This window comes from Rhodococcus tukisamuensis NBRC 100609 (genome assembly GCF_001894985.1).
GTDB lineage: Bacteria > Actinomycetota > Actinomycetes > Mycobacteriales > Mycobacteriaceae > Rhodococcus_G > Rhodococcus_G tukisamuensis.
This window is the reverse complement of the sequence record NZ_BCXG01000008.1, coordinates 115,344-212,820: the sequence shown is the minus strand read 5'-3', so window position 1 is coordinate 212,820 and position 97,477 is coordinate 115,344. Positions and strand designations below refer to the sequence as shown.

Sequence of the window (97,477 nt, the reverse complement as noted above, 5' to 3'; positions counted from 1 at the left end):
GGGCGGGACGGGCACCGGCTGGGCCCCGGCGAGCGGGGCACCGACGAGCGCGCCGGCGACCACGGCGCCGACCATCGCAACGCGGGTCAGAATCATGGCGCCTATTTGATCACGAATCGGTTTCCACCGTGAGGTTGACCACCGTTCCGGTTTTCAGGGTGCGGCCGACGGTGCAAACCTTGTCCACCGACTTGAGCACCACGGTGAGCAGACGCTCCTGCGCCTCGGCGTCGAGTTCGCTCAGATCCACCTCGAGCACCTCGTCCAGACGCGGGTACACCTCGTTCTCGCGGTCCGCGGCGCCCGAGACCCGCACGGTGGCGTCGTAGTTGTCGCCGAGCCGCCGGGAGAGCGGCATGTCCGAGCTCATCCCGGTGCACGCTGCCAGCGCGATCTTGAGCAGCTCGCCGGGCGTGAACACGCCGTCGACGGTCTCCGAACCGATCAGCACCTCCGCGCCCCGGGAGCTGCGCCCGGTGTAGCGACGGGTTCCGGTCCGCTCCACCCACAGCTCCGTGCCGGCCGACGTGGTCTGGGAATTCTGTTCAGCCATGCCGCAATCCTGCCATCCCGTCCCGGCGCTCCGGCCACGACGGGGTGTCCGTCCAGGCCTGGACGCCGACCAGGTCGGGCATGTCCCCACGGTGGAAGACGGGATCGAGGCCCTGCCTGCGCTGGTCCGTGTAGTGCTTCATCAGCCGGAACGCGATGACCGACAGCGGCGCGATCGCGATCAGGTTGATCGTCGCCATCACGCCCATCGACAGGTCCGCGATGCTCCAGACCAGCGGCAGCGACCCGATGGCGCCGCCGAAGGCACAGAGCACCACCAGCGCACGGAAACCGTTCAGCGCCTTCGTCGACGGGGTGAGGAATCCGATGTTGGACTCGCCGTAGTAGTAGTTGCCGATCACCGAGGTGAAGGCGAGGAAGAAGATCGCGACCGTCAGGAAGTGGATCGTCCACGTGCCCAGGTGTTCCGCGAGCGCGATCTGCGTGAGCGAGGCACCCGACGCGCTGCCGTAGTCGGGGTCGGCGAGCAGGATGACGAAGGCGGTCGTGGTGCAGACCAGCAGGGTGTCGAAGTACACCCCGAGGCTCTGCACCAGGCCCTGCTTGACCGGATGCGAGACCGATGCCGTCGCACCGGCGTTCGGCGCCGAGCCCATGCCGGCCTCGTTGGAGAAGAGCCCGCGCCGGATCCCCTGCATGATCGCAACGCCGATGCCGCCGCCGACCGCTTCCTGGAGCCCGAAGGCGTTCTGCACGATCACGTTCAGCATCTCCGGCACCCGGTCGATGTTCAGCAGGACCACGGTCAGGCCGAGCAGCAGGTAGGCACCGGCCACGATCGGGACGACGACCTGCGAGACCGACGAGATGCGGCGCACCCCACCGAAGATCACCGCGGCGGTGAGCAGCGCGACGACCACCCCGACGATCACGTTGACCGAGTCCCCGCCCGTGCCGACCGAGGTGGAGACGGCGTCGGCGATCGAGTTGGACTGCACGGCGACGAACACGAAGCCGTAGGTCACCGTGATCACCACCGCGAAGATGACGCCCATCCACCGCTTGCCCAGGCCGTACTGCATGTAATAGGCCGGCCCGCCGCGGTAACTGTCCTTGTCCGGCACCTTGTACAGCTGCCCGAGCGTGGACTCGACGAACGACGTCGCGCCGCCGACGATCGCCATCACCCACATCCAGAAGACCGCGCCCGGCCCGCCGATGCTGATCGCGATGGCCACGCCCGCGATGTTCCCGGTGCCGACCCGGGAGGCCGCCGAGATGGAGAACGCACGGAAGGCCGAGATGCCGGGCTTGCCGTCCTCGAGGTCGCCCGGCTTGTCGGTGATGACGCGGAACATCTCGCGCAGCAGTCGGACCTGGACGAACCGCGTCCGGAACGAGAAGTACAGTCCCAGGCCAACCAGCAGCGCGATGATCAGGTACCAGAACCTGCCGTTGACGTCGGTGACGAGCTCGGTGGCCCTGTCCATGGTGATCCTTCTCGGGTCGCGGCAGCACGGTCCGTGCAAGCGAGGATCATGGCGTACCGGGCGCCGTCGCCGCAAATGAACCGCTAACGGCGCGGTGTCCACAATCACCCCAGTCGGAAACCTGTGGGCCGGCTCACCGGCTCCGGGGATCGCCGGACCCCGCCGGACCTCATTCCTGGAACCGGTATCCCATCCCGGCCTCGGTGATCAGGTGTCGAGGACGGGACGGGTCGTCCTCGAGCTTGCGCCGCAACTGCGCGAGGTAGACCCGGAGGTAGTGGGTCTCGGTCGCGTACGACGGCCCCCAGACCTCGCGAAGCAACTCCTTCTGCCCCACCAGCTTTCCCCTGTTACGCACCAGCATCTCGAGCATCCCCCACTCGGTGGGCGTCAGATGCACCTCCGCACCGGCCTTCGTCACCTTCTTCGCCGCCAGGTCGACGGTGAAAGAGTCGGTTGCCACCACGGGCTCGCCCGGGTCGGCGACGGTGGAGTTCCGGCGCACCGCGGCGCGCAACCGGGCCAAGAACTCGTCCATCCCGAAGGGCTTGGTGACGTAGTCGTCCGCCCCCGCGTCCAGGGCGGCGACCTTGTCCGCGGAGTCGGTCCGCGCGGAGAGCACGATGACCGGCGCCGTGGACCAGCCGCGCAGGCCCGCCAGCACCTCGATCCCGTCCATGTCCGGCAGCCCCAGGTCCAGCACGATCACCTCGGGATGACGCTCCGCCGCGGCCCGCAGCGCCGCGGCCCCGTTCGCTGCGGTCGTCACCTCGTATCCCCGCACGGTCAGATTGATCCGCAACGCCCGCAGAATCTGCGGTTCGTCGTCGATCACCAGCACCCTTGTCACACAGCCACCTTCCCGATCCCTGCCAAGTCCACCACCATCGTCAACCCGCCACCCGGGGTGTCGGTTGCGCTGACCGTGCCGCCCATCGCCTCGACGAAGCCGCGAACCACCGCGAGCCCCAGCCCCACGCCGGTGGACATGTCCCGGTCGCCGAGGCGCTGGAAGGAGTCGAAGATCTGATCCTCCGCTCCCCTTGCGATGCCCGGCCCGGTGTCCGCGACCGTGATGAGGACCCGGTCCTTGACCGGCGCCGCGGCGATCCGGACCGCGCCGTCGGGCGCGTACCGCAGCGCGTTGTCCACCAGGTTGGCCAGCACTCGTTCGAGTAGGCCGCTGTCGGCGAGTACCGCGTTCCCGCCGACATCGACGTGCACGCGGTCGCGACCGGCTCGTCCGAACCCGGGGGTCCCGACGCCGACGCCGACCAGCGCCCGGTGCACCACCTCCTCGAGGTAGACCGGCCGCAGCGTCGGCCGGATCACCCCCGCCGCCAGTCGCGACGAGTCGAGCAGGTTGCCGACCAGGTTGGTCAGCTGGTCCGTCGACTCCTCCACCGTGGCCAGCAGTTCGGCCGTGTCCTCGGGCGAGAACTCCACGTCGTCGCTGCGGAGGCTCGACACCGCGGCCTTGACCGCGGCCAGCGGGGTCCGCAGGTCGTGGCTGACCGCGGAGAGCAGCGAACGCCGCAGCCGGTCGGCCTCGGCCAGCGCCTGCGCCTGACTGGCCTCCTCGGCCAGCTCGCGCTGCCGGATCAACCCGACCGCCTGGTTGGCGACCGCGAGCAGCACCCGTCGATCGCGGGCGTGCAGCTCGTCGCCGCGCAGCGCCAGTGCGTACTCCCCGTCGTTCACCTCGCAGACGGTGTCCGCGTCCTCAACCGACGACGGCGCCTCCGCACCCACCGAGCTCACCACGCCGAACCCGCGGCGGATCATGCTCACGGACCGCTGTCCGTACGTCTCGCTGACCTTCTCCAGCAGGGCCTGCAGGTCCGCCCCGCGGAGCACCGACCCGGCGAACAGGGCCAGCAGCTCCGCTTCCTGCGAGGCCCGGCGCGCCTCCCGCGCCCGCTCCGCCGCCGCGTCGACGAGCACCGCCACCGCGACGGCGATCACCAGGAGAACGACCGTGGTGATGAAGTTGTCCGGCTCGGCGATGGTGAAGCTCCGCACCGGCGGCGTGAAGAAGTAGTTGAGCAGCAGGCCCGAGATCAACGCGGACAGCACGGCCGGCGCCACGCCGCCGAGCAACGCGACGAGCAGCACCACGATGAAGAAGAGCGCGCTCTCCCCGCCGACCTCGAACCTGCTGTTGATCAGCCACATGATCAGCGCCGCCACGGACGGGACCAGCACCGCCGCGATCCAGGCGAGCAGCCGGCGCGGCGGCGAACCGGACGGCAGCCACCGGCGGGGCCTGCTGGCCTCGCCGTGGGTGACCATGTGCACGTCGATCGAACCCGACTGCTGCACGACGGCGGCACCGATGCCCTCGTCGAAGATTCGCGCCCACCGCGAGCGCCTCGACGTCCCCAGGACCAGCTGGGTGGCGTTGGAGGCCCGGGCGAACTCGAGCAGCGTCGAGGGGACGTCGTCCCCGACCACGCTGTGCAGGCTCGCGCCGATGCTCGCGGCGAGCTTGCGCACCTTCCCCATCTCCGGCGCGGACACGCCGGCGAGGCCGTCGCCGCGCACCACGTGCACGACGATCAGCTCCGCACTCGACCGCGACGCGATCCGGCTGGCGCGCCGCACCAGCGTCTCCGATTCAGCGCCGCCGGTCACCGCCACGACCACCCGCTCCCTGGCCTCCCAGGTGTCGGTGATCTCGTTCTCCGCCCGGTACTTCGCCAGCGCCGCGTCGACCTGGTCGGCCACCCACAGCAGCGCAATCTCCCGCAGTGCGGTGAGGTTGCCGCGCCGGAAGTAGTTGCTCAGTGCGGCGTCGACCTTCTCGGCGGCGTAGATGTTGCCGTGGGAAAGCCTGCGGCGCAGCGCCTCCGGCGTGATGTCGACCAGCTCGACCTGAGTGGCAGCGCGCACCACCTCGTCCGGCACCGTCTCCTGCTGGACGACCCCGGTGATCTGCTCGACCACGTCGTTCAGGCTCTCGAGGTGCTGGACGTTCAGCGTGGTCAGCACGTCGATGCCGGCGGCAAGGAGCTGTTCGACGTCCTGCCAACGCTTCTCGTTGCGGCTGCCCGGCGTGTTGGTGTGCGCGAGCTCGTCGACGAGGACCAGAGCCGGCCTGCGCCGCAGCACCGCCTCCACGTCGAGCTCGGCCCCGGTGGTACCCCGGTACTCGACGAGCAACGGCGGGATGACCTCCAGGTCACCGAGTTGCGCGGCGGTGCGGGCGCGGCCGTGGGTCTCCACCACGGCCGCGACCACATCGGTGCCCCGTTCCCGGCGCCGGTGCGCCTCGCCCAGCATCGCAAAGGTCTTGCCGACGCCGGGTGCAGCGCCCAGGTAGATACGCAGTTCACCGCGCCCGCGTTCGCCCCCGCGCTCGGTACCACTCACCCGGCCATCATCCACCAGCAGTCGACTCGCCGCACGAAGGTGCCGTGAGACCGAGCGCGAGGTTCAGCTCGAGCACGTTGACCCGCGGCGACCCAAGCACCCCGAACTGACGGCCCTCGGTGTGCTCGTCGACGAGCCGGCGAACCGCGTCCTCGGACATCGCGTTGACCTCCGCCACCCGGCGTACCTGCAGCTGCGCGTACTCGGGGCTGATGTCCGGGTCGATGCCGGACCCGGAGCCTGTCACCGCGTCGACCGGGACGGACGACGGCGGCACCGACTCGCGGTCGGCAATTGCCGTGCGGCGTTGGTCGACGAACGACGCCAGCAGCTCCGAGCTCGGGCCCTGGTTGGTCGGTAGGGCCGCGGCCGGGTCGCCGGGCGCGAAGGCGTCCTCGTCGGCCACCGAGCCGGTCACCCGGTTGTGGAAGAACGGGTCCGGGGCACCGGCGGGCACCTGCGGGTCCACCCCGACCAGGGCGCTGCCGACGACGCAGCCGTTGGCGTCGCGCAGCGCCGATCCCTCCGCCGAACCCGCGCCGAGCCGGCCGATGCCCCACACCGCCGCGGGGTACAGCACCCCGACGAACGCGGTCAGCGCCAGCAGCACCAGCAGCCCCGCCCACACCTGACGGAGCATTCCGATAGTGAATCGCATTACAGCTCACCCAATCCCGGGGACAAGTCGAACGACGAGGTCGATCAGCCAGATGCCGACGAAGGGCGTGACGATCCCGCCCACTCCGTAGATCAACAGGTTCCGTCCCAGCAGCGCCGACGCCGTGGACGGCCGGTACCGGACGCCCTTGAGCGCCAACGGGATCAGCGCGACGATCACCAGGGCGTTGAAGATCACCGCGGACACGATCGCGGACTGCGGCGTCGCCAGCCGCATGATGTTCAGTGCGTCGAGCTGCGGGTAGATCCCGCTGAACAGCGCGGGCAGGATCGCGAAGTACTTGGCCAGGTCGTTGGCCAGCGAGAAGGTGGTCAGGGCCCCGCGGGTGATCAGCAACTGCTTGCCGATCTCCACCACCTCGATCAGCTTGGTGGGGTCGGAGTCCAGGTCCACCATGTTGCCGGCCTCCTTGGCCGCCGACGTCCCGGTGTTCATCGCGACGCCGACGTCCGCCTGCGCCAGCGCGGGGGCGTCATTGGTGCCGTCCCCGGTCATAGCGACCAGCCGGCCACCATCCTGTTCCTTCCGGATCAGCTCGAGCTTGTCCTCCGGGGTGGCCTCGGCCATGAAGTCGTCGACGCCGGCCTCGGCCGCGATCGCCTTGGCGGTCAACGGGTTGTCGCCGGTGATCATCACGGTGCGGATGCCCATCGCACGCAGCTCGGCGAACCGCTCGGCGATGCCCGGCTTGACCACGTCGGAGAGCGCGATGACGCCCAGTACCCGCGCGCCGTCCCGACCGTCGACCGCCACCACCAGCGGGGTGCCGCCGCCGCGCGCGATCTCGTCGACCGCGGCACCGACCGCCGGATCCGCCACGCCGCCGGCGACCCGAACCCAGTTGAGCACCGAGTCGGTGGCGCCCTTGCGGATCCGCTCGCCCGCCATGTCCAGGCCGCTCATCCGTGTCTGCGCGGTGAACGGCACGAACTCGGCGGCCTTCTCCGCCTCGCTCGGCTCGGTGGCGAGACCGAAGTCGCGAGCAACCAGTTCGACGATGCTGCGGCCCTCGGGGGTGCCGTCGGCCAGGCTGGAGAGCCGCGCCGCGGCGGCGAGCTCGGGCGCACTCACTCCCGGCGCCGGGTGCAGCGCGGTCGCCTGCCGGTTGCCGAAGGTGATGGTGCCGGTCTTGTCCATCAGCAGGGTGTCGATGTCGCCTGCGGCCTCGACCGCCCGGCCGGACATGGCGAGGACGTTGCGCTGCACCAGCCGGTCCATGCCGGCGATGCCGATTGCGGAGAGCAGCGCGCCGATCGTGGTCGGGATCAGGCAGACCAGCAGCGCGATCAGCTTGACCGGGTCCTGTTCCTGGCCGGCGTAGAGCCCCATCGGGCCCACCGCGACCACGGCCAGCAGGAAGATCACGGTCAACGACGCGAGCAGGATGTTCAGGGCGATCTCGTTGGGCGTCTTCTGCCGGGAGGCCCCCTCGACGAGGGCGATCATCCGGTCCACGAACGACTGCCCGGGTGCGGCGGTGACCTGGACGACGATCCGGTCGGAGAGCACGATGGTGCCGCCGGTGACGGCACACCGGTCGCCGCCGGACTCCCGGACGACCGGCGCAGACTCGCCGGTGATGGCCGACTCGTCCACGGTCGCAATGCCCTCGACGACGTCGCCGTCGCCGGGGATCACCTCGCCGGCCACCACCACCACGCGGTCACCGACGACCAGTTCGGTCCCGGGCACCGACTCGACCGACCCGCTGTCAGTGATCCGATGGGCGACGGTGTCCTGCTTCACCTTCCGCAGGCTTGCGGCCTGCGCCTTGCCGCGGCCCTCGGCCACCGACTCGGCGAGGTTCGCGAACAGCACGGTGAACCAGAGCCATGCCGCGACCAGCCACGCGAACAGCGACGGATCCACCGCCGCCATCACGGTGGTGACCACCGATCCGACGAACACGACGAACATCACCGGGTTGCGGGCCTGGTGCCGTGGGGTGAGCTTGCGGCAGGCGCCCGGCAGGGCGGTCCACAACTGTCTGGGACTGAAGATTCCGGCCTTGACCGGCTGCGGGCCGTGCCCGTGGTCGTCGACCGGGTCGGGTGCCGCGACCGCGTCGCGCGGGTCGGCGAGGGTGGTGTGCGCACTCATTGCAGTGCCTCCGCGATCGGGCCCAGCGCGAGGGCCGGGAAGAAGGTCAGCGCCGCGACGAGAACCGCGGTGCCGGTGAGCAGTCCGGCGAACATCGGGCCGGCGGTCGGCAGGGTGCCGGCGCCGGGTGTCGACTTCCTCTGCGACGCCAGCGATCCGGCGAGCGCGAGCACGAAGATGATCGGCAGGAACCGACCGAAGAGCATGCAGAGGCCGAGTGAGGCCTGGAACCAGTCGCTGGTGACGGTCAGCCCGCCGAAGGCGCTGCCGTTGTTGTTCGAGGCCGATGCGTAGGCGTAGAGCACCTCGCTGAAGCCGTGGATGGACCCGGGGCTGCCCGTCGGGCCGCTGTTGCCGAGGAATCCGGTCGTGGCGGACGCGATCACGGTGATTCCGGTGCCGATCAGCACCAGCGCCGGCATCACCAGCACCGACAGGGCGGCCAGGGTGATCTCCCGTTTGCCGAGCTTCTTGCCGAGGAACTCGGGAGTCCGTCCGACGAGCAGCCCGCCGACGAACACCGCGACCACCGCGAGGACGAGGATGCCGTAGAGGCCGGTCCCGACCCCGCCCGGCGCGATCTCCCCGAGCAGCATGTTCAGGATCAGGGCCCCGCCACCGAGCGGCGAGAAGCTGTCGTGTGCCGCGTTCACGGCGCCCGTCGAGGTGCCGGTGGTGCTCACCGCGAACAGCACGGACCCGGGGATCCCGAACCGGACCTCCTTGCCCTCCATCATGGCGCCGGCCGCAGTGGCGGCGACGCCGCGCTGAGCGGATTCGGCGGCGAGGGTGACGGCCAGCAGCGAACCCCACAGGACACCCATCACCGCGAGCACGGTCAGGCCCTGCTTCCGGCTGCCGACCATGGTGCCGAAGGTGCGGGTCAGGCTGACCGGGATCAGCAGGATCGCGACGATCTCCACGACGTTGGACAGCGGTGTCGGGTTCTCGAACGGGTGCGCCGAGTTGGCCGCGAGGATGCCGCCGCCGTTGGTGCCGAGCTCCTTGATCGCCTCCTGGGAGGCCACCGGGGCGAGGGCGTTGGTGACCGAGCTGCCGTCGAGACCGGTGGACGAGAACCCACTGTGGAACGACTGGATCACGTCCTGGCTCAACAGGATCAGCGCGATGACGAACGCGAACGGCAGCAGGATCCGGAGCGTGCCACGGGTCAGGTCCACCCAGAAGTTGCCGACCTCGCAGCCGCGGGAGACCCGCACGAAGCCGCGGATCAGCGCCACCGCGACGGCCATGCCGACGGCCGCGGAGACGAAGTTCTGCACGGCCAGGCCGAGCGCCTGGGTGAGGTGGCTCATCGTGGTCTCGGGCGTGTACGACTGCCAGTTGGTGTTGGTGACGAACGAGACCGCGGTGTTGAACGCGACCGCCGGGCTCACCCCGGACAGTTCGCCGCCGAGCGGGAGCACCCCCTGGATGCGTTGCAGCAGATAGAGGAACAGGACTCCTGCGGCGGAGAAGCCGAGCAGGCTGGCGGCGTAGCCGTACCAGGTCTGCTCGGTGCGGGCGTTGATGCGGCAGAGGCGGTAGAGCGCCTTCTCCACCCGCAGGTCCCCGGAGCGCAGGTCGGTGTCGGTCGTGTAGACCTTCGCCATGTAGTCACCGACGGGGACGTATGCGAGTGCCAGGACACAGACCACCAGCGCGATCTGCAGCCCCGCCGCGAGTGCGGGATTCATGTGTCAGAACCTCTCGGGATCGAGAAGTGCGACGAGCAGGTAGACCACGAGCGCGGCCGCGAGAGCGACCAGCACCACGCTGAGGGTCCCGGCGGCGGTCAACGGTTCCCCCTGCTCCCCAGACCACGGCTCTTCGGACCGGCGCTCTTCAGGGCGCTGCCCTGCAGTCCGCGCAGCACCAGCGCGCACGCGCTGAAGCCACCGATGATCAATACCACGTAGGCCAGATCAGCCATCACGCATCCTCTTCGACACAGTTCACTGCCGCCGTCCGTCGGCGGGCCACAGTGAACAGTGCTCCCGATACCGGCCCGTCGGTGACTTCCTTACGGCTCACTGACGTCGTGACCTGGTGCGTTGACGCGATCCTTACGCGGGCACGGGTCGATCAGGTCCGTGGGCCCCCGACCTGCTCGACGACCCAGGCCGCGATCTGCGCGCGGGAGGTGAATCCGAGCTTGGCGAGAACATGCTCCACGTGACCCTGCGCCGTACGCTGCGAAATCACCAACGCCTCGGCGATCGCCTTGTTGGTCAGCCCCTGCGAGACCAGCTCGGAGACCTGCCGTTCTCGTTTCGTCAGTCGGACTGCTGCCGCAGACGACGCCACCGACGACGGCGCGGCCGGCGGATGCTCGCCCAGGGCATAGACCACGGCATCGTCGAAGGTGAGCTCGCGACCGCGGCGCAGCGCGGCCTGGAAGCCACGCGGCCCGAGCGCGGCACGGGCCTGCTTCCGACGCCGCCGCTGAAAGGCGTGCAGCCCCGGGATGACGAGCGCCTTGATGCCCGACGCCTCCCCCACCGACTCGGCCGCACCCATCAGCACCGCGGCTCGCTCGGACTCGTGATGCTCGGCGGCGATCCAGGCCAGGGCCTCGAGACATGTCGCGGCGGTGAGCGGATCGTCCATGAGGCGAGTGAGCCGCAGCCCCTCCTCGAGCAGTTCGGTCCCCCGGACCGGGTCACCCTGCTGCCACACCGCCAGGCCCAGCGAGCACAGCGAGTAGGCCCGGAACATCGACTCACCGCGAGATCTGGTGAGCGCGAGGATCTCCTCGTGGCAGACGATCGCCCGCCGGGTGTCCCCGCGCAGCCCGGAGGCGAGCGCGACACCGAGCAGGCTCGAGACGCGCCGCAGCGGGTCGTCGCCGGCGCTGAACACGTCCAGCGCGGCTTCGAGGGACAGCACCGCACGAGGCAGGTCGCCGGCAAAGATGTCCAGATACCCACTGGCAGAGTCGACGAGCGCCGTCGTCGACTCGTCCCCGACCTGCTCGGCGACGGCACGCCCCTTGTCCGTCAGTGCAGTCCCCTCCCGGATGTCGCCCTGCATCACGGCCAGCACGGTGTCGTCGCACAGCGCCTCGACCCGCGTCGCGGTCGGTTGCCCGCCCGGACAGGCCAGGGCCCGATCCAGCCAGTGTCTGCCCTCGCTGAGCAGACCGCGGGAGAGCCAGAAGGGATACAGCGCGGCGGCAATACGCAAGCCGCTGTCCCCTTCGCCGGGCTCGGTGAGGCAGAACGTCAATGCATCCCGCATGTTCGGCTGCTCCCGCTCGAGGCGAGCGATCCATTCCAGCTGCCGGGGGCCGATCCACTCATCCTCCGCGCGCTGCACCAACTGCTGGTACCAGTCCCGGTGCCGACGACGTAGCGCCGCGTAGTCGCCGGTCTCCTGCAGCTTCTCGCGACCGTAGTCGCGGAGAGTCTCCAGCAGCCGGTACCGCACCACGGCCCCGGCCTCTTCGCGGATCAGGATCGACTTGTCGACCAGTGAAGCCACGATGTCCATCAGATCGTCCGGCACCTGCTCCCCGGCGCAGATGCCCTCAGCGGCATCGAGTTCGAAGCTGCCCGCGAACACCGCGAGGCGGCCCCACAGCACCTGCTCCTGCGGCGTGCACAGTTCGTGGCTCCAGTCGATGGACAGCCGCAGCGTCTGCTGCCGTAGTGGCGCGCCCCGACTGCCCATGGTCAGAAGTTGCAGTCGATCCGTCAGCCGCTGCAGGATCTGCTGCACGGACATTGCCCGCAACCGCGCCGCCGCGAGTTCGATCGGCAACGGCAGCCCGTCGAGCCGCTGACAGATCCGGGTCACCGTGAGCTGGTTCTCCTCGGTAAGGCCGAATCCGGGCACCGCGGCACCCGCCCGTTCGGCAAACAGGGCCACCGCGTCGTAACGGGGCAGGCCTTCCAGCGACGACGGCTGATCCGGGTCCGGGACCGTCAACGGCTGAACCCGCATGGTGACCTCACCGCCGACGCCGAGCGGCTCCCGGCTGGTCGCCAGAACGGACAACTCCGGGCAGGTCTTCAGCAGCGCCTCCGCCAGCATCGCGACCGCCCCGACCAGGTGCTCGCAGTTGTCCAGCACCATCAGCAGACGGCGGCCGACAAGGTAGTCCTCCACAAGTGCCCGCGGCGGGTTGGCGGACTGCTCCCGCAGCCCGAGCGCGGCCACCACGGTGTCCGCCAACAACTCCGGGTCGTGCAGCTCGCCGAGCTCGACGAACCACACCCCGTCCTCGAACGTGCGGCGGTAATCCTCGGCCACGCGCAGGGCAAGCCGGGTCTTGCCGACGCCACCGATCCCGGTCAACGTCACCAGACGCGAGAGCGTGAACAGTCGCTTCACCTCGGTCACCTCGCGCCGACGACCGACGAAACTGGTCAGATCGAGCGGCAGGTTCCCGACTTTGCTCCTAGCGGAGGCCGGCATCCAATCGTCACCCTCATCTCACGGACCCCGATCCTCACGGTACGCCGAGACTGCCTCCGGACGGCTCTACGGAGGCCGCTACCGGCCCCGCGGCCGCGGCTGACACTTCGGGCAGCTGTACGACGACCGATTCATGAACTTCTCGCGCCGGATCGGGGCACCGCACCGCGGGCAGGGCCGGTCCTCGCGGCCGTAGGCGGACAGCGACCGGTCGAAGTAGCCGGACTCACCGTTGACGTTGACGTACAACGCGTCGAACGAGGTGCCGCCCTGGGCCAGCGCCTCACTCATCACCTCGGTGACCGAGTCCAGCAGCAGCCGCAACTGCGGACGGGTCAACCGGTCCGCGGGGCGATTGCCGTGGATCTTGCTGCGCCACAACGCTTCGTCGGCATAGATGTTGCCCACCCCGGAGAGCACCGTCTGGTCCAGGATCACCCTTTTGATCTCGGATCCCTTCGCCCGGATCGCGGCAACGACCGACTCCGCGTCGAAAAACGGGTCCAGCGGGTCGCGCGCGATGTGGGCCACTGGTTCGGGCAGTGCCGTCCCGTCCACCTCGACGATCGGTGCCAACGCCCAGCCGCCGAAGGTGCGCTGGTCCACGAACCGCAACTGCGACCCACTGTCCAGGTCCGCCAGGATGCGCAGGTGCTTCTCCCGGGGCGCGGCCGGCGGCTGCACCAGCATCTGCCCGCTCATCCCGAGGTGCACCACCACGGCGAGGTCGCCGGGCGCGAGTTCGAGCCAGAGGTACTTGCCTCGACGCCGCGCCGCGGCGACCGACAGGCCCGCGAGTTGGGCGGCCAGGTCGGCGCCGCCGAGCAGGTGCCGTCGGACCGCGCGGGGATGCAGCACCTCGACGGCGTCGATGCGGGAACCGACGACGTGTGTGTCGAGCCCGCGCCGGACCACCTCGACCTCAGGCAGTTCTGGCACGAGCTAGTCGCCGGTGCCCGCGTCGCCGGGCTTGGGGTCGCTGTCGGAGAGGGCCTGCCAGGCGAGCGCGGCAGCCTTCTGTTCGGCTTCCTTCTTGGACCGGCCTACCCCGACGCCCAGTGCCGCACCCGCGATCATCACGGTGGCGGTGAACTCCTTGTCGTGATCGGGTCCGGTCGCGGTGATCTCGTAGGCGGGCACTCCGTGTCCCCGCTCCGCCGTGATCTCCTGCAGGCTGGTCTTCCAGTCGAGACCGGCACCGAGCTTCGGCGCCCGCTCGAGCAGTCCGGCGAACAGGTTCAGCACCACGCTGCGCGCAACGTCGATGCCGTGCTGCAGGTGCACCGCGCCGAGCAGCGACTCCATTCCGTCGGCGAGGATGCTGGGCTTGTCCCGCCCACCGGTCATCTCCTCGCCCTTGCCGAGCAGCAGGTGCGCGCCGAGGCCACCGTCGCCCAACTCCCGCGCGACCTCCGCGAGTGCGTGCATGTTCACAATGCTGGCGCGAATCTTCGCCAGCTCTCCCTCGGACTTGTCCGGGTGGGAGACGTAGAGGTTCTCGGTGATGGTCAGGCCCAACACCGAGTCACCGAGGAACTCGAGCCGCTCGTTGGTCGGCAACCCACCGTTCTCGTACGCGTACGAGCGATGCGTCAACGACAGCGTCAGCAGCGGTTCTTCCAGGACAACGCCAAGAGCGGCGAGGAGGGATGCATGTTTCCCCTCCTCGCCGCCGGCGGGAGCACTCTTGCTCGTACTGCTCGTCACTGCGCGACTAGACCGCAGCGGTGACCTGACGACCCTTGTAGGTTCCACAGGCCGGGCACGCGATGTGCGGCAGGGTCTTCTCACCGCAGCTGCGGTTCGCGCACGTGATGAGGGTCGGCGCGGTGGCCTTCCACTGGCTGCGACGCGACCGGGTGTTGGACCGCGACATTCTGCGCTTGGGGACAGCCACTTCTACTTCTCCTCGGCTTCGGTGTTCACTCGACTCTTGCTGGACTGGGATGCTGCATCAGCGTCGACTTTCCCCGCGAGGGCAGCCCAGCGAGGATCCAGTATCTCATGCCCATGCCCTGATTCTGCAATCGCCAGGCGGACCCCACATTCGGGGCACAGACCCTGGCAGTCTTCGCTGCACAATGGCTGCAGCGGAAGTTCTAGTCCGGCGGCGTTGACGATCGCCGGCTCCAAGTCGACGAGGTCGTCGACGATCCGGTACACCTCGTCCTCTTCCGTCGTCTCCTCGGTGGCGCTGTTCGGGTAGGCGAACAGCTCCGTGAGGTAGATGTCGAGCTCACCGGTGAACGGCTCGAGGCACCGCGAGCACTCGCCTTCGGTGTCCGCCCGGACGGTGCCGGTGACCAGCACGCCCTCGGAGACGGCCTCGAGGCGCACGTCCAGTTCCACCTCGGCACCGACCGGGACCGCGACGAGGTCGAGGCCGATCCGGGACTTGGCGGGCACCGACCTGGTCAACGTCCGCGTCGACCCCGGCCGACGGCCGAGAGAGCGGACGTCCAACACGAAACCGCCGTCGTGCAGACGGGGCGAGCCGGAACTGTGGGAGGACACGCAACACTCTTTCGTCGTCTAACCAACCGGAATGGGCAACCACTCAACGGTACGCGATGGGGCGCCTGCAGGGGAAATCGTGCCCGGCCGGACGGCTACCGGCGACGCTCGGAAGGGCGCTCGTCGGGCTCGTCGTAGGTCGGGATCCCGGTCCCGGTCCGCAGCTGCTGACGGCCCCGGCCCACCGAGCGGACGGTGCCGGTGAGGAACTCCTCGAACTCCGCCAGCTTGGTGTCGACGTAGAGGTCGCAGTCCCCGCGGAGCCGGTCGGACTCGGCGTGCGCCGCGTCGATCACCCGGGCGGACTCGGCGTGCGCCGCCTTGACCACCTCGGTGTCCGAGACCAGGCGCTCCTGCTCCGCGCGACCGTCCGCGACGGACCGCTCCTGCGAGGACCGGCCGGACTCGATCATCCGTTCCGCCTCCGCGGCGGCCCGCGAGGTCAGGGTGTCGTACTCGTGCTGGCCGTCGGCGACGGTCCGGTCCGCCTCCTCGCGGGCGTCGCCGACGAGCTGCTCGGCGTGCGCCTGCGCCTCGGCGACCATCCGGTCCGCCTTGGCCTTGGCGTCGGCGAGGATCCGGTCCGCGTCGGCGCGGGCGTCGGCCAGCGTGGTGTGGGCCTCCTCGTTGGCAGAGGAGACCGTCTGCTCCGCATTGGTCCGGGCGTCGCCGACCAGCTTGTCGCGGTGGTCGAGCACGTCCTGCGCGTCGTCGAGCTCCCCGGGGATGGCGTCGCGCACGTCGTCGAGGAGTTCGAGCATGTCGCCGCGCGGGACGACGCAGCCCGCCGTCATCGGCACCCCGCGCGCCTCTTCCACGATCGCAACGAGCTCGTCGAGCGCCTCGAATACCCGGTACACGCCTAACCCCAATTCCCGACGGCGACAGTGACGGTTACCAGTCTGCCGTAGCCGCGCCCCCAGACGCGACGCCACGCCCGGTGTGTCGAAGACCTACCGCTGCGCGGCACGCTCCGCCAGCCGCGCGAGCAGCCGCTCGTGCACCTTCTCCGGCAGCATGTCGGCGACGTCGCCGCCGAAGGCCGCGACCTCCTTGACCAACGAGCTGGACAGGTAGCTGTAGACCGGGTTCGTCGCGATGAACAGCGTGTCGACGCCGGTCAGCTTGTGGTTCATCTGCGCCATCTGCAGCTCGTAGTCGAAGTCGTTGGCGCCCCGCAGGCCCTTGACGATTGTGCCGGCGCCGTTGGCCTTCGCGTAGTCCACCAGCAGCCCGTGCCAGGAGTCCACCCGCACGTTGGGCAGGTCGGCGGTGGCCTCCCGCATCATCTCGAGCCGTTCGTCGATGCTGAACATGCCCTGCTTGTTCTTGTTGATCATCACCGTGACGATGACCTCGTCGAATTGCGCCGCGACACGGCCGATCACGTCGAGGTGACCGTTGGTGACGGGGTCGAAGGACCCGGGGCAGACCGCACTGCTCATGACTGCAGACCGTAACAGGCGATCTCGACCCGGGTGTCGCCGTACTTGCGGACCCGCTCCGTCTCGAATCCGGACGGCCACACCGTCTCCGGGGCCCGGACGCCGCGTTCGAACACGACCAGCGAGCCCTCGCCGACCCAGCCGCCGGACGCCAGCCCGGCGAGGACCGCGGCCACCTCGTCCTCCCCCACCGCGTACGGCGGGTCGAGGAACACCACGTCGTACTCGCGGTCGGGTGGGCCGGCGACCACGGCGGACGCCGGCGCGGTGCGCACCACCGCGCCGGGCAGGCCCAGCGCGGTGATGTTCTCGCGCACCACGGCGGCGGCCTTGGCGTTGGTCTCGACCAGCAGCACGTGCCCGGCTCCGCGCGAGAGCGCCTCGAGTCCGAGCGCCCCCGAGCCGGCGTAAAGGTCGAGCACGCTGGCGCCGTCGAGGTCGATCCGCGCCGCCAGCGCGCTGAACAGGGCCTCGCGGACCCGTTCCGACGTCGGCCGGGTGCCCTGGGTGGGCACCTTCAGCCGACGCCCGCCGGCGGTGCCGGCGACAATCCGAGTCACTGCGGGCTGTCCTCCCCACCGATCGTGATGACGGCCAGCAGGTCGCCGCCCTCCACCTGCGCCACCGGCGCCACGGCGAGCCGGGTGACGGATCCGCCCCTGGGCGCGGTGATGGCGGCCTCCATCTTCATCGCCTCGATGGTGGCGATGGTGTCGCCCGCGGCCACGTGCTGGCCCTCGGCGACGACGAGGGTGACGGCGCCCGCGAACGGCGCGGCCACGTGGCCCGGGTTGCCGCGGTCCGCCTTCTCGGCGACCGGCACCTCGCTGGCGATCGACCGGTCGCGCACCGACACCGGACGCAACTGGCCGTTGAGGATGCACATCACCGTGCGCATGCCGCGCTCGTCCGGCTCGGAGATCGCCTCCAGCCCGATCAGCAGTTCCACGCCCGGGGTGAGCTGGACTCGGTGCTCCTCGCCGCGGCGCAGGCCGTAGAAGAACTGGTTGGCCGACAGCTGCGAGGTGTCGCCGTACTTCTCCCGGTGGGCGATGAACTCCCGCGCCGGGCCGGGGAACAGCAACCGGTTGAGGGTGCTGCGGCGCTCGTCCGAGGTGCCGTCGAGGCCGGCCTTGTCCACCTCGGTCAGTTCGGTCTCCGGCTTGGCGCTGCCGCGGCCGGCGAGGGCCTTGGTGCGGAACGGCTCCGGCCATCCGCCGGCGGGCTGGCCGAGCTCGCCCCGCAGGAAGCCGATCACCGAGTCCGGGATGTCGTAGGCGGCGGGGTTCTCCGCGAAGTCCTCGGTCGAGACGCCCGACCCGACGAGGTGCAGGGCGAGGTCGCCGACCACCTTCGAGGACGGGGTGACCTTCACCAGCCGGCCGAGCATCCGGTCCGCGGCGGCGTACTTCGCCTCCACCTCCTCGAACTGGTTGCCGAGGCCGAGCGCGATCGCCTGCTGGCGCAGGTTCGAGAGCTGACCGCCGGGGATCTCGTGGGTGTACACCCGTCCGGTCGGGGACGGCAGCCCGGACTCGAACGGCGCGTACACCTTTCGCAGGGCCTCCCAGTACGGCTCGAGGTCGCAGACGGCCTGCAGGTCCAGACCGGTGTCGCGCGACGAGTGGGCCGTGGCCGCGACGATCGCGGACAGGGACGGCTGGCTGGTGGTGCCCGCCATCGCCGCACTCGCACCGTCGACGGCGTCCGCCCCGGCCTGCCAGGCCGCGAGGTAGGTGGCCAGCTGGCCGCCCGGGGTGTCGTGGGTGTGCACGTGCACCGGGAGGTCGAAGTTGCTTCGCAGCGCCGTGACCAGGGTTGCCGCGGCGGGCGCGCGCAGCAGTCCGGCCATGTCCTTGATCGCCAGCACGTGGGCGCCGGCATCGACGATCTGCTCTGCCAGCTTCAGGTAGTAGTCGAGGGTGTAGAGGTTCTCGTTCGGGTTCGACAGGTCGCCGGTGTAGCTCAGCGCGACCTCGGCGACCGCGGTGCCGGTCTCGCGGACCGCCTCGATCGCCGGGCGCATCTGGTCGACGTTGTTGAGCGCGTCGAAGATCCGGAAGATGTCGACGCCGGTGTCGGTGGCCTCCCGGACGAAGGCGCGGGTGACGGTCTCGGGGTACGGCGTGTAGCCGACGGTGTTGCGCCCGCGCAGCAGCATCTGCAGGCAGATGTTCGGCATCGCCTCACGCAGGGCCGCGAGCCGCTCCCAGGGATCCTCGTGCAGGAACCGCAGCGCGACGTCGTAGGTCGCGCCGCCCCAGGCCTCGACGGAGAGCAGTTCGGGGGTCATCCGGGCGACGTGCCCGGCGACGTCGAGCAGGCCGCCGGTGCGCACCCGGGTGGCCAGCAGCGACTGGTGCGCGTCCCGGAAGGTGGTGTCGGTGACGGCCAGCGCGTCCTGGGCCCGCAGCGCCGCCGCGAAGCCCTCGGGGCCGAGCTGCATCAGTCGCTGCTTGGAACCGGCGGGCGGCGGCGTCGAGAGGTCGATCGCGGGCAGCTTGTCTCGTGCGTACACCGTCGTCGGACGCTCGCCGTGCGGCTTGTTCACCGTCACGTCGGCGAGGTAGCTGAGGATCTTGGTGCCGCGGTCCGCCGACGCCCGTGAGGTGAGCAGTTGCGGCCGCTCCTCGATGAACGAGGTGGTGACCTTGCCGGCCCGGAAGTCCGGGTCGTCGAGGACGGCCTGCAGGAACGGAATGTTGGTGGCGACGCCACGGATCCGGAATTCGGTGACCGCGCGCCGCGCCCGGGCCACCGCCGCGGGCAGGTCGCGGCCGCGACAGGTCAGCTTGACGAGCATCGAGTCGAAGTACGCGCCGACCTCGGCACCCAGGTTCGCGCCGCCGTCGAGTCGGACACCCGCGCCGCCGGGGGTGCGGTACGCGGTGATCCGGCCGGTGTCGGGGCGGAATCCGTTGGCCGGGTCCTCGGTGGTGATCCGCAGCTGCAGCGCGGCACCGCGAAGCTTGATCGAATCCTGGCTCAGCCCAAGGTCTTCGAGGGTCTCGCCGGAGGCGATCCGCAGCTGCGCCTGCACCAGGTCCACGTCCGTCACCTCCTCGGTGACGGTGTGCTCCACCTGGATTCGCGGGTTCATCTCGATGAAGACGTGGTTGCCGCGGGTGTCGAGAAGGAACTCGACGGTGCCGGCGCAGGAGTAGTTGATCTCCTTGGCGAACGCCACCGCGTCGGCGCAGATCTTCGCGCGCAGCTCGGCGGACAGGTTCGGGGCGGGCGCGAGCTCGATCACCTTCTGGTGACGCCGCTGCACCGAGCAGTCGCGCTCGAAGAGGTGGATGACGTTGCCCTGGCCGTCCGCGAGGATCTGTACCTCGATGTGCCTCGGGTCGACGACGGCCTGCTCGAGGAAGACGGTGGCGTCGCCGAAGGCGGACTCGGCCTCACGGGCCGCGGCCTCGATCGACTCACGCAGCTGGGCCGGCTCGGCCACCCGCCGCATGCCGCGGCCACCGCCGCCGGCGACGGCCTTGACGAACAGCGGGAACTGCATGCTCTCGGCTGCGGCCAGCAGCTCCTCCACATCGGCGGAGGGCTCGGACGAGTTGAGCACCGGCAGACCCGCGGCCTTGGCCGCCGCGATCGCACGCGCCTTGTTGCCGGTCAGTTCGAGGACCTCGGCCGAGGGACCCACGAAGGTGATGCCCTCCGCGGCGCAGGCGGCGGCGAGGTCCGGGTTCTCGGACAGGAAGCCGTAGCCGGGGTAGATCGCGTCGGCGCCCGACTTCTTCGCCGCGGCCACGATCTCGTCGATCGACAGGTATGCCCGGACGGGGTGCCCCTGCTCACCGATCTGATAGCTCTCGTCGGCCTTCAGACGGTGGACCGAGTTGCGGTCCTCGTACGGGAAAACTGCGACAGTTCCGGCGCCGAGCTCGTAGCTGGCGCGGAAGGCGCGGATCGCGATCTCGCCGCGATTGGCAACCAAGACTTTTGAGAACATCGCTGAAAATTACCCTTGCGTTCGCGGGGTTCACCGGACAGCGTCCCAGAATTCGGGAATCTCCCGCATAACAGGCCACCTGTATCGGTCATGTACGGTACCGGGCGCGACCTCACCGATCCACGGCACCACCCGTGAACTGCGGTGACAGCCAATTCATGGGGCGTACAGAAGGTCTGTCCTGGCGATGCAACCGGTCCGCCGGCGAGACCATGAGGAGCCCCGAGGCACTGATGGCCTGTGCAACGACCCCGGGTCCACCCCGACCGCGGCATGACGATCCGCGGGCCGTCCGAGGTGGAGGCGTCGCTGCGCAGCATGGTCGACGCGGCCAAGGAGGTGCGCGCCGACCCGGCGGCCGGAAGTGCTGTGCCCAGGGCGTCCTACCGCCGGGCGCCCTGGCGTCGCGGGGCACCGAACAGGAACCAGGCCAGGGCGCCGAGAAAGGGCAGCACAACGACAACCGCACACCACCAGTACCTCGACCCGGCGCGATCAGGTTCGGAGCGGGACACCGAGACCAGTGCCGCGGTCGTCAACGCGATCCACACGACTGCGACGGCGGTGAAGGCGATGTCGTAGGCCAGTGGCAGCGTCGGATTGACAGTCCCGTCATCCATGCCGGAATCCTCCCCGCGGTTGCCGCCGGACGTTACCGGGCGGCCGACGACGGCGCCCGGCTTCGCCTCTACCGCGAGAACTTCCCACTCCACAGCAACGAGAGCCGGCTTCGATCGACCATCGAAGGATGGTGACCTGCTGGACTTTCCGGCGTTGCCCAGTGCCCATGTTCGAAAGCCGGGGATGGATGGCGGCGGCGGTCCGCGGCCCCGCCGCCACCTGCCGAGGAACCCCCGGACCCACTGATCTACGAACCGACCTGGCAGGAACCCACGTCTCCTGCCTGAACGGACAATCTCCCGCGAAACCCGCGGACTCCTCACGAATCAGCGGCAGGCGCCGGCACGTCATGGCCGCACCGAGCGGCGTCCGTGCGCACGGTTAGGTTGAACCCCATGGCACAGAGCTGGAAGGCGATCGGCACACAACTCGGCAACCTGGCGCGACAGCACGGCCCCCGACTGCTGGCCGAGCTGCAGAAGTCGGGTCTGCTGGGCGGACGCGGCGAGGCCGGGAAACCCAAGGGCACCAACCCGACCCGGACGGTGACACCCGGGCGGCCGGTGGCGTCGACGATGGTGCCGACCGCGCACCGCGCCCGACGCGTCGAGTACTCCCCCGATCTCGACGGCCGCGCCGACCCGGGCGAGGTGGTGTGGACGTGGGTCGCCTACGAGGAGGACGCCAGCCAGGGCAAGGACCGCCCGGTGCTGGTGGTCGGGCGCGACGGCGGCACCCTGCTGGGGTTGATGCTGTCCTCGAACGCGGGCCGCGGCGACGAGCGGAACTGGCTGGGCCTGGGCGCCGGGCCGTGGGACGAGGACGGGCGGCCCAGCTGGGTGCGCCTGGACCGGGTGCTCGACGTCCCGGAGTCCGGTATCCGCCGCGAGGGGGCCGTCCTCGACCGCAAGCGCTTCGACAAGGTCGCCGCGCGGCTGCGCTCCGACTACAGCTGGAGCTGACGGCCACCCGTCTCGAACAACCTGGTCCCGAAACGGCCGGAGGGCACCGTCGCGCGGTCGAACCGCGCCACGGTGCCCTCCGGCCGGAGAGTGTCCTCGGATCAGGACTTCAGCAGGTCAGGACTGCAGCCGGTCGTAGCGACCGAACAGTCCACGGTAGGCCAGCGCCCCGAGTGCGCCGCCGATCAGCGGGAAGACGATGAACGCCCACAACTGCGGGACCGCGCCGACCTGGTACGGCGCGACCGCGATGCTCCGCGCCGGGTTGACCGAGGTGTTGTCGATCGGGATCGACATCAGGTGGATCACCGCCAGGGTGAAGCCGATGGAGATGCCGGCCAGCGGCACGTCCGAGATCTGGTCGGTGGATGCCAGCACCACGAACACCAGCAACGCGGTGAGCAGCACCTCGACGATGATCATCGCGGCCATGCCGTAGCCGTTCTCGAGCACCCCGCCGAGCGGGCCCTTGATGGCGGACGGGCTGTGCGCGCCCCAGCCGTTGGCGCCGAGTCCCATCGACTCGCGGTCGTATGACGGCAGGCTCTGGGCCACCGAGTACAGCACCACGCCGGCAACCAGACCGCCGAACACCTGGGCGACCACGTAGAGGCCGGCCTTCGCCGCGCTCAGGCGTCCCAGCAGGAAGTGCCCGAAGGTGACGGCCGGGTTGACGTGGCAACCGGAGATCGGGCCGATCGCGTAGACCAGGAAGAGCAGGGTGAGACCGAAAGCCAGCGCCACGCCGAGGTTGCCGACCTTGGGGCCGGCCACCACCGCGGTTCCGACCGAGGCGAATACCAGGACAAATGTGCCGATGCCTTCTGCGATGTACTTCTTCGCATCGGAGATCGGTTCCTTCTCGACGAACTCCTGCGCTGTAGGAGACATGTGCCACCTTTGCTTCGAGTGTGAGGTCGGGATGTGCCAGAAGACTTCTCGGCGGACGTTACGCGAGGCATGTGACCGGAACAACAAGATCAACTAGCGTGTCGGCACACACCCAGACAACACGCAATGCGGGCCCGGACCGGTCGAGCGGGTACTGTGTCATTGCGTCGGCGGTACCGAACACCGTGCGACACACCCAGACCCGTAACCATGACCCGGACCGCAGCTGCGCGGCCAGCGTTCGCGCGCCGGTTTGGGATCAGACAACCATGCCTGGTAATCTCGAAGTTCGGCGCCCGTGTGCGCCCGAAGCTTCTTTGACAGAAACCAGCAAAGACGACAGGATTTTACGCGTGGCCAACATCAAGTCCCAGGTGAAGCGGATCCGTACCAACGAGCGTCAGCGACTGCGCAACCAGTCGGTGAAGTCTTCGCTGCGTACCGCGATCCGTTCCTTCCGCGAGGCCGCGGCCGCCGGTGACAAGGAAAAGGCCGGCGCCCTCCTCCTCAGCGTGAGCCGCAAGCTCGACAAGGCTGCCAGCAAGGGCGTCATCCACGCCAACCAGGCTGCCAACAAGAAGTCGGCCCTCGCGCTGGCCGCCAACAAGCTCTGACGTAACTCGCGTTACGGCTCGAAAAGCCGCCCGGTCACTCGACCGGGCGGCTTTTCGCGTCTCTTCTTCGTTGGGTGTGACAGCTCACGGTGGTGTGGCCGCTCACAGTCAGGTGTCGCTGCGCAGGTCTACGGCTTGGCTGCACCGAGGAACTGCGCGAGGCCGTGGAACTGCTGACGCACGCCGGTCAGACCAGCGGCGTGGAAGATCGCCGGCAGCGTGTCCCGGTCGAACATCCGGACGCCGAGGGTCCCGGCGACCAGTGACAGCGCCGAGCGCACCGGTTCGCGTCCGCGCCCGTAGCTCGTCATCACCGCGATCCGGCCTCCCGGCGCGAGCACCCGGATCAGCTCGTTGACGATCGTCAGCGGTTCCGGAACCAGGTACAGCGCGGCGTAGCAGCACACCGCGTCGAACGTGCCGTCGTCGAAGGGCAGGTGCCGGGCGTCACCGCGCACGTAGGCGACCCGCTCTCCGCGGTTACGCCGGACCGCCTGCGCGAGCATCGGCCGGGAGATGTCGAGGCCCACCGCGATCCCGTCGCCGGTGAGCTGCGTCCCGAAGAAGTGGGTGAAGTTCCCCGGCCCGCACGCCACGTCGAGGACACGCTGCTCGCCGCCGAGCGCGAGGTCGGCTGCGGCCCGCTCCCGCTCCGACTCCCCGGACAGGCCACCCACGCCCATCGCGGCCGCGCCCACCGGACGCCAGAGGTTTTCGTAGATTGCGGCGACGAAGCCGTTGTTCATGGCGTGTTGCGCGGCCGTCGGGCGCGGCGCCTCCCGGTCGCCGATCAGGTCCAGGAAGCCCTCGTCCGTGCGCGCATCCGCGGCGAGGTCGGCCGGCCGGACCAGCGCCAGGGCTCGGTCGAGCGCGGGGTCACTGGCGCTCTCCGTCATGTCGTCTCGCTTCCTTCGCCACCGACGGTGATCCGGATCTAGTTGTGCAACTCCACGATTCGTGCCACCGCGTACTCGACCGCGTAGTCGGCGTCCGCGGCCGCACCCTTGACGTCCGCGTTGAGCTGCGCGACCACGCCGAGCGCCTCCCCGATGGTCTCGGGTCGCCAGCCGCGGGCCTGGGCCTGCGCCTTCTTGATCTTCCACGGCGGCATGCCGAGCTCGGACGCCATCCGGAACGGATCGCCGCGCCCGGCGGAGGCCACCCGGGCGACCGTGTGCACCGCGTCCGCGAGGGCGTCGGCGAGCAGGACGTGCGGGACGCCGCGCAGCATCGCCCAGCGCAGCGACTCCATCGCCGCCGCCCGGTCCCCGGTGACGGCCAGCTCAGCGACGTCGAAACCCGAGACCTCGGCCTTGCCGGAGTAGTACCGCTGCACCGCGGCGGCGTCGATCACGCCGCCGGTGTCCGACGCGAGCTGCGAGCACGCGGCGGCCAGCTCCCGGAGGTCGGAGCCGACGGCGTCGAGCACCACCTCGATCACCTCCGGAGACACCCGCACCCCCGCGGCGCGGAACTCGCCGCGGACGAAGTCGGTGCGCTCACCGGCCTTGAGCTTCGCGCACTCGTGCGTCACCGCCCCGGACTTCTGCAGCGCGCCGACCATGGCCTTGGCCCGGCCGCCGCCGGAGTGCAGGATGACCAGCACGAATCCCTCGGGCGGCGCGGCGGCCGCGTCGAGCACCAGGGCGACCGCGTCCTTGCCCGCCTCGGCCGCGGACTCGAGCACGATCACCCGGTCCTCGGCGAACAGGGACGGGCTGAGCAGCTCGGCCAGCTCGGGGCCGCTGGTGTCGCCGGCGCGCAGCCGGGTCACCGGCAGGTCGTCACCGTTGGCGGAGCCGGCCCGCACCCCCGCGACGATGGCGGCGACGGCTCGTTCGACCAGCAGTTCCTCGTCTCCGAGGACCAGGTGCAGCTGCGCGGGCGGGGTGCTCTGACTCACCGGACGATGGTCCCACGCCGACGGTGGCTGATGGCAGTGGCCCCGCCGCCCGACCGGCTCACCGCGAGGTCGCCGCTGAGGTCGGTCCGCGCCACCGTCGCGCCCGAGCGCCGGATCTCCTCGAGCACCCCGGGATTGGGGTGCCCGAAGGTGTTGCCGGCGCCCACCGAGACCAGCACCAGACCCGCCCCGACCGCGCGCAGGAACTCCGGCGTGGTGGTGCGCGAACCGTGGTGCGGCAGCTTGAGGACGTCCGCGCGCACCGGCGCGCCGTCCCGCAGCAGGTCTCGCTGGCCGTCCGCCTCGACATCCCCGGTGAGCAGGACCCGGCCCACGTCGGTGTCCACCGACAGCACCAGGGACTGGTCGTTCGCCGCGTCGGCGCCGTCCGCCGGGTCCCGCGGCGCGGGCAGGGTCGGCCCGAGCACCCGCATCGTCAGCCGTCCCACCCGCAGCTGCTCCCCCGCCCGGGCCGTCCGCACCGACACCCCGGCCGACGCGGCCTGGCCGCGGACCTGACGGAACCGGTACTCCGGCAACCGCATCGGTCCGAGCACCAGCTCCTGCACCCGGCGGCCCCGCAGCACGCCGGGCAGTCCGGCCACGTGATCGGCGTGCAGGTGGGTGAGGACCACTGCCGCCACCTCCCGCACCCCGAGCCGGTCCAGGCACCCGGCGACGGGGCCGGGGTCGGGTCCGGCGTCGACCACCACCGCGGCGCCGCCGCCGGCCGCCAGCACCAAGGCGTCTCCCTGCCCGACGTCGCACGCCACCAGCACCCAGTCGCCGACCGGCCAGCCCGGCCACACCACCCGGACCGGCACCCACACGGCCGCCAGACCCAGCACCGCCGCAGCCACCAGCCACCGGACCCGGCGCGCCCGCACCGCCGCCCACAGGGCGAGCATCGCCGCGGCCACGACGGCAGCGCCCACCGGTCCCGAGGGCACCGACACCGTCGCGCCCGGGACGGCGGCGGCGCGGCGGGCCACCCACAGCAGCCACCAGAGCGGGGGGCCGGCGGCGTGCGCCACCAGTTCGCCGAGCGGCGGCCAGGCCGCCGCGCCGAGGGCGGCGAGCGCGCCGACCACCGTCACGAAGGCCACCACCGGCGCCGCCGCGAGGTTCGCCAGGACCGCGACCGTGCTCACCGTGCCGGACATCGCGGCGACGATCGGGGCGGTGACCACGTGCGCGGCGGACGCCACCGCCACCGCCTCGGCGACCGTGCGGGGCCAGCCGCGCGACCGCAGCCCCTGCGCCCAGCCGGGCGCGAGCAGCACCAGCGCCGCGGTCGCCGCCACCGACAACCCGAACCCGAAGTCCACCGCCAGCGCCGGCGCCACGGCGAGCAACACGATCACCGCGGCGCCGAGCGCGGGCATCGCCTGCTTGCGCCTGCCGGTGACCAAGGCCAGCAGCCCCACCGCCCCCATCATCGCGGCCCGGAGCACGCTCGGCGACGGCCGGGCCACGATCACGAAGGCCACCAACGCAATCGCCGCGACGGCCACGCAGGTACGCGGACCCAGCGCAAGCGCCCGCAGGACCAGCAGCACCGCGCCGATCAGGATCGAGACGTTGGCCCCGGACACGGCGGTCAGGTGGGTCAGCCCGGCGACGGTGAAGTCGTCGCGTACGCCCGTCGGCAGCGCCGAGGTGTCCCCGACCACCAGACCGGGCAGCAGGCCCGCCGGGTCGGGTGGCAGCGCCGCGGCGGACGCGGCCGCGAACCGCTGCCGGACCAGCCCGGCCGCGCGCTGCGCCCACGACGCCTGGGCAACCGAGCGTGGCGGCCCGCCCGCCCGGAGCACCGCGACGGTGAGGTCGCGGCGCAGGGGCGTGCCGACCTCGGCGCGCAGGCGCACCCGCTGGCGCGGCAGCAGGTCGCGCCAGCCCTCCGCCGGGGCGAACAGCACCACCGTGCCGCCCACCTCCACCTCGGCGCCGCCGATCTCCATCGAGCGCAGTGTCGCCCGGATCAGCACCGTGTCCCCGGACGGCGAACGCACCGGACGCGGGTCCTCCACGGGAGCGAGGGTGACGTTGGCGTGACCGCCGCGCGCCGCGACCGCCGCGAGTGGATGTGCCGCCGCCGCGTGCTCCCGGGCCGCGACCGCGACCGCGAAGCCCGCCCCGACCAGCAGCGCCGCGAGCATTCCCGCCGACACGGTCACCCGCACACCGGACCCGCTCCGAGCGGCGCGGCCACCTGCCGGGCCTGGATCCTCGCGCCGAAGACGGTCACGAACACCCGCCCGGACACCGATCCCCGCCGCGAGCGCCGCGACGGCGGCCATCCCGACCGCCAGCCACAGTGCCGCCCGCCACCCGAACTGGATCCCGAACACCGTTGCGGCCCAGCACATCAGCGCCGACGGAAGCAACCGCAGGTCCAGGGCGCGCGCCTCCGGGGTGGTCATCTACACGGCGACGAGGTCGCGGAGCTTCTCCAGCCGCGCCGGGCCGATGCCGTCCACCTCGCCGAGTTGCTCGACATCCGTGAACCTCCCGTTGGCCGTGCGCCAGGCGAGGATTGCAGCGGCGGTCACCGGCCCCACCCCCGGCAGCGCGTCGAGTTGCTCGGCCGTCGCCGTGTTCAGGTCCACCTTCCCTCCGGGGCCACCGCCGCCGGCGACGCCGCCCCCGGACGCCCCCGGCCCGGCCTCCCCCACCCCGGCCTGGCCCGCCGCGCCGGAACCGGCGGCGCCCGCGCGGACCGTGCCGCTGCCTGCGGTGACGGGTCTGCCGTCGGCGGGCGCCACCCCGACCAGGATCTGGTCGCCGTCCGCGACGCGCTGGGCCATGTTCAGCCCGAGCAGGTCGGCGCCCTCGCGGGGCCCACCCGCCGCGGCCAGTGCGTCCGCGATCCGGGACCCGTCGGGCAGGTGGACCAGGCCCGACGTCTGCACCAGTCCGACCACGCTGACCACCAGGTCCGCGGGCGCGGCGGGCACGGAGGTCGGTCCCGGTGCGGTCGGTGGGTCGGGCGGGCCCGAGGCGGCCGGTCCGGCCGTCGGGTCCCCGGCGGCGAGCACCCCGTCGGTCTGCACCTGCGGCAGCGGGGCCACCGCCTGCGCCGAGGGGCGGTCCCGCCAGGCGCCCACCAGTCCGACGCCGGCCGCGACGACACCGACCACCACGAGCGCGATCACGCCGCCGCGGCCCGGGGCGAACCTCGCGCGTGGCCGGGGCGGTTCGTCCGCGGCGCCGTCTGACTCCAGCCAGCCGGGCTGCCGCATCCCGTCGTCGTCCGGATTCGACCCGTCGGCCGATGAGCCGGCCCGGACCCCCGGGACGCCGCCGGTGAGCGCGTCCAGTCGCTGCCTGATCCGGTCCCTCGCCTCGTCGGTGCTCCGCATGCCTAGGACGTTAGGTCCGAGCGGGCGAAGGCCCGGCGGCGCGACCTGGAGGAACAACTCGCCTGTGGATCGACCGCGGGGCTGTGGATATCGCCGAGCCGGAGAAGTCAACCCAGGTCAGACCCGGGAGAGCGCAGGCCAGGACAGGAAGTTCCGAGCCGCTGCACGAAACGCAACCTGACACGAAGGCCCAACCGTCACAGCGATGGTCGCGCTACCGGCCCTGTCGCCCGACGGGTCGGTCCCGCAGGCCCCGCCAATGACCTGTCGCACAATCGGACTCGGCACAGTCAGCGTCGCAGTTTCCCGAAGTGCCATGCTCCCTGCACTCGTCATGGTGGGATCTGCCGGGGTCCAACCCCAGAAGGGCGAAAGCCGCGCATCAGACAGGACGGGACGAATGAACAAACCCACCAGGCTCGCAGGACTCGCAACCGCCGGCATTGCGATCGCGGCTGCTGCCGTCGTCACGATGAGCACCGCCAGCGCATCGCCCACGGCCCCGGCAACCCAGGGCGACGGCAGCTACCTCGTCGGCCAGGCCTTCAAGCCTGGCGTGTACACGGCTCCGGGTGTCGGCTACTGCATGTGGCAGAGGTACGAGCTGGCGGCATCTGGAAAGCTCATTCAGGTCCAGGAAGGCAGGCAGCCCTGGGTTGAGATCAGGAAGACCGACGCAATGTTCACCACCTGGAACTGCGGCGACTGGACAAGAAGCGGAGAGACCGGCGGCCTCGGCTCGCTCGGAGCACTCGACTTCGGATCACTCGGCCCCGTCGGATCGTCCGACGACGCCCCGCAGTCCCCGCCGCCGTGGACTCCGCCGCGTACCAACGAACAGCAGCTACCGCCGTACACGACGACGCCGACCACGACGGCCTACGTGACGCCGACCTGCTGCTGGACCACGACGGAGTACCCCACCTATGACCCTGATGCGCCCGTCGGGACCACAGGCGAACCCGGCGCGAACTAGCCCCACCGCTCCACGTCGAAGTCGAGCTTCGAAGGGGGCCCGGCATCGAATCTCAAATGGGTGATGCGAGGCTCGTGCGCCCAGCGGTCACGCTGTGGATGTAGCCCGACGTCCAGGTGACGGCGCCGCATTCACGCAAGCGTGGATGCGGCGCCCGAAGCAAGAACTGCGGGCTCATGCGCCCCAGTCGACGAGGCAACACCGCGGGCAGATTTCGCGCTTGTGCAGTCAGCCCTGGTCGTCCACGTCGGCCCAGTCCCCCGCGCCCGCACCGCCGGGGAACACCAGCACACCGATTGCGCCGGGCCCGACGTGCGCGCCGAGCACCATGCCGAACTCGCCGACCACCACCTCGGTGATGCCCTCGATCCGGGCCTGCAGCGCCGCCGCGACCTCCTCGGCGCGCTCGGGTGCCTGCAGGTGGTGCACGGCCACCGCGGCCTCGCCCCCGGCCGCCAGGTCCACCGCGCTGTCGACGAGTCGGGCCAGCGCCTTGGTCATGGTGCGGGTCTTCTCCTTGAGCACCAGCTTGCCGTCCACCAGGTGCAGCACCGGCTTGACCGCCAGCGCGGTCCCGAGCAGCGCCGCAGCGGTGCCGATGCGCCCGCCCCGGCACAGCTGTTCGAGGCGGTCCACCATGATCAGGGCCTTGCCTCGGCTGGCCACGTCGACGGCCCGCTGGTACACGGCCTTGAGTCCGCCTCCGGCCTGCGAGACGCGGGCGGCGGCCAGCGCCGGGTAGCCCGTTCCCATTGCGGTGGACTGGGAGTCGACGATCCGGACCTTGCCGTCGAAGGCCTGCGCGGCCTGACGGCCGGCCTCCCAGGTGCCGGACAGCTGCCGGGAGAGGTGCACCGCCAGCACGCCGTCGCCCTCACTGTCCTCGAGCGCGCGGGCGTAGGCCTCGGCGAGTTCGCCGGGCGAGGCACCCGAGGTGGTGACCACCGCGCCGGACGACAGGTCGGCGGGCATCTCGTCCACGCCCTCGCGCAGGTCGTGGCCGTCCACCAGCAGATGCATCGGCACCACCCGGATGCCGTGTGCGCGCGCCAGTTCCGGCGCCAGGCACGCCGAGGAGTCGGTGACGACGACGACGGGCACGGCGGGCTACCGGGCGCCGTCGGCCGAGGGCAGCGGCTCGAAGGGCAGCGGCTCTGAGGGAAGCGGCGATGAAGGCGCAGGCACCGCGTCGGCGGGCATCGCCGACCGGATCGCCGCGAGCATCGCCGCGGCCACCCGCTCGTGTCCCTCCCAGCCCCAGTGGATGCCGTCCGGGTTGCCCCGGTCGGAGAAGACGTTCTCGCGCACCGCCTCACCGAGGTCGACGAGCGGCACCTGCTTCTCCGCTCCCCACGCCTGCAGGGCCCGGACCGCACCGGCACGGCCGGCGTGGACGCTCGCGTAGGCGTCGCTGCGGTGCACGGACGGCAGCGCGCCGATCACCGGCAGCTCCGGTCGCATGTACTCGAGCGCGGCGCGGGAACTCTCCAGGTACTCGACGCTCAGCTTCGGGGGCAGCGCGACCGGCCAGCCGAGCGGCGCGAGGCGCGGCTGCAGCCACTGGTAACCGGACCGGACCACCCGGCGCAGCGCGGGCGGCCGGACGTACCGGATCTGCTCACGCAGCGCGGTGGGGATCGGCGACGGCAGCGAGTCCATGCCGCCGACGGCGAAGACCACGGCGGCCGCGCGCGGCACCGTCGCCCACACCCGCGGGTCCTGGATCAACGCCCAGTAGGCGTCGCGGCTCGTCCAGCCGATCCGGGCGACGAGCTCCACGTCCCACCCGAGTTCGGCGGCAACAAGGTTCGGCCAGATCCGTGGGTGGTCGGCGGGCAGCCCGCCCTTCGGCCCGAAGTACGACAGCGAGTCGGCGAGCACCAGAAGAACCGGGCGGGCGGCGTCAGACGCCGGCGAGGAATCTAGTTCAGAGGACATCGCTGGCTACGTTAGCCGACGCGTTCCAAACGTCCAGCCGCCAGCCGAGTGCATCGGGTTCGCCGTGTCCGCTCAGCTGCACCCAACTGGTGTTGCCCAGGCCCCCGAGCACGGCCCAGCGGTCCACCGGCAGGTCCAGGAGCGTGGCGGTCAGCGCCGCGATCAGTCCGCCGTGCGCCACCAGGACGAGGGGCGCCTCGCCCCACTCCGGGCGCTGCGCGACCAGTTCGGCGACCACGGGGGCGGACCGCCGCGCGACGTCGATCCGGCTCTCGCCGCCGGGCGGGGCCCAGCGCGCGTCGGCGCGCCAGGCCGCCCGGGCACCGGGGTCGCGCTCGTCGACCTGGGTGTGGGTCAGCCCCTGCCACTCACCGAGATGCGTCTCGCGGAGCCGCTCGTCGGTGCTGACGGTCAACCCCGACTGCTCGGCGAGCGCGGTCGCGGTGTCCAGCGCGCGCCGCAGGTCCGAGGAGACGACCTCGGCGGGCCGGCGCTCGGCCAGGGCCCGCGCCGCGGACTTGGCCTGAAACCGGCCCAGCTCGGACAGGTCGGTGTCGAGCTGACCCTGCATCCGGTCGCCGGCGTTGTACTCGGTCTGCCCGTGGCGGAGCAGGATCAGCCGCCGGACCGGGACACCGTGCGAGGGGCGTGCTGTCACTGCGTGGGCTCGTCGCGGTCGTTGAGGTTCGCGTTCTCCTCGTCGTCGACGGCGGGTCGCGGGGTGGCCTCGATGCCCTCGACGGGGACGACCGGGCAGTCCTTCCACAGCCGCTCGAGGCCGTAGAACTCGCGCTCGTCGCTGTGCTGGATGTGCACGACCATGTCGATGTAGTCGAGCAGCGCCCAGCGGCCCTCGCGGGTGCCCTCCTTGCGGACCGGCTTGTGCCCGGCCTCGCGGAGCTTCTCCTCCACGTTGTCGACGATCGAGTTGACCTGACGCTCGTTCGACGCCGAGGCGATGACGAAGCAGTCAGTGATGACGAGCTGCTCCGAGACGTCGAGAACGACCACCTCGGTGGCCAGCTTCTCGTCGGCTGCCAGCGCGGCGATGCGCGACATTTCGGTGGCTTCGGCGGATGCGCTCACTTAAGTGTTCTCCAGGTTCTGCGGTTGGGGGTGGATCTTGTGCGGTGCCGGTTGCGACACCGTGACGGCCCCGTCGAGCCGCTCTGCGTCGAGCGGCCGGTAGAGGTTGCGTTTGGAGATGTACTGGACCACCCCGTCGGGCACCAGGTACCAGACGGGTCGGTTCTCGCTGGCCCGGAGCCGGCACTCGGTCGAGGAGATCGCCAGCGCGGGCACCTCGACGAGCGTCAGCGCACCCTTGGGCAGATCGGCCAAGTGGTCGGCGAGATGCTCGATGCCGAGCTCGAAACCGGGCCGGGACACGCCGACGAACCTCGCCAGCTGGAACAGCTCCTCCCAATTCTGCCAGGAAAGGATGTTTTCCAGCGCATCCGCACCGGTGATGAAGTACAACTCGGCGTCCGGGTGCTGCGCCCGCAGGTCCCGCAGGGTGTCGACGGTGTAGGTCGCCTTCTCCCGGTCCACGTCGACGCGGCTGACGGAAAACCCCGGGTTGGAGGCGGTTGCGATGACCGTCATCAGGTACCGGTCCTCGGCCGGGCTGACGCTGCGCGCCTCCTTCTGCCAGGGCTGGCCGGTGGGGACGAAGATCACTTCGTCGAGCCCGAATCGGTCCGAGACCTCACTGGCCGCCACGAGGTGTCCATGGTGGATGGGGTCGAAGGTGCCGCCCATGACGCCGAGCCGTCTCGGCTTTGCCACACCGGTCCGCCTCGGCTCCGCCGCACCTGGCGACAACGGCTCCGCCGCACGAGGCTGCGGCGTCGTCGCCGAGCCGCTCTTCGTCGCACCCACTTCGTCCTGCACGAGTGACCAGCTTACTGGTCGGTGCGTCGCCGCCTCCCGCTCGCGTGGTCAGACCGGCAGCAGTCGCTCGACCACCGTGGCCAGCTGGCTCGCCGAGCGGCACTCGTGCATCGTCACCGCGTCGGCGTACACCAGCGCGGCCGAGTCGCCGCTGCCCCACTGCCCGGTCGGCTCCGGGTTCAGCCAGTGCGTGTGCTTGGCGACCGCGGCCAGGTGGGTCAGCGCCGTCAGGTTCGGGTCCCGGTAGTTGTTCCGCGCGTCGCCCAGGATCAACAGCGACGACTTGCTGGTGAGGCTGTGCGCGAACCGCTCGGCGAACACCCCGAGCGCGTTGCCGTAGTCCGAGTGCCCGTCGTACGTGATCAGGTCGGCCTCGCGGATCATCCGGGACATCGCCGAGCCGAGGTCGGCGCCGGCGTCGAAGAACCGGGTGACCTCGTCGGTGGTGTCGATGAACGCGAACACCCGCACCCGGGAGAACTGCTCGCGCAGCGCGTGCACCAGTAGCAGCGTGAAGTTGCTGAAGCCGGCGACCGAACCGGACACGTCGCACAGCACCACCAGCTCCGGCCGGGCAGGCCGGGGCTTGCGCTGGACCAGGTCGATCGGGACACCGCCGGTGGACATCGACTTGCGCAGCGTCTTGCGCAGGTCGATCGCGCCGGCACGGCTGCGCTTGCGGCGGGCGGCCAGCCTGCTGGCGAGCTTGCGGGCGAGTGGGGTGACGGTGCGGCGCAGCGCGACGAGCTCGGAGTCGGACGCCCGCAGGAAGTCGACCTCCTCGGCGAGCCGCGGCACCCCGTAGGTGGCCACCCGTTCCTTGCCGAGCTGCTCGGCGGAGCGGCGCCGGGTCTCCTGCTCGACCAGCTTCCGGAAGTCCGCGACCCGCTGCGCGGCGGTGCGCCGGGCCACCTCGGTGGCGTAGTCGCCCGCGTCGTGCTGGCCCTCGACCCGGTTGCCGAGCAGCCCGTCGAGGATCCGCTCGACCAGCGTCTCCGGTGCCACGTCCCGCAGCGCCTGGTACGCCGAGAACGACGGGCCCTTCGACGACTGGTACTGGCCGAGCTGCTCGACCAGCTGCGCGGTCAGCTTCTCGGTGAGTTCCAGCGACTCCGCGGAGCCGTCCGCCAGCAGCCCGGCGATGAGCTCACGCAGCGCGTCGAAATCCACGGTGCCGTCGGGCCGCCGCGGAATCTGCAGGTCAACGGCGCCGCCGTCGCGCACCCCGACCGCGGCCGGGAACCACAGGTCGAACAGTGCGTCGAAGGTGGCACGGTGCGTCGGCCGACGCAGCAACGAGCAGGCCAGGCCCTCGCGCAGGGCTTCGCGGTCCAGCAGGTCGAGCACCGACATCACCTGACCGGCGTCCACCGTCTCCGACGGGCCGACGGGAATCCCGCGTCGACGCAGCGCCTCGACGAAGTCCACGAGGTGCCCGGGCAGGCCGTACGGGGCGGCGGGTCCGCCCGAGGCGGCGGCGGTGACGGCCATGCGGGGCTCCTACGTCAGTTCAGTCGCAGTTCGGCGGCGGCGCGCTGCTGGTCGGATCGGTGCTTGAGGATCACTCCCATGGTGGCACGGACCGCGTCATCGTCGAGGGTGTCCATCCCCAGCGCCAGCAGGGTGCGGCCCCAGTCGATGGTCTCGGCGACCGACGGCAGCTTCTTGAGCTGCATGCCGCGCAGCACCCGGACGGTGTTGACGAGCTGCTCGGCCACCGCCTCCGGCAGCTCGGGGACCCGGCTGGCCAGGATGCGGCGCTCGAGCTCCGCGTCCGGGAAGTCCAGGTGCAGGAACAGGCAGCGGCGCTTGAGCGCCTCGGACAGCTCCCTCGTCGCGTTGGAGGTGAGCACCGCGAACGGCTTGCGGGTCGCGACGATGGTGCCGAGCTCGGGCACCGTGACCGCGAAGTCGCTGAGCACCTCGAGCAGCAGGCCCTCGATCTCGACGTCGGCCTTGTCCACCTCGTCGATCAGCAGGACGGTCGGGTCCTCGCGGCGGATCGCGGTGAGCAACGGCCGCGGCAGCAGGAACTCCTCGGAGAAGACGTCCAGCTTGGTGGCGTCCCAGCTGGCGGCGTCCCCCGCCGCCGCACCGGCCCCGCCGGCCTGGATCCGCAGGATCTGCTTGGCGTGGTTCCACTCGTAGAGAGCCCGCGACTCGTCGACGCCCTCGTAGCACTGCAGCCGCACCAGTTCGGCGCCCGCGGTCTGCGCGACGGCCCGCGACAGCTCGGTCTTGCCCACACCGGCCGGGCCCTCGATCAGCAGCGGCTTGCCGAGCCGGTCGGCGAGGTACACCGCGGTCGCGGTGGCCTTGTCGGCCAGGTACCCCGTCTCGGCGAGCCGGGTGATCACCTCGTCGACGCTCGCGAAGATCGGCGGCGTCATCGGCAGGGCGCGGTCCACACTGGCTCCTCAGGTTTGGTCGATCAAGGTCGGGTTGTGCTCGGATCAGACCGGGCGGACGTGCCCGTCGCCCCACACGGTCCACTTGGTGGAGGTGAGTTCGCCGAGACCCATCGGTCCGCGGGCGTGCAGCTTCTGGGTGGAGATGCCGATCTCCGCGCCGAAACCGAACTGCTCGCCGTCGGTGAAGGCGGTCGAGGCGTTGACCATCACCGCGGCGGCGTCCACCCGGGCGGTGAACTCCCGGGCCGCGGCCAGGTCGCCGGTGACGATGGCCTCGGTGTGGCCGGTGCCGTAGCGGTCGATGTGCTCGACCGCCTCGTCCAGCCCGTCGACCACCTTGAGCGCGACGTCGAGGGTCAGGTACTCCTCGGACCAGTCGGCCTCGGTGGCGGGCACCTGGCCGGGCAGGTCGCCGTGGATGACGACGCTGTGAGCCTGGAGCGCCTGGGTCAGGGCCGGCACCGCCACGTCGGCGATGGCCCGGTCCACCAGGATGGTCTCGGCGGTGTTGCACACGCTGGGCCGGCGGGTCTTGGCGTTGATCACGATCTTCTCGGCCATCGCGAGGTCCGCCGCGGCGTGCACGTAGACGTGGCAGTTGCCGACGCCGGTCTCGATGGTCGGCACGGTCGCGTCCCGCACCACGGCGTTGATCAGGCCGGCACCGCCGCGTGGGATCACCACGTCCACCAGGCCGCGGGCTTGGATCAGGTGCGTGACGCTGGAACGGTCCTCGCTGGGCAGCAACTGCACCGCGTCGGCAGGAAGACCCTGCGAGGTCAGTGCGCCGCGGAGCACCTCGACCAGGGCCGCGTTCGAGTGCGCCGCGGACGACGAACCGCGGAGCAGAGCCGCGTTGCCGGACTTGAGGGCCAGGCCGAACGCGTCGACGGTGACGTTGGGGCGGGCCTCGTAGACCATGCCGACCACCCCGAGCGGCACCCGGACCTGACGGATCTCCAGGCCGTTCGGCAGCGTCGAGCCGCGGACCACCCCGCCGACCGGGTCGGCGAGGCCGGCGACCTGACGCAGCCCCGACGCGATGCCCTCGACCCGGTCCGCGGTCAGCCGCAGCCGGTCGAGCAGGCTCTCCTCGGTGCCGCCGGCCCGCGCGACGTCGATGTCGCGGGCGTTGGCGGCGAGCACCGTGTCCGTCGCCGCGAGGAGCGCGTCGGCGGCCGCACCCAGCGCGCGATCCTTCTCGGCGGTCGTGAGGAGTGCGAGCACCCGGGACGCCACGCGGGCGCGACGCGCGGCCTCGTGCACGGCCTCACGGACGTCGCTGGTCACCTGCAGAGGTTCGTTCACCGCGGTCATGAATACAGGGTAACGACCCGACCGGCGCATAATCGACCGGCCCAACGCTCCGCGCACCAACGAAGGCAGCCCATGACAAAGACAACCGACGAGGCGCTCCGCGCCGACGAGTCCGAGGGCTACAGCCGCGGGTTGAACTCGCGCACCATCCAGATGATCGCCATCGGCGGCGCCATCGGGACGGGCCTTTTCTACGGCTCCGGCGCCGCCATCGAGTCCGCCGGCCCGTCCCTGATCCTGGCCTACCTCGCGGCCGGACTGGCGGTGTTCGTGATCATGCGCGCGCTGGGCGAACTGCTCACCTACCGCGCGGTCTCGGGCAGCTTCGGCGAGTACGCAGAGGAGTTCCTCGGCCGGTTCTTCGGGTTCGTCACCGGCTGGACGTACTGGGCGGTGTGGACGGCCACGTGCATGGCCGAGATCACGGTCGCCGGCAAGTACGTGGAGTTCTGGTTTCCGGCGGTACCCACCTGGTTGACGGCGCTGGTGGTGCTGGCGCTGCTGTTCGGCGCCAACCTGATCTCGGTGAAGCTGTTCGGCGAGGCCGAGTTCTGGTTCGCGGCGATCAAGATCACCGCGATCATCGGCATGATCCTGATCGGCATCGGCGTGCTCACCCTGGGCTTCGGCCAGGCCACCAATCCGACGGTGACGAATCTGTGGGCGGACGGCGGCGTGTTTCCCAACGGGTTCGGGGCCGCGCTGATGAGCCTGCAGATCGTGATGTTCGCCTACGTCGGTGTGGAGTTGATCGGGGTCACCGCGGGTGAGGCCCGCGATCCCAAGCCGACGCTGCGCAAGGCGATCAACTCGCTACCGCTGCGGATCGGGCTGTTCTACGTCGGGTCGCTGGTGGTGATCATGTCGGTGGCCAGCTGGCGCGACTTCCGTGCCGGGTTCAGCCCGTTCGTGGAGGTGCTGCAGCAGATCGGCATCCCGGCCGCCGCCGGGATCATGAACTTCGTACTGCTCACCGCGGCGCTGTCGTCGTGCAACTCGGGCATCTACTCCACCGGCCGGATGCTGCGCAGCCTGTCACTGCGTCAGGAGGCCCCGGCGGCGCTGGGCGGGCTCAGCGGCCGGTCGGTGCCGCTGCCCGGCATCGCCCTGTCCGCAGGTGTGATGCTGATCGGCGTGGTGGTCAACGTGATCTCCCCGGACCGGGCCTTCCTCTACATCACGTCGGTCTCCACCGTCGGGATCATCTTCGTGTGGGGCACCATCCTGGTCTGCCACCTGCGGTACCGGAACGAGGTGCGGGCCGGTCGCCTGCCCGCGGTGGACTACCGACTGCCGGGCGCGCCGGTGACCAACTGGCTGGCGCTGGCCTTCCTGGCGGGGGTCCTGGTGCTGCTGTTCTTCAGTTCCGCCGGCCGCACCGCACTGCTCGTCGGCGCGGTCTTCGCGGTGATCGTCTGCGGCGGTTACCTCCTGCTCCGGTCCCGCGAGGAGAAGGCGACGACGACGGTCTGAGCCGTTCCCCGGCCGCCTCCCGGCAAACCGGTCAGCCCCTGATCAGGTCGAGGAACTCGCGCCGGGCGGCCGGGTTCTCGCGCAGCGCGCCGCGCACCGCCGAGGTGACGGTCCGGGTCCCGGCGGCCTGCACGCCGCGCACCGACATGCACATGTGCTCGGCCTCGATCACCACGCCGATGCCGCGGGGCTGCAGGTGCTCGCCGAGCCAGTCCGCCACCTGCATGGTCAGCCGCTCCTGCACCTGCAGGTCCCGCGCGAACAGCTCCACCACCCGCGCCAGCTTGGACAGGCCGAGGATGCGTCCGCCCGGCAGGTAACCGACGTGGGCGACCCCGCGGAACGGCAGCAGGTGGTGCTCGCACAGCGAGATCATCGGGATGTCCCTGGCCAGCACCAGTTCGTCGTACCCCGCGTCGTTGGGGAACGTGGTCAGGTCGAAGTCGCGTGGGGTGAGCATCTCCTCGTACGACGCCGCCACCCGGCGCGGGGTGTCCGAGAGGTGGACGCCGTCGGGGTCACGCCCCAGCGCGCGGAGCAGGTCCGCGACCGCGCGCTCGGCGGCGGGCAGGTCCACGGCGGGACGTAGCCGTCCCGCCCGGACCTGCGTCGGCGGCTCGACCTCGAGGTCCAGCGCGGCACTCACCGGGTTGCCCCGTGCCCGCCGGCGTACTTGACCGCGAGGCGACCGAGTGCGGCGGCCGCGACCAGCAGGCCGAAGTCGCGCAGTGCCACGTCGTAGTAGCCGGGCAGGGTCAGCAGGTTGACGATGATCCCGGCGAGCCAGGCCACCACCAGCCAGGCACCGAACCTGGGCGCGATCGCCACGACGAGTCCGGCGACCACCTCGATCACTCCGACGATGTACATGCCCTGCTGCGCGGTGCCCGGCAGGATCCCGTCGATCCACGGCGCGAGGTAGGCGGGCCAGTCGGTCATCACGTTCGTGAACTTGTCGAGACCGAACAGGATCGGCGCCACGGTGAACACCGTCCGCAGCAGCAGAAATGCCTGGTATCCGGGATCGGCGAGGCGGGACCGACCCCCGTTGAGCTGGCTTTTCGTCTCGGTCGCCATGACTCCTCCTTCTAAAAATAATGTGATTTAACTATAGAACCGCGAAGGAGATTACGTCAACGTTGATTGGTTTTACAATGGGGTCATGTCTCCGAACCCGCCCTCGGACATCTCGGCCGTCTCCGCCCTCGACGAACCGGCCCGACGCCGGCTCTACGACTACGTCCGCGGCCACCGCGACCCGGTCGGCCGCGACGACGCCGCCGAGGCGCTCGGCATGGCCCGTCAGACCGCCGCGTTCCACCTGGACAAGCTCGCCGACGAGGGCCTGCTGACCGTCGAGTTCGCGCGCCGCACCGGTCGCACCGGGCCCGGCGCCGGACGCCCCGCCAAGCTGTACCGCCGTTCGGACCGCGAGGTGGCCGTGCAGTTGCCGGAGCGCTCCTACGAGCTCGCGGGGCAGCTGCTGGCCCAGGCCCTCGACGACGCGGAACGCACCGGCGAGTCACCCCGGCGCAGCCTCGACCGCCGCGCCCGGGACCTCGGCGCAGCGATCGGCGCGGAGGCCGGACCGGACGACCTCCTCGGCACGCTCGAGGGCTGCGGCTACGAGCCCCGCGTCGAGGGCACCGACATCACGCTGGTGAACTGCCCGTTCCACGCCCTTGCCCAGCAGCACACCGCGATGGTGTGCGGCATGAACCTCGGGCTGATCGAGGGACTGCTGGACGGCGCCGGATGCGCGGGCCGTCGCGCCCGGCTCGCCCCCGAGGACGGGTACTGCTGCGTCCGCATCGAACCGGCACCCGCCACCGGCTAGCGTCGAAGGCATGGCCGCACCGGATGCTCCCCCGACCGCCGCCACCCGTGTCGTCGTGCTCGGCAGCATCAACATGGACCTGGTCGCCGTCACCACCCGGCTCCCCCAGCCCGGCGAGACGGTGCTGGGCCAGTCCCTGCACACCGGACCCGGCGGGAAGGGCGGAAACCAGGCAGTCGCCGCCGCCCGCGCGGGCGCGGCGGTGAGCTTCCTCGGCGCGGTCGGCGACGACACCTTCGCCCTGCAACTGCGTCAGCACCTCGTCGACGCGGAGGTCGACGCACGGCTGCTGCGGGAGACCCGTGGGCCCAGCGGCGTCGCCCTGATCACCGTCGACGCCCACGGGGAGAACAGCATCGTCGTGGTCGGCGGCGCGAACGCCACGATGACCGGACTCGACGCCGGCGAGCTCGACGCGATCGCGGCGGCCGACCTACTGCTGTGCCAACTGGAACTGCCCCTGCCGACGGTCGTCGCCGCCTGCCGCCACGCCCACGAGCACGCCGTCACCGTGATCCTCAACCCGTCCCCCGCGCAGCCGCTCCCGGCGGAACTGCTCGACTGTGTGGACGTGCTGGTGGTCAACGAGACGGAGGCCGATCAGCTCGGCGACGCCGTCCTCGGCCGGGTGCCGCACCTGGTCACCACCTTCGGCGGCCGGGGCGCGTCGCACCACGGACCCGGCGGCGCGCACGTGCACGCCGATCCGCCGGCCGTGGAGGTGCTCGACACCACCGGCGCCGGCGACGCCTTCACCGGGGAACTGGCTTCCTCATGGCGACTGGGCCCCGCCGTCGCCGTCCGCCGTGCGGTCGCCGCCGGTGCGCTGGCCACCACCCGGCACGGCGCGGACACCGCACCGACGAGAGCCGAGGTCGACGCAGCACTCGAAGCGACCTGACTCCGCTGCCTCACGCACATGCCGGCCGGACTCGACAACCCGGAGCCGGCGTGGGATCAGTTTGCGGCGTGCTCCACGCTGCAATCCACGCCGGGGAACATCAATGCCTCGTGGCCGTCGTCGAAACGCACTTGATACGGCGGCGCGCCGTCGGCACCGTGGACCTCGGTCACCTCGCCGACCTGCTCGGGTCTGCCGGTGGTCGCGCTGTGCACATGAAGTTTGTCCCCAACTGCTGCCTTCATGGTCCCAGTATGCGACCACCCGGCGTGGCTGCGCCAGGGCAGAACCACTTCTCGTCGGTTCCCGCCGGGGCACGGGACACCCCGGAATACGGCCGTTGGGAGCGGCGCGGAGTTAGCATCCCCACTACGCGGCCCACCGGCAGCAGGTGGTCGCACCGGGACGACGGGAGCACCTGACCGATGTACCAGACGATCGCAGGAAAGACGCTCGCAGACCTTGCTTTTCGCGCCGCCGAGGCTTACGGTGACCGGCCCGCCGCGCGGTTCCAGAGCACGCCCGACCAGTGGGACGAGATCAGCTACCGCGAGCTCGCCGAGCGGGTCACGGAGTTCGGCGCCGGGCTGATCGACCTGGGGCTCGAGGTGGGCGACCGGGTGGCGGTGCTGGGCACTACCCGTCCGGACTGGTCGGTCGCGCACCTCGCCATCGTCGCCGCCGGCGCCGTGCACGTGTCGGTCTACCCGACCAACTCCGCGGACGAGTGCGCATGGGTGGTCGGCAACTCGGAGGCCCGCGCGATCATCTGCGAGGACGCCGCGCAGGTGGCGAAGATCGCCGCCGTCCGCGACCGGTTGCCGGCGTTGGAATGGGTGGTGATCCTCGACGGCGAGGCGGAGGGCGCCATCACTGCATCCGAAATACGTCGCCGGGGAAGGGAACTCGACGCCGAGGAGCTGCGACGGCGGGCCGCGGCCGTGGCCCCGTCCGATCCGTACGTGTTCATGTACACCTCCGGGACCACCGGGCCGCCGAAGGGCTGTGTCCTCTCGCACGGCAACTACCGCGCGATCATGGAGGCGAACACCGCGCTCGACGCGCGGGACAACCCGGACCCCGAGACCGACATGGTCGCGTACCTGTTCCTGCCGCTGGCGCACGCGTTCGCGCTGCTGTTCCAGTTGCTCACCTTCGACCGCGGTGGCGTCATCGCGTACTGGGGTGGCGACACCACCAGGATCGTGCCGGAGGTGATGGCGACCCGTCCGACCCACCTGCCCTCGGTGCCCCGGGTGTTCGAGAAGATCTACACCCTGGCGGTGGGGTCCAAGCCGGCTGACGAGCGCGAGCGGATGCTGGCCGCCGCGGCGGTCGGGGTCCGGGTGCGCGACCTACAGGCGCGCGGCGAGCCCGTCCCGGCGGAACTGCAGCAGCCATTCGACGCCGCCGAGGCCGCCCTGTTCCAGGGCGTGCGTGCGTTGTTCGGCGGCAACCTGAAGCTCGCCACCACCGGCGCGGCTCCCATCGCGAAGGAGATTCTGGAGTTCTTCTACGGCTGCGGGGTTCCGGTGATGGAGGGGTTCGGGATGACCGAGACCTCGACCGGCGCGACCGTCAACACCGTGCTCAACCACCGCTTCGGCACCGTGGGCCGGCCGGTGCCGGGCCTCGAGGCGCGCGTCGACGAGGACGGCGAACTGCTTCTGCGCGGCGGCAACATCTTTCAGGGCTACTACAAGATGGAGGACGCCTCGTTCGGCGCCGTGGAGGACGGCTGGCTGCGCACCGGCGACCTCGCGAGCATCGACGAGGACGGGTACGTCTCGATCATCGGGCGTAAGAAGGACATCATCGTCACCTCCGGCGGGAAGAACCTCACCCCGGCGAACCTGGAGAACGACCTCAAGCGCTCGCCCTGGATCAGCCAGGCAGTGATGCACGGCGACCGCCGGCCCTACCCCGTCGTGCTGGTGACGCTGGATCCCGAGACGGTGCTGCCGTGGGCGCAGGCGCAGGGTCTGCCGGACTCGATCGCCGAACTGTCCCGGCACCCGGAGATGGTCGGGATGGTCCAGCAGGCCGTCGACGCGGCCAACGCCAAGCTCGCGACGCCGGAGCGGGTGAAGAAGTTCGTCATCGCCGACCGCGACCTCGCGCAGGAGACCGGGGAGCTGACGCCGACGCTGAAGATCAAGCGGAAGGTGGTGGGCGAGAACTTCCGCGCCCACTTCGACGCGTTGTACGAGGAGGGCTGAGGGCGCAGGGGCAAACTGCACCGGACCAGTCGTCGATGCGGCCACGCGGTGACGTGGCCGCATCGACGCGCGCCGCGATCTGGACCCGACTCCTGACCGTGGAACACATCCGGGCGTTCCCGAATGCGTCTGCCAACCGCCACATCCCGACAGTGGCCCGTAATCTGCGGGTTCACTCGGTCCCAGGACTTGTCGCACCCCCTCGCTACACTTCGAACAGAACGTCGAATCGGGGCCCGGGGGGGGTGACAACGATGACCGCAGTTCACGACCACGCAGACGAGCATGGCATCGACAACGCCCCGCTCGCCGCCGCCCTCCGCACCGTCGAGACCGGCATGCAGTCGCTGCGCGGACTCGACACCGCCGCCGTCTCCAACCGGGACCGACTCGCCCTGCTGGTGCGACTCGAACGCATCGCCCGCACCGTCCCCGCCCTCGGCCACACACTGGTCAACCAGCTCCTCGAACAACGCGCCGCCGACGAGTTCGGCGGCACCACGGTGCGGGAGCTGCTGGCGGACACCCTGCGCATCAGCCCCGCCAAGGCCGGGGAAAGGATCCACGCGGCGACCGAACTCGGCGCCGCCACCACCCTCGGCGGGCAGCCCCTGGAACCGAAGCTCGCCGCGACCGCCGCCGCCGCACACCACGGCGACCTCGACCCCGCGCACGTGGACGTGATCCGCGAGTTCCTGCACCAACTGCCCGCCGCCGTCGACGCCGGCACCCGGCAGCAGGCCGAGGCCCAGTTGGCCGGGCAGGCGCTGATCCTGCGGCCCGACGAACTGCGTGCGGTGGCCCGCCGGCTCGCGTCGGTCCTCGATCCGGACGGGACCCTCGACGACGAGACGGACCGGGCCCGCAAGCGGTTCTTCCGGATGGGACCGCAGGGCCGGGACAAGATGACCACGGGTTCGTTCTGCACGGACCCGGAGGGCCGCGCCTATCTCGAGGCGATCATGGCCAAGCTCGCCAAGCCGGGTATGTGCAACCCCGAGGGGGAGGGGCGGGACGAGACGCAGCCGGGCAGCGAACCACACACCTCGTCCGGGGTACCCGAAAGCAGCTTCCCAGCAACAGAACCCGCGGACACCCAACCCACCCCCAGCGCCGCCGCCCGCGACCACCGCACCCAGGGCCAACGCCAACACGACGCCCTCAAGGCCGTCCTGCGCTCCGTCCTCGCCTCCGGCGAACTCGGCCGACACCGCGGCGTCCCCGTCACCGTCGTCGCCACCATGACCGCCCGCGACCTCCAGGAATCGACCGGCCACGCCGTCACCGGCGGCGGCACCCTCGTCCCCATGTCCGAGATGATCTGCATGGCCGCCCGCGGCGCCCGCCACTACCTCGCGATCTTCGACGACGACGGCCGACCCCTCTACCTCGGCCGCAGCAAACGCCTCGGCACCACCGACCAGCGAATCGTGCTCTACGCCAAGGACCGCGGCTGCACCTTCCCCGGCTGCAGCAGTCCCGGCTACTGGTCGCAAACCCACCACGTCAACGACTGGGCCGACGGCGGCGACACCAACGCCGACGACCTGACCTTCGGCTGCGAGACCCACCACGCCCTCGTCGGACCCCGCCCGGACCAGTGGGCGACCACCCGCACCGGACCCGACCACCGGTTCCCGGGCCGGACCCTGTGGCATCCCCCGACACACATCGACCCCACCCGCGCCGGGCGGCTGAACCACTACCACCACCCGATGGAGTACCTGCTCCGTGACAGCGACGGCGGCGACGGCGCACCGGGAAACGACGACGACCCCCGAAAACCCGGCGCCGCATAGGCATTCAGAGCGCGCGCCCCCTCAGTCGAGCCACTCCACCGCCGCCGCCACCAGCGCCGCGACACCCGTGTCCAGCGTCGGCCGGATCACCGGCGCGAACTTCGGCGAATGGTTCGAGGGCAACGGCTGCTGCGCGTCCGCGCAGTCTCCCCCGCCCACCTCGAACCCGCCGATGAACCAGTAGACCAACGGCACCTCGATCGCGGTGGCCAGGTCCCCGACGTCCTCGCTGCCGGAGACCGGACCGATCTCGAACACCTTGTCCGCCCCGAGCGCCGCACCGAGTGCCGCGACCGTCCGACTCGACCGCTGCGCGTCGTTGACGGTCAACGGGAAGCTGTTGAGTTCGGTGATCTCGGGCGGTCGCGGCGCCCGGGACGCGACCGACTCCGCGTTCGCGATCCGGCTGATGCCCTCGACGAGCCGCCCCGCGACGTGTGTCTCGAACGAGCGGGTATCGATCTTCAGCACAGCTTCGTCAGGGATCACGTTCTCCTTGGTCCCCCGCCCGGAACGCCCCGACCGTCACCACCGCGGGTGAGGCCGGCGAGATCTCCCGCGACACCAGGGTCTGCAGCCGCATCACCGTCGCGGCGCCCATCTCCACCGGGTCCACGCACTGGTCCGGCATCGAACCGTGGCCGCCGTGGCCGAACATCCGCACCTGCAGGCTCTGCGCGGCCGCCATCGCCGTGCCCGGGCACAGGAACGCCTGGTAGCCCGATGCCGCGAGCCGCTCGGCCACGATGGCAGCGGTCGCATGTTCCTGATGGGACAGCTCGGGATGTGCATGCAGGTACCGGTACAGCGACTCGAGGTCGGCGGCGGCCTCCGCGAACCCGGACAGCACCTGCGAGACGGCGGGATCGAGATCGCCCATGTCGATCTCCACTCGGCGGAGACGGATGGCCGCTGTCAGGCCCGCCACAGCGGATCCTCACAACGGGTTCGATGTCGGTGCGGACGGGCATGATGGCAGTCATGAGCGCGAACACCACCACCGCCGACCCCACCACCGGCGCGGACCTGCGCGCCGAGGCCGAGGGCCTGCTGCGTGAACTCGCCGGACCCGAGGCCCGCCTGCGGGAGGACCAGTGGACGGCGATCGAGGCGCTGGTCGTCCAGCGCCGGCGCGCACTGGTGGTCCAGCGGACCGGCTGGGGCAAGTCCGCCGTCTACTTCATCGCAGCCAAGCTGCTACGCGCCCGCGGGCACGGACCGACCGTGATCGTCTCGCCGCTGCTCGCACTGATGCGCAACCAGGTGTCCTCGGCGGAGCGGGCCGGGGTCCGCGCGGCGACCATCAACTCCGGCAACGTCACGGAGTGGGACGAGATCCACCGCCAGATCGCCGACGGCGACGTCGACGTGCTGCTGGTCAGCCCCGAGCGACTGAACAACCCCGACTTTCGCGACCAGGTGCTGCCCTCGCTCGCCGCCGACGCCGGCCTCGTGGTGGTCGACGAGGCGCACTGCGTCTCCGACTGGGGCCACGACTTCCGTCCCGACTACCGCCGGATCCGGACGCTGATCGGCGAGCTCGGCGAGGGCATCCCGGTGCTGGCGACGACCGCGACGGCGAACGACCGGGTGGTCGCGGACGTCTCCGCCCAGCTCGGGGTCGGGGGCGCCGAGACGCTGGTGCTGCGCGGCGGTCTCGAACGCGAGTCGCTGCGGATGTCCGTGGTCCAGATCGACGAGGCCACCAAGCGCGCGGCGTGGCTCGGCCAGCAACTGAACCGGCTGCCCGGCTCGGGCATCATCTACACCCTCACGGTGTCCGCCGCACGAGACCTGGCCGGCCTGCTCTCCGACCAGGGGCACGCCGTCGCCGCGTACACCGGGCAAACCGATCCCGCCGAGCGCGAGTCGCTCGAGGCCGACCTGCTCGGCAACCGGGTCAAGGCGCTCGTCGCGACCTCCGCACTCGGCATGGGCTTCGACAAGCCGGACCTGGGGTTCGTGGTGCACCTCGGCGCGCCGTCCTCGCCGATCTCCTACTACCAGCAGGTCGGTCGCGCCGGCCGCTCCACGGACAGCGCGGAGGTGGTGCTGCTCCCCGGCCACGAGGACCGGCAGATCTGGAGCTACTTCGCCAGCGTCGCGTTCCCGCGCGAGCACGTGGTGCGCCGGGTGATCGAGGTGCTCGACACCGAGCGGCCGCAGTCCACGCAGGCACTCGAGCCGCAGGTGGAGCTCAACCGGTCCCGGCTCGAGATGGTGCTCAAGGTCCTCGACGTGGACGGCGCGGTCCGCCGGGTCCGCGGCGGCTGGGTCGGCACCGGTCAGCCGTGGGAGTACGACGCGCCGCGCTACGAGCGGCTCGAACAGGCCCGTGCGTCCGAGCAGCAGGCCATGGTCGACTACCAGCGCACCACCATGTGCCGGATGGAGTTCCTGCGCCGCCAACTCGACGACCCGGGCCTCACCGCGGAACCGCAGCCGTGCGGGCGGTGCGACAACTGCGCCGGTCCCACCCTCACCGCCGACGTCGACGAGCAGGCACTCTCGCAGGCCCGCGCCCGACTGGACCGCCCGGGCGTCGACCTGCTGCCGCGCAAGCAGTGGCCGACCGGTCTCGCCAAGCTCGGGGTATCGCTGTCCGGCAAGATCACCGACGGTCCGCAGCCGGGTCGGGTGCTCGGCCGCCTCACCGACCTCGGCTGGGGCCAGCGACTGCGGGCGCTGTTCGACGGACCCGACGGACCGGTCCCGGACGCGGTGGTCGACGCGTGCGTCAAGGTCCTCGCCGCCTGGGACTGGGACCAGCGGCCCACGTCGGTGCTGGCCATGGAGTCCGCAACCCGTCCGCAGCTGGTGGGCTCGCTCGCCCGCCGACTGGCCGAGGTGGGACGGCTCACCGACCTGGGCTCGCTCGCCCGGACGCCGGGCCATCCCCCGGTGTCCGCGGCCAATTCCGCCTACCGGGTGGCGGGCCTCGCCGGGGCGTGGCTGGCACCGGACCTAGGCCATCTGGACGGCCCGGTGCTGCTGCTCGACGACCTCACCGACACCGGCTGGACATTGACGATGGCGGCGCGAGAACTGCGTGCCGCGGGCGCTCCGGCGGTCCTGCCGTTTGCCCTGGCGAGCGTCAACTGAGCACGCCGATGTGACCAGGCTCACACTGCTGCGCTCACCAGTGCCGACGCCGGGTTCTCGGGTGGGCCCGGCGGCAGGAAGCTGAAATCCGTTGGGCCCATTGTTACGTTCGTTTGACCAATGACGCCCGTTACAGAAAGTGCGACCCCAATTTCATTTCCCCCCACGGGGACCCGACAACGACACGGCGCAAAGCGCCCCGACGAGCACGGCGCGGTGCGCCCAGACCAACCCGGAGCGGTGCGCCCGGAACACCCCGGCGCGACGAGCCCGAACGACACGCCGACCCTGCGCCGGCCCGCAGTCTCCGACGCGGCCCGGCTGTGGGAGATCGCCCGCGACACCGACGTCCTCGACCTGAACTCGAGCTACTCCTACCTGCTGTGGTGCAGGGACTTTGCGGAAACCTCCGTGGTGGCCGAGCACGACGGTCGGGTCGGGGGCTTCGTCACCGGATTCGTCCGGCCGACGGACCCGACGACCGTCTTCGTGTGGCAGGTTGCCGTCGACGACGCCCTGCGCGGCCGGGGCGTCGCCTCCGCGATGCTGAACTTCCTTCTCGATCACCTTGCACACCAAGGTGTCTCAACGCTGGAGACGACGATCAGTCCCGACAACACCGGATCGCAGGCACTCTTCGCCTCGGTCGCGCGTAGTCGGTACACCAGCATCTCAACCCGTAAATTGTTCGACTCCAACGACTTTCCCGACCAGCACGAACCCGAAGAGCTTTACGTCATCGGCGACGACAGCAACAGAGGAGAGCAGTGAACACCCTCGAAGAGACCAACATCTTCGCCAGCCTGGAGTCCGAGGTCCGCAGCTACAGCAGGTCGTGGCCGGCGGTCTTCAGCTCCGCCTCCGGATCCTGGATCCGTTCCGAGGACGGCCGCGACTACCTCGACTTCTTTGCAGGCGCAGGCGCACTGAACTACGGACACAACAACCCGGTGATGAAGGAGGCGCTGCTCGACTACCTGATCGGCGACGGAATCACCCACGGCCTCGACATGAACACCGTCGCCAAGCGCCGGTTCCTCGAGACCTTCCGGCGCAACATCCTCGAACCCCGGGGCCTGGACTACAAGGTCCAGTTCCCCGGCCCCACCGGCACCAACGCCGTCGAGGCTGCCCTCAAGCTGGCCCGTAAGGTCACCGGCCGCGAGTCGATCATCAACTTCACCAATGCCTTTCACGGAATGACCCTCGGGTCGCTCTCGGTCACCGGCAACTCGATGAAGCGGGCCGGGGCCGGCGTCCCGCTGGTCCACGCCACCCCGATGCCGTTCGACAACTACTTCAACGGCGTCACCGAGGACTTCCACTGGTTCGAGCGGGTCCTCGACGACGCCGGGAGCGGACTCAACCGACCCGCCGCCGTGATCGTCGAGACGGTCCAGGGCGAGGGTGGCGTCAACGTGGCCCGGCCCGAGTGGCTGCGGGCGCTCGCCGACCTGTGCTCGAGCCGCGGAATCCTGCTGATCGTCGACGACGTGCAGATGGGCTGCGGCCGCACCGGCCCGTTCTTCTCGTTCGAGGTCGCCGGCATCACCCCCGACATCGTGACGCTGTCGAAGTCGATCGGCGGCTACGGCCTGCCGATGGCGCTGACCCTGATGCGGCCCGAACTCGACCTCTGGGCCCCGGGCGAGCACAACGGCACCTTCCGCGGCAACAACCCCGCTTTCGTCACGGCGACCGCCGCGCTCGACCACTACTGGTCCGACGACGCGCTCAGCCGCTCGACCGCCGCCAAGGGCAAGCGCATCCACGAGATCTTCGCGAACCTGTCGGACCGCTTCGCCGGGGTGTCCACCCGCGGGCGTGGCATGGTGCAGGGCCTGGTCTTCGACGACCCCGGGCACGCGGTCAAGGTCTGCGGGCTCGCCTACGACGAGGGCCTGCTCGCCGAGACCTCCGGGCCGTCCGACGAGGTGGTCAAGCTGCTGCCGCCGCTGACCGTCACCGACGCCGAGCTCGACCACGGACTGAGCATTCTCGCCGAGGCCACCGCCAAGGTCTGCGCCTGAACCGCGAAGGAGCAACCCCATGATCGTGCGCACCACCGAAGAGATCACCGGCACCGACCGGGACGTCACCAGCGCCGACGGCAACTGGCGCAGCAAGCGCATCGTCCTCGGCGGGGACGGCGTGGGATTCTCGTTCCACGAGACCACCATCCGCGCCGGCTCGGTCAACGAGTTCCACTACGCCAACCACGTCGAGGCGGTCTGGCTGATCGAGGGCGACGGCATCCTCACCGACCTCGACAACGGCGAGGTCCACGAGCTGCGTCCCGGCTCGATGTACCTGCTCGACGGCCACGAGCGGCACCGGGTCGAGCCGGTCACCCAGATGCGGATGCTGTGCGTCTTCAACCCCCCGGTCACCGGACGCGAGGTGCACGACGAGAACGGGGTGTACCCGCTGGTCGAGGTGCCGAGCCGGGGCTGACGCCTCGGGCCCGGGAACTTGGCCCCGGGAACTCGGCGGCGAGCTTGGCCCCGGCGACCGCACGGGCATGCCCACCCGGGACACGGCTAACCTGGTGGGCATGTCCGTTTCGGCCCTGGAACCCGAGACCGCGTTCGCCCGGCTCGCCGCACTGGTGGACGGCCGGCGGGTGGTTGCGTTGACCGGCGCCGGCATGTCCACCGACTCGGGAATTCCCGACTACCGCGGCCCGGACTCGCCGCCGCGGAACCCGATGACGTACCAGCAGTTCATGGGCGACGCCGCGTTCCGGCGGCACTACTGGGCGCGCAACCACCTGGGCTGGCGGTTCATGGACGCCACCGTGCCCAACGCCGGCCACCGCGCACTCGCCGCCCTCGAGCGGTCCGGGACGGTCACCGGGGTGCTCACCCAGAACGTGGACCTGCTGCACACCAAGGCCGGCAGCCGCGCGGTCGTCGACCTGCACGGCAGCTACGCGCAGGTGCGCTGCATGACCTGCGAGCACCGGGTCTCCCGCATCTCGCTGGCCGAGCGGCTCACCGCGGCCAACCCCGGCTTCGCCGAATCCGTCTCCGCGGCAACGGGAGTCGAGATCGCCCCGGACGCCGACGCGGTGATCGAGGAGACCGCGCACTTCCGGGTGGTGGACTGCGACCGCTGCGGCGGCATCCTCAAACCCGACATCGTGTACTTCGGCGAGAGCGTGCCGAAGCCACGGGTGGCGGCGGCCTACGCGATGGTCGACGCCGCCGACCTGGTGCTGGTACTCGGCTCGTCGCTGACCGTGATGTCCGGGCTGCGGTTCGTCCGGCACGCGGCCAAGCACGGCACACCGGTCGCGATCGTGAACCGGGGCGCCACCCGCGGCGACGAATTCGCCACGGTCAAACTGGATGCCGGGTGCTCGCAGACCCTCACCGCCCTGGGCGCACATCCGTAGACTCCAGGCATGTCGAAGTTCAGCGACAAGGTGAAATCGCTCTTCAGCAGACGCAAGCCTGTCACCTCCGAGGATGCCGCCGACATCTCCGAATGGGTGAACGAGGGCGGCGCACTGCACCCCGAAGGACCACCCAAGGTCATCGGCGACCCGCAGGACAAGCCGCCGACAGCCCCTGACCGCTAGAGCGGCACCAGATCGTCCGCGTGCACGACCGGACGCTGCAGCTCCGACGGCAACTCCAGGGTGGACCGGCCGAGCATCTCGCCGAGCTCGTCAAAGTCGTACGCCACCACCCCGCGCGCCACCGGGACGGCGTCCGGACCGACCAGCGACACCACGTCGCCGCCGTGGAACCGCCCGACCACACCGGTGATGCCGGCGGGCAACAGCGAGCGCCGGCGATCCACCACGGCCCGGACCGCACCCGCGTCCAGCTCGAGCGCGCCCTGGGTGTCGGCCGCGTGCCGCACCCAGAACTTGCGCGCCGACATCCGATTCGGGCGTGCCGCGAAGGCCGTGCCGACGCCCGCGGTGGTCAGTGCCGCCGCGGCATCGGTGGCGGCGGCGAGCAGCACCGGCACCCCCGAGTCCGCCGCGAGCCGGGCCGCGGACAGCTTCGAGGCCATGCCGCCGGTGCCGAGCGCTCCCCCGGAGCCCGCGACCACGCCGTCGAGATCCTCGGGGCTGGTCACCTCCGGGATCAGGGTGGCACCGCCGCGACGGGGGTCACCGTCGTAGAGCCCGTCGACGTCCGAGAGCAGCACCAGCGCGTCGGCCTGCACCAGGTGCGCGACCATCGCGGCCAGCCGGTCGTTGTCGCCGAACCGCAGCTCAGTGGTCGCCACGGTGTCGTTCTCGTTCACGATCGCCACCGCGTGCAGCACCCGCAGCCGGTCCAGGGTCCGCTGCGCGTTGCGATGCTGGGTGCGTCGAGCCAGGTCGTCGGCGGTGAGCAGCACCTGCCCGACCGTGCGCCCGTACCGCCCGAAGGAGGTCCCCCAGGCATGCGCCAGGGCCAACTGGCCGACGCTGGCCGCGGCCTGCTTGGTGGCCAGGTCCCGCGGCCGCTTGGACAGTCCCAGCGGGGCGATGCCCGCGCCCACCGCACCCGAGGAGACCACCACGACGTCGGAGCCGGCGCGCATCCGCGCCTCGATCGCGTCCGCGAGGGTGTCGAGTGCCGCGTGGTCGAGCCCCTCCTCGAGGCTGGTCAGCGCCGACGAACCGATCTTCACGACGATGCTGCGCGCCGTGGCGATCGCCGACCTGGTGTCCGAGGCGGCCGCGGTCGCCGTCACTGTTCTTCGGGGTCCAGGCCCTCGAGCCCACGCCGGATCCGGTGCGCATGCTTGCGCTCGGACGCGCCGATGCGCTCCACCTGGTCGAGCCGCGCGTCGGTGCCGCGGCCGGTGCGGGTGAGGTCGACGCCCGCCGGGGTCTGCGGCTCCCAGTCGAAGCTCACGTCCCCGATGGTCACCGAGCAACCCGGCTGCGCACCGTGCTTGACCAGCGCGGCCTCCACGCCGAGCCGGGCAAGCCGGTCCGCGAGGTAGCCGACGGCCTCGTCGTTGTCGAACGCGGTCTGACGAACCCAGCGTTCCGGCCGGATTCCGCGCACGATGAATCCACCGGGCGACTCGGGGTCTGCGATCACGGTGAAGTCGGCCTGGTTGGCCGCCACCGGACGGAGGATCTGACGCTTCGGCTCCGGCTTCGGATGCGCCTCGCGGTAGTCCGCAACCATCTTGGCAAGAGCAAAAGTCAACGGGCGCAAGCCATCTCGGCTGACGGCCGAGATGGTGAAGACCGGCCAACCACGCTTCTCGAAGTCGGGGGTGACCATCTCGGCCAGTTCCGCCGCCTCGGGCACGTCGGCCTTGTTGAGGATCACGATTCGCGGCCGGTTGGCGAGGTCACCGAGGCTGACGTCCTCCGACAGGGCCGGCTTGTACGCCGCCAGCTCCGCCTCGAGGGCATCGACGTCGGAGACCGGGTCGCGGCCGGGCTCGAGGGTCGCGCAGTCCACCACATGGGCGAGCACCGCGGTGCGCTCGATGTGCCGCAGGAAGTCCAGTCCCAGGCCACGGCCCTCGCTGGCGCCGGGGATCAGGCCGGGGACGTCGGCGATGGTGAAGGTGGTGTCGCCGCTGGACACCACGCCCAGGTTCGGGCGCAGCGTGGTGAACGGGTAGTCGGCGATCTTCGGCTTGGCGGCCGAGAGCACGGACACCAGCGACGACTTGCCCGCGGACGGGAAGCCGACCAGTCCGACGTCGGCGACCGACTTGAGCTCCAGGACGAGGTCGCGTTCGACACCGTCCTCGCCGAGCAGCGCGAAACCGGGCGCCTTGCGGGCCCGCGAGGAGAGCGCGGCGTTGCCGAGCCCACCACGGCCGCCGGGCGCGGCGGCGAACCGGGTGCCCGCACCGATGAGGTCGGCGATGACATTGCCCTCGCTGTCCAGCACGACGGTGCCTTCGGGCACCCGCAGGATCAGGTCCTCGCCGTTGGCGCCCTCACGGTTGCTGCCGGCGCCCTGCTTGCCGTTGCCGGCCTTGGCGTGGGGGTGGAAGTGGAAGTCCAGCAGCGTGTGCACGTTGGGGTCGACCTCGAGCACGACGTCACCGCCACGGCCTCCGTTACCACCGTCTGGTCCGCCTAGCGGCTTGAACTTCTCGCGGTGAACGGAGGCGCAGCCATTGCCGCCATTTCCGGCGCTGACGTGCAGCACCACGCGGTCAATGAATCGGGACATGACTGCCGGATCCTTCCTCAGTCTGTAAATAACAGTAGGGGCGGGCTGGGTATGAGACCCTGGCCCGCCCCTACTGGGAGCTTAGCGTCACTCCGCGACATCAGTCGCGAGGCGATATTCGCAGCAGAATCAGGCCTCTGCCGCGGCCGGAACGATGTTGACGGTCTTGCGTCCACGCTTGGTGCCGAACTCGACCGCACCCGCGGAGAGCGCGAAGAGCGTGTCGTCGCCGCCACGTCCGACGTTCACGCCGGGGTGGAAGTGGGTTCCGCGCTGACGCACCAGGATCTCGCCGGCGCTGACGGACTGACCGCCGAAGCGCTTCACGCCGAGTCGCTGTGCGTTCGAATCGCGACCGTTACGGGAGCTGGATGCACCCTTCTTATGTGCCATGTCGAACCCTCCTAGGTACTTAAGCTTCTAGTTACTTGATGCCGGTGACCTTGAGGACCGTCAGCTTCTGACGGTGACCCTGGCGCTTGTGGTAGCCGGTCTTGTTCTTGAACTTGTGGATGCGGATCTTCGGACCCTTGGTGTGCTCGACGACCTCGCCGGTGACCGTGACCTTGGCCAGCTTGTCGGCGTCGGTGGTCAGCTCGGATCCGTCGACGACGAGGACCGGGGCCAGCGAGACAGAAGTGCCGGGCTCACCCTCGATCTTCTCGACCTTGACGAGGTCACCAACAGCGACCTTGTACTGCTTTCCGCCGGTCTTGACGATCGCGTACGTTGCCATCGGAGGGCTACCCCTTGCTTCTTCGAACGTGCTCGCGCGGCTTGAGCCGAGCGACTGGTCTGGTGTGCTTGCTACCTCAGGCGCGCCCGCCGCTGCCCTGTTGGGCGCAGCCGAGCGGTATCGCCGAGTAGCGACCGGTCAAGATTACGGGATGGCGGCGGCCAGGGTCAAACTGGCTCCGCCACCCCGAACTCGTCCGGCCTACGCGTCCGTCGGCGGACCCGCGGGACGGGCCGACGCACGGCGACGGGGACGGCGCGCGGGCGCCTTGACCTCGCCGTCGGACTTCACAGGTGCGGCGGCCTCGGGCTCCGCGACAACCGGCTCGGCGACCGTCTCGACGACGGGCTCGGCGACAACCGGCGCCTCGACGACGGACGCCGCGACCGGCTCCGGCGTCGGGACCACCAGCACCGCAACGGCATCCGACTCCTCGGCCACCGGGGCCGCAGCGGACCGGCTGGACCGCCGCGAACGACGACGTCCCCGCGTGGGCGCGGCGACCTCGGCCGCCGGCGTCTCGGCGACCCCCGCCTCGGCAACCTCGGACTCGGCGACCTCAGCCGCGACCTCGACAACCGGGGCCTCGACAACCGGGGCCTCGAGCACTGCGACCTCTGCCACCACGGGCGCCTCGTCGACCTTCACGTCGGAGGCACCGGCCTCGGCCGCCTCCTCGGCGGCCTTCGGCTCTGCCTCACGACCCTGCTCGGCCTCATGGCCCTGCTCGTCGTCGTGGTGGTGCGAGGCCATCGCCAGCGCGACCGGATGCGCACGCTTGACCGTCGCGTCCACGTCGTGCACGTCCTCGTGACCGTTCTTGGCCTCCGGCGCCTCGGGCTGCGTGGCCGCCTTCTCGCCGCGTCCACGCCGCTTACGGCTGCCGGACTCGCCCTTCGACGCAGCGGCCCGCGAGCCGTCGTCGCCGGACTTCTCCTCGATCGGGTCGGCGTGAACGATGATTCCGCGGCCGTGGCAGTGCTCACAGGTGGTGGAGAACGCCTCGACCAGCCCCGTGCCCAGCTTCTTGCGGGTCATCTGGACCAGGCCGAGCGAGGTGACCTCGGAGACCTGATGACGCGTCCGGTCGCGACCGAGCGCCTCGGTGAGCCGGCGCAGGACCAGGTCCCGGTTCGACTCGAGCACCATGTCGATGAAGTCGACGACGATCATGCCGCCGATGTCGCGCAGGCGCATCTGCCGCACGATCTCCTCGGCCGCCTCCAGGTTGTTCCGGGTGACGGTCTCCTCGAGGTTGCCGCCGGCGCCGGTGAACTTGCCGGTGTTGACGTCGACCACGGTCATCGCCTCGGTGCGGTCGATCACCAGGGTGCCGCCCGAGGGCAGCCACACCTTGCGGTCGAGTGCCTTGGCGAGCTGCTCGTCGATCCGCTTGACCTCGAACACGTCGGGTCCGCCGGCGGACGGCGAGTAGCGCTCGACCCGCGGCAGCAGGTCGGGTGCCACGGCAGCGATGTAGTTCTGCACCGTCGACCAGGACTTCTCGCCCTCGATGACGATCTTGGCGAAGTCCTCGTTGAACAGGTCACGGACGACCTTGACCAGCATGTCCGGCTCTTCGTACAGCGCCTTCGGGCTGCTCGACTTGCTCTTGTCCGCGTCGGCGGCCTGCTTCTCGATGTCCGCCCACTGGCTCTGCAGCCGGGTGACGTCACGCGCGAGCTCTTCCGCACTGACTCCCTCGGAGGCGGTGCGGATGATGACGCCTGCCTCCGGCGGCACGATCTCGCGCAGGATCTCCTTGAGACGCTTGCGCTCGGTGTCGGGCAGCTTGCGGCTGATACCGGTGGAGCTGCCGCCGGGCACGTACACGAGGAAGCGGCCGGCCAGCGAGATCTGCGTGGTCAGGCGGGCACCCTTGTGGCCGACCGGGTCCTTGCTGACCTGGACGAGCACCTGGTCGCCCGGACGCAGCGCCTGCTCGATCTTGCGGCTGTTGCCGCCGAGGCCGGCGGCCTCCCAGTTGACCTCGCCGGCGTACAGCACACCGTTGCGGCCGCGGCCGATGTCGATGAACGCGGCCTCCATGGAGGGCAGCACGTTCTGGACGCGGCCGAGGTAGACGTTGCCGACCATCGACGCGGACGCCGAACTGGTGACGAAGTGCTCGACGAGGATGCCGTCCTCGAGGACCGCGACCTGGGTCAGCCCGGACTGGTGCCCGGCGCCGGTCTTCTCGCGGACCACCATCACCCGGTCGACGGACTCACGGCGGGCCAGGAACTCGGACTCGGTCAGGATCGGCGGCCGACGACGGCCGGCATCGCGGCCGTCGCGGCGACGCTGACGCTTCGCCTCGAGCCGGGTGGAGCCGGAAATGCCCTGGACCTCGTCCTTGACGCGGGCCTTGGTACGCGGCTCGCGCTCGTGCACGACCGTGGCGACGCCGTCCTCCTCGGATCCGGCCTCGGCGCCCTCACCGCTGCCCTTGCGGCGGCGGCGGCGACGGCGGCGACGGCTCGAACCGTCTCCGGCGTCCTCGGCCTCCTCCGACTCGCCTGCCTCGGACTCCGGCTCCGCGACCTCGGCAGCTGCCTCGGTCTCGGCAGCTGCGACCTCGGTGCGCTCGTCGGTCGTCGCCTCCTCGGCGGACTCCTCCTCGGTCGTCGACTGCTCGTCGCCGCCCTGCTCGCCACGGCCACGGCCACGGCCACGGCGGCCACGACGGCGACGACGGCTCTGCGCGTCGCCCTCCTCGTCGGACTCGGCGGCGTGCTGATCCTCGACCACGGTGGTGTCAGCCGCGGGGGCCTCGACTGCGGCGGTGTCCTCCTCGGTCGGCGCCGCGGCCTCGACCTCGGTGACCGACGTCGACGGCTCGACGGTGGTGACCTCGATGGGAGCGTTCTCGTCCGGTGCCGCGGCCTCGCGGCGGGCACGGCGTCGACGCGGGGCGGGCTCCGCCTCGGGCTGCAGGAACAGCGGCGCCTGGAACACAGGCGCGCTCTCGGCTGCGGCCGGCACGTGCGCATGCGGCTTGTCGAGGTTCGTGAACAGTCCTTGCTGGGCCTCGGCCGCGGGGGCCGCAACCTCGGGAACCTCGGCGGCCGCGACCTCGGCAACGGGCGCCTCGGTCTGGGGTGCCTCGGCCTTCGCGGCCTTGGCCCGGGAGGCCCGACGCCTGGGCGCCTTGGCCTTGGGCTCCTCGGCAACCGGGGCCTCGACCTCGGCGGCCGGGGTCTCGACCGCCGCGACCTCGGTCGACGGGGCTGCCGTCTCCGCGGCGCCGCTCAGCGCCGCGTGAACCTGCTCGGCGAGCGAACGATCGACGCTGGACTGCGCGCTGCGCAGCTCCGAGCCGAGCTCGGCGACCTGGGCAAGCACCTGCTTGCTGGTCACACCGAGCAGTTTCGCCAGTGCGTGCACCCGGATCTTGTCCGGGAAGGTCGGTGCCGCATCTGCTGCGGCGGAAGTCTGTGATTCGAGCGGCGCTTTGTCGGCCACGTAAGTCTCCTCGGGCCCCCGGGCGCGTCCACCTTGACTTTCCGGGTGTGACGCGGCCACGCGAGGGCACTGCTATGTGTACCCACGACGGTGGACGTGGGATTGTCTGGTCTCGCCCCGCGCGGTTGGCAGTGAACCGTTGGTCACTGCCAGTTCGTGCGACGCCTGGCTGGATGGCGGTGCTCCGTGATCCGCGCGCCTGATCATCCAGCGTGCCGTGGTGGGCGGGGTGTCCGCACACCGTGGCAGCGATGAGGGCATCGAACCGTGGTGTCATCCGGTCGGACCCGCGTGTTGCAAATGTGAGTCCGACCGATACCAGTATCCCACACCGCAACGACCGGCCGCGCCAAGGCGCACCGGTGGGGCCCGCCTCGCCTGACCACTCGGTCGTCCCGGTGTGACTGCCGTGACGTTTGGATGACACGACCCGAGGTTGGGTGCGGGTACCAGTTCGCCCCGCCGGCTGTCACCGACGGGGCGAGAAGGGGGTGTACGAAAAGGAAGCTAGCCGCGGGCCAGGTGCGGGAACCAGAGCGCGATCTCCCGCTCGGCCGACTCGACGGAGTCGGAGCCGTGCACCAGGTTCTGCTGGCCGTCCAATGCCAGGTCGGCGCGGATGGAACCGGGGACGGCCTTCTCGACCGGGTCGGTGCCGCCCGCGAGCTGCCGGAACGCCGCGATCGCCCGCGGGCCCTCGAGCACCGCGGCGACGAGCGGCCCGGAGGTGATGAACTCCAGCAGTCCCGGGTAGAAGGGCCTGCCCTCGTGCTCGGCGTAGTGCGTCGCGGCGATCGCCTCGTCCGCGGTCTTGAGCTCGAGAGCTGTGATGGACAGCCCCTTGCGCTCGACACGGCCGAGGATCTCGCCGACGAAACGCCGGGCCACTCCGTCGGGCTTAATCAGTACCAGGGTCCGCTCAGTCACAACACTCAGCCTAGAACGTCAGTCCCGTTGACCCGGAAGCAGTCCCTGTTCCATCCGGTCCAGGATGTCGCGGCGCAGGTACAGCAGGTACGCCCAGACCGACGAGAACACCAGTCCCATCACGCCGATCGAGATGTGCACGGCGAAGCCGGCCACCAGCGCGACCTGCAGCACGATGTTGAACGCCATCCCCCACGACCGGCCCTGCACGCCCGCCCCGAGGATCATCAGCAGCGCGAGCACGACGAGGTAGGTGCCGCTGGCCGCGGTCAGTCCCCCGCCGACGGTCGCGACCACCGGGATCGCCAGCAGCACAACGATTGCCTCCAGGATCAGCGTGCCCGCGCAGACCCCGCGGAAGCTCTTCCACGGGTCCTTCGTCGGCGGCTTGAAGCCCGTTCCCTCGGCCGGCGCATGTCCCTCGACGTGCGGTTGCCCCTCGCCGCCCCCTTCGGGTGCGGTCGAGTTGTCAGGTGTGCTCACGCCGGTTCCTTTCCGAACAGGGTGCGGGCCATGCCCGCGGTGACGACGGATCCGGTGACCACGACGCCGGCGCCGGAGACGGACTCACCGGGTTCGGCGACCTCCTCGGCCAGCTCGATGGCGGTCTCGAGCGCGTCGGGCAGCGTCGACGCCACCACCACCCGCTCGTCGCCGAACCGCGCGACCGCGAGGTTCGCCAGCTCCTCGACGTCCATCCCGCGCGGCGAGCCGTTGTGGGTGACGACGATCTCGTCGAAGACGGGCTCGAACGCGGTCAGCAGACCCTCGACGTCCTTGTCCGCCATCACCGCGACGACACCGACGAGCTTGCGGAAGTCGAACTCGGCGGCCAGCGCGGTGGCCAGCGCGCGAGCGCCGTCCGGGTTGTGCGCGGCGTCGAGGAACACCGTCGGTGCGCTGCGGACACGCTCGAGTCGACCCGGATTCGTCAGGGAGGCAAAGCCTTCCCGGACCGCGTCGACGTCGAGCTGGCGATCCGCACCCGCCCCGAAGAACGCCTCCACCGCGGCCAGCGCCAGCGCGGCGTTGCGGGCCTGGTGCTCGCCGTGCATGGGCAGGAAGATGTCGGTGTACACGCCGCCGAGGCCCTGCAGTTCGAGCTGCTGGCCGCCGACCGCGATCCGGCGGGCGAGCACCCGGAACTCCGAGTTCTCGCGCGCCACCGCGGCATCGGCCTCGACCGCGCGCCGCAGCAGCACCTCCGCGACCTCCGGGGTCTGCTCGGCGAGGATCGCAACGGTGTCGCGGGGCACCAGCGACTCCGGCGCCTTCTTGATGATCCCGGCCTTCTCCGCCGCGATGCCGGCGAGGTCGCTGCCGAGGAACTCGACGTGGTCGAGGCTGATCGGGGTGATCACCGCGACCTGACCGTCGATCACGTTGGTGGCGTCCCACTTCCCGCCGAGCCCGACCTCGATGACGGCGACGTCAACCGGGGCTTCGGCGAAGGCCGCGAACGCCATCGCGGTGAGCACCTCGAACTTGCTCATCGCCGGCCCGCCCGCCGCCTGCGACTGGGCGTCGACCATGCCGATGTACGGCTCGAGCTCCCGGTAGGTGTCGACATAGAGCCGCGGCGAGATGGGCTTGCCGTCGATGCTGATGCGCTCGGTGGCGATCTGCAGGTGCGGGCTGGTGGTCCGGCCCACCCGCCGATGCATCCGGGTGAGCAGCGCGTCGATCATCCGGGTCACGGACGTCTTGCCGTTGGTGCCGGCGACGTGGATCGCCGGGTAGCCGTGCTGCGGCGACCCCAGCAGGTCCATCAGGGCAGCGATCCGGGTGAGCGACGGCTCGATCTTCGTCTCGGGCCAACGCTTGTCGAGTTCGGCCTCGACCTGCGCGAGCTCCACGAGGTCCACCGCCGCGGACTCGGAGCCGGGCATGCTCACGCCTTCCCCAGATCCTCGAGCCGGGCGGTGATCCGCGCGACTTCCTCGGTGGCGAAACTCTGGCGCCCGCGGATCTTGTCGACGACGGCGTCGGGCGCCTTCGCCAGGAAGGCCTCGTTGCCGAGCTTCGCGGCGGTGCCGGCCAGCTCCTTCTCCGCTGCGGCCAGGTCCTTCTCGAGCCGCTTGCGCTCGGCGACCAGGTCGACGGTGCCGGAGGTGTCGAGCTCGACGGTGACGGTGCCCGCGCTCAGCCGGACCTCGAGTGAAGCTGTGGCGGTGAAGTCGTCGGCGGGCTCGGTGAGCTTGCCCAGCGACGCCACCGACGACTGCTGTCCGTCCAGGTCTGCCGTGGCGATGCCGGTCAGCCGGGCCGCGACCTTCTGGCCCGGGTTCAGGCCCTGGTCACTGCGGAAGCGCCGGATCTCGGTGACGAGGCGCTGCACGTCCGCGATCCGCTGCGCGGCGACGCCGTCGACGGCCTCGCCGGACGCCTCCGGCCAGCTCGCGACGACGACGGACTCGCCGCCGGCGAGCACCTTCCACAGGCTCTCGGTGACGAACGGCATGACCGGGTGCAGCATCCGCAGCAGCGCGTCCAGCACGTTGCCGAGCACCGCGCGGGTGGCCTCGGCCTGGTCCCCCGCGAACTGCACCTTGGCCAGCTCGAGGTACCAGTCGCAGACCTCGTCCCAGGCGAAGTGGTACAGCGCCTCGCAGGCCTTGCCGAACTCGTACCGGTCGAAGGCGCCGTCGACGTCGGCGCGGACCTGGTCGAGCCGGTCGAGGATCCAGCGGTCCGCGTCGGTGAGTTCGTCGCGGGCCGGCAGCGGGGCCGGTGCGGCGCCGTTCATCAGCGCGAACTTGGTGGCGTTGAACAGCTTGGTGGCGAAGCTGCGCGAGGACTTCGCGTGGTCCTCGCCGACGGACAGGTCGCTGCCCGGGTTGGCGCCGCGGGCCAGCGTGAATCGCAGTGCGTCGGCACCGAATTCGCGCACCCAGTCCAGCGGGTCGATGCCGTTGCCCTTGGACTTCGACATCTTCTTGCCGAACTCGTCGCGGACCAGGCCGTGCAGGAAGACGTCCTTGAACGGCATCTGCGGCCCGGACTTGCCCTCGCCGGCGGTGATCGCCTCGTCCTGCGAGACGAAGGTGCCGAACATCATCATCCGCGCCACCCAGAAGAACAGGATGTCGTAGCCGGTGACGAGAACGCTGGTGGGATAGAACTTCTCGAGCTCCGGGGTCTTGTCCGGCCAGCCCATCGTGGAGAAGGGCCACAGGCCGGAGGAGAACCAGGTGTCGAGGACGTCGGGGTCCTGCGTCCAGCCCTCGGGTGCGGTCTCGTCGGGTCCGACGCAGCGGACCTCGCCGTCCGGGCCGTACCAGATCGGGATGCGGTGGCCCCACCACAGCTGACGCGAGATGCACCAGTCGTGCATGTTGTCGACCCAGCCGAACCAGCGCGGCTCCAGGCTGGCGGGGTGAATCGTGGTGTCGCCGTTGCGGACCGCGTCACCGGCGGCCTTGGCGAGGGTGTCCACCTTGACCCACCACTGCAGCGACAGCCGCGGCTCGATGGACTCACCGCTGCGCTCGGAGTGCCCGACGCTGTGCAGGTACGGACGCTTCTCGGCGACGACGCGGCCCTGCTCGGCCAGCGCCTCGCGGACCTTGACCCGCGCCTCGAACCGGTCCATGCCGTCGAACTGCGTTCCGGTGTCGGCGATCCTGCCGGTCTTGTCCATGATGGTCGGCATCGGCAGGTTGTGCCGCATGCCCATCTCGAAGTCGTTGGGGTCGTGCGCGGGGGTGATCTTCACGGCGCCGGTGCCGAACTCGGGGTCGACGTAGTCGTCGGCGACGATCGGAATCTGGCGGCCGGTGATCGGGTGCTCGAGCGTGGTGCCGAGCAGGTGCTTGTAGCGCTCGTCCTCGGGGTGCACGGCGACCGCGGTGTCGCCCAGCATCGTCTCCACACGCGTGGTGGCGACGATGACGTGCGGCTCGTCGTCGTTCAGGGAGCCGTAGCGAAGCGAGACCAGTTCGCCCTCGACGTCCTCGAACTTGACCTCGATGTCGGAGATGGCGGTCTGCAGCACCGGCGACCAGTTGACCAGCCGCTCGGCGCGGTAGATCAGGCCGGCGTCGTACAGCCGCTTGAAGATGGTCTGGACGGCGCGGGAGAGACCGTCGTCCATGGTGAACCGGTCGCGGCTCCAGTCCACGCCGTCGCCGAGGCTGCGCATCTGACCGCCGATGGTGCCGCCGGACTCACGCTTCCAGTCCCACACCCGCTCGATGAACGCCTCGCGGCCGAGGTCTTCCTTCTTCTTGCCCTCGGCGGCCAGCTGCTTCTCCACCACGTTCTGGGTGGCGATGCCCGCGTGGTCCATGCCCGGCAGCCACAGCACCTCGAAGCCCTGCATCCGCTTGCGGCGGGAGAGCACGTCCATCAGGGTGTGGTCGAGGGCGTGGCCCATGTGCAGGCTGCCCGTGACGTTCGGGGGCGGCAGCACGATCGAGTAGCCGGGCTTGTCGCTGGCAGGGTCCGGGGTGAAGTACCCGGCCGCCACCCAGCCCTCGTACAGCTCCTGCTCCACCGTGCTGGGGTCCCAGCTCTTGGGGAGGGCGTCGGCGGCGGTCTTGGGGTCTTGCGGCGCGGCACTGGTCACCCAGTGATTCTAGAGAACGCGGCTACCGCGCCGCCCGCCCCATGGTCCACAGCGCCGGACCGCCGCCCGGGAGCACGATCTCGTCGGTCACACCGAGGCCGAAGCGCTGGTAGTAGGGCACATTCTCCTGTTTGCCCGACTCCAGGCAGGCGGAGACGTGCTCGCGGTCACAGCGCTCGAGCCGCGAGTTCATCGACGCCCTGCCGTGGCGCGCGCCCCGCGCCGAGGGCAGGGTGCCGACGGCGCTCGGGCACCGGTGCGGCTCCGCCGGATGCACCCGCTCCACCACCTCGGACACGGTCCCGCGGCGCCCCCACGGAAAACCGGTGGCGTCGACCGGCACCGGCGACCAGACTGACCGGCCATGGAACCAGCCGAGTACGCCGACCACGACGCGGTCGGGCTGCGCGCCCTGATCGCCGCCGGCGAGGTGAGCGCCGCCGAGGTCGAGGCTGCGGCCCGGCGGGCTCTGGACTCGGTGAACCCGGACCTGAACGCGCTGACGCTGCCGCTGTTCGAGCCGGCGCTGACCGCCGACCCCGACGGCCCGCTGGCGGGTGTGCCGCTGGTCGTCAAGGACAGCGGCCCGATGGCCCGCGGGGTGCCGTTCACCCTCGGCAGCCGCGCCCTCCGCGGCGCGGTCGCGGGCGTCGACCACGAACTGATGACCCGGTTCCGGGCGGCGGGACTGGTGACGCTGGGCCAGAGCACCGCACCGGAGTTCGGGCTGAACTTCGCGACCGAGTCCCGGCGGTACGGGCCGACCCGCAACCCGTGGGACCTCCGCCGCGGAGTGGGCGGGTCGAGCGGCGGGGCGGCCGCGCTGGTCGCCGCCGGGGCGGTACCGCTCGCGCACGCCAACGACGCGGGCGGGTCCATTCGGGTGCCGGCGTCGTGCTGCGGGCTGGTCGGCCTGAAGCCGGGGCGCGGGCGCACCCCGTCCGGTCCGCTCGTCGGGGAAGCCGGGTTCGGGCAGATCGCCGAGTTCGGCCTCACCCGGACGGTCCGGGACGCCGCCCACCTCCTCGATGCCGTCTCGGGGCCGATCGTCGGCGAGAAGTACGCGGCGGCCCCACCGGCGCTCCCGTACGCGGAGTCGATCCGCGCGGACCCCGGTCGGCTGCGGGTGGCCGTGACCACCGACGCCTGGTCCGGGGTCCCGGTGGACCCGCAGGTGCGCGACGCCACGGTCGCCGCGGCGCAGGTGCTGGAATGGATCGGGCACACGGTGACGCCGGCGAGCCCGGACCTGACCGCCGAGGACGTGGTGGAGGCGGCGATGCTGGTGGTGGTCTCGACCGGGGCCGCGATCCTGCGAGCGCCGCACCGGCCGGACCCGAACCTGCTCGAGGCCACGTCCCGGCGGGTCTTGTCCGAGACGCAGGGGTTCACCGCGCTCGAGGTGATGGCCGCGCTCGACGCCCAGCACCGGGTGACCCGTGCCGTCGGACTGTTCCTCACCGGCTACGACCTGCTGGTGACGCCGACCATCGGGCAACTGCCGCCGCCGCACGGCACGCTCGACTACGACGACGACGCCCCCGGGCAGTCGGCACGATCCTGGATCCGGCGGATCTTCGAGGTGGGGCCGTTCACCGCGGCGTTCAACGTCTCGGGGAACCCGGCGGTCAGTCTGCCGCTCGGGCAGAGCCGCGAGGGCCTGCCGGTCGGGGTGCAGTTGGTGGCCGCCCACGGCCGGGAGGACCTGCTGCTTCAGGTGGCGGCGCAGTTCGAGCAGGCGGTGCCGTGGTCCGGGCGTAGGCCGTCGATCTCCGTCTAGCCGCGCGTGTGGTTCCGCCGTCGGGTGGGAGTGCCGCCGATGACCCGCCGCGACGGCCGCGCAGCGCTACCCTCCACAACATGCGCGCAGTGGTGATCACCCGGCACGGCGAGGCCGACGTCCTCCGGGTCCAGCAACGACCGTCCCCGACGCTCGCGCCCGGCGGTCTGCGCATCGAGGTCCGTGCTGCCGGGGTCAACTTCGCCGACGTGATGGCCCGACTTGGGCTGTACGCCGACGCCCCTCCCCTGCCCAGCGTCGTCGGTTACGAGGTGTCGGGCGTCGTCACCGAGATCGCTTCGGACGTCACCGATTTCGCCGTCGGCGACCGCGTCTTCGCCGGCACCCGGTTCGGCGGCTACGCCGAGGAGGTCTGCGTTCGGCAGCAGGACGCGGTGCCGCTGCCGACCTCGCTGAGCTTCGAGCAGGGCGCGGCCATCCCGGTCAACTACGCGACCGCGTGGGCCGGCCTGATCGGCTACGGCAACCTGCAGGCCGGCGAGCGGGTGCTGATCCACGCGGCCGCGGGCGGCGTCGGCATCGCGGCCACACAGATCGCCGCCCGACACGGCGCGCAGGTGTACGGCACCTCGTCACCCGGAAAGCACGACGCCATCCGGGGTTTCGGCGTCGAGGTGGCCCTGGACTACCGAAAGCGGGGCTGGGAGAAGAATCTTCCGCCGATGGACGTGGTGATGGACGCGCTCGGCGGCGCGTCGCTGCGCCGCAGCTACCGACTGCTGCGGCCGGGCGGACGACTGGTCGCGTTCGGCGCCAGTTCGGTGGTATCCGGCGACAAGCGCAATCTGCTCAAGGCCCTGCCCCAGGCGCTGAACATGATCCGTGGGTTCAACGCCATGGACCAGATGACCGAGTCCAAGGCGGTGATCGGGCTGAACATGCTGCGGCTGTGGGACGACCGCGGCACCCTCGAGCCGTGGATCACCCCGCTGCGGGCCCTGATCGACGACGGCACCGTCGCGCCGGTGGTCTCCGACGTGGTCCCCTTCGACCGGGCGGCCGAGGCACACCGCATCCTCACCGAGCGTCGCAACGTCGGCAAGGTGGTGCTGGTGCCGTGAGCGTTCCGAGCATCGGCGCCACGCTGGTGACGTCCCGCTCGTTCGAGGAGTACGTGGCGATGTTCGCACTGGACGGCGACGACCTGTCCGGCACGGTGCTCGACTGCCCCGCCGGGGCGTCGTCATTCACCGCGACCGCGCACGAGTCGGGCACGCGAGCCACCGCCTGCGACAGCGCATACGGGGACCGGCAGTCGCTCCTGGACTCGGTGCGCACCGAGGTCGAGCGCGGCAACCGCTACATCGCGGAGCACCACGAGGGCTTCTCCGACCGGTTCTTCGCCACCCCGGACGAGCACCTCGGCCACCGGCTCACCGCGGCCGACGCGTTCGTCCGGGACTTCGTCGACCGCCCCGAGGCGTATGTCCACGCCGCGCTGCCGGCCCTGCCCTTCGGCGACCGGTCCTTCGACCTGGTGCTGTCCTCGCACCTGCTCTTCAGTTACGCCGACCGCCTCGACCTCGACACCCATCTCGCCTACCTGGCCGAACTGGTCCGGGTGGCCCGCGACCAGGTCCGCGTCTTCCCGCTGGTGCCGACGGGCAGCACGGCCCGCTACCCGCACCTGGGCGAGCTCCGCGACCGACTCGCCGCCCGCGGCGTCGACACGACCGTCACCGCGGTCGACTACGAGTTCCAGCGCGGCGCCGACGAAATGCTGGTGTGCCGGCGCCCGTGACGGCAGCGGCACACCAGCGTCGTGGTCGCTACTTGGCGAGCAGCGGCGCGATCCGCGGCGGGATCTGGTCGAGCGCGTACGGCAACGACAGCACCGTGCTCCAGGTCATCGCCTCGGCGGCCTCGTCCTCGAGGATGATGGCGCGGCCGTCCTTGACGACCTCCAGTTCCTGGTAGACCGGCGTCGCCGCCAGCTCGGCGCGCAGCTTGTCGCCGTATCCGCCGCCCGCGTACCAGACGAGCAGGTCCGCGTCGGCCAGTGAGAGCTGCTCGGTACTGATCGGCGCGAAGTTGGTGGTGGTGATCTGCTGGGTGACCGGCGGGTTCACGAAGCCGAGCTCGGTGAAGAAGCGGACCTTCGGGTCCTCCGGGCCGTAGACACCGAACTGGCCGGGGCCCTTGAGCGCGCCGACGATGACGGTCTTGCCCTTGAACGACGGGTTCGCGGCCGCGACGGAGGTGAACTTGTCCTGCACCCCAGTGACCAGTTCCTCGGCCTTGTCCGAGCGGCCCAGCGCCTTGCCGATGATCCGGGTCTGGTCCTGCCACGGCACGCCGTAGTCGGCGTAGTCCGCGGGCTGCGCGACGGTGGGCGCGAGGGCACTGAGCTTGTCGTACTCGCTCTGCGTGATGCCGGAGTAGGTGCCGACGATCAGGTCCGGATTGGTGGCCGCGACCTTCTCGATGTTGATCCCGGTGCTGGCGGTACCGACGATTGCGGGCGTGGCGCCGGCGAGCAGGTCGTGGGCCCACGGCCACACCGCGTCGGGCTGGTTGCCGTACCAGTCGAAGACACCGACGGGCACCGTGCCGAGCGCGAGGATCGCGTCCTGGTCGTTGTAGCCGACGCTCGCCACCCGCTGGGGGTCGGCACCGACCTCGGTCTGCCCGTACTTGTCGGTCAGGGTCGCCCCGGACCCGCCGGCGGAACCGCCGTCACCGTCCCCGCTGCTGCTGCAGGCGGCGGCGAACGCGAGCAGCGCACCGGACGTCCCGATCAGAAATCCCCGACGCGTCAACCGTCCAACGTCTGCCATCGACTCTCCTCCGTCGTGCCACAAAACCCTTCGGTCCTCACCGAAGCGAGGTAAGGCTAGCCGAAATGACGGGCCATTTGTCGCGGTCCGTGTCCGGCCGTTCACCGGCGAGTCCACTATGGACGCATGACGCGCAAGGGACCCGACGCCGACATCGACGAATCCGACCTGGTGATCACCCCACACATGGACCACGCGGCCGGTGTGCCGGCGGTGCTGGTCTCGCTGCAGCGCTCCGTCGAGCAGATGGGTGTGGTGCGCACCGCGCAGACCCTCACCCGGCTCAACCAGCGACACGGATTCGACTGCCCCGGCTGCGCCTGGCCCGAGACGCCCGGCCACCGCCGGCCCGCCGAGTTCTGCGAGAACGGCGCCAAGGCCGTTGCCGAGGAGGCCACCCTGCGCCGCGTCGGGCCCGAGTTCTTCGCCGAGCACTCGGTGGCCGAACTCGCCACCAAGACCGACTTCTGGCTCGGCCAGCAGGGTCGGCTGGCGGAGCCGATGGTGCTGCGCGAGGGCGCGACGCACTACGCCCCGATCGGCTGGAACGACGCGTACCGGATGATCGCCGACGAACTGCGGGCGCTGCCCAGCCCGGACGGCGCCGTCTTCTACACGTCGGGACGCACCAGCAACGAGGCGGCGTTCCTGTACCAGTTGATGATTCGCAGTTTCGGCACCAACAACATGCCGGACTGCTCGAACATGTGCCACGAGTCCTCCGGCAGCGCGCTCACCGAGTCCATCGGCATCGGCAAGGGCTCGGTCACCGTGCCGGACCTCGAGTTCGCCGACCTCATCCTCGTCGCCGGCCAGAACCCCGGCACCAACCACCCACGGATGCTCTCCACCCTGGAGGCCGCGAAGCGCAACGGCGCCAAGATCATCGCGATCAACCCGCTGCGGGAGGCCGGGCTGCTCCGGTTCAAGGACCCGCAGCGGGTCGGCGGCGTCGTCGGCCGCGGCACCGACATCGCCGACGAGTTCCTGCAGATCCGGCTCGGCGGCGACATGGCGCTGTTCCAGGGACTCGGGCGGCTGCTGCTGGAGGCCGACGACGCAGCACCCGGCACCGTGGTCGACCGCGAGTTCGTCGCGCGGCACTGCGCCGGATTCGACGAGTACGAGGAGCGGGTCCGCGCGGTCGATCTCGACGTCGTGCTCGAGGCGACCGGTCTGACGTCGGCGCAGCTGCACGAGACGGCGGCCGCGCTGGCCCGGTCCGAACGGACCATCGCCTGCTGGGCGATGGGCCTGACCCAGCAGACCCACGGGGTGGCGACCATCCAGGAGATCACCAACCTGCTGCTCATGCGCGGCATGATGGGCAAGCCCGGCGCCGGCGTCTGCCCGGTCCGCGGCCACTCCAACGTCCAGGGCGACCGCACCATGGGCATCTGGGAGCGGATGCCCGACGCCTTCCTCGACGCCCTCGACCGCGAGTTCTCCATCACCAGTCCCCGGGCCCACGGTTGGGACACCGTCGAGGCGATTCGCGGCATGCGCGACGGCAGGGCCGGCGTGTTCATGGCCATGGGCGGCAACTTCACCCGCGCGACCCCGGACACGGCGGCCACCGAGGACGCGCTGCGCCGCTGCGCCCTGACGGTGCAGGTGTCCACCAAGCTGAATCGCTCGCACGTCGTCACCGGGCGCACCGCGCTGATCCTGCCGACCCTCGGACGCACCGACAAGGACATCCAGGCCGGCGGGAAACAACTTGTCTCCGTAGAGGACTCGATGTCGATGGTGCACCTGTCCCGCGGCAACCTCACGCCGGTCAGCGAGCACCTGCGCAGCGAGGTCTCGATCGTCTGCGATCTCGCCCAGGAGCTGCTCGGCCCCGGTCACCCGGTCCCGTGGGCCGCGTTCACCGCCGACTACGACCGGATCCGAGACTCGATCTCACGGGTGGTGCCGGGCTGCGAGAACTACAACGAACGGGTGCGCCGGCCGGACGGCTTCCAGTTGCCGCACCCGCCGCGCGACCGGCGCGAGTTCCCCACCCGCACCGGCAAGGCGAACTTCGCCAGCAACGAACTGCGCTGGGTGCCCACTCCCCCCGGCCGGCTGATCCTGCAGACCCTGCGCAGCCACGACCAGTACAACACCACCATCTACGGCCTCGACGACCGCTACCGCGGCGTCAAGGGCGGCCGCCGGGTGATCTTCGTGTCCGCCGCCGACCTCGCCGAACTGGGCCTGACCGACGGCGCCGCCGTGGACATCGTCTCGGAGTGGACGGCGGCCGACGGCACCGTCGAGGAGCGCCGGGTCAGTGACTTCCGGGTGGTCGAGTACGACACCCCGAAGGGCAACGCCGCCGCCTACTACCCGGAGACCAACCCCCTGGTGCCGCTCGATCACGTTGCCGCCAAGTCGAACACCCCCGTGTCCAAGGCTGTGCTGGTGCGCCTCGAACCCACCGGGAGCCGATGATGGGGCGCGTCACCGCGCGACGGTCGGTGCTGCGCATGAGCGCCACCGGGACCGCCCGGCGTCCGGACAGCCTCGCCGTCGAGGAGCCGCTGGAGATCCGGATCGGCGGGCGGGCGCTGTCCGTCACGATGCGCACCCCGGGCCACGACATCGACCTGGTCCACGGATTCCTCCTCGGCGAGGGCATCATCACCTCGGCGCAGGACGTCTCGGTGATCCGGTACTGCGACGGGGTGGACGCCGACGGCGCCAACACCTACAACGTGCTCGACGTTGCGCTCGCCCCGGGAACGCCGGAACCCGTTGTCGCGGAGCGGAACTTCTTGACCACCTCGGCGTGCGGGGTGTGCGGCAAGGCCTCGCTCGAGGCGGTGCGGGTGCGCGCGCCGTACGACCTCACCGCCTCGACGCTCACCGTCGCCACCGCGGTGCTGGCATCGATGCCGCCGACCATGCGGACCCGGCAACAGGCCTTCGAGCGCACCGGCGGCCTGCACGCCGCCGGGCTGTTCACCGCGGACGGCGCGCTGCTGGCGGTCCGCGAGGACGTCGGCAGGCACAACGCCGTCGACAAGGTGCTCGGCTGGGCGCTCACTGCGGGCGGCGTCCCGCTGTCCGAGGCGGTGCTGGTGGTCAGTGGTCGCGCCTCGTTCGAGCTGGTACAGAAGGCCGTCGTCGCCGGGGTCCCGCTGCTGGCCGCGGTGTCAGCGCCGTCCTCGCTGGCCGTCGACCTCGCCGCGGAGTCCGGCCTGACTCTGGTCGGGTTCCTCCGCGGCGAGACGATGAACGTCTACACCGGCGAGCAGCGCATCAAGCTGGCGTGAGGTCCCGAGTCCGCCCGACCATGCCCCCACCCCTCTGGAGGCAGCATTGGATCCTGCGGCGCGCCGAACCTCGCGAGGTCAGGCCGGCGAGAGCTTGAGCGACGGCACGGCAGCCGCCGGTCCGTCCCCCCACAGCAGGGCAGACCTGCGGCGGTAACCCGGCCCGAAACCGTGCAGGAGTACGAAGCGGGGAATGGCGGGGATCACGCCCATGATCACCTCGCGGTCCTCCGGCGGGAGTCCGTCGACGATCCAGGGCGCTTCGGCTCCCAGTTCCCTGAAGCCCTTCGGCTTGACGAAGTACTCCGTCTCTACTGCGAGGTACTCGTCGGTCGTCAGTGCGGATCCGACGATTGGCATCATCTCCCGTTCTTCGCGCCTCAGGTGCGGCAGAAGGACGTCGCCGAGTCCGGCCAGCGCCGCAAGCACGCCTTCCCGCGTGGACCCGTCGTCGTGGTAGGCCCGTGCGGCCTCCTCCACCCGGCGCATCGCGGGAGCGATCCGCTTGTGGTCGGCATCCATTTCGTCGAGCAGTGCACCCGCCGACGGATTCTTGACCCGGATCAGTGGCCACAACCCGGCGTCCTCGGCGGTGTGGTGCATGTGCAGGACGTTCATCACCCACAGGACGTGCGATGCCAGCGCTCGACGGCGTCGGCCCTCCGGGTACGGCTGAGTCTCGAGTGTGAGGCGGGTTCGTTCCAGGTCGCGGCGAAGCGCGCTGTGAACGATCCCCATGTTCCGCATCTTGGCGGCGGTGCGCAGATCGGTTTCACGGCGCTCCCCGCTCCTTGCCCTCATGGCACTGTCCTTCCCTTCGTCCGCGCCGAGCGGTCAAAGGCGAATCGAATGCGTCGCGCCCCGCCCTGTTGACCACGTTCTCGAAGGCGCACCGGACATCGCGGCCATAGCGGTCGACCCCGCTCAAAGGGACGGGTCGACCAGTGGAATGGCGTGGCATTCCGGATTGCGTATATTGGGTACAACTAGGTTGTACCTAAAGTATGGGAGCGGTGATGGCCGACGTCAAGAGGCGCTACGACGCATCCGGCAGGCAGCGGCAGTCCCGCGAAAGACGGCGCGCGGTGGTAGTCGCCGCACATGAGTTGTTCGAGCGTGACGGCTTCCGGGCCACCACAATGGCGGCGGTCGCCGATCGGGCGGGCGTCTCGGTAAAGGGCCTGTACAAAGCCTTCGGGAGCAAGGCTTCGCTGGCGAAGGCGGTGTTCGATCTCGCGATCGCCGGTGACGACGAGTCGGTGTCTGTCGCCGACCGACCCGAGCAGCAGGCGATGTTCGCCGAGCCTGATGTGCGCCGCAAGATCGAGATGTTCGTCCACGGTCTGGCACAGCGCCAGCAGCGGTCCGCCAAGGTGCTGATCCTGATTCGCGACGGACGGCATGTGGACGACTCGCTGATCCCGGTCTGGCAGCAACTCAACGATGAAGGCCTGACCGGAATGGAGATGCTCGGACGTAACCTGCTGGCGACCGGCCGACTTCGCCCCGGCATCGAAGTCGACGAGGTGCGCGATGTGCTGTGGATCTACCTCGCGATCGACATCTACGAGCGACTTGTCCTCGAAAGGGGATGGACGCTCGACAGGTATGCGGACTGGATGACACGAACGGTCATCGCCGCCATCTGCCCGTAGCCGTGTTCGCATCGCCAGGCACCGTGATGCCGGGCCCGCCACCGCCGTTCCGACGGTCGACGCGCCGCCGCCGGTGCACAGCACCGGCGGCGGCACCTTCGCGTCAGTTGCCTCGGGCGATCCACTCCTCGAGGTGCGGGGCCTCGGTGCCGATGGTGGTGCCGTCGCCGTGCCCGGTCCGCACCGTCGTCTCGGCCGGCAGGGCGAAAAGCCGGTCCCGGATCGAGCCGATGATCGTCGGGAAGTCCGAGTAGGAGCGGCCGGTGGCGCCGGGTCCCCCGGAGAACAGGGTGTCGCCGGAGAACAACTCCCCCGCCTCCGGCAGGTACAGGCAGGTCGAGCCCGGCGAGTGACCGGGCGTGTGGATCGCCTGGATCTCGGTGCCCGCCACCGCGATCCGCTGCCCGTCCTCGAGCGACCGGTGCGCGACCTCGGGGTGTGTCATTCGCCAGAGCACGTCGTCGGCCGGGTGCAGCAGGATCGGGGCGTCGAGTCGCTCCGCCAGTTCCGGTGCGACGGTGACGTGGTCGTTGTGGCCGTGGGTGCAGACGATCGCGACCACCTTCCGCCCACCGACCGCGTCGACGATCGGCTGCGCGGTGTGGGCGGCGTCGACGATCACCACCTCCGAGTCGTCACCGATCAGCCAGATGTTGTTGTCCACCTCCCAGGTTCCGCCGTCGAGTTCGAACGTCCCGGAGGTGACGACGCGGTCCACCCGCAGGCTGTGTCGATTCCCCGTCGCTCCGCTCGCCCCGGCACTCACAGCACGACCACCGAACGCAGCACCTCGCCGCGGTGCATGGACTCGAACGCCTGCTCCACCTGGTCGAGCGCGATCCGCTCGGTGACGAACTTCTCCAGCGGCAGCCGACCCTGCTGGTAGAGGTCGACGAGCATCGGGAAGTCACGCTCGGGCAGGCAGTCTCCGTACCAGGACGACTTGAGCGAGCCGCCGCGGGAGAAGAAGTCGACCAGCGGCATCTCGAGCGTCATGTCGGGGGTGGGCACGCCGACCAGGACGACGGTGCCGGCGAGGTCGCGGGCGTAGAACGCCTGCTTCCACGTCTCCGGGCGGCCGACCGCGTCGACGACGACGTCGGCGCCGAATCCGCCGGTGAGCTCCTGCACGGCCTCGACGACGTCCTCGACCTCGGAGGCGTTGATCGTGTGGGTGGCACCGAGTTCCGTCGCCCACTCGAGCTTGCGGGGGTCACGGTCGATCGCGATGATCGTGCCCGCGCCCGCCAGTCGCGAGCCCATGATCGCCGCGTCGCCGACGCCGCCGCAGCCGATCACGGCCACCGAGTCGCCGCGGCCGACGTTGCCGGTGTTCATCGCGGCGCCCATGCCTGCCATCACGCCGCAGCCGAGCAGTCCGACGACAGCCGGGTCCGCGGACGGGTCGACCTTGGTGCACTGTCCCGCGTGGACGAGGGTCTTGTCCGCGAACGCGCCGATCCCCAGCGCGGGCGAGAGCTCGGTGCCGTCCTCGAGCGTCATCTTCTGCGTCGCGTTGAAGGTGTCGAAACAGTACTGCGGGCGGCCCCGCTTGCACGCCCGGCACTGTCCGCACACGGCCCGCCAGTTGAGCACGACGAAATCGCCGACCTCGACGGAATCGACTCCCTCACCGATACTTTCGACGACTCCCGCGGCCTCGTGGCCGAGCAGGAAGGGGTACTCGTCGTTGATCCCGCCGTCGCGGTAGGTCAGGTCGGTGTGGCACACGCCGCACGAGGCGACGGCGACGACGACCTCGCCCGGGCCTGGATCGGGAATCGTGATCTCCGCGATCTCCACCGGTGCACCCTTGGCGCGCGCGATCACTCCCCGTACCTGCTGCGGCATGGCCTGGTCTCCTCACTTGTCGACGGCGCGAGTGCGCACAGTGCGATACCCGCATGTCGACCGTAACGCGGCCGGCATGCCCCAACGACCTGACCGAAAGGATGGTGTCGCCTGACCGAAGTGCGGGGTGGACGGGTCCGGTTTGTCGAGTCAGGTCAGGGCGCCGGCCGGACCCCGGCCTCCACCGCGACCGCCGCCGCCTCGCCCCGGGTACCCACGTCGAGCTTGCGGAGCACCGCCGTGACGTGGAACTTGACGGTGCTCTCGCTGACCTGAAGCCTCTCCGCGATCACCCGGTTACGCCGGCCCGCGACGAGATGCTCGAGTACCTCCACCTCGCGCGGCCCCAGTACCGACAGCGTGTGCCGGCTCCCCGCCTCCGGCGGATCCAGCGGCAGCACCGCCGACAGTCGTGACCCCCACCCGGGCGTCGATTCCGACTCGTAGGTGCCGCCGAGGGTGTCGACGCGAGGCCGCAGCTGCCTGTCCAACTCAGCGAGGTCGGCGACGCCGCGGCCGTCGTCGCGGACATCGATCAGCAGGCTCGCGCCGTCGCTGCCCCACGACACCCGCAGCCGACGCAGCTCGGGCTGTACCACCAGACCCAGCACAGCGCCCCGCACCACCGCGCGGGCGGCGTGGGCGACCTCCCCGGGAAGGCCCCGGCCGCCCACCGGTGGTTCGACCAGCTCGACGTCGACACCCTCCGGAACCAGCCCACGCAGTTCGCCGCGCAGCCGGGCGAACGCGGTGGTCGCCGCCTCCTCCGCCAGCTCCCGATGCCGATCGACCGCCGAACGCAGCCCGATCAGCGCCGACGTCGCGGACTCCCGCGCGGTGACCCGGGCCCGGGCATCGTCGAGGTCGGGTGAGCGCAGCGTCGCAAGAATCGTCTCGAGCGTCGCCGCATGCGCCCCGGTGAGTTCGGCGATGGTGCGGGCTCGCTCGGCTGACGCCGCCCGCGACTCGGCGAGGTAGGCGGGGCTCGCGTGTCCGACCTGGAGGGTGATGCCGAGCGCGACGACCGCGAACAGCGACGCCAGCAGGTCCGTGTCCGTATCGGTGTCCGCGATGTCGCCCGGCACGATCACGAGGAGGGTGTCGGTGCGGTCGAGAATCGCGAGCGTCGGGTGTTCGCGCCCCGCGAGGACCGCGCTCCCGCGCCGTGCCCGCGACGAATCCGGCTGCGCCGGACCGAGTTCGGTCCGTAGCCGATCCAACTCGGCGACCGTCACCCGCCCGGTGATCCGCGGATCACCCGCCACCTTGCGGGGCCGGCCGGTGCACTCGCGGGTGAAGATCACCAGCGCCGAGTGCGGGAACAGCGGCGCCAGCAGCATCGAGAACCGCCGACCGATCTCCGGCAGCGGGCCGACGAGGACACTGCGCAGCCCGTCGAGGAGGGGCTGCTCGGCGCTCCACGTCGCGTTGATCGCGGTCGTACTGCTCACGCGCTGCACCCTATCGGCAGCCACCTCTCAGCCTGTCCGGTGCACCGACTGCGGCGTCAGGTAGGCACCCAGGCCCTCGATCCCGAACTCGACTCCGAGTCCGGAGTCCCCGCGACCACCGAACGGGGCGCTGTGGTTGGAGGCGAAGAAGTTGATGCCGATCGACCCGGTGTCGATGCGGCGCGCCACCGCCATCGCGGCGTCGGTGTCTCGCCCGAACACGATGCCGCCCAGGCCGAATTCGGTGTCGTTTGCCAGGGCCACCGCCTCGTCCACGGTGTCGTAACGCGTGACGGTGACGACAGGTCCGAAGATCTCCTCGCGGGCCACCCGCATGTCCGGGGTCACGTCGGCGAGCACGGTCGGCACGACGAACCAGCCGCGCTCGGTCTCGGCCTTCGTGCCACCGGTCGTGACCCGGGCCCCCTCCGCCCGCGCCGACTCCAGGAATCCGAGCACCGTCTCGTACTGGGCCGCGGTCGCGGACGGGCCGAACTCGGTGTCCTCGTCGAACGGGTCGCCCTGCTTCGCCGCCGCGACGGTGCGGGTGACCATGTCCACCACCTCGTCGTACCGCTGCGCCGGCGCGAGGATGCGGGTGGCGATGTAGCAGGTCTGGCCGGTGTTGCGCATGCAGGACCGGATCAGCACGTTCGACATCGCGTCCAGATCGGCGTCCGGGAGCACGATCGCCGACGACTTCCCGCCGAGTTCGAGGGTCACCGGGCGCAGCAGTTCACCGCACGCGGCCGCGATCCGACGGCCGACCGCGGTGGAGCCGGTGAACGCCACCTTGCGCACCTTCGGATGCCGCACCAGCAGGTCGCCGGTCCGGCCCGCCCCCGTGACGAGGTTGATCACTCCGGCCGGAATCCCGGCCGCCACCGCCGCGTCCACCACGAAGCGGATCGACAACGGCGTGGTCTGCGCCGGCTTGATCACGACCGTGCAGCCGGCGATCAGCGCCGGCGCCAGCTTCGCGACGACCAGGTTGATCGGGAAGTTCCACGGCGCGATCAGCGCGCACACCCCGACCGGATCACGATGGACGACGGTCTCGCCCGGCCGGTTCGGGTACGGACGCACGTCCGGGGCCTCGAGGTACGGCGCCAGCGACGCGAAGTAGCGCAGGATCCCCGCCGCGTTCGCCGCCGCGCCGCCGGTCTCCGCGATCGGGCTACCGTTCTCGCGGGTGTTGGTCCAGGACAACGGTTCCGCGCGCTTGACCACCTCGTCGGCGAAACGCCGCAGGTACTCCGCCCGCGCCGACGGCGCGAGGTCGGACCACCCGGCGCCGCGGAACGCGCGGTCCGCGGCGCCGACCGCGCGGTCCACGTCCTCCGCGGAGGCCTCGGGCACCGACCCCCACACCTCCCCGGTAGCCGGGTCGACGACGTCGATGCGCTCGCCGCCGCTCACCCGCACCCACGCCCCGTCGACGAAGATGTCGTCGACGTGGGTGTACGGCAGGTCCAACGAGTCGCGCGTCACTGCGGCACCCTTCACCGCAGTACCTCCGTCTTGAGCAGTGCCCGCGAGCGGACCAGGTCCGCCGCCGCGATCGCGACCGCGGCCTCGGTCTTGAACTCCGGAACGATCTCGCTCTCGAGTCGATCGCAGTAGCGGGCGGGGGTCAGCGCGAACCACGACGACGCCAACGCGATTCCCGTGGAGCAGAACCGCCACAACCGGTCCGCGTCCCGCACCAGCGCGTCCTCGAGCGACTTCGCGTCGGGGCGGGTGTCGTGGCCGTCGACTATCGCACAGACCCGGCCGACGAAGTCGGCGTCGTAGCCGAGTGGCGGCAGCACCTCCTCGGCGATGAGGCAGCCCTGCCGCTCGTGCTCGAAGCGGATCTCGGCCTTGCGCCAGTCGCCGCTGAATCCTTCGGAGATGATGCGTGATTCGTCGACGCGGCCCCAGCCTGTGTCGTGCAGCAGGATCGACACCCGCACCAGCAGTGCGTCCGCCTCCGGATGGGCGGCGCAGAGCCGTTCTGCGTAGGCGAGCGAGATCGGAAGGTGAATGTCGTTGCCGCGTGCGCGGGTCTCGGGAATCACCGACTTCCAGATCCGGTCGAGGTCGGTGCCGGCCGCCGCGGACAGCTCGATCGGCGAGGTGTCGACGGGACGGTTGGTGGTGATGAGCATGGTGTTCCTCGGTTCTCGTGGCCGGTGGGCCAGGTGCGATCAGGCCGCGGTCGTGATGGTCTTCAGGGCGGTGGCGGGTTCGGCGGCGAGGTCGGCGGGAATGTTCCCGCGCTTGGCCAGGGCATTCTTGACCGCCATGAAGTCGAGCGGGTGGTTCACGCAGTCCGCGGCGATGATCTGCCCGGACCGGTAGTAGAGGACGGAGAACTTGCCCTTGGCGTCGTCGCGGCGGACCACTGTGTGGTCGTATCCGGTCGACAGCCCGGCGATCTGCAGCTTCAGGTCGGCCTGGTTCGACCAGAACCACGGAATCCCCGCGTATTCCGACCTCCGTCCGGTGAGCGAGTAGGCCGCGACCTTGGCGTGCTCGATCGCGTTGTTGACGCTCTCGATGCGGATCCGGTCGCCCGCCGCCGCGCCGGGCACCGGGTTCGGCATGTTCGCGCAGTCCCCGACCGCGACGGTCACGCCGTCGGAGGCCAGCGCGTACTCGTCGACACGAATTCCGTTGTCGCACAGCAGTCCGAGCGACTGTGCCAGCTCGACGTTGGGAATCACCCCGATGCCCACGAGCACGATCTGCGCCGCGATCACCCGGCCGTCGGCCATCCGGACCGCGGTGACGGCGCCGTGGACACCCTCGACGGCCGCGATCTGCGCGTCCAGTTCGATGTCGAGGCCCCGCCGGCGGTGCGCGTCGAGGAAGAACTCGGAGGTCTCCGGGCCGACGGCGCGCCCCACCAGCCGCGGTCCGGCCTCCAGAACGGTGACCCGCTTGCCCATCTTCAGTGCGCTCGCGGCCGCCTCGAGCCCGATGAACCCACCGCCGATCACGACGACGTCGGTCGCGCCCGGCATGAGCGCCTTCAGTGCCAGCGCGTCGTCGGCATTGCGCAGGTACACGACCCCGGACAGCTCGCTGCCCTCGAGGTCCAGGTGCCGGGCGCGCGCACCGACCGTCAGGGCCAAGCGGTCGAACGGGAAGCGCGCCCCCGATGCGGCCGTGGCGACGCCCGAACCGTCCGACTCCCTGTCGATCACCGTGATCCGCTCGCCCTTGACGAGGCGGATCCGGTGTTCCTCCCAGTATTCGGCCGTCCGGAAGATCAGCGACTCCGAATCCACCGCGCCCTGCAGGAAGTCCTTGGACAGCGCCGGACGCTGGTACGGACGGTGGTCCTCCTCGCCGAGCAGGGTGATCGGCGGCTCGTATCCGAGGGCCCGCAGTGAACCCGCCAACTGCACGCCCGCCTGGCTTGCGCCGATGATCAGCAGGCCGGTGTTCGACTTCTCCGTAGTGGTGTTCATTTCTACACTTGCGTTTCCGGCGTGCTCACGTGCAGATCCGAGTCCACGGTGAGCTTGATCTGGCAGGACAGGCGGGAGCAGTCCTCCCGGTCGATCGCGGTGCCGTAGAGCATCTCGTCCTCCATCTCGTCCAACGCGGGGAGCCCGGCGAAGTCGTCCTCGCGGACGAAGACGTGGCAGGTGGCGCAGGACAGCGAACCACCGCACTCGGCGACGATTCCCGGAATCCCGTTTTTCATCGCGAGCTCCATCACGGATTCGCCGACGTTGCCGTCGACCACGCGGGTGGCGCCGCCGTGATCGGTGAAGGTGACCTTGGGCATGGGTGTCTCACTCCTAGATGAACTGGCGTCCGCCGTCGACGACGAGGGTCTGCCCGGTGATGTACTTGCTGTCGGGACCGGCGAGAAACAGTGCGGCACCGACGATGTCGTCCGGCTGGCTCGCGCGCTTCAGTGCGCCCCGGTCGACGCCGTAGTTCTCGGCGCCCTCGATCAGGCCGTGGCTGGCCTCGGTGAGGGTGAAGCCGGGGGCGATGACGTTGACGGTGATCGACCGGCGGCCGAGTTCCTTGGCCATCACCCGCGTGAGCGCCACCACCCCGCCCTTCGAGGCGACGTAGTGCATCCACTGCTCCGAACCGCTGAGGATGGTCGCCGACGAGACGTTGACGACGGCCCCGCCTTCGCGCAGGTACGGACTGCACGCTCGCGCACACATCCACGGCCCCTTGAGGTTCACCTCCATCACCCGGTCCCATTCGGCCGGGTCGATCTGCTCGAACGGACTGCGGGTCACCGCGGCGTAGATGGCGGCGTTGTTGACGAGCACGTCGATCCCGCCGCCGCCGAACTCGGCGACCTCCGACGCCATCTCGTCCGTGGACTCGACCGACGTGACGTCGACGGTCACCGCGACGGCGTCCGCGCCGCGGTCGGCGACCAGGCCGGCCGTCTCCCTCGCGCCGGCGCCGTCGATGTCCGCGACCGCCACCCGGTATCCCCGCTCCGCGAAGCCCAGGGCGAACGCCCGCCCCAGCCCGCCTGCGGCGCCGGTGATCAGCACGGTCCGCACGTCGTCCGCCATCACGACTCCAGGATCGTGACGACGCCGGTGCCGCCGTCGACGCGCAGCAGCTGACCGGTCACGATCTGCGTCGACGCCGAGCCGGTGCCGGTGACGGCGGGCAGCCCGTACTCGCGGCAGACGATCGCGGCGTGGCTCATCATGCCTCCGATGTCGGTGACCGTCGCCCTGATCTTGCCGAAGATCGGCCCCCAGGACGGGGCGGTGATCGGCGCGACGAGGATCTCGCCCTCCTGGACCTCGGACAGCTCGTCCGCACTGGTCACCACGCGGGCGACACCTTCGACGACACCGGGCGAGGCGGCCATGCCGCGCAACCCGCCGGAGGTGTCCTCGTCGTCGCTGAGCCACTGCTGCACCTGCTCGGTGGTGATCCCGTACAGCATGCTGGTGAACGGTTCGGTGATGAACTCCGGCGGCGTGTTCAGCGCCGGCTCGGGTCGCCGCGACTTCAGCGCGTCGACGATCCCGCGGCGGCGCTCGATCTCCCGGGGCCAGTAGCTCGGACCGATCGGGGCCGCGCCCACGCCCCAGCCGGTGGCGAGGTCGAACAGCGCCTCGCGGACCTCACCGCGGCTCAGGTACAGCAGGTCGTCCGGCTGCTCCCAGAAGCCCTCCTCGTGCATCATCCGCGACAGCTCGCGGACCTTGCGCCAGAACACCCCCATCGTCCAGTGCTCGATGTAGAAGTTGTGGTTCTCCACGTACGGGTATGCGGTGCGCGCCAATTCGAGCTTGGCGTCGAACGTGTCCCGGTCCTCGCCGCTCAGCAGGTCACGGTACTCGGCGGCGACTCGGACCCGCTCCGCCGCCAGCGCCTCGACGGGCCGCATGATGTCCTGCCCGGCCAGCAGCCGACGAATGTAGTCGGCGATGTAGGCGAGGGGGATGTCCTGGTGCTCGATCCAGTACTTGTCGTGGCCGTAGAAGCCGTTGCCGACCGTGAAGTTGAACCACGGGTCCTGCGCGGCCCGGTAGGCGGCGAGCCACTTCTCGCCGTTCGCCGCGGCCGCGATCCGGCCGAGGGTGCCGTCGACCTCGCTCGGGTCGTCGAACAACCCGTCCAGACCGAGCTCGACGGCCAGCGTCGCCAGCGTCTTCAGCTCGTCGTCGGGCCGGAACAGCTCCATGTCCACGCCCTGCACCATCATTGCGATCGCCTGATCCGGGATGTTCGGGAACACCTCCTTGCAGAAGCCGAAGAAGTCGAGATACGCGATGTACCCGAGGTTGAGGAACTCGAAGTGGTACTGCCAGTTCTGGTAGCACAGCTGGATCAGCCGGTCGAAGTTCTCCAGCAGCACCTCGCTGCCGTCCTTCGCCTTGCCGGACGTGATGTCCTCCATCGGCACCATGTCGGGCAGCTTCGCGAACTCCAGCCCGGCCATCTCGTCGATGGTGGTGCGCACCTTCTTGTGCCACTCCTCGAGCAGCCGCTCCCAGTTCTGGTAGTAGTACGCCGCCCGCTCCTCGAAGTGCGGTACCCGCGCCTCGAACTCCTCCTCGGGCGCCGGGATCGGCGACATGTACAGGTAGCCCAGATGGATGCGGAACTCGATGCCGTTCGAGTTCGGGATCAGCAGGTGCCGAGTGTTGTACTGGCCCAGGCACTTGACGGCGAACTCACCGCCGATGGTCTCGAACGGCTTGAACACCGTCGGCCAGTGCTGGCTGTCGCAGAACCAGAACTTCTTGTCCTCGGCCTCCTTCAGGCTGTCCTGGAAGACCATGTTGTACGGGTACAGCTCCTGCCACCCCTGGGCGCCCTCCGGCGTCTCGAGGTCGAAGGGGCTGGGGAAGGACTTCATCGACATGGGATGTTCCTCAGGGTTCGTGGGATGGGGCGTGGGTCAGCGGTGGGACTGGGGGCGGGTCATCGACTTGGTGATACCGGACATGACCAAGCCGGTTCGCGGCTTCGCCGGCGCGTCCGTGGGCGGGGTCGTCGACGCAGCGGACACGGCGGGCTTCGACGACCAGACCGTCTCCGGGCGGGACTGCAGCAGCAGCAGGTTCTCGCCGTCGGGCAGGTCCGCGTCGAGGGCCCATTCGATGTCCTGCGGGCACCCGTAGTGCTTCTCGGCGCGCTTGGCGATCGTCGCCACCGTCCGCAGGTCGGCATCGGACATGCACCGGCGCTCACGGCGCCGTGGTTCCACCTCCCGCTCGATCAGACTGTGGGACTCGGCATCCGGGATCAGCTCGGCGTGCTTGGCGCCGACCGTCTCGGCCACCACGGTCAGCATCACCTTGTCCAGGACGATGTTGTCCGGGGTGACCAGACCGGAGACCACCATCTCCCCGACGCCGTAGGAGGCGTCGACGACGATCTTCGACCGGTCGCCGTTGGTCGGGTCGAGGGTCATCGCGACACCGGCGACCTTGGCGTTGACCATCTTCTGCACGGCGACCGCCATCGACAGGCCCTCGTCCGGGATGTCGTTCTTCAGTCGGTAGGTGATCGCGCGGCTCGTGTACAGCGACGCCCAGCACCGGCGGATGTGCTCGGCCACCGACTCGCGGTCGGTCAACCAGAGGTAGGTGTCCTGCTGGCCGGCGAAGCTCGCGTCGGGCAGGTCCTCGGCGGTCGCGGAGGACCGCACCGCCACCGGAACCGGCTCGTCGAAACGCGACTGCAGGCGTTCGTAGGCCTCGATCGTCGACTGTCGCAGACGGTCCGGGACCGGTCGCGAGGTGATCGCGTCGCGGATCCGGGCCGAGACCGCGTCCACCTGCGCGACGTCGTCCGGGTCGAGATCCGCCAGCAGTCGCGCGATACCGTCGGCGATACCGGATTCGGCGACGAAGTCGTCGTACAGCGCGGTGGTGACCGCGAACCCGGGTGGGACCGGCATGTCGGCCTGAGTCATCGACACCAGCGATGCGCACTTGCCGCCGAGCAACTCGTGCCGCGGCGCGGTGTCGTCGTCGAAGAACTGGATGTAGGGACGCTCGTCCGCTCCGTCCCACCGAACCGGCACCGCGTCGGGCACCCGGAACGACAGGTTGTCGCCGAACGTGATCGCCTCGGGATCGACAAGCTCGAGGTCCGGGGCCAGCGTCAGCACCTGCTCCACCGCGATCCGCGCCTGCAGCTTGGCAAGCATGTTGCCGAGGCAGTAGTGGATGCCGAAGCCGAACGCCAGGTGCTCGCGTGCGTTGCCGCGGGAGATGTCGAAGACCTCCGGGTCCTCGAAACGGGCGTCGTCCCGATTCGCGGACCCCATCAACAGCAGCACGTTCGCGCCCTCGGGGATCGCGGTCCCGCCGATCTCGCTGTTCCGCAGCGCCTTCCGTCGCCACCCGACGATGGAGGGGCTGAACCGCAGCACCTCGTCGATGGCGGCGGGGATTCGCTTCGGGTCCGCCGCGAGCGCCTCCCACTGGTCGCGGTGTGCGAGCAGCAGGCGCAGCGTGTTGGAGATCAGCGTCGTCGTGGTCTCGTGGCCGGCGAACAGCAGGCTGTAGCAGACCGACGCGATCTCGTGGTCGCTGATCGGATCTCCGTCCTGCTGCGCACGCACCAGGTCCGCGACCAGGCTGTCACCGCCCTCCGCGTGCGCCTGCGCCACGAGCCGCAAGCACTCCTGCCAGTACTCGACGAGGTTGTGCGCGTGCGGGATCTGCTCCTCGTCGGTCAGGTCGCCCCACGTCATCGCGGCCCGCGAGTCGGACCACCGCTTGAAGGTGTCCACCTTGCCCGTGTCCGCGCCGATCAGCGTCAGGATGGTGACGGTCGGCACCTCGTAGGCGAGGTCCCGCAGCAGGTCGCCACGCCGCTCCGGTCGCGCGAGCATCGCCCGCAACTGGGTGTCGACGTTGTCGCGGATGAACGGTTCGAGGGCCTTGTACCGGCGCGGGGTGAACGCCTTCGACACCACCTTGCGGATCCGGGTGTGCTCCGGGGGAATCCGCGCCGACAGACCGGAGTACGCGGTGAATCCGCCGTCCTCCATGATCTTTCGTGCCTGCGGACCGCGCTCTCGGACCGGTGCCTGAGCGTTCTCACTGCTGAAGGTCTCCCAGTCGTCGAAGACGGCCTTGACGTCCTCGTACCGGGTGACCACCCAGCAGTCGACCCGCTCGTCGTACATCACCGGTTCGTCGGCGCGCAGCTGGGCGTAGGCGGGGAACGGGTCGGTCATCGAGAACGGCTCGTAGCCGTGGTGAGCGACGGGACAACCGACGGCGGGCTCGTGATCGGTCGGGGCAGGCATGGGAACTCCTGGAATCGGATCGGATACGAAACGGGTGATGTCCGGGACGAGAGTCATTGCGCGACCTGCGCATCGAGTGCGCGGCGCTGCGGGGAGTGGTCGATCGAGGCGATCGCGGCGAGGGCGCGCGCCATGGCACGGGCGGGCTCGGTGTGGAGGTACGCGTGGGTCCGGGCACCGACGAGTCGGAGGGCCTGGTCGGGGCGGAGGCCGAACCAGCGCTGCACCGTCGCCAGTCCGTGCGGGGTGAGGCGCCACAGCTTGTCGGCATCCTTTACGACGGCATCGCTCGGGCTCATCGCCTCGGGGCGGCTGTCGTGGCCGGCCACGATGTCGACGACCTCGTCGACGACGGCCGGATCGCGCCCGAGATCCTCGAGCACGACGCGGGCTATCCGGGCGCCCTCGGCCTCATGGACCCGGACCAGTTCAGGGTGCCGCGGCCTGGGCGCGATCGCCTCGAGCACCTGGTCCTCGGGCACCCGGGACCAGCCCGTGTCGTGCAGCAGGATCGCGGGGAGCACGATCTCGGCGCGCGCACCGTCCACGACCTCGAGCAGGGCCTTGGCGATTCCAAACGCATATGTGGTGTGGACGTCGTTGTCGCGCACGTGCAGGTGCTGCACCGCCCGGTCCCAGACGTCCTGCTCGGCCGGGGCCATCTCGATCAGGCCGGGGACGTCGGCGGACTCGGGGACGAATGCCGACACGTCGCGGCCGAGCAGGCCGTCCCCGTGAGCCGACCCCCGAGACGGGGCGGTGATACTGGTCTCCATGCAATCCTCCTTGTGATGGAGACCACCCTCTCGCGCCGCGGGCAACCGACCTAGCTATTGCTTCCGTTCAACGGAAGAGCCGAGCCAGAAGGTTCGAATTGCCTGTTCAACAGGCTGAGGAAGGCCGCGAAAGAGCTTCTCGAGCCGGACGACCGTCCCCCGCATCGAGGGGAGGAACCGCGGGATCTCGGCGAAGCGCACGCTGGGCAACACGATGCCGACGGCCGCGACGACGTCGCCCCGGGGCGCGCGCACCGGCACCGCCACCGAACAGAGCCCGAGTGCGATCTCCTCCTGAGTCTGTGCATACCCGTCCTCGCGCACGACCTCCAGCTCACGAGCGAGGCGACGTGGGTCGGTGATCGTGTAGCGCGACCGCCGTTCGAGCGCGTGTGCCAGGTAGGCCTCGCGGAACCAGTCCTCCTCGTAGGCGAGAAGGACCTTGCCGACGGCCGTCGGGTGCAGCGGGAGCCGGGCGCCGACCCGGGCAATCCGCGGCACCCGGCGGCTGCCGTAGATCCGGTCCACGTAGATGACTTCGGTGCCGCGCCGGACGGCGAAGTGGACGGTCTCGTGCGTCAGGTCGAACAGGTCCTGGAGCGGCGGGTGAACGATGTCGCGCAGCCGCCGGCCGGCATTCTGGCCGATCTCCCACAGCCGGATGCCCACCTGATAGCGCCCGTCCGGACCGCGCTGAAGTGCACCCCACTGCTCGAGCTCGGCGACGAGGCGGTGCACCGTGCTGAGCGGCAGTCCCGCAGTGGTCGCGATGTCGGTCAGCTGCAGCGGCCCCGGCGCGGATTCGAAGGTCTCGAGGATCGCCAGCACACGGGAGGTCGTGGTCCGCCCCGGCTCGCGTGGTTGTCCGGCCATTGTCACCTCTGTCCTGTCGACCGATCTCAGTCAGCCGTTCCGTCGGTATCCTGTCGCGGGCCCGGACCCGCCGACGACGGCGCCCCGGCAGATCGGCCGAGGCGCCCCCGCGCGGAAGCCTTGGACCAGCGTCGGTAAGCAGATGACCCGCTCGGAGCCGTGCACCGGGTCCACGGTTCGTCGCGAGTCACGCTACGGCCTCGAGACGATGTGCATCGGTGGCGGGCAGGGCCTTGCTGCCGTCTTCGAGCGCCTGGCTGCAAAGGAGGAACGCCGAAGGCCCCCACTCGGTCGAGTGGGGGCCTTCGGCGGCAGTTCGACCTACGCCGACTTGTCGCGGCGCTCGCGTTCCGGCTTGCGCGGCACGATCGTCGGCAGCACGTTGTCGTTGACCGTCTCCGCGGTGACGACCACCTTGGCGACGTCGTCGCGGCTGGGGATGTCGTACATCACCGGCAGCAGGACCTCTTCCATGATGGCCCGCAGCCCACGGGCACCGGTGCCGCGCAGGATCGCCTGGTCGGCGATCGCCTCGAGCGCGTCGGAGGAGAACTCGAGTTCCACCCCGTCCATCTCGAACAGCCGCATGTACTGCTTGACCAGTGCGTTCTTCGGCTCCGACAGGATCTGGACCAGCGAGTCCTTGTCGAGGTTGGTCACCGAGGCCAGCACCGGCAGACGCCCGATGAACTCGGGGATCAGACCGAACTTGATCAGGTCCTCCGGCATCACCTCGGCGAAGCGGTCCTGGGTGTCGAGCTCCGCCTTCGAGTGCACCTCGGCGCCGAATCCGATGCCGCGCTTGCCCACTCGGTCCGAGACGATCTTCTCGAGACCCGCGAACGCACCCGCCACGATGAACAGCACGTTGGTGGTGTCGATCTGGATGAACTCCTGGTGCGGGTGCTTGCGTCCGCCCTGCGGCGGCACGCTGGCCTGGGTGCCCTCGAGGATCTTCAACAGCGCCTGCTGGACACCCTCGCCGGACACGTCCCGGGTGATCGACGGGTTCTCGCTCTTGCGGGCGATCTTGTCGACCTCGTCGATGTAGATGATGCCGGTCTCGGCGCGCTTGACGTCGTAGTCGGCGGCCTGGATCAGCTTGAGCAGGATGTTCTCGACGTCCTCGCCGACGTAGCCGGCCTCGGTCAGCGCCGTCGCATCTGCGATCGCGAACGGGACGTTGAGCATCTTCGCCAGCGTCTGCGCGAGGTACGTCTTGCCACAGCCGGTGGGGCCCAACATCAGGATGTTCGACTTCGCCAGCTCGACGGTCTCGCCCCGCACCTCCCGGCCCTTGTCCCCGGCCTGGATGCGCTTGTAGTGGTTGTAGACCGCGACCGCGAGGGTCCGCTTGGCCGCGTCCTGGCCGATCACGTAGTTCTCGAGGAAGTCCCGGATCTCGGCCGGTTTGGGCAGCTCGTCGAGCTTGACCTCACTCGACTCGGCGAGCTCTTCCTCGATGATCTCGTTGCACAGGTCGATGCACTCGTCGCAGATGTACACACCCGGCCCCGCGATGAGCTTCTTCACCTGCTTCTGGCTCTTGCCACAGAAAGAGCATTTCAGCAGGTCGCCGCCGTCACCGATGCGTGCCATCTCGTCAGGTCCCTACTTCCTTCTCAGCTGCACTAGCTACGGAGCCCGCCGGACTCCGCGAGCGGACGGGTCTCGAATCCCGGACCCTCCGCGGGCGAATGCCCCTCATGTGACGGTACCCGCACTCCGGGAACCAGGTCACTTCTTGGCGGGGTTTCGCGCCGCCTGTCGCGGCGGCGCGCGGCCCGGACCCGTGACGGGTCCGGGCGGCGCGGACGACTACTTCTGTGCGGAAAGCTTCCGGTACTCGAGCACGTCGTCGATGATTCCGTACTCCTTGGCCTGCGCGGCCGTGAGGATCTTGTCGCGGTCGGTGTCCTTGCGGATCACGTCGGCGTCCTTGCCGGTGTGCCGGGCAAGGGTCTCCTCCATCAGGCGACGCATGCGCTCGATCTCGGCGGCCTGGATCTCGAGATCCGAAACCTGACCCTGGATTCCGCCGCTCGACGGCTGATGGATCAGCACGCGGGCGTTCGGCAGGGCCAGGCGCTTGCCGGGGGTACCGGCCGCCAGCAGCACCGCGGCCGCGGACGCCGCCTGGCCGAGGCAGACGGTGGTGATGTCGGCGCGCACGTACTGCATCGTGTCGTAGATCGCCATCAGCGAGGTGAACGAGCCACCGGGCGAGTTGATGTACATGGTGATGTCGCGGTCGGGATCGAGCGACTCGAGCACCAGCAGCTGCGCCATCACGTCGTTCGCGGAGGCGTCGTCAACCTGCACGCCGAGGAAGATGATGCGCTCCTCGAACAGCTTGTTGTACGGGTTGGACTCCTTGACGCCGTAGCTGGAGTGCTCGATGAACGACGGCAGGATGTAGCGGGACTGCGGCGCGGCCGGTGCCTGGCCGCCTAGAGCGCGGGGATCGAAGAGGTTGCTCATCAGTTCTCCAATGGATGAAGTGGACGCAGGACGGGGCGGGCCGGCTCAGTTGCCGGCGCCACCGGCCTCGCGTGCGCGGGAGACGACGTGGTCGACGAAGCCGTAGTCGAGGGCTTCCTGCGCCGTGAACCAGCGGTCACGATCCGAGTCGATGGTGATCTGCTCGAGCGTCTGACCGGTGTGCTCGGCGATCAGCTCGGCCATCTCGCGCTTGGTGTGCTTGAACTGCTCCGCCATGATCGCGATGTCGCTGGCCGAGCCGCCGATTCCGGCCGACGGCTGGTGCATCATGATCCGCGCGTGCGGCAGGGCGTAGCGCTTGCCCTTGGTACCTGCCGAGAGCAGGAACTGGCCCATCGACGCGGCCAGGCCCATGCCGAAGGTCGCGATGTCGCACTCCGCGAACTGCATGGTGTCGAAGATGGCCATGCCGGCGGTGACCGAGCCGCCCGGCGAGTTGATGTACAGGGAGATGTCGCGCGTCGGATCCTCCGCCGAGAGCAGCAGGATCTGGGCGCAGAGCTTGTTGGCGATGTCGTCGTCGACCTGGGTACCGAGGAAGATGATGCGCTCGCGCAGCAGGCGCTCGAACACCGAGTCGCTGAGGTTCAGGCCCGAAGTGGCCGAAGTCATGGCGGGACTCTGAAAAGTCCCCGGGTTCTGTGAAGTCACGGTACCTGCCTTCTCCATAACTGAAACGTTGGTTCTTGTCACTGACACTAACGAACAGGGACGGCCCCGGAGTCCCGGTGCCGTCCCTGTTCGCTGTAGGCGTGAAACCTAGCTCTCGTCGGACTCCGCGGCCTCGGCCGAGTCGTCGGCCTTGCCGTTGCCGAACATCTCGGCGGTGTCGACGGTCTCGCCGGCGGTGTCGGTCACGGTGAACTTCTCGACGACCGAGGCCAGCGCCTTGCCGCGACGGACGTCGGCGAACACCGCGCCGAGCTGACCGGCCTGCTGGACCTGCTGGATGAACTGGTCGGGCGAGATGCCGTAGCGCTGCGCCTGGAAGATGATCCGCTCGGTCAGCTCCTGCTGGTCGACCTGCGTGCCCTCGGCCTCGGCGATCGCGTCGAGCAGCAGCTGGGTCTTGACGCTGCGCTCGGCGGCGTCGGTGGTGTCCTTGTTGAACTCCTCGCGGCTGCTGCCCTGCTCCTCGAGCAGCTTGTCGAGGGCGGCCTCGTCGTGGTCCAGGCCGTGCACGGCGTCGTGCAGTGCGGCGTCGACCTCGGCCTTGACGATGGCCTCGGGCAGCGGGACCTCGACGGTCTCGAGCAGGGTCTCGAGGACCTTGTCGCGGATCTGACCGGCCTGCTCGACCTTGCGGACGCGACCGACACGCTCGGTCAGGTCGGCCTTGAGCTCCTCGAGGGTGTCGAACTCGCTCGCCAGCTGGGCGAACTCGTCGTCGGCCTCGGGCAGCTCGCGCTCCTTGACGGTGCCGACGGTGACAGTGACGACGGCCTCCTTGCCGGCGTGCTCACCGGCGACCAGCGTGGAGGTGAACTCCTTGGACTCGCCGGCCTTCAGACCGATGAGCGCCTCGTCGAGGCCCTGGATCAGCTGACCCGAGCCCACCTCGTGGGACAGGCCGCTCGCGGTGGCCTCCGGGACGGCCTCGCCGTCGACGGTCGCCGCGAGGTCGATGGAGACGAAGTCGCCGTCCTGCACGCCCCGCTCGACGCCCGTGAGGGTGCCGAAACGCTGACGCAGCGAGAGCAGCTGCTCGTCGACGGCCTCGTCGGTGATCTCGACCGGGTCGACGGTGACGGTGAGCGCGCTGTAGTCGGGCAGCTCGATCTCGGGGCGGACGTCCACCTCGGCGGTGAAGGTCAGCTGCTCGCCGTCCTCCAGCTTGGTGATCTCGATCTCGGGCTGGCCGATGACCTTGACCTGGCCGGCCTCGACAGCCTCGGAGTAGCGCGAGGGCAGTGCGTCGTTGACGACCTGCTCCAGCACGGCGCCACGGCCGACGCGGGCCTCGAGCAGCTTGGCCGGGGCCTTGCCGGGACGGAAGCCGGGGAGACGGATCTGCTGCGCGAGGGCCTTGTATGCCTTGTCGAAGTCAGGCTTGAGCTCCGCGAAGGGCACCTCGACGTTGATACGGACCCGTGTCGGGCTCAGCTGCTCGACGGTGCTCTTCACGGACATGCTCCTTCGTGTGGTCTTACTAGTTGCCATGCGGCACTGATCTTCAGCACCGCACATGTTGCGTCGTTGTTCCTGGTCGGGGTGACAGGATTTGAACCTGCGACCCTCCGCTCCCAAAGCGGATGCGCTACCAAGCTGCGCTACACCCCGTTAGGTCCGCAAGGCTCCGGCGACCGCAATGTTGCGCTGCGGCGACGACTCCGGAACGAATCCTACGGGCACCCGATTGGCGATGACAAAGCGAGGTTATGTACAGTCTGACTCGCAGACGACATCAGTGGCGATCCCAGGTTGTCGTATGCGCGGGGATGTAGCTTAGTGGTAAAGCCTCTGCCTTCCAAGCAGATGATGCGGGTTCGATTCCCGTCATCCCCTCCACGTTCTTCACAGAGCCCGTCGTCGACCTCGGTCGGTGGCGGGTTTTTTCGTGCCCGCCGACGCGCCCGCGCAACGACGAACGCGAAACATGTTTGGCATCAAGCGATTCCAGCGCAAACCTCGCAGACGTCCCCAACCGGCCCGATCGCCGGGACGCGGCACGCCTCCGCCCTACTCCGGAAGTATCGGCACACTGACGCCCCGGTCCCGGCCGAGCAGGGCCGCGCGGGTGACCGCGACCGCGCCGAACTTCGCCCGCAGGACGTCGAGGGTGGCGTCGAGTTCCCGGCCGCGCTCCGGCGGTGCGGCCGCGCCCGCTCCCCGGTCGAAATCCCGCTCGAACGGCAGCGCGAGTTGCTCCGCGCCCTCGTCGTCGAGGTTGGTGAGCGCCACCCCGACCAGCGTCAGCCCGCGGTCGGCGATCATCGGCCGCGCCGCGGTCAGCAGTTCCCGGGCCGTCACGAGGATCACCTCGGTGCGGGCCGACGCCTGCCCGAGGGTCCGCGAGCGGGTGATGCGCTCGAAGTCGCCGAAGCGCAGGCGCAGCACCACCGTCCGGCAGGTCCGGCCGGCCGCGCGCAGCCGCCGCGCGACCCGGTCGACCAGCGCGGCCAGCGCTGCGTCGACCTCGGCCGGCGAGTGCGACCCGCGGCCGAGCGCATGCTGCGCGCCGACTGAGTGCCTGCGCCTGCCGGTCTGGACCGCCCGCGGGTCGCGGGCCCAGGCGAGCTCGTGCAGGTGGCGGGCCGCAGCCACGCCCAGCACCGTCGCCAGCTCCCGCTCGGACACCTCGGCGATCTGGCCGACGGTGCCAATCCCGTAACCGCGCAGCTTGCCCGCCGTCACCTTGCCCACCCCCCACAGCCGCTCGATCGGCAGCGGATGCAGGAAGGCCAGCTCACGGTCGGGCGGCACCAGCAGCAGGCCGTCCGGCTTGCCCACCGCACTGGCGACCTTCGCAAGGAACTTGGTCCGGGCCACGCCGACGGTGATCGGCAGACCCACCCGCTCGCGCACCGCGCCGCGCAGCCGGGCTGCGATCTCGAACGGGGTGCCCGACACCCGGGCCAGTCCCCCGACATCGAGGAACGCCTCGTCGATCGAGATGCCCTCGACCAGCGGCGTGGTGTCGGCGAACACCTCGAACACCGCCCGGCTCGCCTCCGCGTACGCGAACATCCGCGGCGGGACCACCACAGCCTGCGGGCACAGCCGCAGTGCCTGCGCGGCGCTGCTCGCCGTGCGCACCCCGAACGCCTTCGCCTCGTAGCTGGCCGCGAGCACCACACCCCCGCCGACGATCACCGGCCGCCCGCGCAGCGTGGCGTCGTCGCGTTGCTCGACCGAGGCGTAGAAGGCGTCGAGGTCGGCGTGCAGGATCGTCGCCGTCGCGGCGGACCGCACCGACGGGACGGCCGCCTGCCCCGGGATCTCCGAACCGAAAATGGACACGAACACATGTTCCCACCCAGCACCGACATGCCGCCTGTCCCGACCGGATCGCCGGTACGCTGGGCACTGTCCGGATCGCTCCTTCGGGAAGGCTCCAGTGGAACTCCTTCTGATCGTCGTCATCATCGCCGCCGTCGTCTACCTGGTCATGCGGAGCCAGAAGCGCTCGGCCGGCCACGCCGCCAACCAGCTCGAGGATGCGAAGGCCGACGCACGCCAGGCCATCGAGCGGCTCGCCGGCCAGGTGTACATCCTGACCGGCACTGACACCGCCTCCAAGCAGGCCTTGGCGGACGCCTCCGAGCGGAACATCGCCGCGGGCTCCCAGATCGACCAGGCCACCACCCCGGCGCAGGCCCGACTCGCCAAGCAGACCGCGCTCGAGGGGCTCTACTACATTCGCGCCGCCCGCACGGCCATGGGCATGGACCCCGGCCCCGAGGTGCCCAGCATCGACGGCCAGCGCGCCGCCGGCCAGGTCACCGAGGACCGCGAGGTCGACTTCGAGGGGCGACAGGTTGCCGCGTCACCGAACCCGTCGCAGCGCACCCCGAACTACTATCCCGGCGGCCGGGTCGCGGGCCGTCCGGTGCCCGCCGGCTGGTACTCCGAGCCGTGGTGGAAGCCGGCACTGGTGGCCGGCGCCTGGGGCGTCGGCTCGATGCTGCTGTTCTCGACGATGTTCAGCGGCATGGCGGGCGTGCCCTACGACGCCCAGCATTTCGAGGACGGCCAGGGTGACGGCAGCGACGCCGGTGCCGACGGCGGCGCGGACGGTGGTGCCGACGGCGGAACCGACGGGGGCGGCGAGGACTTCGGCGGCGGTGACAACTACGCCGGCGGTGAGGACTTCGGTGGCGGCGGGTTCGACGGCGGGGGCTTCGACGGCGGGGGCGACTTCGGCGGCTTCTAGTTCCGCCCACGCATCTTCGGCAGGATTCCGCCCGGATTCCGGGCGGAATCCTGCCGAAGTTCGTTCAGCCCGGCTGACAGGTGGGGCACCAGAACAGGTTGCGCGCCTTCATGACCGAGCCGGTGACCGGCGTCCCGCAGACCCGGCACGCCGACCCGGTCCGGCGGTAGACGTACGTGCGGGGACGGTTCTTGGCGTAGGCCGGGTCGCCGTTGTCGTGCTCGGGCCGCACCACGTGCATGACGCCCTCCCGCACACCGACGTTCATCAGCGTGACCAGGTCGGCCCACAGCGCGGTCCACTGCTGCTCGGACACCTCGACGCCGGGCCGGTTCGGGTTGATCTCGTGACGGAACAGGACCTCGGCCCGGTAGACGTTCCCCACCCCGGCGAGCACCGCCTGGTCCATCAGCAGCGCGCCGATCGCGGTCCGCGACTTGGAGATTCGGCGCCAGGCGCGGTCCGGGTCGGCGTCGACGCGCAGCGGGTCGGGTCCCAGCCGGCGCTCGAGCGCGTGCAGCTGTTCCTCGTCGTAGATCTCGCACGCGGTGGGCCCGCGCAGGTCGGTGCCGATCGCGGCGCCGACCATCCGCATGCGCACCTGCCCCACCGGTGCGCCCATCGGCAGCGGCAGGTCGGTGAACTTGCCGTACAGGCCGAGGTGCACGTGGACGATGCGGCCGCCCTCGTAGTGGTGCAGCAGGTGTTTCCCCCACGCCTCCGCGCGGACCAGCACCCGGCGGTCGACGAGCGCGGCCCCCGCCTCGAACCGGCCCTGCGGGCTGGAGACGCGGACGGGAGCACCCGCGAAGTCTCGCTGGTGCTCCCGTGCCAGGCGGTGGAGGGTGTGTCCCTCAGGCATGCTGCGAGCTCACGCCTCCGGCAGCGCCGGCGGCACGCCGGTGCGCTCGTACTCGGACAGGATGTCGATGCGACGCTGGTGCCGCTCCTCCCCCGACCACGGGGTCGCGAGGAATGCGTCGACGATGGCCAGCGCCTCCTCCAGGGAGTGCATGCGGCCGCCGATGCCGATCAGCTGCGCCTTGTTGTGCTGGCGGGCCAGCTGCGCCGTCTCCACGCTCCAGGCCAGGGCGCAACGGGCGCCGGGCACCTTGTTCGCGGCGATCTGCTCGCCGTTGCCGCTGCCGCCGAGGACGATGCCCAGGCTGCCCTCGTCCTCGACCACCCGGCGGGCGGCCTCGACGCAGAAGGCCGGGTAGTCGTCGACCGCGTCGTACACGTGGGCGCCGCAGTCGACTGCCTCGTGTCCGTTGGCGGTGAGATGGTCGATGATCTGGTTCTTGAGCTCGAAGCCAGCATGGTCGGCACCCAGGTATACGCGCATGACCCAATTCTGACAGGTCGCGGCGACGTCACCGGAACCGACCACACATAGGGTCACCGTCATGGAGCAGATCCCGCCCCTGGCCCCTCATCCCGTCCAGCCTGCACACCCCCAACCGACCCACGGCCCGCCACCGATGCTGCCGCCGCGCGGCCTCTCGCCCTGGGGCATGCCCGCGCGGCACCGGTTCGAGAACGCGCTGCTGGTCCTCGCGATCACCGTCACCGCGCTCGCCTACCTGGTCTCGATCGCGCTGCTGGTCAGCGGGCGGCTGGACACCTGGATCGGAATCCTGCTGCTGGCACCGCTTCTGGTCTACCTGGCCCGCGGCCGGATGTACGCCGCACAGCGGGTGAACGGCGTGAAGATGAGCCCCACCCAGTTCCCCGACGGGTACCGGATGGTCGCCGAGGCGGCGGCCCGGTTCGGCATGTCACGGGTGCCGGACGGCTACGTGGTCCTCGGCAACGGGCAGATCAACGCGTTCGCGTCCGGGCACGGGTTCCGGCGGTACGTGGTGGTCTACAGCGACCTGTTCGAGGTCGGCGGCCAGGCCCGCGATCCCGACGCCCTCGCGTTCATCGTCGGCCACGAGGTGGGGCACATCGCGGCCGGGCACACGTCGTACTGGCGTCAGCTCGGCATGTTCGGCGCCAACTACGTCCCGGTGATCGGCTCGTCGCTCTCGCGGGCACAGGAGTACACCGCCGACAACCACGGGCTCTGCAACCGGCCCACCGGGGCGGCCGGGGCCATCGGGGTGCTGGGCGCGGGCAAGTACCTGATGGGGCTGGTGAGCTTCCACGAGATGGCCGACCGAGCCGGCACCGAACGCGGGTTCTTCCCGTGGCTGGTCAACATCCTGGCCAGCCACCCGGTGCTGACCTGGCGGGCGGCCGCCCTGCGGGACCGGTCCCGGCACGGCCGGATCTTCTTCCGCCCCTAAGGCGTGCCTCCCAATCCCGCAACAGGGATCGCGAGACA

The 97,477-nt window shown here is 70.4% G+C and carries 90 protein-coding genes, 2 tRNA genes and 1 pseudogene; 23 read left to right on the top strand and 70 right to left on the bottom strand.

Annotation, left to right across the window (positions count from 1 at the left end; all coding sequences use genetic code 11):
• Nucleotides 1-109: 109 nt before the first annotated feature.
• From RT2_RS11970 to RT2_RS11885, 19 genes are all read right to left on the bottom strand, one after another.
• Complete coding sequence (locus RT2_RS11970; protein ID WP_072845000.1) at nt 110-553, bottom strand: OsmC family protein; 444 nt, start codon at nt 551-553, stop codon at nt 110-112.
• The gene (locus RT2_RS11965) at nt 546-2,003 is read right to left on the bottom strand and encodes an alanine/glycine:cation symporter family protein (protein ID WP_072844999.1); all 1,458 of its coding nucleotides are present in this window, start codon (nt 2,001-2,003) and stop codon (nt 546-548) included. Before RT2_RS11965 ends, RT2_RS11970 begins: the two co-directional genes overlap by 8 nt.
• Nucleotides 2,004-2,172: 169 nt before the next feature.
• Nucleotides 2,173-2,853 (bottom strand): response regulator, encoded by a 681-nt coding sequence (locus RT2_RS11960; RefSeq protein ID WP_072844998.1) that lies wholly within the window; start codon nt 2,851-2,853, stop codon nt 2,173-2,175.
• Nucleotides 2,850-5,375 (bottom strand): DUF4118 domain-containing protein, encoded by a 2,526-nt coding sequence (locus tag RT2_RS11955; RefSeq protein ID WP_072844997.1) that lies wholly within the window; start codon nt 5,373-5,375, stop codon nt 2,850-2,852. The genes RT2_RS11960 and RT2_RS11955 overlap by 4 nt, the downstream gene beginning before the upstream one ends.
• 7 nt (nt 5,376-5,382) lie before the next feature.
• Nucleotides 5,383-6,033 carry a potassium-transporting ATPase subunit C gene (locus RT2_RS11950; RefSeq protein WP_072844996.1) on the bottom strand — a complete coding sequence of 217 codons (651 nt, stop codon included), beginning with the start codon at nt 6,031-6,033 and terminating at the stop codon, nt 5,383-5,385.
• A 6-nt stretch (nt 6,034-6,039) separates the two neighbouring features.
• Nucleotides 6,040-8,154, bottom strand: coding sequence for a potassium-transporting ATPase subunit KdpB (gene kdpB / locus RT2_RS11945; RefSeq protein ID WP_072844995.1), 2,115 nt, complete (start codon nt 8,152-8,154; stop codon nt 6,040-6,042).
• Complete coding sequence (kdpA, locus tag RT2_RS11940; protein WP_072844994.1) at nt 8,151-9,851, bottom strand: potassium-transporting ATPase subunit KdpA; 1,701 nt, start codon at nt 9,849-9,851, stop codon at nt 8,151-8,153. The genes kdpB and kdpA overlap by 4 nt, the downstream gene beginning before the upstream one ends.
• A gap of 3 nt (nt 9,852-9,854) precedes the next feature.
• The gene (kdpF, locus tag RT2_RS11935) at nt 9,855-9,929 is read right to left on the bottom strand and encodes a K(+)-transporting ATPase subunit F (protein ID WP_371851162.1); all 75 of its coding nucleotides are present in this window, start codon (nt 9,927-9,929) and stop codon (nt 9,855-9,857) included.
• Between the two features lie 20 nt (nt 9,930-9,949).
• Nucleotides 9,950-10,087 (bottom strand): hypothetical protein, encoded by a 138-nt coding sequence (locus RT2_RS25865; RefSeq protein ID WP_169888316.1) that lies wholly within the window; start codon nt 10,085-10,087, stop codon nt 9,950-9,952.
• A gap of 152 nt (nt 10,088-10,239) precedes the next feature.
• Complete coding sequence (locus tag RT2_RS11930) at nt 10,240-12,573, bottom strand: ATP-binding protein (RefSeq protein ID WP_072844992.1); 2,334 nt, start codon at nt 12,571-12,573, stop codon at nt 10,240-10,242.
• A gap of 78 nt (nt 12,574-12,651) precedes the next feature.
• The gene (gene mutM, locus RT2_RS11925; protein ID WP_072844991.1) at nt 12,652-13,512 is read right to left on the bottom strand and encodes a bifunctional DNA-formamidopyrimidine glycosylase/DNA-(apurinic or apyrimidinic site) lyase; all 861 of its coding nucleotides are present in this window, start codon (nt 13,510-13,512) and stop codon (nt 12,652-12,654) included.
• 3 nt (nt 13,513-13,515) lie between these two features.
• On the bottom strand, nt 13,516-14,280 hold the full coding sequence (gene rnc / locus RT2_RS11920; RefSeq protein ID WP_072844990.1) for a ribonuclease III: 765 nt from the start codon (nt 14,278-14,280) through the stop codon (nt 13,516-13,518).
• Nucleotides 14,281-14,287: 7 nt separating this feature from the next.
• Complete coding sequence (gene rpmF, locus RT2_RS11915; protein ID WP_072844989.1) at nt 14,288-14,470, bottom strand: 50S ribosomal protein L32; 183 nt, start codon at nt 14,468-14,470, stop codon at nt 14,288-14,290.
• Between the two features lie 2 nt (nt 14,471-14,472).
• The gene (locus RT2_RS11910) at nt 14,473-15,087 is read right to left on the bottom strand and encodes a YceD family protein (RefSeq protein WP_072844988.1); all 615 of its coding nucleotides are present in this window, start codon (nt 15,085-15,087) and stop codon (nt 14,473-14,475) included.
• A gap of 95 nt (nt 15,088-15,182) precedes the next feature.
• A complete protein-coding gene (locus RT2_RS11905; RefSeq protein WP_072844987.1) occupies nt 15,183-15,947 on the bottom strand; it encodes a polarized growth protein Scy-related protein in 765 nt (254 codons plus the stop codon).
• Nucleotides 15,948-16,040: 93 nt separating this feature from the next.
• Nucleotides 16,041-16,532 carry a pantetheine-phosphate adenylyltransferase gene (gene coaD / locus RT2_RS11900; protein ID WP_072844986.1) on the bottom strand — a complete coding sequence of 164 codons (492 nt, stop codon included), beginning with the start codon at nt 16,530-16,532 and terminating at the stop codon, nt 16,041-16,043.
• The gene (gene rsmD, locus RT2_RS11895) at nt 16,529-17,092 is read right to left on the bottom strand and encodes a 16S rRNA (guanine(966)-N(2))-methyltransferase RsmD (protein WP_072844985.1); all 564 of its coding nucleotides are present in this window, start codon (nt 17,090-17,092) and stop codon (nt 16,529-16,531) included. The genes coaD and rsmD overlap by 4 nt, the downstream gene beginning before the upstream one ends.
• Nucleotides 17,089-20,496, bottom strand: coding sequence for a pyruvate carboxylase (locus RT2_RS11890; RefSeq protein WP_072844984.1), 3,408 nt, complete (start codon nt 20,494-20,496; stop codon nt 17,089-17,091). The genes rsmD and RT2_RS11890 overlap by 4 nt, the downstream gene beginning before the upstream one ends.
• A 383-nt stretch (nt 20,497-20,879) precedes the next feature.
• A complete protein-coding gene (locus tag RT2_RS11885; RefSeq protein WP_072845025.1) occupies nt 20,880-21,116 on the bottom strand; it encodes a PLD nuclease N-terminal domain-containing protein in 237 nt (78 codons plus the stop codon).
• 396 nt (nt 21,117-21,512) lie between these two features.
• On the opposite strand from RT2_RS11885, the gene RT2_RS11880 reads away from it, so the two are divergent.
• Nucleotides 21,513-22,079: a type II toxin-antitoxin system PemK/MazF family toxin gene (locus RT2_RS11880; protein WP_072844983.1), complete on the top strand. Its 567-nt coding sequence runs from the start codon at nt 21,513-21,515 to the stop codon at nt 22,077-22,079.
• A gap of 117 nt (nt 22,080-22,196) precedes the next feature.
• Here the strand turns inward: RT2_RS11880 and RT2_RS11875 are convergent, their stop codons facing one another.
• Nucleotides 22,197-22,970, bottom strand: a complete 774-nt coding sequence (locus RT2_RS11875; protein WP_072844982.1) for an aquaporin — start codon at nt 22,968-22,970, stop codon at nt 22,197-22,199.
• Between the two features lie 353 nt (nt 22,971-23,323).
• Between RT2_RS11875 and rpsT the strand changes: the two genes are divergently transcribed.
• A complete protein-coding gene (gene rpsT / locus RT2_RS11870; protein WP_072844981.1) occupies nt 23,324-23,584 on the top strand; it encodes a 30S ribosomal protein S20 in 261 nt (86 codons plus the stop codon).
• Nucleotides 23,585-23,712: 128 nt separating this feature from the next.
• Here rpsT and RT2_RS11865 read toward each other — a convergent pair whose 3' ends face one another.
• From RT2_RS11865 to RT2_RS11850, 4 genes are read right to left on the bottom strand one after another with little or no spacing between them, the layout of a single operon-like run.
• Nucleotides 23,713-24,480 carry a class I SAM-dependent methyltransferase gene (locus RT2_RS11865; RefSeq protein WP_072844980.1) on the bottom strand — a complete coding sequence of 256 codons (768 nt, stop codon included), beginning with the start codon at nt 24,478-24,480 and terminating at the stop codon, nt 23,713-23,715.
• Between the two features lie 38 nt (nt 24,481-24,518).
• Nucleotides 24,519-25,487, bottom strand: coding sequence for a DNA polymerase III subunit delta (holA, locus tag RT2_RS11860; RefSeq protein ID WP_072844979.1), 969 nt, complete (start codon nt 25,485-25,487; stop codon nt 24,519-24,521).
• Nucleotides 25,484-27,910 carry a ComEC/Rec2 family competence protein gene (locus tag RT2_RS11855; protein ID WP_072844978.1) on the bottom strand — a complete coding sequence of 809 codons (2,427 nt, stop codon included), beginning with the start codon at nt 27,908-27,910 and terminating at the stop codon, nt 25,484-25,486. The genes holA and RT2_RS11855 overlap by 4 nt, the downstream gene beginning before the upstream one ends.
• Nucleotides 27,911-28,849, bottom strand: a complete 939-nt coding sequence (locus RT2_RS11850) for a ComEA family DNA-binding protein (RefSeq protein ID WP_072844977.1) — start codon at nt 28,847-28,849, stop codon at nt 27,911-27,913.
• Nucleotides 28,850-29,249: 400 nt separating this feature from the next.
• On the opposite strand from RT2_RS11850, the gene RT2_RS11845 reads away from it, so the two are divergent.
• Nucleotides 29,250-29,825, top strand: a complete 576-nt coding sequence (locus RT2_RS11845) for an Rv1352/Rv1906c domain-containing protein (protein WP_072844976.1) — start codon at nt 29,250-29,252, stop codon at nt 29,823-29,825.
• Nucleotides 29,826-30,053: 228 nt separating this feature from the next.
• On the opposite strand, the gene RT2_RS11840 is transcribed toward RT2_RS11845, so the two are convergent.
• The 8 genes from RT2_RS11840 to RT2_RS11805 form a co-directional block, all read right to left on the bottom strand.
• Nucleotides 30,054-30,926, bottom strand: coding sequence for a DegV family protein (locus RT2_RS11840; protein WP_072844975.1), 873 nt, complete (start codon nt 30,924-30,926; stop codon nt 30,054-30,056).
• Between the two features lie 6 nt (nt 30,927-30,932).
• On the bottom strand, nt 30,933-31,763 hold the full coding sequence (octT, locus tag RT2_RS11835; protein WP_072844974.1) for a diglucosylglycerate octanoyltransferase: 831 nt from the start codon (nt 31,761-31,763) through the stop codon (nt 30,933-30,935).
• A complete protein-coding gene (locus tag RT2_RS11830) occupies nt 31,753-32,421 on the bottom strand; it encodes a histidine phosphatase family protein (RefSeq protein ID WP_072844973.1) in 669 nt (222 codons plus the stop codon). Before RT2_RS11830 ends, octT begins: the two co-directional genes overlap by 11 nt.
• Nucleotides 32,418-32,849 (bottom strand): ribosome silencing factor, encoded by a 432-nt coding sequence (rsfS, locus tag RT2_RS11825; protein ID WP_072844972.1) that lies wholly within the window; start codon nt 32,847-32,849, stop codon nt 32,418-32,420. The genes RT2_RS11830 and rsfS overlap by 4 nt, the downstream gene beginning before the upstream one ends.
• Nucleotides 32,850-33,524: a nicotinate-nucleotide adenylyltransferase gene (gene nadD / locus RT2_RS11820; protein ID WP_245709525.1), complete on the bottom strand. Its 675-nt coding sequence runs from the start codon at nt 33,522-33,524 to the stop codon at nt 32,850-32,852. It abuts the gene before it with no gap.
• A 180-nt stretch (nt 33,525-33,704) separates the two neighbouring features.
• On the bottom strand, nt 33,705-35,147 hold the full coding sequence (locus RT2_RS11815; protein WP_072844970.1) for a vWA domain-containing protein: 1,443 nt from the start codon (nt 35,145-35,147) through the stop codon (nt 33,705-33,707).
• Nucleotides 35,148-35,161: 14 nt separating this feature from the next.
• A complete protein-coding gene (locus RT2_RS11810) occupies nt 35,162-36,046 on the bottom strand; it encodes an AAA family ATPase (protein WP_425439075.1) in 885 nt (294 codons plus the stop codon).
• A 63-nt stretch (nt 36,047-36,109) separates the two neighbouring features.
• Nucleotides 36,110-37,384, bottom strand: a complete 1,275-nt coding sequence (locus tag RT2_RS11805) for a glutamate-5-semialdehyde dehydrogenase (protein WP_072844968.1) — start codon at nt 37,382-37,384, stop codon at nt 36,110-36,112.
• A gap of 72 nt (nt 37,385-37,456) precedes the next feature.
• On the opposite strand from RT2_RS11805, the gene RT2_RS11800 reads away from it, so the two are divergent.
• Entirely contained in the window at nt 37,457-38,857 is a 1,401-nt protein-coding gene (locus RT2_RS11800) for an amino acid permease (protein WP_072844967.1), read from the top strand.
• Nucleotides 38,858-38,888: 31 nt separating this feature from the next.
• Here the strand turns inward: RT2_RS11800 and folE are convergent, their stop codons facing one another.
• Both folE and RT2_RS11790 read right to left on the bottom strand, forming a co-directional pair.
• Nucleotides 38,889-39,491 (bottom strand): GTP cyclohydrolase I FolE, encoded by a 603-nt coding sequence (gene folE / locus RT2_RS11795; RefSeq protein WP_072845024.1) that lies wholly within the window; start codon nt 39,489-39,491, stop codon nt 38,889-38,891.
• 8 nt (nt 39,492-39,499) lie between these two features.
• Nucleotides 39,500-39,934, bottom strand: coding sequence for a hypothetical protein (locus RT2_RS11790; RefSeq protein ID WP_072844966.1), 435 nt, complete (start codon nt 39,932-39,934; stop codon nt 39,500-39,502).
• 85 nt (nt 39,935-40,019) lie between these two features.
• On the opposite strand from RT2_RS11790, the gene RT2_RS11785 reads away from it, so the two are divergent.
• Together RT2_RS11785 and RT2_RS11780 are read left to right on the top strand one after the other, a co-directional pair.
• Entirely contained in the window at nt 40,020-40,694 is a 675-nt protein-coding gene (locus RT2_RS11785; RefSeq protein WP_072844965.1) for a helix-turn-helix transcriptional regulator, read from the top strand.
• Nucleotides 40,695-40,704: 10 nt separating this feature from the next.
• Nucleotides 40,705-41,595 carry a ribokinase gene (locus tag RT2_RS11780; RefSeq protein WP_072844964.1) on the top strand — a complete coding sequence of 297 codons (891 nt, stop codon included), beginning with the start codon at nt 40,705-40,707 and terminating at the stop codon, nt 41,593-41,595.
• Between the two features lie 56 nt (nt 41,596-41,651).
• Here the strand turns inward: RT2_RS11780 and RT2_RS11775 are convergent, their stop codons facing one another.
• Complete coding sequence (locus tag RT2_RS11775; protein ID WP_072845023.1) at nt 41,652-41,840, bottom strand: DUF1918 domain-containing protein; 189 nt, start codon at nt 41,838-41,840, stop codon at nt 41,652-41,654.
• A 180-nt stretch (nt 41,841-42,020) separates the two neighbouring features.
• Here RT2_RS11775 and RT2_RS11770 point away from each other — a divergent pair, with 180 nt between their 5' ends.
• A complete protein-coding gene (locus RT2_RS11770) occupies nt 42,021-43,814 on the top strand; it encodes an AMP-dependent synthetase/ligase (protein WP_072844963.1) in 1,794 nt (597 codons plus the stop codon).
• Between the two features lie 254 nt (nt 43,815-44,068).
• Nucleotides 44,069-45,613 carry an HNH endonuclease signature motif containing protein gene (locus tag RT2_RS11765; protein ID WP_083577334.1) on the top strand — a complete coding sequence of 515 codons (1,545 nt, stop codon included), beginning with the start codon at nt 44,069-44,071 and terminating at the stop codon, nt 45,611-45,613.
• A 21-nt stretch (nt 45,614-45,634) separates the two neighbouring features.
• Here the strand turns inward: RT2_RS11765 and RT2_RS26215 are convergent, their stop codons facing one another.
• Together RT2_RS26215 and RT2_RS26210 are read right to left on the bottom strand one after the other, a co-directional pair.
• On the bottom strand, nt 45,635-46,102 hold the full coding sequence (locus tag RT2_RS26215) for a zinc-binding metallopeptidase family protein (protein ID WP_217635618.1): 468 nt from the start codon (nt 46,100-46,102) through the stop codon (nt 45,635-45,637).
• Nucleotides 46,092-46,541, bottom strand: coding sequence for a zinc-binding metallopeptidase family protein (locus RT2_RS26210; RefSeq protein ID WP_072844961.1), 450 nt, complete (start codon nt 46,539-46,541; stop codon nt 46,092-46,094). Before RT2_RS26210 ends, RT2_RS26215 begins: the two co-directional genes overlap by 11 nt.
• Before the next feature lie 53 nt (nt 46,542-46,594).
• Between RT2_RS26210 and RT2_RS11750 the strand changes: the two genes are divergently transcribed.
• From RT2_RS11750 to RT2_RS25860, 6 genes are all read left to right on the top strand, one after another.
• A complete protein-coding gene (locus tag RT2_RS11750) occupies nt 46,595-48,715 on the top strand; it encodes a RecQ family ATP-dependent DNA helicase (RefSeq protein WP_072845021.1) in 2,121 nt (706 codons plus the stop codon).
• A 288-nt stretch (nt 48,716-49,003) separates the two neighbouring features.
• Nucleotides 49,004-49,486, top strand: coding sequence for a diaminobutyrate acetyltransferase (gene ectA / locus RT2_RS11745; protein WP_371851161.1), 483 nt, complete (start codon nt 49,004-49,006; stop codon nt 49,484-49,486).
• Nucleotides 49,483-50,745: a diaminobutyrate--2-oxoglutarate transaminase gene (ectB, locus tag RT2_RS11740; protein WP_072844959.1), complete on the top strand. Its 1,263-nt coding sequence runs from the start codon at nt 49,483-49,485 to the stop codon at nt 50,743-50,745. Before ectA ends, ectB begins: the two co-directional genes overlap by 4 nt.
• A 19-nt stretch (nt 50,746-50,764) precedes the next feature.
• The gene (locus RT2_RS11735; protein ID WP_072844958.1) at nt 50,765-51,169 is read left to right on the top strand and encodes an ectoine synthase; all 405 of its coding nucleotides are present in this window, start codon (nt 50,765-50,767) and stop codon (nt 51,167-51,169) included.
• A 100-nt stretch (nt 51,170-51,269) separates the two neighbouring features.
• Complete coding sequence (locus tag RT2_RS11730) at nt 51,270-52,112, top strand: NAD-dependent protein deacetylase (protein ID WP_072845020.1); 843 nt, start codon at nt 51,270-51,272, stop codon at nt 52,110-52,112.
• 9 nt (nt 52,113-52,121) lie between these two features.
• On the top strand, nt 52,122-52,298 hold the full coding sequence (locus tag RT2_RS25860; protein WP_169888312.1) for a hypothetical protein: 177 nt from the start codon (nt 52,122-52,124) through the stop codon (nt 52,296-52,298).
• Here the strand turns inward: RT2_RS25860 and proB are convergent.
• From proB to RT2_RS11680, 10 genes are all read right to left on the bottom strand, one after another.
• On the bottom strand, nt 52,295-53,413 hold the full coding sequence (gene proB, locus RT2_RS11725; protein WP_072844957.1) for a glutamate 5-kinase: 1,119 nt from the start codon (nt 53,411-53,413) through the stop codon (nt 52,295-52,297). The two genes, RT2_RS25860 and proB, sit on opposite strands and share 4 nt — an antisense overlap.
• Nucleotides 53,410-54,870 (bottom strand): GTPase ObgE, encoded by a 1,461-nt coding sequence (obgE, locus tag RT2_RS11720; RefSeq protein WP_072844956.1) that lies wholly within the window; start codon nt 54,868-54,870, stop codon nt 53,410-53,412. The genes proB and obgE overlap by 4 nt, the downstream gene beginning before the upstream one ends.
• 129 nt (nt 54,871-54,999) lie before the next feature.
• Complete coding sequence (gene rpmA, locus RT2_RS11715) at nt 55,000-55,263, bottom strand: 50S ribosomal protein L27 (protein WP_005248077.1); 264 nt, start codon at nt 55,261-55,263, stop codon at nt 55,000-55,002.
• 31 nt (nt 55,264-55,294) lie between these two features.
• Nucleotides 55,295-55,606 (bottom strand): 50S ribosomal protein L21, encoded by a 312-nt coding sequence (rplU, locus tag RT2_RS11710; RefSeq protein ID WP_072844955.1) that lies wholly within the window; start codon nt 55,604-55,606, stop codon nt 55,295-55,297.
• 201 nt (nt 55,607-55,807) lie between these two features.
• Nucleotides 55,808-59,071, bottom strand: coding sequence for a translation initiation factor IF-2 N-terminal domain-containing protein (locus RT2_RS11705; RefSeq protein WP_072844954.1), 3,264 nt, complete (start codon nt 59,069-59,071; stop codon nt 55,808-55,810).
• Between the two features lie 507 nt (nt 59,072-59,578).
• A complete protein-coding gene (gene ndk, locus RT2_RS11700; RefSeq protein ID WP_072844953.1) occupies nt 59,579-59,998 on the bottom strand; it encodes a nucleoside-diphosphate kinase in 420 nt (139 codons plus the stop codon).
• A gap of 18 nt (nt 59,999-60,016) precedes the next feature.
• Nucleotides 60,017-60,481, bottom strand: coding sequence for a DUF4233 domain-containing protein (locus RT2_RS11695; RefSeq protein WP_072844952.1), 465 nt, complete (start codon nt 60,479-60,481; stop codon nt 60,017-60,019).
• On the bottom strand, nt 60,478-61,887 hold the full coding sequence (gene folC, locus RT2_RS11690; protein ID WP_072844951.1) for a bifunctional tetrahydrofolate synthase/dihydrofolate synthase: 1,410 nt from the start codon (nt 61,885-61,887) through the stop codon (nt 60,478-60,480). Before folC ends, RT2_RS11695 begins: the two co-directional genes overlap by 4 nt.
• A 2-nt stretch (nt 61,888-61,889) precedes the next feature.
• Nucleotides 61,890-64,565, bottom strand: a complete 2,676-nt coding sequence (locus RT2_RS11685; RefSeq protein WP_072844950.1) for a valine--tRNA ligase — start codon at nt 64,563-64,565, stop codon at nt 61,890-61,892.
• Between the two features lie 22 nt (nt 64,566-64,587).
• Entirely contained in the window at nt 64,588-64,908 is a 321-nt protein-coding gene (locus tag RT2_RS11680; protein ID WP_139191237.1) for a GNAT family N-acetyltransferase, read from the bottom strand.
• A 21-nt stretch (nt 64,909-64,929) separates the two neighbouring features.
• Here RT2_RS11680 and RT2_RS11675 point away from each other — a divergent pair, with 21 nt between their 5' ends.
• From RT2_RS11675 to RT2_RS11665, 3 genes are all read left to right on the top strand, one after another.
• The gene (locus RT2_RS11675; RefSeq protein WP_072844948.1) at nt 64,930-66,345 is read left to right on the top strand and encodes an amidase; all 1,416 of its coding nucleotides are present in this window, start codon (nt 64,930-64,932) and stop codon (nt 66,343-66,345) included.
• Between the two features lie 80 nt (nt 66,346-66,425).
• Nucleotides 66,426-67,427: a zinc-binding dehydrogenase gene (locus RT2_RS11670; protein WP_072844947.1), complete on the top strand. Its 1,002-nt coding sequence runs from the start codon at nt 66,426-66,428 to the stop codon at nt 67,425-67,427.
• A complete protein-coding gene (locus RT2_RS11665; RefSeq protein WP_072844946.1) occupies nt 67,424-68,107 on the top strand; it encodes a methyltransferase domain-containing protein in 684 nt (227 codons plus the stop codon). The genes RT2_RS11670 and RT2_RS11665 overlap by 4 nt, the downstream gene beginning before the upstream one ends.
• Nucleotides 68,108-68,135: 28 nt before the next feature.
• Here RT2_RS11665 and RT2_RS11660 read toward each other — a convergent pair whose 3' ends face one another.
• Nucleotides 68,136-69,143, bottom strand: coding sequence for an iron-siderophore ABC transporter substrate-binding protein (locus tag RT2_RS11660; protein ID WP_072844945.1), 1,008 nt, complete (start codon nt 69,141-69,143; stop codon nt 68,136-68,138).
• A gap of 126 nt (nt 69,144-69,269) precedes the next feature.
• Between RT2_RS11660 and RT2_RS11655 the strand changes: the two genes are divergently transcribed.
• Both RT2_RS11655 and fdhD read left to right on the top strand, forming a co-directional pair.
• Nucleotides 69,270-71,582 (top strand): FdhF/YdeP family oxidoreductase, encoded by a 2,313-nt coding sequence (locus RT2_RS11655; RefSeq protein ID WP_072844944.1) that lies wholly within the window; start codon nt 69,270-69,272, stop codon nt 71,580-71,582.
• The gene (gene fdhD / locus RT2_RS11650) at nt 71,582-72,406 is read left to right on the top strand and encodes a formate dehydrogenase accessory sulfurtransferase FdhD (RefSeq protein WP_072844943.1); all 825 of its coding nucleotides are present in this window, start codon (nt 71,582-71,584) and stop codon (nt 72,404-72,406) included. The genes RT2_RS11655 and fdhD overlap by 1 nt, the downstream gene beginning before the upstream one ends.
• Nucleotides 72,407-72,484: 78 nt before the next feature.
• Here fdhD and RT2_RS11645 read toward each other — a convergent pair whose 3' ends face one another.
• Nucleotides 72,485-73,207, bottom strand: a complete 723-nt coding sequence (locus RT2_RS11645; protein ID WP_307718209.1) for a hemerythrin domain-containing protein — start codon at nt 73,205-73,207, stop codon at nt 72,485-72,487.
• A 215-nt stretch (nt 73,208-73,422) separates the two neighbouring features.
• On the opposite strand from RT2_RS11645, the gene RT2_RS11640 reads away from it, so the two are divergent.
• Entirely contained in the window at nt 73,423-74,061 is a 639-nt protein-coding gene (locus RT2_RS11640; RefSeq protein WP_072845019.1) for a TetR/AcrR family transcriptional regulator, read from the top strand.
• A 103-nt stretch (nt 74,062-74,164) separates the two neighbouring features.
• On the opposite strand, the gene RT2_RS11635 is transcribed toward RT2_RS11640, so the two are convergent.
• From RT2_RS11635 to RT2_RS11550, 18 genes and pseudogenes are all read right to left on the bottom strand, one after another.
• A complete protein-coding gene (locus RT2_RS11635) occupies nt 74,165-74,785 on the bottom strand; it encodes an MBL fold metallo-hydrolase (protein WP_072845018.1) in 621 nt (206 codons plus the stop codon).
• 38 nt (nt 74,786-74,823) lie between these two features.
• Nucleotides 74,824-75,912 carry an S-(hydroxymethyl)mycothiol dehydrogenase gene (locus RT2_RS11630; protein ID WP_072844941.1) on the bottom strand — a complete coding sequence of 363 codons (1,089 nt, stop codon included), beginning with the start codon at nt 75,910-75,912 and terminating at the stop codon, nt 74,824-74,826.
• 155 nt (nt 75,913-76,067) lie between these two features.
• A complete protein-coding gene (locus RT2_RS11625; protein WP_072845017.1) occupies nt 76,068-77,345 on the bottom strand; it encodes a helix-turn-helix transcriptional regulator in 1,278 nt (425 codons plus the stop codon).
• Between the two features lie 45 nt (nt 77,346-77,390).
• The gene (locus tag RT2_RS11620; RefSeq protein ID WP_072844940.1) at nt 77,391-78,869 is read right to left on the bottom strand and encodes an aldehyde dehydrogenase family protein; all 1,479 of its coding nucleotides are present in this window, start codon (nt 78,867-78,869) and stop codon (nt 77,391-77,393) included.
• Nucleotides 78,866-79,513 (bottom strand): HD domain-containing protein, encoded by a 648-nt coding sequence (locus RT2_RS11615; RefSeq protein ID WP_072844939.1) that lies wholly within the window; start codon nt 79,511-79,513, stop codon nt 78,866-78,868. Before RT2_RS11615 ends, RT2_RS11620 begins: the two co-directional genes overlap by 4 nt.
• Nucleotides 79,514-79,552: 39 nt before the next feature.
• On the bottom strand, nt 79,553-80,821 hold the full coding sequence (locus RT2_RS11610; protein WP_072844938.1) for an NAD(P)/FAD-dependent oxidoreductase: 1,269 nt from the start codon (nt 80,819-80,821) through the stop codon (nt 79,553-79,555).
• Between the two features lie 2 nt (nt 80,822-80,823).
• On the bottom strand, nt 80,824-81,144 hold the full coding sequence (locus RT2_RS11605; RefSeq protein WP_072844937.1) for a 2Fe-2S iron-sulfur cluster-binding protein: 321 nt from the start codon (nt 81,142-81,144) through the stop codon (nt 80,824-80,826).
• Nucleotides 81,145-81,157: 13 nt separating this feature from the next.
• Nucleotides 81,158-81,907, bottom strand: coding sequence for an SDR family NAD(P)-dependent oxidoreductase (locus tag RT2_RS11600; RefSeq protein WP_072845016.1), 750 nt, complete (start codon nt 81,905-81,907; stop codon nt 81,158-81,160).
• Nucleotides 81,907-83,721: a PEP-utilizing enzyme gene (locus RT2_RS11595; protein ID WP_072844936.1), complete on the bottom strand. Its 1,815-nt coding sequence runs from the start codon at nt 83,719-83,721 to the stop codon at nt 81,907-81,909. Before RT2_RS11595 ends, RT2_RS11600 begins: the two co-directional genes overlap by 1 nt.
• Before the next feature lie 36 nt (nt 83,722-83,757).
• Nucleotides 83,758-84,888, bottom strand: a complete 1,131-nt coding sequence (locus RT2_RS11590; RefSeq protein WP_255312530.1) for a PEP/pyruvate-binding domain-containing protein — start codon at nt 84,886-84,888, stop codon at nt 83,758-83,760.
• A pseudogene (locus tag RT2_RS11585) lies at nt 84,871-86,124 on the bottom strand (cytochrome P450); the annotation flags it as partial. The gene RT2_RS11590 and the pseudogene RT2_RS11585, both read right to left, overlap by 18 nt.
• A gap of 53 nt (nt 86,125-86,177) precedes the next feature.
• On the bottom strand, nt 86,178-86,900 hold the full coding sequence (locus RT2_RS11580; protein WP_072844935.1) for an HD domain-containing protein: 723 nt from the start codon (nt 86,898-86,900) through the stop codon (nt 86,178-86,180).
• 54 nt (nt 86,901-86,954) lie between these two features.
• Nucleotides 86,955-87,773 carry an IclR family transcriptional regulator gene (locus RT2_RS11575; protein ID WP_072844934.1) on the bottom strand — a complete coding sequence of 273 codons (819 nt, stop codon included), beginning with the start codon at nt 87,771-87,773 and terminating at the stop codon, nt 86,955-86,957.
• 321 nt (nt 87,774-88,094) lie between these two features.
• Nucleotides 88,095-89,372, bottom strand: coding sequence for an ATP-dependent Clp protease ATP-binding subunit ClpX (clpX, locus tag RT2_RS11570; RefSeq protein WP_072844933.1), 1,278 nt, complete (start codon nt 89,370-89,372; stop codon nt 88,095-88,097).
• Nucleotides 89,373-89,591: 219 nt separating this feature from the next.
• Nucleotides 89,592-90,254: an ATP-dependent Clp protease proteolytic subunit gene (locus tag RT2_RS11565; protein ID WP_072844932.1), complete on the bottom strand. Its 663-nt coding sequence runs from the start codon at nt 90,252-90,254 to the stop codon at nt 89,592-89,594.
• A gap of 45 nt (nt 90,255-90,299) precedes the next feature.
• Nucleotides 90,300-90,887 (bottom strand): ATP-dependent Clp protease proteolytic subunit, encoded by a 588-nt coding sequence (locus tag RT2_RS11560; RefSeq protein WP_072844931.1) that lies wholly within the window; start codon nt 90,885-90,887, stop codon nt 90,300-90,302.
• A 147-nt stretch (nt 90,888-91,034) separates the two neighbouring features.
• Entirely contained in the window at nt 91,035-92,399 is a 1,365-nt protein-coding gene (gene tig, locus RT2_RS11555; protein ID WP_169888308.1) for a trigger factor, read from the bottom strand.
• A 79-nt stretch (nt 92,400-92,478) separates the two neighbouring features.
• Nucleotides 92,479-92,555 (bottom strand) — tRNA-Pro (locus RT2_RS11550).
• Between the two features lie 154 nt (nt 92,556-92,709).
• On the opposite strand from RT2_RS11550, the gene RT2_RS11545 reads away from it, so the two are divergent.
• Nucleotides 92,710-92,783: transfer RNA gene (locus RT2_RS11545), tRNA-Gly, on the top strand.
• Between the two features lie 171 nt (nt 92,784-92,954).
• On the opposite strand, the gene dinB is transcribed toward RT2_RS11545, so the two are convergent.
• Nucleotides 92,955-94,229 (bottom strand): DNA polymerase IV, encoded by a 1,275-nt coding sequence (gene dinB, locus RT2_RS11540; RefSeq protein ID WP_072845015.1) that lies wholly within the window; start codon nt 94,227-94,229, stop codon nt 92,955-92,957.
• Nucleotides 94,230-94,332: 103 nt separating this feature from the next.
• Between dinB and RT2_RS11535 the strand changes: the two genes are divergently transcribed.
• Nucleotides 94,333-95,148 (top strand): GA module-containing protein, encoded by an 816-nt coding sequence (locus tag RT2_RS11535; RefSeq protein WP_072844929.1) that lies wholly within the window; start codon nt 94,333-94,335, stop codon nt 95,146-95,148.
• A 64-nt stretch (nt 95,149-95,212) separates the two neighbouring features.
• Here the strand turns inward: RT2_RS11535 and RT2_RS11530 are convergent, their stop codons facing one another.
• Entirely contained in the window at nt 95,213-96,010 is a 798-nt protein-coding gene (locus tag RT2_RS11530; protein WP_072844928.1) for an Fpg/Nei family DNA glycosylase, read from the bottom strand.
• A gap of 9 nt (nt 96,011-96,019) precedes the next feature.
• Nucleotides 96,020-96,493 carry a ribose-5-phosphate isomerase gene (locus tag RT2_RS11525; protein ID WP_072845014.1) on the bottom strand — a complete coding sequence of 158 codons (474 nt, stop codon included), beginning with the start codon at nt 96,491-96,493 and terminating at the stop codon, nt 96,020-96,022.
• 61 nt (nt 96,494-96,554) lie between these two features.
• Between RT2_RS11525 and RT2_RS11520 the strand changes: the two genes are divergently transcribed.
• Nucleotides 96,555-97,439 carry a M48 family metallopeptidase gene (locus RT2_RS11520; RefSeq protein ID WP_371851160.1) on the top strand — a complete coding sequence of 295 codons (885 nt, stop codon included), beginning with the start codon at nt 96,555-96,557 and terminating at the stop codon, nt 97,437-97,439.
• The last annotated feature ends 38 nt before the right edge of the window (nt 97,440-97,477 follow it).

Bases quoted from the DNA above. Each gene is read 5' to 3' on its own strand.
- RT2_RS11855 (WP_072844978.1), bottom strand. From the start codon at position 27,910: ATGACCACCCCGGAGGCGCGCGCCCTGGACCTGCGGTTGCTTCCGTCG.
- RT2_RS11880 (WP_072844983.1), top strand. From the start codon at position 21,513: ATGGCACAGAGCTGGAAGGCGATCGGCACACAACTCGGCAACCTGGCG.
- RT2_RS11885 (WP_072845025.1), bottom strand. From the start codon at position 21,116: ATGGATGACGGGACTGTCAATCCGACGCTGCCACTGGCCTACGACATC.
- RT2_RS11750 (WP_072845021.1), top strand. From the start codon at position 46,595: ATGAGCGCGAACACCACCACCGCCGACCCCACCACCGGCGCGGACCTG.
- RT2_RS11520 (WP_371851160.1), top strand. From the start codon at position 96,555: ATGGAGCAGATCCCGCCCCTGGCCCCTCATCCCGTCCAGCCTGCACAC.
- rpmA (WP_005248077.1), bottom strand. From the start codon at position 55,263: ATGGCACATAAGAAGGGTGCATCCAGCTCCCGTAACGGTCGCGATTCG.
- clpX (WP_072844933.1), bottom strand. From the start codon at position 89,372: ATGGCACGCATCGGTGACGGCGGCGACCTGCTGAAATGCTCTTTCTGT.
- RT2_RS11805 (WP_072844968.1), bottom strand. From the start codon at position 37,384: ATGACCGCGGTGAACGAACCTCTGCAGGTGACCAGCGACGTCCGTGAG.
- RT2_RS11965 (WP_072844999.1), bottom strand. From the start codon at position 2,003: ATGGACAGGGCCACCGAGCTCGTCACCGACGTCAACGGCAGGTTCTGG.
- fdhD (WP_072844943.1), top strand. From the start codon at position 71,582: ATGGGGCGCGTCACCGCGCGACGGTCGGTGCTGCGCATGAGCGCCACC.
- RT2_RS11815 (WP_072844970.1), bottom strand. From the start codon at position 35,147: ATGGCCGTCACCGCCGCCGCCTCGGGCGGACCCGCCGCCCCGTACGGC.
- RT2_RS11525 (WP_072845014.1), bottom strand. From the start codon at position 96,493: ATGCGCGTATACCTGGGTGCCGACCATGCTGGCTTCGAGCTCAAGAAC.
- RT2_RS11970 (WP_072845000.1), bottom strand. From the start codon at position 553: ATGGCTGAACAGAATTCCCAGACCACGTCGGCCGGCACGGAGCTGTGG.
- RT2_RS11630 (WP_072844941.1), bottom strand. From the start codon at position 75,912: ATGCCGCAGCAGGTACGGGGAGTGATCGCGCGCGCCAAGGGTGCACCG.
- RT2_RS11770 (WP_072844963.1), top strand. From the start codon at position 42,021: ATGTACCAGACGATCGCAGGAAAGACGCTCGCAGACCTTGCTTTTCGC.
- RT2_RS11875 (WP_072844982.1), bottom strand. From the start codon at position 22,970: ATGTCTCCTACAGCGCAGGAGTTCGTCGAGAAGGAACCGATCTCCGAT.
- RT2_RS11930 (WP_072844992.1), bottom strand. From the start codon at position 12,573: ATGCCGGCCTCCGCTAGGAGCAAAGTCGGGAACCTGCCGCTCGATCTG.
- octT (WP_072844974.1), bottom strand. From the start codon at position 31,763: ATGTCCTCTGAACTAGATTCCTCGCCGGCGTCTGACGCCGCCCGCCCG.
- RT2_RS11730 (WP_072845020.1), top strand. From the start codon at position 51,270: ATGTCCGTTTCGGCCCTGGAACCCGAGACCGCGTTCGCCCGGCTCGCC.
- RT2_RS11560 (WP_072844931.1), bottom strand. From the start codon at position 90,887: ATGACTTCGGCCACTTCGGGCCTGAACCTCAGCGACTCGGTGTTCGAG.
- RT2_RS11775 (WP_072845023.1), bottom strand. From the start codon at position 41,840: ATGAAGGCAGCAGTTGGGGACAAACTTCATGTGCACAGCGCGACCACC.
- RT2_RS11865 (WP_072844980.1), bottom strand. From the start codon at position 24,480: ATGACGGAGAGCGCCAGTGACCCCGCGCTCGACCGAGCCCTGGCGCTG.
- RT2_RS11645 (WP_307718209.1), bottom strand. From the start codon at position 73,207: ATGAGGGCAAGGAGCGGGGAGCGCCGTGAAACCGATCTGCGCACCGCC.
- RT2_RS11890 (WP_072844984.1), bottom strand. From the start codon at position 20,496: ATGTTCTCAAAAGTCTTGGTTGCCAATCGCGGCGAGATCGCGATCCGC.
- RT2_RS11765 (WP_083577334.1), top strand. From the start codon at position 44,069: ATGACCGCAGTTCACGACCACGCAGACGAGCATGGCATCGACAACGCC.
- RT2_RS11580 (WP_072844935.1), bottom strand. From the start codon at position 86,900: ATGGAGACCAGTATCACCGCCCCGTCTCGGGGGTCGGCTCACGGGGAC.
- kdpB (WP_072844995.1), bottom strand. From the start codon at position 8,154: ATGAGTGCGCACACCACCCTCGCCGACCCGCGCGACGCGGTCGCGGCA.
- RT2_RS11800 (WP_072844967.1), top strand. From the start codon at position 37,457: ATGACAAAGACAACCGACGAGGCGCTCCGCGCCGACGAGTCCGAGGGC.
- RT2_RS11950 (WP_072844996.1), bottom strand. From the start codon at position 6,033: ATGCGATTCACTATCGGAATGCTCCGTCAGGTGTGGGCGGGGCTGCTG.
- RT2_RS25865 (WP_169888316.1), bottom strand. From the start codon at position 10,087: ATGGCTGATCTGGCCTACGTGGTATTGATCATCGGTGGCTTCAGCGCG.
- RT2_RS11605 (WP_072844937.1), bottom strand. From the start codon at position 81,144: ATGCCCAAGGTCACCTTCACCGATCACGGCGGCGCCACCCGCGTGGTC.
- RT2_RS11735 (WP_072844958.1), top strand. From the start codon at position 50,765: ATGATCGTGCGCACCACCGAAGAGATCACCGGCACCGACCGGGACGTC.
- RT2_RS25860 (WP_169888312.1), top strand. From the start codon at position 52,122: ATGTCGAAGTTCAGCGACAAGGTGAAATCGCTCTTCAGCAGACGCAAG.
- RT2_RS11655 (WP_072844944.1), top strand. From the start codon at position 69,270: ATGACGCGCAAGGGACCCGACGCCGACATCGACGAATCCGACCTGGTG.
- RT2_RS11530 (WP_072844928.1), bottom strand. From the start codon at position 96,010: ATGCCTGAGGGACACACCCTCCACCGCCTGGCACGGGAGCACCAGCGA.
- RT2_RS11575 (WP_072844934.1), bottom strand. From the start codon at position 87,773: ATGGCCGGACAACCACGCGAGCCGGGGCGGACCACGACCTCCCGTGTG.
- RT2_RS11640 (WP_072845019.1), top strand. From the start codon at position 73,423: ATGGCCGACGTCAAGAGGCGCTACGACGCATCCGGCAGGCAGCGGCAG.
- folC (WP_072844951.1), bottom strand. From the start codon at position 61,887: ATGCCCGGCTCCGAGTCCGCGGCGGTGGACCTCGTGGAGCTCGCGCAG.
- RT2_RS11670 (WP_072844947.1), top strand. From the start codon at position 66,426: ATGCGCGCAGTGGTGATCACCCGGCACGGCGAGGCCGACGTCCTCCGG.
- RT2_RS11810 (WP_425439075.1), bottom strand. From the start codon at position 36,046: ATGACGCCGCCGATCTTCGCGAGCGTCGACGAGGTGATCACCCGGCTC.
- RT2_RS11660 (WP_072844945.1), bottom strand. From the start codon at position 69,143: ATGGCAGACGTTGGACGGTTGACGCGTCGGGGATTTCTGATCGGGACG.
- RT2_RS11600 (WP_072845016.1), bottom strand. From the start codon at position 81,907: ATGGCGGACGACGTGCGGACCGTGCTGATCACCGGCGCCGCAGGCGGG.
- RT2_RS11790 (WP_072844966.1), bottom strand. From the start codon at position 39,934: ATGGCGACCGAGACGAAAAGCCAGCTCAACGGGGGTCGGTCCCGCCTC.
- kdpA (WP_072844994.1), bottom strand. From the start codon at position 9,851: ATGAATCCCGCACTCGCGGCGGGGCTGCAGATCGCGCTGGTGGTCTGT.
- RT2_RS11785 (WP_072844965.1), top strand. From the start codon at position 40,020: ATGTCTCCGAACCCGCCCTCGGACATCTCGGCCGTCTCCGCCCTCGAC.
- RT2_RS11850 (WP_072844977.1), bottom strand. From the start codon at position 28,849: ATGCGGAGCACCGACGAGGCGAGGGACCGGATCAGGCAGCGACTGGAC.
- RT2_RS11565 (WP_072844932.1), bottom strand. From the start codon at position 90,254: ATGAGCAACCTCTTCGATCCCCGCGCTCTAGGCGGCCAGGCACCGGCC.
- RT2_RS11675 (WP_072844948.1), top strand. From the start codon at position 64,930: ATGGAACCAGCCGAGTACGCCGACCACGACGCGGTCGGGCTGCGCGCC.
- RT2_RS11595 (WP_072844936.1), bottom strand. From the start codon at position 83,721: ATGTCGATGAAGTCCTTCCCCAGCCCCTTCGACCTCGAGACGCCGGAG.
- rplU (WP_072844955.1), bottom strand. From the start codon at position 55,606: ATGGCAACGTACGCGATCGTCAAGACCGGCGGAAAGCAGTACAAGGTC.
- RT2_RS11780 (WP_072844964.1), top strand. From the start codon at position 40,705: ATGGCCGCACCGGATGCTCCCCCGACCGCCGCCACCCGTGTCGTCGTG.
- nadD (WP_245709525.1), bottom strand. From the start codon at position 33,524: ATGGGCGGCACCTTCGACCCCATCCACCATGGACACCTCGTGGCGGCC.
- RT2_RS11615 (WP_072844939.1), bottom strand. From the start codon at position 79,513: ATGCTCATCACCACCAACCGTCCCGTCGACACCTCGCCGATCGAGCTG.
- RT2_RS11845 (WP_072844976.1), top strand. From the start codon at position 29,250: ATGAACAAACCCACCAGGCTCGCAGGACTCGCAACCGCCGGCATTGCG.
- obgE (WP_072844956.1), bottom strand. From the start codon at position 54,870: ATGTCCCGATTCATTGACCGCGTGGTGCTGCACGTCAGCGCCGGAAAT.
- coaD (WP_072844986.1), bottom strand. From the start codon at position 16,532: ATGAGCAGTGCGGTCTGCCCCGGGTCCTTCGACCCCGTCACCAACGGT.
- RT2_RS11610 (WP_072844938.1), bottom strand. From the start codon at position 80,821: ATGAACACCACTACGGAGAAGTCGAACACCGGCCTGCTGATCATCGGC.